This window comes from Altererythrobacter sp. Root672, from assembly GCF_001427865.1.
GTDB lineage: Bacteria > Pseudomonadota > Alphaproteobacteria > Sphingomonadales > Sphingomonadaceae > Croceibacterium_A.
Window position 1 is genome coordinate 283,148 of sequence record NZ_LMHH01000001.1, and the last position, 109,599, is coordinate 392,746.

Annotated in this window: 121 protein-coding genes, 1 tRNA gene and 2 pseudogenes (2 of these 124 only partly in view); 61 read left to right on the forward strand and 63 right to left on the reverse strand. The window is 65.1% G+C overall.

From position 1 onward, the window contains the following. The 3 genes in view from ASD76_RS01295 to tsaD are tightly spaced (each overlapping or abutting the next) and all read right to left on the reverse strand, a layout consistent with a single transcriptional unit that may run on beyond the window. Positions 1-853, reverse strand: the 5' portion of a protein-coding gene (locus ASD76_RS01295) for a lipopolysaccharide biosynthesis protein (protein WP_055917357.1). The gene continues 653 nt to the left of window position 1, outside the view; the window shows 853 of its 1,506 coding nt (coding positions 1-853); it begins with the start codon at positions 851-853; its stop codon lies beyond the left edge, outside the window. Then, a complete protein-coding gene (locus tag ASD76_RS01300; protein WP_082553549.1) occupies positions 850-1,869 on the reverse strand; it encodes an NAD(P)H-dependent glycerol-3-phosphate dehydrogenase in 1,020 nt (339 codons plus the stop codon). The genes ASD76_RS01295 and ASD76_RS01300 overlap by 4 nt, the downstream gene beginning before the upstream one ends. Further along, positions 1,866-2,903 (reverse strand): tRNA (adenosine(37)-N6)-threonylcarbamoyltransferase complex transferase subunit TsaD, encoded by a 1,038-nt coding sequence (gene tsaD / locus ASD76_RS01305; protein WP_055917361.1) that lies wholly within the window; start codon positions 2,901-2,903, stop codon positions 1,866-1,868. Before tsaD ends, ASD76_RS01300 begins: the two co-directional genes overlap by 4 nt. A gap of 47 nt (positions 2,904-2,950) precedes the next feature. Between tsaD and hemC the strand changes: the two genes are divergently transcribed. Genes hemC through ASD76_RS01320 form a run of 3 tightly spaced genes read left to right on the forward strand, consistent with a single transcriptional unit; the run spans position 2,951 to position 5,498 of the window. Continuing rightward, on the forward strand, positions 2,951-3,880 hold the full coding sequence (hemC, locus tag ASD76_RS01310; protein ID WP_082553550.1) for a hydroxymethylbilane synthase: 930 nt from the start codon (positions 2,951-2,953) through the stop codon (positions 3,878-3,880). After that, a complete protein-coding gene (locus tag ASD76_RS01315) occupies positions 3,877-4,566 on the forward strand; it encodes a uroporphyrinogen-III synthase (protein ID WP_055917366.1) in 690 nt (229 codons plus the stop codon). The genes hemC and ASD76_RS01315 overlap by 4 nt, the downstream gene beginning before the upstream one ends. A 50-nt stretch (positions 4,567-4,616) precedes the next feature. Beyond that, on the forward strand, positions 4,617-5,498 hold the full coding sequence (locus tag ASD76_RS01320; protein ID WP_055917369.1) for a hypothetical protein: 882 nt from the start codon (positions 4,617-4,619) through the stop codon (positions 5,496-5,498). A 21-nt stretch (positions 5,499-5,519) separates the two neighbouring features. Here the strand turns inward: ASD76_RS01320 and ASD76_RS01325 are convergent, their stop codons facing one another. Beyond that, positions 5,520-6,734, reverse strand: coding sequence for an FAD-dependent monooxygenase (locus tag ASD76_RS01325; protein ID WP_055917372.1), 1,215 nt, complete (start codon positions 6,732-6,734; stop codon positions 5,520-5,522). 28 nt (positions 6,735-6,762) lie between these two features. Between ASD76_RS01325 and ASD76_RS01330 the strand changes: the two genes are divergently transcribed. Then, positions 6,763-8,805, forward strand: coding sequence for a protein-disulfide reductase DsbD family protein (locus ASD76_RS01330; RefSeq protein ID WP_055917375.1), 2,043 nt, complete (start codon positions 6,763-6,765; stop codon positions 8,803-8,805). Here ASD76_RS01330 and ASD76_RS01335 read toward each other — a convergent pair. The 4 genes from ASD76_RS01335 to uvrB all read right to left on the reverse strand — a co-directional run bounded on the left by ASD76_RS01335 (position 8,780) and on the right by uvrB (position 12,389). Next, positions 8,780-9,397 (reverse strand): hypothetical protein, encoded by a 618-nt coding sequence (locus ASD76_RS01335; RefSeq protein ID WP_055917378.1) that lies wholly within the window; start codon positions 9,395-9,397, stop codon positions 8,780-8,782. The genes ASD76_RS01330 and ASD76_RS01335 overlap by 26 nt on opposite strands. Before the next feature lie 103 nt (positions 9,398-9,500). Continuing rightward, positions 9,501-9,791 (reverse strand): addiction module antidote protein, encoded by a 291-nt coding sequence (locus ASD76_RS01340; protein ID WP_055917381.1) that lies wholly within the window; start codon positions 9,789-9,791, stop codon positions 9,501-9,503. Next, the gene (locus ASD76_RS01345; protein ID WP_055917384.1) at positions 9,775-10,131 is read right to left on the reverse strand and encodes a type II toxin-antitoxin system RelE/ParE family toxin; all 357 of its coding nucleotides are present in this window, start codon (positions 10,129-10,131) and stop codon (positions 9,775-9,777) included. The genes ASD76_RS01340 and ASD76_RS01345 overlap by 17 nt, the downstream gene beginning before the upstream one ends. A gap of 71 nt (positions 10,132-10,202) precedes the next feature. Further along, complete coding sequence (uvrB, locus tag ASD76_RS01350; RefSeq protein WP_055917387.1) at positions 10,203-12,389, reverse strand: excinuclease ABC subunit UvrB; 2,187 nt, start codon at positions 12,387-12,389, stop codon at positions 10,203-10,205. Between the two features lie 110 nt (positions 12,390-12,499). On the opposite strand from uvrB, the gene ASD76_RS01355 reads away from it, so the two are divergent. The 7 genes from ASD76_RS01355 to ASD76_RS01385 all read left to right on the forward strand — a co-directional run bounded on the left by ASD76_RS01355 (position 12,500) and on the right by ASD76_RS01385 (position 19,023). Then, on the forward strand, positions 12,500-13,039 hold the full coding sequence (locus ASD76_RS01355; protein WP_055917390.1) for a DUF3617 domain-containing protein: 540 nt from the start codon (positions 12,500-12,502) through the stop codon (positions 13,037-13,039). Positions 13,040-13,193: 154 nt separating this feature from the next. Further along, the gene (locus tag ASD76_RS01360) at positions 13,194-13,976 is read left to right on the forward strand and encodes an esterase/lipase family protein (protein ID WP_055917393.1); all 783 of its coding nucleotides are present in this window, start codon (positions 13,194-13,196) and stop codon (positions 13,974-13,976) included. A 71-nt stretch (positions 13,977-14,047) separates the two neighbouring features. Next, positions 14,048-15,478, forward strand: a complete 1,431-nt coding sequence (locus ASD76_RS01365) for a circularly permuted type 2 ATP-grasp protein (RefSeq protein ID WP_055917396.1) — start codon at positions 14,048-14,050, stop codon at positions 15,476-15,478. Between the two features lie 31 nt (positions 15,479-15,509). Continuing rightward, positions 15,510-16,454: an alpha-E domain-containing protein gene (locus ASD76_RS01370; RefSeq protein WP_055917399.1), complete on the forward strand. Its 945-nt coding sequence runs from the start codon at positions 15,510-15,512 to the stop codon at positions 16,452-16,454. A 17-nt stretch (positions 16,455-16,471) separates the two neighbouring features. Beyond that, the gene (locus ASD76_RS01375; protein ID WP_055917402.1) at positions 16,472-17,287 is read left to right on the forward strand and encodes a transglutaminase family protein; all 816 of its coding nucleotides are present in this window, start codon (positions 16,472-16,474) and stop codon (positions 17,285-17,287) included. A gap of 68 nt (positions 17,288-17,355) precedes the next feature. After that, the gene (locus ASD76_RS01380) at positions 17,356-18,123 is read left to right on the forward strand and encodes a proteasome-type protease (RefSeq protein WP_055917405.1); all 768 of its coding nucleotides are present in this window, start codon (positions 17,356-17,358) and stop codon (positions 18,121-18,123) included. 171 nt (positions 18,124-18,294) lie between these two features. Continuing rightward, a complete protein-coding gene (locus ASD76_RS01385; RefSeq protein WP_082553745.1) occupies positions 18,295-19,023 on the forward strand; it encodes a response regulator transcription factor in 729 nt (242 codons plus the stop codon). Here ASD76_RS01385 and ASD76_RS01390 read toward each other — a convergent pair. After that, the gene (locus ASD76_RS01390; protein ID WP_235506450.1) at positions 19,011-19,634 is read right to left on the reverse strand and encodes an extensin family protein; all 624 of its coding nucleotides are present in this window, start codon (positions 19,632-19,634) and stop codon (positions 19,011-19,013) included. The two genes, ASD76_RS01385 and ASD76_RS01390, sit on opposite strands and share 13 nt — an antisense overlap. A 117-nt stretch (positions 19,635-19,751) precedes the next feature. After that, a complete protein-coding gene (locus ASD76_RS01395; protein WP_055917411.1) occupies positions 19,752-20,261 on the reverse strand; it encodes a hypothetical protein in 510 nt (169 codons plus the stop codon). A 131-nt stretch (positions 20,262-20,392) separates the two neighbouring features. On the opposite strand from ASD76_RS01395, the gene ASD76_RS01400 reads away from it, so the two are divergent. The 4 genes from ASD76_RS01400 to ASD76_RS01415 all read left to right on the forward strand — a co-directional run bounded on the left by ASD76_RS01400 (position 20,393) and on the right by ASD76_RS01415 (position 24,829). Continuing rightward, positions 20,393-21,523: a phosphoserine transaminase gene (locus ASD76_RS01400; protein WP_055917414.1), complete on the forward strand. Its 1,131-nt coding sequence runs from the start codon at positions 20,393-20,395 to the stop codon at positions 21,521-21,523. A gap of 63 nt (positions 21,524-21,586) precedes the next feature. Beyond that, the gene (serA, locus tag ASD76_RS01405) at positions 21,587-23,170 is read left to right on the forward strand and encodes a phosphoglycerate dehydrogenase (RefSeq protein WP_055917416.1); all 1,584 of its coding nucleotides are present in this window, start codon (positions 21,587-21,589) and stop codon (positions 23,168-23,170) included. Between the two features lie 56 nt (positions 23,171-23,226). Beyond that, positions 23,227-24,339 (forward strand): ATP phosphoribosyltransferase regulatory subunit, encoded by a 1,113-nt coding sequence (locus ASD76_RS01410; RefSeq protein WP_055917419.1) that lies wholly within the window; start codon positions 23,227-23,229, stop codon positions 24,337-24,339. 82 nt (positions 24,340-24,421) lie between these two features. After that, positions 24,422-24,829: a hypothetical protein gene (locus tag ASD76_RS01415; RefSeq protein WP_156457504.1), complete on the forward strand. Its 408-nt coding sequence runs from the start codon at positions 24,422-24,424 to the stop codon at positions 24,827-24,829. Position 24,830: 1 nt separating this feature from the next. On the opposite strand, the gene ASD76_RS01420 is transcribed toward ASD76_RS01415, so the two are convergent. After that, entirely contained in the window at positions 24,831-25,706 is an 876-nt protein-coding gene (locus tag ASD76_RS01420; protein ID WP_055917425.1) for an alpha/beta hydrolase, read from the reverse strand. A gap of 152 nt (positions 25,707-25,858) precedes the next feature. Here ASD76_RS01420 and ASD76_RS01425 point away from each other — a divergent pair, with 152 nt between their 5' ends. From ASD76_RS01425 to ASD76_RS01465, 9 genes are all read left to right on the forward strand, one after another. After that, on the forward strand, positions 25,859-27,148 hold the full coding sequence (locus ASD76_RS01425) for an adenylosuccinate synthase (protein ID WP_055917429.1): 1,290 nt from the start codon (positions 25,859-25,861) through the stop codon (positions 27,146-27,148). Positions 27,149-27,182: 34 nt separating this feature from the next. Beyond that, positions 27,183-27,914: a class I SAM-dependent methyltransferase gene (locus tag ASD76_RS01430; protein ID WP_055917432.1), complete on the forward strand. Its 732-nt coding sequence runs from the start codon at positions 27,183-27,185 to the stop codon at positions 27,912-27,914. 37 nt (positions 27,915-27,951) lie between these two features. Beyond that, entirely contained in the window at positions 27,952-28,449 is a 498-nt protein-coding gene (locus tag ASD76_RS01435; protein ID WP_055917437.1) for a L,D-transpeptidase family protein, read from the forward strand. Positions 28,450-28,503: 54 nt separating this feature from the next. Next, positions 28,504-29,499, forward strand: a complete 996-nt coding sequence (locus ASD76_RS01440) for a winged helix DNA-binding protein (RefSeq protein ID WP_055917440.1) — start codon at positions 28,504-28,506, stop codon at positions 29,497-29,499. A 158-nt stretch (positions 29,500-29,657) separates the two neighbouring features. After that, positions 29,658-30,545, forward strand: coding sequence for an ABC transporter substrate-binding protein (locus tag ASD76_RS01445; RefSeq protein ID WP_162249628.1), 888 nt, complete (start codon positions 29,658-29,660; stop codon positions 30,543-30,545). After that, positions 30,539-31,525, forward strand: a complete 987-nt coding sequence (locus tag ASD76_RS01450) for a FecCD family ABC transporter permease (protein WP_055917446.1) — start codon at positions 30,539-30,541, stop codon at positions 31,523-31,525. The genes ASD76_RS01445 and ASD76_RS01450 overlap by 7 nt, the downstream gene beginning before the upstream one ends. Next, entirely contained in the window at positions 31,522-32,304 is a 783-nt protein-coding gene (locus ASD76_RS01455) for an ABC transporter ATP-binding protein (RefSeq protein ID WP_055917449.1), read from the forward strand. Before ASD76_RS01450 ends, ASD76_RS01455 begins: the two co-directional genes overlap by 4 nt. A 99-nt stretch (positions 32,305-32,403) precedes the next feature. Next, the gene (locus tag ASD76_RS01460) at positions 32,404-33,714 is read left to right on the forward strand and encodes an NAD(P)/FAD-dependent oxidoreductase (RefSeq protein ID WP_055917452.1); all 1,311 of its coding nucleotides are present in this window, start codon (positions 32,404-32,406) and stop codon (positions 33,712-33,714) included. A gap of 79 nt (positions 33,715-33,793) precedes the next feature. Continuing rightward, positions 33,794-33,869, forward strand: a tRNA-Val gene (locus ASD76_RS01465). Between the two features lie 26 nt (positions 33,870-33,895). On the opposite strand, the gene ASD76_RS01470 is transcribed toward ASD76_RS01465, so the two are convergent. Both ASD76_RS01470 and ASD76_RS01475 read right to left on the reverse strand, forming a co-directional pair. Then, positions 33,896-34,672 (reverse strand): intradiol ring-cleavage dioxygenase, encoded by a 777-nt coding sequence (locus ASD76_RS01470; protein WP_156457505.1) that lies wholly within the window; start codon positions 34,670-34,672, stop codon positions 33,896-33,898. A gap of 4 nt (positions 34,673-34,676) precedes the next feature. Further along, positions 34,677-35,261 (reverse strand): TlpA family protein disulfide reductase, encoded by a 585-nt coding sequence (locus ASD76_RS01475; RefSeq protein ID WP_055917458.1) that lies wholly within the window; start codon positions 35,259-35,261, stop codon positions 34,677-34,679. 16 nt (positions 35,262-35,277) lie between these two features. Between ASD76_RS01475 and argH the strand changes: the two genes are divergently transcribed. The 4 genes from argH to ASD76_RS01495 are packed head-to-tail and all read left to right on the forward strand — an operon-like array spanning position 35,278 to position 38,954. Next, entirely contained in the window at positions 35,278-36,654 is a 1,377-nt protein-coding gene (gene argH / locus ASD76_RS01480; RefSeq protein ID WP_055917461.1) for an argininosuccinate lyase, read from the forward strand. Further along, a complete protein-coding gene (locus ASD76_RS01485) occupies positions 36,651-36,896 on the forward strand; it encodes a hypothetical protein (protein ID WP_055917464.1) in 246 nt (81 codons plus the stop codon). The genes argH and ASD76_RS01485 overlap by 4 nt, the downstream gene beginning before the upstream one ends. Before the next feature lie 13 nt (positions 36,897-36,909). Continuing rightward, on the forward strand, positions 36,910-38,166 hold the full coding sequence (lysA, locus tag ASD76_RS01490; protein WP_055917467.1) for a diaminopimelate decarboxylase: 1,257 nt from the start codon (positions 36,910-36,912) through the stop codon (positions 38,164-38,166). Beyond that, positions 38,163-38,954: a bifunctional precorrin-2 dehydrogenase/sirohydrochlorin ferrochelatase gene (locus ASD76_RS01495; RefSeq protein ID WP_235506628.1), complete on the forward strand. Its 792-nt coding sequence runs from the start codon at positions 38,163-38,165 to the stop codon at positions 38,952-38,954. The genes lysA and ASD76_RS01495 overlap by 4 nt, the downstream gene beginning before the upstream one ends. Here the strand turns inward: ASD76_RS01495 and ruvX are convergent. From ruvX to pyrE, 7 genes are read right to left on the reverse strand one after another with little or no spacing between them, the layout of a single operon-like run. Beyond that, positions 38,951-39,418: a Holliday junction resolvase RuvX gene (gene ruvX / locus ASD76_RS01500; protein WP_055917473.1), complete on the reverse strand. Its 468-nt coding sequence runs from the start codon at positions 39,416-39,418 to the stop codon at positions 38,951-38,953. The two genes, ASD76_RS01495 and ruvX, sit on opposite strands and share 4 nt — an antisense overlap. Beyond that, entirely contained in the window at positions 39,415-40,536 is a 1,122-nt protein-coding gene (locus ASD76_RS01505; protein ID WP_055917477.1) for a DUF3089 domain-containing protein, read from the reverse strand. The genes ruvX and ASD76_RS01505 overlap by 4 nt, the downstream gene beginning before the upstream one ends. Continuing rightward, positions 40,526-41,623: an AI-2E family transporter gene (locus ASD76_RS01510; protein WP_055917480.1), complete on the reverse strand. Its 1,098-nt coding sequence runs from the start codon at positions 41,621-41,623 to the stop codon at positions 40,526-40,528. Before ASD76_RS01510 ends, ASD76_RS01505 begins: the two co-directional genes overlap by 11 nt. Continuing rightward, complete coding sequence (gene lepB / locus ASD76_RS01515) at positions 41,610-42,518, reverse strand: signal peptidase I (RefSeq protein WP_055917483.1); 909 nt, start codon at positions 42,516-42,518, stop codon at positions 41,610-41,612. The genes ASD76_RS01510 and lepB overlap by 14 nt, the downstream gene beginning before the upstream one ends. After that, entirely contained in the window at positions 42,515-42,919 is a 405-nt protein-coding gene (gene acpS / locus ASD76_RS01520) for a holo-ACP synthase (RefSeq protein WP_055917485.1), read from the reverse strand. Before acpS ends, lepB begins: the two co-directional genes overlap by 4 nt. Before the next feature lie 40 nt (positions 42,920-42,959). Then, positions 42,960-43,691 carry a pyridoxine 5'-phosphate synthase gene (locus ASD76_RS01525; protein WP_055917490.1) on the reverse strand — a complete coding sequence of 244 codons (732 nt, stop codon included), beginning with the start codon at positions 43,689-43,691 and terminating at the stop codon, positions 42,960-42,962. Further along, the gene (gene pyrE, locus ASD76_RS01530) at positions 43,691-44,269 is read right to left on the reverse strand and encodes an orotate phosphoribosyltransferase (protein ID WP_055917493.1); all 579 of its coding nucleotides are present in this window, start codon (positions 44,267-44,269) and stop codon (positions 43,691-43,693) included. Before pyrE ends, ASD76_RS01525 begins: the two co-directional genes overlap by 1 nt. A 198-nt stretch (positions 44,270-44,467) precedes the next feature. Here pyrE and coxB point away from each other — a divergent pair, with 198 nt between their 5' ends. The 8 genes from coxB (at position 44,468) to ASD76_RS01565 (ending at position 51,047) form a co-directional block, all read left to right on the forward strand. Continuing rightward, positions 44,468-45,559 (forward strand): cytochrome c oxidase subunit II, encoded by a 1,092-nt coding sequence (gene coxB, locus ASD76_RS01535; RefSeq protein ID WP_055917496.1) that lies wholly within the window; start codon positions 44,468-44,470, stop codon positions 45,557-45,559. A 37-nt stretch (positions 45,560-45,596) separates the two neighbouring features. Beyond that, complete coding sequence (gene ctaD, locus ASD76_RS01540) at positions 45,597-47,321, forward strand: cytochrome c oxidase subunit I (protein ID WP_055917499.1); 1,725 nt, start codon at positions 45,597-45,599, stop codon at positions 47,319-47,321. Between the two features lie 78 nt (positions 47,322-47,399). Next, positions 47,400-48,320 carry a heme o synthase gene (locus ASD76_RS01545; protein WP_055917503.1) on the forward strand — a complete coding sequence of 307 codons (921 nt, stop codon included), beginning with the start codon at positions 47,400-47,402 and terminating at the stop codon, positions 48,318-48,320. Continuing rightward, positions 48,317-48,448 carry a hypothetical protein gene (locus ASD76_RS18715; protein WP_268760296.1) on the forward strand — a complete coding sequence of 44 codons (132 nt, stop codon included), beginning with the start codon at positions 48,317-48,319 and terminating at the stop codon, positions 48,446-48,448. The genes ASD76_RS01545 and ASD76_RS18715 overlap by 4 nt, the downstream gene beginning before the upstream one ends. After that, entirely contained in the window at positions 48,445-49,005 is a 561-nt protein-coding gene (locus ASD76_RS01550) for a cytochrome c oxidase assembly protein (RefSeq protein WP_055917506.1), read from the forward strand. The genes ASD76_RS18715 and ASD76_RS01550 overlap by 4 nt, the downstream gene beginning before the upstream one ends. 73 nt (positions 49,006-49,078) lie before the next feature. After that, positions 49,079-49,900 (forward strand): cytochrome c oxidase subunit 3, encoded by an 822-nt coding sequence (locus ASD76_RS01555; protein WP_055917509.1) that lies wholly within the window; start codon positions 49,079-49,081, stop codon positions 49,898-49,900. Between the two features lie 77 nt (positions 49,901-49,977). After that, positions 49,978-50,541, forward strand: a complete 564-nt coding sequence (locus ASD76_RS01560; protein WP_055917513.1) for an SURF1 family cytochrome oxidase biogenesis protein — start codon at positions 49,978-49,980, stop codon at positions 50,539-50,541. A gap of 86 nt (positions 50,542-50,627) precedes the next feature. Continuing rightward, the gene (locus ASD76_RS01565) at positions 50,628-51,047 is read left to right on the forward strand and encodes a DUF983 domain-containing protein (protein WP_235506452.1); all 420 of its coding nucleotides are present in this window, start codon (positions 50,628-50,630) and stop codon (positions 51,045-51,047) included. A gap of 7 nt (positions 51,048-51,054) precedes the next feature. Here the strand turns inward: ASD76_RS01565 and ASD76_RS01570 are convergent, their stop codons facing one another. Further along, positions 51,055-51,537, reverse strand: a complete 483-nt coding sequence (locus ASD76_RS01570; protein ID WP_055917516.1) for an SRPBCC family protein — start codon at positions 51,535-51,537, stop codon at positions 51,055-51,057. A gap of 50 nt (positions 51,538-51,587) precedes the next feature. Here ASD76_RS01570 and ASD76_RS01575 point away from each other — a divergent pair, with 50 nt between their 5' ends. Genes ASD76_RS01575 through ASD76_RS01585 form a run of 3 tightly spaced genes read left to right on the forward strand, consistent with a single transcriptional unit; the run spans position 51,588 to position 54,241 of the window. Further along, on the forward strand, positions 51,588-51,941 hold the full coding sequence (locus ASD76_RS01575; RefSeq protein WP_055917519.1) for an ArsR/SmtB family transcription factor: 354 nt from the start codon (positions 51,588-51,590) through the stop codon (positions 51,939-51,941). A 12-nt stretch (positions 51,942-51,953) separates the two neighbouring features. Further along, positions 51,954-53,354: a threonine synthase gene (gene thrC, locus ASD76_RS01580; RefSeq protein WP_055917521.1), complete on the forward strand. Its 1,401-nt coding sequence runs from the start codon at positions 51,954-51,956 to the stop codon at positions 53,352-53,354. After that, the gene (locus tag ASD76_RS01585) at positions 53,354-54,241 is read left to right on the forward strand and encodes a class I SAM-dependent methyltransferase (protein WP_055917524.1); all 888 of its coding nucleotides are present in this window, start codon (positions 53,354-53,356) and stop codon (positions 54,239-54,241) included. Before thrC ends, ASD76_RS01585 begins: the two co-directional genes overlap by 1 nt. Before the next feature lie 366 nt (positions 54,242-54,607). Here ASD76_RS01585 and ASD76_RS01590 read toward each other — a convergent pair whose 3' ends face one another. Next, positions 54,608-55,714, reverse strand: coding sequence for a hypothetical protein (locus ASD76_RS01590; RefSeq protein WP_055917527.1), 1,107 nt, complete (start codon positions 55,712-55,714; stop codon positions 54,608-54,610). Positions 55,715-55,901: 187 nt separating this feature from the next. Here ASD76_RS01590 and ASD76_RS01595 point away from each other — a divergent pair, with 187 nt between their 5' ends. From ASD76_RS01595 to ASD76_RS01620, 6 genes are all read left to right on the forward strand, one after another. Beyond that, positions 55,902-56,273, forward strand: a complete 372-nt coding sequence (locus ASD76_RS01595) for a dihydroneopterin aldolase (protein WP_055917530.1) — start codon at positions 55,902-55,904, stop codon at positions 56,271-56,273. Beyond that, complete coding sequence (locus ASD76_RS01600; protein WP_055917533.1) at positions 56,273-56,611, forward strand: Rossmann fold domain-containing protein; 339 nt, start codon at positions 56,273-56,275, stop codon at positions 56,609-56,611. Before ASD76_RS01595 ends, ASD76_RS01600 begins: the two co-directional genes overlap by 1 nt. Positions 56,612-56,622: 11 nt before the next feature. Next, on the forward strand, positions 56,623-57,624 hold the full coding sequence (gene moaA, locus ASD76_RS01605) for a GTP 3',8-cyclase MoaA (protein WP_055917536.1): 1,002 nt from the start codon (positions 56,623-56,625) through the stop codon (positions 57,622-57,624). 2 nt (positions 57,625-57,626) lie between these two features. Then, complete coding sequence (locus tag ASD76_RS01610; RefSeq protein WP_055917538.1) at positions 57,627-57,869, forward strand: MoaD/ThiS family protein; 243 nt, start codon at positions 57,627-57,629, stop codon at positions 57,867-57,869. A gap of 1 nt (position 57,870) precedes the next feature. Beyond that, positions 57,871-58,317 (forward strand): molybdenum cofactor biosynthesis protein MoaE, encoded by a 447-nt coding sequence (locus tag ASD76_RS01615; RefSeq protein WP_055917541.1) that lies wholly within the window; start codon positions 57,871-57,873, stop codon positions 58,315-58,317. Positions 58,318-58,531: 214 nt separating this feature from the next. Then, positions 58,532-58,963, forward strand: a complete 432-nt coding sequence (locus ASD76_RS01620) for a hypothetical protein (protein ID WP_055917543.1) — start codon at positions 58,532-58,534, stop codon at positions 58,961-58,963. 30 nt (positions 58,964-58,993) lie between these two features. Here ASD76_RS01620 and ASD76_RS01625 read toward each other — a convergent pair whose 3' ends face one another. Continuing rightward, on the reverse strand, positions 58,994-59,665 hold the full coding sequence (locus ASD76_RS01625) for a Crp/Fnr family transcriptional regulator (protein ID WP_235506453.1): 672 nt from the start codon (positions 59,663-59,665) through the stop codon (positions 58,994-58,996). A 26-nt stretch (positions 59,666-59,691) separates the two neighbouring features. Next, positions 59,692-60,195, reverse strand: a complete 504-nt coding sequence (locus ASD76_RS01630; protein WP_055917548.1) for a hypothetical protein — start codon at positions 60,193-60,195, stop codon at positions 59,692-59,694. A gap of 194 nt (positions 60,196-60,389) precedes the next feature. Here ASD76_RS01630 and rplU point away from each other — a divergent pair, with 194 nt between their 5' ends. The 3 genes from rplU to ASD76_RS01645 all read left to right on the forward strand — a co-directional run bounded on the left by rplU (position 60,390) and on the right by ASD76_RS01645 (position 61,873). Continuing rightward, entirely contained in the window at positions 60,390-60,875 is a 486-nt protein-coding gene (gene rplU, locus ASD76_RS01635) for a 50S ribosomal protein L21 (RefSeq protein ID WP_055917551.1), read from the forward strand. Positions 60,876-60,899: 24 nt separating this feature from the next. Then, on the forward strand, positions 60,900-61,169 hold the full coding sequence (gene rpmA, locus ASD76_RS01640; RefSeq protein ID WP_055917554.1) for a 50S ribosomal protein L27: 270 nt from the start codon (positions 60,900-60,902) through the stop codon (positions 61,167-61,169). 164 nt (positions 61,170-61,333) lie between these two features. Then, the gene (locus ASD76_RS01645; RefSeq protein ID WP_055917557.1) at positions 61,334-61,873 is read left to right on the forward strand and encodes a GNAT family N-acetyltransferase; all 540 of its coding nucleotides are present in this window, start codon (positions 61,334-61,336) and stop codon (positions 61,871-61,873) included. A 141-nt stretch (positions 61,874-62,014) separates the two neighbouring features. Here ASD76_RS01645 and ASD76_RS01650 read toward each other — a convergent pair whose 3' ends face one another. From ASD76_RS01650 to ASD76_RS01660, 3 genes and pseudogenes are all read right to left on the reverse strand, one after another. Next, positions 62,015-62,656, reverse strand: coding sequence for an FABP family protein (locus ASD76_RS01650; protein ID WP_235506455.1), 642 nt, complete (start codon positions 62,654-62,656; stop codon positions 62,015-62,017). A 53-nt stretch (positions 62,657-62,709) separates the two neighbouring features. Next, positions 62,710-63,030 (reverse strand): hypothetical protein, encoded by a 321-nt coding sequence (locus tag ASD76_RS01655; protein ID WP_055917563.1) that lies wholly within the window; start codon positions 63,028-63,030, stop codon positions 62,710-62,712. A 38-nt stretch (positions 63,031-63,068) separates the two neighbouring features. Next, positions 63,069-63,866 (reverse strand): annotated as a pseudogene (locus ASD76_RS01660) (metal-dependent hydrolase); the annotation flags it as partial. Between ASD76_RS01660 and ASD76_RS18835 the strand changes: the two are divergent. Both ASD76_RS18835 and ASD76_RS01665 read left to right on the forward strand, forming a co-directional pair. Further along, positions 63,772-63,966: pseudogene (locus tag ASD76_RS18835) on the forward strand (hypothetical protein); the annotation flags it as partial. The pseudogenes ASD76_RS01660 and ASD76_RS18835 sit on opposite strands and share 95 nt — an antisense overlap. Before the next feature lie 9 nt (positions 63,967-63,975). Beyond that, positions 63,976-64,575, forward strand: a complete 600-nt coding sequence (locus tag ASD76_RS01665; protein WP_055917569.1) for a TetR/AcrR family transcriptional regulator — start codon at positions 63,976-63,978, stop codon at positions 64,573-64,575. A 366-nt stretch (positions 64,576-64,941) separates the two neighbouring features. Here the strand turns inward: ASD76_RS01665 and ASD76_RS01675 are convergent, their stop codons facing one another. After that, the gene (locus tag ASD76_RS01675) at positions 64,942-65,688 is read right to left on the reverse strand and encodes a YgfZ/GcvT domain-containing protein (RefSeq protein WP_055917575.1); all 747 of its coding nucleotides are present in this window, start codon (positions 65,686-65,688) and stop codon (positions 64,942-64,944) included. A gap of 141 nt (positions 65,689-65,829) precedes the next feature. Here ASD76_RS01675 and pyrC point away from each other — a divergent pair, with 141 nt between their 5' ends. Then, positions 65,830-66,864, forward strand: coding sequence for a dihydroorotase (gene pyrC, locus ASD76_RS01680; protein WP_055917577.1), 1,035 nt, complete (start codon positions 65,830-65,832; stop codon positions 66,862-66,864). Here the strand turns inward: pyrC and ASD76_RS01685 are convergent. Continuing rightward, entirely contained in the window at positions 66,856-68,310 is a 1,455-nt protein-coding gene (locus ASD76_RS01685) for an AMP nucleosidase (RefSeq protein WP_055917579.1), read from the reverse strand. The two genes, pyrC and ASD76_RS01685, sit on opposite strands and share 9 nt — an antisense overlap. Before the next feature lie 90 nt (positions 68,311-68,400). Beyond that, positions 68,401-69,342 carry an SMP-30/gluconolactonase/LRE family protein gene (locus tag ASD76_RS01690; protein ID WP_055917582.1) on the reverse strand — a complete coding sequence of 314 codons (942 nt, stop codon included), beginning with the start codon at positions 69,340-69,342 and terminating at the stop codon, positions 68,401-68,403. A 176-nt stretch (positions 69,343-69,518) separates the two neighbouring features. Between ASD76_RS01690 and ASD76_RS01695 the strand changes: the two genes are divergently transcribed. Next, positions 69,519-71,642, forward strand: coding sequence for a PQQ-dependent dehydrogenase, methanol/ethanol family (locus ASD76_RS01695; protein WP_055922785.1), 2,124 nt, complete (start codon positions 69,519-69,521; stop codon positions 71,640-71,642). 14 nt (positions 71,643-71,656) lie between these two features. Next, a complete protein-coding gene (locus tag ASD76_RS01700) occupies positions 71,657-73,420 on the forward strand; it encodes a hypothetical protein (RefSeq protein ID WP_156457506.1) in 1,764 nt (587 codons plus the stop codon). Between the two features lie 107 nt (positions 73,421-73,527). On the opposite strand, the gene ASD76_RS01705 is transcribed toward ASD76_RS01700, so the two are convergent. Next, complete coding sequence (locus tag ASD76_RS01705) at positions 73,528-73,902, reverse strand: tetratricopeptide repeat protein (RefSeq protein WP_235506458.1); 375 nt, start codon at positions 73,900-73,902, stop codon at positions 73,528-73,530. Between the two features lie 254 nt (positions 73,903-74,156). Between ASD76_RS01705 and ASD76_RS01710 the strand changes: the two genes are divergently transcribed. Both ASD76_RS01710 and ASD76_RS01715 read left to right on the forward strand, forming a co-directional pair. Next, positions 74,157-75,776, forward strand: a complete 1,620-nt coding sequence (locus tag ASD76_RS01710) for a hypothetical protein (protein WP_055917590.1) — start codon at positions 74,157-74,159, stop codon at positions 75,774-75,776. 103 nt (positions 75,777-75,879) lie between these two features. Next, positions 75,880-78,558 carry a TonB-dependent receptor domain-containing protein gene (locus ASD76_RS01715; protein WP_055917593.1) on the forward strand — a complete coding sequence of 893 codons (2,679 nt, stop codon included), beginning with the start codon at positions 75,880-75,882 and terminating at the stop codon, positions 78,556-78,558. A gap of 192 nt (positions 78,559-78,750) precedes the next feature. On the opposite strand, the gene ASD76_RS01720 is transcribed toward ASD76_RS01715, so the two are convergent. The 19 genes from ASD76_RS01720 to ASD76_RS01810 all read right to left on the reverse strand — a co-directional run bounded on the left by ASD76_RS01720 (position 78,751) and on the right by ASD76_RS01810 (position 94,124). Beyond that, the gene (locus tag ASD76_RS01720; protein ID WP_055917596.1) at positions 78,751-79,425 is read right to left on the reverse strand and encodes a response regulator transcription factor; all 675 of its coding nucleotides are present in this window, start codon (positions 79,423-79,425) and stop codon (positions 78,751-78,753) included. Between the two features lie 101 nt (positions 79,426-79,526). Then, the gene (locus ASD76_RS01725; protein ID WP_055917599.1) at positions 79,527-79,901 is read right to left on the reverse strand and encodes a flagellar protein FliS; all 375 of its coding nucleotides are present in this window, start codon (positions 79,899-79,901) and stop codon (positions 79,527-79,529) included. Then, a complete protein-coding gene (gene fliD, locus ASD76_RS01730) occupies positions 79,901-81,307 on the reverse strand; it encodes a flagellar filament capping protein FliD (RefSeq protein ID WP_235506460.1) in 1,407 nt (468 codons plus the stop codon). Before fliD ends, ASD76_RS01725 begins: the two co-directional genes overlap by 1 nt. Positions 81,308-81,356: 49 nt before the next feature. After that, a complete protein-coding gene (locus ASD76_RS01735) occupies positions 81,357-82,484 on the reverse strand; it encodes a flagellar biosynthesis protein FlhB (RefSeq protein ID WP_055917605.1) in 1,128 nt (375 codons plus the stop codon). Then, a complete protein-coding gene (gene fliR / locus ASD76_RS01740; RefSeq protein ID WP_055917607.1) occupies positions 82,481-83,266 on the reverse strand; it encodes a flagellar biosynthetic protein FliR in 786 nt (261 codons plus the stop codon). The genes ASD76_RS01735 and fliR overlap by 4 nt, the downstream gene beginning before the upstream one ends. Then, positions 83,263-83,535 carry a flagellar biosynthesis protein FliQ gene (gene fliQ, locus ASD76_RS01745; RefSeq protein WP_055917610.1) on the reverse strand — a complete coding sequence of 91 codons (273 nt, stop codon included), beginning with the start codon at positions 83,533-83,535 and terminating at the stop codon, positions 83,263-83,265. Before fliQ ends, fliR begins: the two co-directional genes overlap by 4 nt. A gap of 2 nt (positions 83,536-83,537) precedes the next feature. Then, positions 83,538-84,320, reverse strand: a complete 783-nt coding sequence (fliP, locus tag ASD76_RS01750; RefSeq protein ID WP_055917613.1) for a flagellar type III secretion system pore protein FliP — start codon at positions 84,318-84,320, stop codon at positions 83,538-83,540. Continuing rightward, positions 84,317-84,598, reverse strand: coding sequence for a flagellar biosynthetic protein FliO (locus tag ASD76_RS01755; RefSeq protein WP_055917614.1), 282 nt, complete (start codon positions 84,596-84,598; stop codon positions 84,317-84,319). The genes fliP and ASD76_RS01755 overlap by 4 nt, the downstream gene beginning before the upstream one ends. Positions 84,599-84,603: 5 nt before the next feature. Then, positions 84,604-84,873, reverse strand: a complete 270-nt coding sequence (fliN, locus tag ASD76_RS01760; RefSeq protein ID WP_055917617.1) for a flagellar motor switch protein FliN — start codon at positions 84,871-84,873, stop codon at positions 84,604-84,606. Next, positions 84,870-85,775, reverse strand: a complete 906-nt coding sequence (locus ASD76_RS01765; RefSeq protein WP_055917620.1) for a flagellar motor switch protein FliM — start codon at positions 85,773-85,775, stop codon at positions 84,870-84,872. Before ASD76_RS01765 ends, fliN begins: the two co-directional genes overlap by 4 nt. Further along, the gene (gene fliL, locus ASD76_RS01770) at positions 85,772-86,353 is read right to left on the reverse strand and encodes a flagellar basal body-associated protein FliL (protein WP_055917621.1); all 582 of its coding nucleotides are present in this window, start codon (positions 86,351-86,353) and stop codon (positions 85,772-85,774) included. The genes ASD76_RS01765 and fliL overlap by 4 nt, the downstream gene beginning before the upstream one ends. A gap of 32 nt (positions 86,354-86,385) precedes the next feature. Next, positions 86,386-87,564 (reverse strand): hypothetical protein, encoded by a 1,179-nt coding sequence (locus tag ASD76_RS01775; RefSeq protein WP_055917628.1) that lies wholly within the window; start codon positions 87,562-87,564, stop codon positions 86,386-86,388. A 29-nt stretch (positions 87,565-87,593) separates the two neighbouring features. Next, entirely contained in the window at positions 87,594-88,019 is a 426-nt protein-coding gene (locus ASD76_RS01780; protein WP_156457507.1) for a hypothetical protein, read from the reverse strand. Then, positions 88,012-89,343 carry a FliI/YscN family ATPase gene (locus ASD76_RS01785; protein ID WP_055917634.1) on the reverse strand — a complete coding sequence of 444 codons (1,332 nt, stop codon included), beginning with the start codon at positions 89,341-89,343 and terminating at the stop codon, positions 88,012-88,014. The genes ASD76_RS01780 and ASD76_RS01785 overlap by 8 nt, the downstream gene beginning before the upstream one ends. Further along, on the reverse strand, positions 89,337-89,915 hold the full coding sequence (locus tag ASD76_RS01790) for a FliH/SctL family protein (protein ID WP_162249629.1): 579 nt from the start codon (positions 89,913-89,915) through the stop codon (positions 89,337-89,339). The genes ASD76_RS01785 and ASD76_RS01790 overlap by 7 nt, the downstream gene beginning before the upstream one ends. After that, positions 89,908-90,927, reverse strand: a complete 1,020-nt coding sequence (locus ASD76_RS01795) for a flagellar motor switch protein FliG (protein WP_055917640.1) — start codon at positions 90,925-90,927, stop codon at positions 89,908-89,910. Before ASD76_RS01795 ends, ASD76_RS01790 begins: the two co-directional genes overlap by 8 nt. Continuing rightward, a complete protein-coding gene (gene fliF, locus ASD76_RS01800; RefSeq protein ID WP_055917643.1) occupies positions 90,924-92,576 on the reverse strand; it encodes a flagellar basal-body MS-ring/collar protein FliF in 1,653 nt (550 codons plus the stop codon). The genes ASD76_RS01795 and fliF overlap by 4 nt, the downstream gene beginning before the upstream one ends. Before the next feature lie 4 nt (positions 92,577-92,580). Beyond that, positions 92,581-92,946, reverse strand: coding sequence for a flagellar hook-basal body complex protein FliE (gene fliE, locus ASD76_RS01805; RefSeq protein WP_055917646.1), 366 nt, complete (start codon positions 92,944-92,946; stop codon positions 92,581-92,583). Then, complete coding sequence (locus ASD76_RS01810; protein WP_082553553.1) at positions 92,943-94,124, reverse strand: sigma-54 interaction domain-containing protein; 1,182 nt, start codon at positions 94,122-94,124, stop codon at positions 92,943-92,945. Before ASD76_RS01810 ends, fliE begins: the two co-directional genes overlap by 4 nt. A gap of 531 nt (positions 94,125-94,655) precedes the next feature. Here ASD76_RS01810 and ASD76_RS01815 point away from each other — a divergent pair. The 3 genes from ASD76_RS01815 to ASD76_RS01825 all read left to right on the forward strand — a co-directional run bounded on the left by ASD76_RS01815 (position 94,656) and on the right by ASD76_RS01825 (position 98,507). Further along, positions 94,656-95,462, forward strand: a complete 807-nt coding sequence (locus ASD76_RS01815) for a flagellin (protein WP_055917652.1) — start codon at positions 94,656-94,658, stop codon at positions 95,460-95,462. 195 nt (positions 95,463-95,657) lie between these two features. Next, positions 95,658-96,929 carry a DUF1214 domain-containing protein gene (locus ASD76_RS01820; RefSeq protein ID WP_055917655.1) on the forward strand — a complete coding sequence of 424 codons (1,272 nt, stop codon included), beginning with the start codon at positions 95,658-95,660 and terminating at the stop codon, positions 96,927-96,929. A 48-nt stretch (positions 96,930-96,977) separates the two neighbouring features. Beyond that, entirely contained in the window at positions 96,978-98,507 is a 1,530-nt protein-coding gene (locus ASD76_RS01825) for a DUF1254 domain-containing protein (protein ID WP_055917658.1), read from the forward strand. A 6-nt stretch (positions 98,508-98,513) separates the two neighbouring features. Here ASD76_RS01825 and ASD76_RS01830 read toward each other — a convergent pair whose 3' ends face one another. From ASD76_RS01830 to flgB, 13 genes are read right to left on the reverse strand one after another with little or no spacing between them, the layout of a single operon-like run. Further along, on the reverse strand, positions 98,514-99,341 hold the full coding sequence (locus tag ASD76_RS01830) for a flagellar motor protein MotB (RefSeq protein ID WP_055917661.1): 828 nt from the start codon (positions 99,339-99,341) through the stop codon (positions 98,514-98,516). A 1-nt stretch (position 99,342) separates the two neighbouring features. Further along, positions 99,343-100,206, reverse strand: coding sequence for a flagellar motor stator protein MotA (motA, locus tag ASD76_RS01835; RefSeq protein WP_055917664.1), 864 nt, complete (start codon positions 100,204-100,206; stop codon positions 99,343-99,345). Between the two features lie 24 nt (positions 100,207-100,230). Continuing rightward, positions 100,231-101,142 (reverse strand): flagellar hook-associated protein FlgL, encoded by a 912-nt coding sequence (gene flgL / locus ASD76_RS01840; protein ID WP_055917667.1) that lies wholly within the window; start codon positions 101,140-101,142, stop codon positions 100,231-100,233. A 4-nt stretch (positions 101,143-101,146) separates the two neighbouring features. After that, positions 101,147-102,481: a flagellar hook-associated protein FlgK gene (flgK, locus tag ASD76_RS01845; protein ID WP_055917671.1), complete on the reverse strand. Its 1,335-nt coding sequence runs from the start codon at positions 102,479-102,481 to the stop codon at positions 101,147-101,149. Positions 102,482-102,484: 3 nt separating this feature from the next. Then, positions 102,485-102,775 (reverse strand): rod-binding protein, encoded by a 291-nt coding sequence (locus tag ASD76_RS01850; protein ID WP_055917674.1) that lies wholly within the window; start codon positions 102,773-102,775, stop codon positions 102,485-102,487. Next, a complete protein-coding gene (locus ASD76_RS18105) occupies positions 102,772-103,869 on the reverse strand; it encodes a flagellar basal body P-ring protein FlgI (RefSeq protein WP_055917679.1) in 1,098 nt (365 codons plus the stop codon). The genes ASD76_RS01850 and ASD76_RS18105 overlap by 4 nt, the downstream gene beginning before the upstream one ends. 9 nt (positions 103,870-103,878) lie before the next feature. Beyond that, positions 103,879-104,535: a flagellar basal body L-ring protein FlgH gene (locus tag ASD76_RS18110; RefSeq protein WP_055922788.1), complete on the reverse strand. Its 657-nt coding sequence runs from the start codon at positions 104,533-104,535 to the stop codon at positions 103,879-103,881. An 8-nt stretch (positions 104,536-104,543) separates the two neighbouring features. Further along, entirely contained in the window at positions 104,544-105,332 is a 789-nt protein-coding gene (gene flgG, locus ASD76_RS01865; RefSeq protein ID WP_055917682.1) for a flagellar basal-body rod protein FlgG, read from the reverse strand. A gap of 16 nt (positions 105,333-105,348) precedes the next feature. After that, positions 105,349-106,089, reverse strand: a complete 741-nt coding sequence (locus tag ASD76_RS01870; RefSeq protein ID WP_055917686.1) for a flagellar basal body rod protein FlgF — start codon at positions 106,087-106,089, stop codon at positions 105,349-105,351. A 4-nt stretch (positions 106,090-106,093) separates the two neighbouring features. Continuing rightward, the gene (locus tag ASD76_RS01875; protein ID WP_055917689.1) at positions 106,094-106,903 is read right to left on the reverse strand and encodes a flagellar hook-basal body complex protein; all 810 of its coding nucleotides are present in this window, start codon (positions 106,901-106,903) and stop codon (positions 106,094-106,096) included. Between the two features lie 4 nt (positions 106,904-106,907). Further along, complete coding sequence (locus tag ASD76_RS01880) at positions 106,908-107,189, reverse strand: flagellar hook assembly protein FlgD (protein ID WP_055917692.1); 282 nt, start codon at positions 107,187-107,189, stop codon at positions 106,908-106,910. After that, the gene (gene flgC / locus ASD76_RS01885) at positions 107,186-107,578 is read right to left on the reverse strand and encodes a flagellar basal body rod protein FlgC (RefSeq protein ID WP_235506461.1); all 393 of its coding nucleotides are present in this window, start codon (positions 107,576-107,578) and stop codon (positions 107,186-107,188) included. Before flgC ends, ASD76_RS01880 begins: the two co-directional genes overlap by 4 nt. A gap of 14 nt (positions 107,579-107,592) precedes the next feature. Next, entirely contained in the window at positions 107,593-107,940 is a 348-nt protein-coding gene (gene flgB, locus ASD76_RS01890; RefSeq protein ID WP_082553748.1) for a flagellar basal body rod protein FlgB, read from the reverse strand. 214 nt (positions 107,941-108,154) lie between these two features. On the opposite strand from flgB, the gene ASD76_RS01895 reads away from it, so the two are divergent. The 3 genes from ASD76_RS01895 to ASD76_RS01905 all read left to right on the forward strand — a co-directional run. Next, on the forward strand, positions 108,155-108,811 hold the full coding sequence (locus ASD76_RS01895; protein ID WP_055917701.1) for a MotA/TolQ/ExbB proton channel family protein: 657 nt from the start codon (positions 108,155-108,157) through the stop codon (positions 108,809-108,811). Then, complete coding sequence (locus ASD76_RS01900) at positions 108,808-109,227, forward strand: hypothetical protein (RefSeq protein WP_082553554.1); 420 nt, start codon at positions 108,808-108,810, stop codon at positions 109,225-109,227. The genes ASD76_RS01895 and ASD76_RS01900 overlap by 4 nt, the downstream gene beginning before the upstream one ends. 128 nt (positions 109,228-109,355) lie before the next feature. Further along, positions 109,356-109,599 carry the start of a flagella basal body P-ring formation protein FlgA gene (locus ASD76_RS01905; RefSeq protein ID WP_082553555.1) on the forward strand. 278 nt of this gene lie beyond the right edge of the window, so 244 of the gene's 522 nt are visible here — the first part of the coding sequence; the start codon lies at positions 109,356-109,358; its stop codon lies beyond the right edge, outside the window.

Here is a 109,599-nt window from a genome sequence, read left to right on the forward strand (position 1 = left end):
GCGTCAGGACGGGGCCGAGGATCGGTTCGAAGCTGGTCTTGAGCTTCTGCGGAAGGCTCGCGACTTGCTGGGCCACGTAGTAGATGCCGACCGCGGCCGGGGCGGCGAACAGGCCGAGGATGAAGATGTCGAGCCGGCGGGTGCCCCATTCGATCGTATCTGCGGCGGCGACCGGCAGGCCGCGTGTGGCCATGCGCGCGATCCGCTTCGGATTGAAACGCCACCCGCGCGGTAGCCCGTAGCTCTTGAAGAACGGCCAGGCGGCGGTCAGCAGGGCGGCGTAGATCGAGATGATGTAGGCGAGCGACAGCCCGCTCTGCGGCGCCACGAACGCCAGCACCCCGGCCATGATCGAAATGGTCCACGGCTCCACCACCGCTCGGGCACGGACGGTTGCTGCCACGTCGTAGCGGTAGGCCTGCGCCGCCAGCAGGATCTCGGTGGCGGCCAGGGCCGGGATCGCCAGCACCAGCAGGCGGTCAACTTCGGTATAGATTCCGCTCGGGAACATGGGTGCCGGCACGAACCAGAGCGCCACGCTCGCCACGACGCCGGCGAGCAGGGCTGCCGCCAGGCCGTCAAACACCAAATGGGTCGGGTCCTCGTCGCCTTCGGAGAGGCGCTGCGCCAGGCCGCGCTTTTCGCCGAAAGTGCAGACCATCGCCGCCAGCTCGACGATGACCAGCGCCGAAGCGAAGCGGCCCAGGGCATCCGGGCCGTAGAAACGTCCGGCGATGAACAGGAACGGCAGCCTCGCGGCTAACCGCAGGAGGAAGCCGAGCAGGTTGGTCCGCCCGCCTTTCGCCAGCACGGCAAGATCGCCGCCGGGAGCCTCGCCCGCAGCGGGCGTCAAATCGCTGGCCTTTCAGGCAGCGGCGAAGGCTGATCTTCGGCCGTTAGCGGGCGCGCGAGAATACGGGAGACCACCTCGAGCGCAGGCGCGCCTTCGAGGAGGTGCCCTACCGACTCTACGATCGGCATGCTTACCCCGTGCTTTTGTGCAAGCTCGACAAGGATGGGCGCGGTGTGGGCGCCTTCGGCGACGGTATGGCGTTCGCGCATCAGGGCCTTGGGATCCTGTCCCTGCCCAAGCGCCACTCCGAGCGAGAAGTTACGGCTGGAGGTCGACGAACAGGTCAGGACCAGGTCGCCCAGGCCACAAAGGCCGGCGAGTGTCGCCCGTTGCGCGCCAAGGGCTTCGCCGAAGCGCTGCATTTCGGCGTAGCCGCGAGCGATGAGCGCGGCGCGGGCGTTCTGGCCGAGGCCCAGCCCTTCGACGACCCCGCAGGCGATGGCGAGCACGTTCTTTACTGCTCCGCCAACCTCGGCGCCGGTCAAGTCGTCGCTGTAATAGGGACGGAAGGCCGGGCGGGCGATCGCCGTGGCAAGACGCTGCCACTGGGCCTCGCCTCCGCCACAGGCAAGGGTGACCGCGGTGGGCAGGCCCGCTGCGACTTCGTGGGCGAACGTCGGGCCGGAGAGGACCGCGATCTCGCTGCCGGGCGCAGCCTCTGCCGCCACCTGGTGCATCATGCGACCGCTGCTGGCCTCGATACCTTTGGCGCAGAGCACGAGGTCGCGTGGGTAAGTCGTCATCCGTCCCATCGTCGTGGCGAGGTGCTGGGCCGGGGTGACCAGCAGCAGCAGTTCGCATCCGGCGGTGTCGGCGAGGTCGCTGGTGGCGCGGATCGTCGGTGCCAGCGCGGCTGAGGGCAGGAACAGGGAGTTGGTGTGGCGGGTGTTGATTTCATCCGCCAACTCGGGCTCGAGCACCCACAGCATGACCTCGCGACCATCGGAAGCGAGCATCTGGGCGAGCGCGGTGCCCCAGGCACCAGCGCCGACCACACCGATCGACGGCGCGCTCACGCCTTGACCCCCGCGCCCCGCACCGGCGCTGCGTCCGGATCGAGAGGCCAGCGCGGCCGGGCGGCAACGTCGAGCGGATCGCCAGCGCGGCCCTTCTCAAGCCACTCCTGACCAGCCCAGGCGATCATCGCGGCGTTATCCGTGCACAGAGCCAGCGGCGGGGCGACGAAGCGGAGGCCGCGGTTGGCGGCGAGTTGCTCGAGCGCCGCGCGTACGCTGCGGTTGGCGGCGACACCGCCAGCGACGACCAGCGCGGTCACGTCGCCCATCGCGGCAAGGGCGCGGGTTGTGCGGTCGAGGATGCAGTCGATCGCGGCCTGCTGGAAGCTCGCGGCGATATCGGCCGCTTGGTACTTCCCGCTGTCATGCGCGCGCAGGACGGCGCTCTTGAGGCCGGCAAAGGAGAAGTGCGGTTCTTCGCTTCCGAACAGCGGGCGGGGCAGGGGGACGGCCTTGGCGTTGCCTTCGGCCGCGAGCCGTTCGACAGCCGGGCCGCCGGGGAAGCCGAGGCGCAGGATCTTGGCGGTCTTGTCGAACGCTTCGCCCAGCGCGTCGTCAATCGTGGTTGCCAGGCGCCGGTAGTGGCCGACGCCGTCGACCCGCAGCACCTGGCAATGGCCGCCCGAAACCAGCAGCAGCGCATAGGGGAACTGAAGGTCGGGGTCCGCAAGCCGCGGGCTCAGAGCGTGGCCTTCGAGGTGGTTGATCGCCAGCAGCGGACGGTCGCTCGCCATGGCGAGGGCCTTGGCGGTAACGAGGCCAACCATGACCCCGCCGATCAGCCCTGGTCCAGCCGTCGCGGCGATCGCCGAACAATCGTTGAGCGAGAGATTCGCGTCCTTGAGTACGCGCTCGATCAGGGGCGTCAGGCGTTCAGCATGGGCTCGGGCGGCGATCTCTGGAACCACGCCACCGTAGGGTGCGTGGCTGTCGTCTTGCGAAGCGATGGCCTGGGCGAGAATGCGACGGTCTTCCGTCACCAGCGCCGCGGCTGTCTCGTCGCAACTGCTCTCGATGCCCAGTACGATCCTCATCCGGTGCTTCCACTGGACGCAAATGACAATTAGGGCAAGCCGACCTGATGCCCACTACACCACTCCTTAAGCTCGGCACACGCCGCTCGCCGCTCGCCATGGCCCAGGCCTATGAAGCTCGCTCCCGCTTGTGTGCGGCCCATGGCTGGGAGGAGTGCGCAGTCGAGCTGGTCCCCGTTGTCGCGAGCGGGGACAAGATCCAGGACCGGCCGCTCGCAGAGATCGGCGGCAAGGCGTTGTGGACGCGAGAGCTCGACGCATGGCTGGCCGAAGGCGAGATCGACGCCGCGGTCCATTCGCTCAAAGACGTGGAGACCTGGCGGCCCGACAGCTTCACGCTCGCCGCGATCCTGCCGCGCGCCGACAAGCGCGATGTGCTGATCGGCGCCGCTACGGTGCACGCCTTGCCGCAAGGTGCGACCATCGGCACGAGCGCGCCGCGCCGCGCCGCACAGCTGCTGCACATGCGCCCCGATTGCCGAGTGGTAACCCTGCGCGGCAATGTCGCCACGCGCCTGGCCAAGCTCGCTGCCGGGGAGTTCGACGCGACTTTCCTCGCTGCTGCCGGCCTTGTTCGTCTTGGCGAGACGGGCACGGGCCACCCGCTCGAGACCAAGGACTGGCTTCCCGCCCCTGCCCAGGGAGCGATCGGAATCGAGTGCCGCACCGACGACCAGCGCGTGCGCGACCTGCTGCAAGCCATCGACCACGCGCCGAGCCGGGCCGAAGCGATGGCCGAGCGGGCGCTGCTCGCCGCGCTTGGTGGCAGCTGTCACAGCTCGATTGCGGTGGTGTGCGACCATTCGGAGTCGATGCTGTCGATGCGCGCCGTCCTCTTCAGCCCCGATGGCGCAGAATGTGTCGAAGGAGCGGCCAGCTTCGCCGCAGGCGATAACGCGGGGCCAGAGCGCCTCGCCGAAGATCTCCTCGCGCGGGCGACGGCGGGAATATCCGCCCACTTCACTGGGCCCAAGTGACGGCGCTTATTCTCACCATCAGGCCCGAGCCGGGATGCACGGCTACGGTTGAGGCGGGACGCGAACTTGGCCTGACAATCGAAGGCTGCCCGTTGTTCGCGCTCCGAGCGGTCGAATGGGACCCGCCGGCTCCTGAAAACATCGACGCGCTTCTGCTCGGCAGTGCCAACGCAGTACGGCACGCCGGCCCGGCGCTCGACCAGTTCCGAGGCAAGCCGGTCTATTCTGTCGGAGCTGCGACGGGGAAAGAGGCCGAGGCGGCAGGCTTTCCCGTAGCGGTTTGCGGGCAAGGGGTCCTGCAACCCGTTCTCGACGGCCTCGTTGGCCAGCAGTTGCGCCTGCTGCGAGTGACCGGAGCCGAACACGTTCCACTTTATCCACCGCCCGGCATCTCCGTTGAAACGCGTATTGCTTACGAGAGCATGGGTCTGCAACTTCCCGATGCGCTCGCCGGACGTTTGGCGAGCGGGGCGCTTGTGTTGCTCCACTCTGCCGCTGCAGCCCGGCATTTTGCCGGCGAATGTGACCGCTGCGGAGTGTCGAGGAGCTGCGTGGCCTTGGCCGTTCTCGGGCCGCGCATAGCCGAGGCGGCCGGAGAAGGCTGGGCCACGGTGCGATCTGCCAGTGTACCGGCGGAAGCTGCGCTCTTGGCTTTGGCGTCCGATATGTGCCATGACCTCACCTGAGAAGTGAGGTCGACGTCAAACAGGCGCGGTCTTGGGGCGCGAAGGATGTTATGGACGAGGAACTCCTCACTCACGGGCGTTCTGCCGATCGCAAATCTGGCAATGCCCGTGTCTTTATAGGCGCCGCTCTCGGCGCCTTCCTGTTGGGTGGCTTTGCCACCTGGTACTTCGGCGGTTCGCCGGGGCTGTCGACGTCTGACTTGTTCGTGTTCAGGAAAGAGCAGCCGGTCGCTGCCATACAAGGCGCGCCCACCCGCGACCAGGCAGCGTCGCAGGCGATCTCCAGCGACTACGCGGCGGATGGCCGGATGGACCAGCGCGTCGCGGCCATGGAGCAGCGGCTGACCGAAATCGACCTGCAGTCGCAAGAGGCAGCCGGCAATGCTGCCCGCGCCGAAGGGCTGCTTATCGCCTTCGCCACTCGCAGGGCGATCGAGCGCGGGACGCCGCTCGGCTATCTGTCCGACCAGCTCCAGGTGCGCTTTGGCGAGGCTCAGCCCCAGGCCGTGCAGACCATCATCGCCGCCTCGCGCAATCCGATAACGCTCGACCAGTTGCTCGCGCGGCTGGACGGACTGGCACCGCAACTGACCCAGGCTCCGCAGTCCGAGGGCGCGTTCAGCTGGCTTTCGCGAGAGCTGTCCGAACTGTTCGTCGTTCGGCGAGAGGATTCGCCGTCTCCGGCGCCTGTGCAGCGGTTGGAGCGGGCCAGGCTATTCCTGCAAAGCGGGCGTACCGAAGCGGCGATCTCCGAGGTCCGCAACCTGCCGAGCGCTGGCGAGGCGTCAGGCTGGATTGCCGATGCCCAGCGCTTTGCCGCAACCCAACAGGCGCTTGAGGCGCTTGAAGCGGCGGCCATCCTCGAACCGCGTGAACTTCGTGACGGGACCGGCAAGCCGGTCGACCAACCGAGCCCTGTCGTAGTGCGTTGAGGTATTAGGGCGCGATCAGCCCTAGCCGCGCATCAGCTCCGGAAGCGTGCCGGACATCCCGCGCGCTTCATCCATGAACCAATGTTTCAGCGCCGGAGTGCGCTGGACCACGCCCATGCCGAAGCGGCGAATGGCGCTGGGCAGCCGGCCTGGGACGCCGAACAGGCGGGTGAGGCCGTCCGTGGCAAAGGCAACCATGAAGCTGTCGAGCCCGCGCCAGCGCTCGTAGCGGCTGAGCAATTGCGCATCCGCAGGGTCGAGGCCGAGGCGCAAGCCTTCCACCAGAACTTCCACCAGCGCGCCGACGTCGCGCAGGCCGAGGTTGAGGCCCTGCCCGGCGATGGGGTGGATGCCGTGCGCCGCATCGCCGACGAGGGCCAGGCGGTGCTCCGTGATCTTCGCGGTATGGTGGAAGCCGAGCGGGTAGGAAGAGCGCCGACCGTCAAGAGCGATGGCTCCGAACACGCCGTGCATCCGCTTGTCGACTTCGTGGAGGAACGCGCGGTCGGACAGGGCCAGCACTCCGGCGGCGTCCTTCTCGTTCACGGTCCAGACCAGCGCGCTGCGGTGCTTGCCGTCGGGTGCGTCGAGCAAAGGCAGGAGCGCGAAGGGACCGGCGGGGTAGAAGATCTCCCACGCAACGTTCCCGTGCGGCTTTTCATGCGTCAGGCCGACGATGATCGCGCGGTGGCGGTAGTCCCACTTGGCGACGGAAATGCCCGCAGCCTCGCGCGTCGGGGAATTGCGTCCCTCAGCGGCGACCATCAGGCTGGCCTCCAGCCGTTCGCCACTGGCGAGAGTGGCGGAGACGCCGAACTCGCCGCGTTCGCGATCGACCACTTCGGCGCGGGCGTGCCAGCTGATCAGCGACTCGGCCTTTGCCGCCTCAAACAGCGCCAACCGCAGCGAGCGGTTGGTGAACATCAGGCCGAGCGAGCCTTCGTGGGCTTCCGGCTGGAAGTCGATCCGGCCAGGCTTCATCCCGTCGGTGACCGCGATCGAATCGATCGGGCAGCCGAAAGGTTGGAGAGCGGCGTCGAGACCGATGTTGCTGAACAGGTTCCAGCTCGCGGTGGAGATGGCCGAAGCGCGTCCGTCGAAGCCTTCGGCGGTCAGTTCCGCCGGATCGGCCCGGTCGACCACGTGGCTCGAAATACCTTTCCTCGCTGCCGCCAGGGCGAGCGTCATGCCCACCAAACCGCCGCCAAGGATCAAGAGGTCCTGCTTGTCCGCCATGGCTCAGTCCCCTAGAGCGGACACGACAATGCGCGCAAGCTTCATACCCTTCCTGAAAGCCCTGATTCTGCTGATCGTGGCGGCGTTCGCGCTGCCAGCAGCGGCGCAGCTGGCCGTTCCAGCCAAAGGCAACCACATCGCTGCGGAGCTCGTTGCCGCGGGGCCTGTGGTGCCGGGTGAAGAGCTGGACCTCGCGTTGCTATTCCGGCCCGAGCCCGGCTGGCACGGATACTGGAAGAACCCAGGAGACGCCGGCCTCGGCATGCAGCTGGAATGGCAGCTGCCGGAAGGCTGGAAGGCGGGCGAACCGCTTTACCCCGTGCCGCACAAGCTGCTTGTCGCCGGGTTGATGAACCATGTTTACGAGGGCGAGTACGCGGTGCTCGTGCCGCTGGCGGTGCCCGCGAACGCTGCGGTGGCGAACATCACACCGATCCAGGTCGAGGCCAACTGGCTCGCCTGCACCGAGCAGATCTGCGTGCCCGAACGGGCCACGCTGACCTTGCGGCTCGCATCCGGGCAAGGGCCGGGCGATCCGAGGTTCGACCAATGGCGCGCCGCCTTGCCGCCGTTGCTCGACCAAAAAGCCAGCTTCGAGCTGACGGCTGATACGTTGCGGATCGCGGTGCCGATTCCGGCTTCGCTCGCGCTGTCCGATCCCCATGTGTTTTTGGCCAACGAACAACTGGTCGACTACGCGGCAGCGCAAGTCTTCCGGCGCGATGGCGATGTCCTCGTCGCCGAAATTCCCCGCAAGGGATTGGCGCAAGACGCGCAAGGCCTTTCCGGAATCCTCAAGCTCGATGACCAAGGCAACGGGATCACTTTCGAGGCCGTGCCGGGCGAGGTACCGACCGGCGGGACGCTGATCGCCGGTTCGGGCGGGGCTGGACTTGCCCCGCTCTGGGTCCTGGTTGGCGGAGCGTTTCTCGGCGGGCTGATCCTCAACCTGATGCCCTGCGTGTTCCCGATCCTCAGCCTCAAGGCGATGACGCTGGCGCGAGCCGGTGAGAGCCAGGCCAGCGCGCGGCGCGAGGGCGTGGCTTACACGGCCGGCGTGATGCTCGCCTGCCTGGCGCTTGGCGGGCTTCTGCTGGCGCTGCGGGCGGGTGGTAGTGAAGTGGGCTGGGCGTTCCAGTTGCAGGAGCCGGGCGTGGTCGTGGCGCTTCTTGCGCTGGCAGTGGCGATCACAGCGAACTTTGCCGGGGTCTATGAGCTGCCTTCGGTCTCCTTCACGCGTACCGGTGGCCGGTCGAGCGCGTTCGCGACTGGCCTGCTTGCAGCTTTCGTCGCCACGCCGTGCACCGGTCCGTTCATGGCCGCCGCGATGGGCGCCGCGCTACTGCTGCCGTGGTGGCAAGGACTGTTCTTGTTTGGCGCGCTTGGGTTCGGGTTGGCACTGCCGTTTCTCTTGCTCGGATTTGTGCCGGCGCTGAGGCGGTTGCTGCCCAAGCCGGGCAAATGGATGGACACGTTCCGCCGGATCCTCGCGGTTCCGATGGGGCTCGTCGCGCTGGCCTTGCTTTGGCTGACGTGGCGGCTTGGCGGGCCGCTGTTCGCGGTCTTCGCGGTAGTGGTAGCGCTGGCGTTCCTGGGCATACTGGTAATGGTCCAGCGCAGAGAGAGTCGACCCTGGCTGTTCGCAGCGCCGGCGGTAGCGGTCCTGGCGGCGGTTACGGCGCTAGTCCTGCCTCACGCCTATCGCCCCACGACATCAGCTGAGGAGAGCCTCCTTGCGGCCGTGCCCTTCAGCGAGGCCAAGCTCGCCGAAGCGCGGGCCTCGGGCAAGCCGGTGTTCCTCTGGTTCACCGCCGACTGGTGCCTGACTTGCAAGGTCAACGAAGGCGTCGCTATCGAGCGCGAGGGGACTCGCGACGCCTTCGCCAAAGCAGGCGTGGTAGCGATGCGGGGTGACTGGACGCGGCGAGATCCGGCAATCACGCGCTTCCTCACCGAGCACGGCGTTGCGGGCGTGCCGCTCTACGTGTGGTACGCGCCGGGCAAGGACGGCGAAATTCTGCCGCAGGTCCTGACGCCGGATAGCCTTATCGAGCTGGCGGGGAAGGTTTAGCACCCGCAGGTGGGGTCTTGAGGGCGTCCACCGCCTTCTCCACCGCTTCGACCCGCTGCAAGCGACCGCCCGCGCGGCACCAGTTGACGAACTCGCTCGGGATGCGGCTGCCCTCCATCTTCAGAGTGCCGCCGCCGGGCATGGTGGCTTCCAGTTCGTGGGTGCCGGTGAACACGTCGAGCAGAGGATCGCTCGCCTCAAGCGGCGCTTCCCAGCGCCATTCGCCCTGGTGCAGGGTGGCGTCGACCTTGAACCGGGAAATGGTGCCGTTGCCGATGACCGGGAACAGCGCCTTCTGTCCGGGCCGGGTGCCGACATGCCGGATGACGGTGAGCCGCGCCGGAGTCGCCTTCAAGTTGCACACCAGGCTCAACATCGGCGCGCCGGTGCCGCCGAAGTTTATGGCCTGGCCATTTTCGCTCACCGACCAGCTCGCGTCCTTCAGATTCGGCGAGGGCAGCGGCTCGCTCGGCCCTTGGCTCACGGTGTCGAGCGAGATTCGCTGCGCCTTTTCGGGCGTATCCGCCTCTCCGCCGCAGGCCGAGAGAATCACACAAAGAACGAAGATCGAAGCAGTCTGAAAGCGAGCCATGGCGCCTGATGGCGGGCGGGCCTTCGGGATTCAAGAATTAGCAGCCGGACTATCCGCAGAGCGGTTTCTGCTTGCGGCGTGAAGCAATGCGCCTCCTCGCCGCTCAGGCCGCGCGCTTCTGCACAGCCAACTGCAGTCCCATCGCACCAAGCACTGCGGTGAGCGTTTCCAGGGTCGGGTTCCCATTCCCTGACAGCGCATTGTAGAGCGCCTGCCGTCCGAGCCCGGTCTTACGTGCGATTTCGCTCATCCCCTGCGAGCGGGCGATGTCGCCGAGCGCGCTGGCGATTTCCTGCGGCGAACCATCTTCGAGCCACGCGTTGAGGTATTCGACGATCTCTTCTTCGCTGCGAAGGTACTCGGCAGGATCGAACGGCTTAGTCTTCAATCCCATCTATCGCGCTCCTGGAAAGTTGCTTTGCCCGCTCAATATCGCGCGGTTGACTGTCTTTATCTCCGCCTGCCAGAAGCAGGATCACGACATCGCCCTTGAGCATGAAGTAAACCCGATAGCCCGGACCGAAGACCATGCGCAGTTCGTGAACCCCGTCGCCCAATGATCTCACATCGCCAAACTGTCCGTTCGAAAGCCGAACCAGCCGCTTTATGATCCGGGATTTTCCCACGGTATCCCGAAGTCCCTCTAGCCAGCCTCCAAACTCGTCGGTTTGCTCAAGCGAGAAGCGCTGTCCTATATATGAGACAAAAGGTGGGCGGTCAAGGCCGTCGGGCATGGCTTTGTCTATGCCATATCATTGAAACTAAAGGGAAGATACGCGCGAGGGTGCGCTAAGTGATAGCCGCGCTACCGCCCCCACTTCCGCTGCGTCTTGCCGTACCGCATCTTCCGCGTGCCCGGCTTGCCCTCGTTGCTGCGTCCGACCATCGGCGCTTTCTTCTGGTCGTCCGGCAACCCGAGTTCCTCGTTCTCGAGCCGCCTGATCTCGTCGCGCAGCCGGCCGGCTTCCTCGAACTCGAGGTCTGCCGCGGCGGCGCGCATGCGCTTCTCGAGGTCCTCGATGTAGGCGCGCAAGTTGTGGCCGACGAGGTTGTTGCGTTCTTCGTCGCCGGTATCGATCAGCACTCCGTCGCGGCTGGCGGTGTGGGCGACGATGTCGGCGATGCCGCGCTTGATCGTCGTCGGAGTGATGCCGTGTTCGACATTGAACTCGTGCTGCTTTTCGCGCCGGCGGTCCGTCTCCGCCATCGCCCGTTCCATGCTGCCGGTGATCCGGTCGGCGTAGAGGATGACGTTGCTGTCGACGTTGCGCGCGGCACGGCCGATGGTCTGGATCAGGCTGGTCTCGGAGCGCAGGAACCCTTCCTTGTCGGCATCGAGGATGCAGACGAGCCCGCACTCGGGAATGTCGAGCCCCTCGCGCAGCAGGTTGATGCCCACGAGCACGTCGTAGACCCCGAGGCGCAAGTCGCGGATCAGCTCGATGCGCTCCAGCGTCTCGACGTCGGAGTGCATGTAGCGGACGCGCAGCCCAGCCTCGTGCATGAACTCGGTCAGGTCCTCTGCCATGCGCTTTGTCAGCGTGGTGACCAGTGTGCGGTAGCCCTTCTGCGCGGTCAGGCGGCACTCGTTGATGCAGTCCTGCACCTGGTCCTCGACCGGGCGAATCTCGACCGGCGGATCGATCAGACCGGTCGGACGGATGATCTGTTCGGCGAACACACCGCCGGTCTGCTCCATCTCCCATCCGCCCGGGGTGGCGGAGACCGCGAAAGTCTGCGGGCGCATAGCGTCCCATTCGTTGAAGCGCAGCGGGCGGTTGTCGATGCAACTCGGCAGGCGGAAGCCGTACTCGGCGAGGGTAAGCTTGCGGCGGTGGTCGCCGCGCGCCATCGCGCCGATCTGCGGGATCGTCTGGTGGCTCTCGTCGACGAACAGCAGGGCGTTCTCCGGCAGGTACTCGAACAAGGTCGGCGGCGGTTCGCCCGGCAAGCGTCCGGTTAGAAAGCGACTGTAGTTCTCGATGCCGGCGCAACTGCCGGTGGCCGCAATCATCTCAAGGTCGAACATGGTCCGCTGCTCCAGCCTCTGGGCTTCGAGCAGCCGGCCTTCGGCCTGGAGTTCCTTCAAACGCTCGGCAAGCTCGAAGCGGATTGCTTCCATCGCCTGCTTCATCGTCGGGCCAGGGGTCACGTGGTGCGAGTTGGCGAACACCGCGATTGCGTCGAGGCTGGCGCCCTTTTGTCCCGTCAGCGGGTCGAATTCGCTGATCTCCTCGATGTCGTCGCCGAAGAACGAGATTCTCCAGGCCATGTCCTCGTAGTGACTGGGGTAGATCTCCAGGCTGTCGCCGCGCACGCGGAAGTTGCCGCGGGCAAAGGCAGTATCGTTGCGTTTGTATTGCAGAGCGACGAGTTTTCTTATGATCTCGCGCTGGTCGACCGACTGGCCCTTCTTGAGGTCGAAGGTCATCGCCGAGTAGGTCTCGAGGCTGCCGATGCCGTAGAGGCAGGAGACCGAGGCAACGATGATGACGTCGTCCCGCTCCAGCAGCGCGCGGGTGGCCGAGTGGCGCATCCGGTCGATGGCCTCGTTCACCGAGCTTTCCTTCTCGATGTAGGTGTCCGACCGGGCGACGTAGGCTTCGGGCTGGTAGTAGTCGTAGTAGCTGACGAAGTACTCGACCGCGTTCTCCGGGAAGAAGCTCTTGAACTCCCCATAGAGCTGGGCGGCGAGGATCTTGTTGGGGGCGAGGACGAGCGCGGGGCGCTGCAGCTCCTCGATGACCTTGGCCATGGTGAAAGTCTTGCCGCTGCCGGTGACGCCAAGCAGGACCTGGGTCGCCTCGCCATCCTGCGCGGAGTCCACCAACTCGCGGATCGCGGTCGGCTGGTCGCCTGCGGGCTCGTAGTCGGAGACCAGTTTGAACTTGCGCCCGCCGAGAGCTTTCTCGGGACGCTGCGGCTTGTGCGGGATGAAGGCGGCGGACGTATCCGGCTCCTCCAGCCCGCGACGGATTACGAGCTCGGCCATGGTACGAATATGGAACACCGGAGGCTCCATCGCAATCGTTGGCAGCGCGGGCCGAGGCTGTTAGCGTGCCGCACGAGGGCCGGACGTTCCGGTGACATGGGGAGTTCTTGATGCGTGCAATCCACACACTGCCGCTTGCCGCGGCCATCCTGCTGGCTGCGTGCGGCGGCAACGAGGATACCACGGGCGAGGGCCTGTCACCCGAACAGGTGGCTGATGAGGCCGGGGATTTGGTCACGCCACGTCCGGGCCAGTACAAGACGACGGTCGAGCTGCTGGAATTCGACGCTCCGGGCATGCCGGATTCGGCCAAGCAACAGATGCAGCAGGTCTTCGCTGGCGGCTTGGCTGAAGGCAACACGTTCTGCATGACCGAGGAAGACGCGGCAAAGAACGGGCCCGAGCAGATGGTCAAGAACCTCGCCGAGAGCGATTGCGAGGTGAAGAAGTTCAACGTCTCGGGCAACGATGTCGTCGCCGAGATGCAGTGCGCTGGCCAAGGCGGCGGCACCAACAGCGTCAAGATGCAAGGCGAGATGACCGCCGAAAGCTCCACCATGACGATGGACATGAATCAGGAGCTGCCCAACGTTGGAACGGTGAACATGAAGATGCGGGTGAACTCGAACCGCATCGGAGAGTGCGCTTAATTCTAACAACAGCCGACGGCTGATTGACTCCCGCGCCCCGCCTTTGCGGGGACGCGGGAGTTTCTACATTACGGGTTCGAGACGGTCGCTGCGGGAACCTTGCCTGACTGTGACGTTCATGCTGCAATCAGTCAGTTTGATTACAGCGGCACCCATGGCAACCAACGCAGCAAATCTTCGCCGACCGATTCCTGAAGCAGCGGTCATTCGCGAGGCCGTGGCGCGCCGCGTCGCGCTCGCGCGGGAACAGGCTCCGGCGGATGCCCATGGGCCGGCCTTGCAGTTCCTCCTCGGTGAAATGCTCACTCCGCTGGAGCCGATCCGCCGTCAATTCCGCGAACCATTCGAATTGCCGCGCAGCGCGCACCCGCGCGTGGTGATGCTGCTTCCGGGTTTCGGCACTCACCCATTCCGCATGCGCTACATGGCGGAACAACTCGAACGTGCCGGGCATAAGGTCAAACGCTGGGGCCTGGGCTTCAACTTTGGTCCCACGGAAGCGAACTTCGCGCTGCTCGAAAAGCGGCTGAAGCAGATTCACCAGCGCTATGGGCAAGAAGTCGTGCTCGTCGGCTGGAGCCTGGGCGGTGTGTTCGCGCGCGAGATCGCCAAGCGCAATCCGGAACTGGTCGCCAAGGTCATCACCATGGGCTCGCCGTTCTCAGGCACGCCCTACGCGAACAATGCCTGGCGCATCTATCACCTCGTCACCGGCCATTCGGTCGAACAGCCGCCAGTCGTAGAGGACAGGGCGGCAAAGCCGCCGGTAGAGACCGTGGCTATCTGGAGCCCGCGTGACGGGATCGTCTCGCCGCGCAGTTCCTGCGGTCGTGCGGGCGAGCGCGACCGGGCGATAGCCCTGCGCTGTACGCACCTGGGTTTCGCCAACTCGGCCGAGGCGATCGAGGCGGTCGCGCAGGAGCTCGAACGGCTCTGATTTCATAGCCGAAAACTACTCTTGGCGAGGACGCCGAAGCGTGTCATGTTGCACTGCAAAACAAGGCAAGCATGAACGCGACGAGTTCAGATCAGTTCGACGAAATGCAGGCGCCCGACGGGGCGGTGCGCCACGCCTACCGTGATTACCAGCAATGGTTGTCAGAGCAGGACCCGGCATGGATGCGCCGCAAGGGCTTCGAGGCCGAGAGCTTCTTTCGCCGCACCGGCATTACCTTCAACGTCTATGGCGAGGATGACGCCGAAGAGCGGTTGATCCCGTTCGACATCGTGCCCCGCATCATCACCGGCACCGAGTGGCGCCGGTTGTCACGCGGGATCGAGCAGAGAGTGCGGGCGCTGAACGCGTTCATGCACGACCTCTATCACCGGCAGGAAATCATCCGCTCGGGCCGCCTGCCAGAGCGCTTGTTCCGCCACAACAGTGCCTGGCTGCCGCAGATGGTCGGCTTCACCCCGCCGGGCGGCGTCTACACGCATATCGTTGGTATCGACCTGGTCCGCACCGGACCGGATGACTTCCTGGTGCTAGAGGACAATGCCCGCACGCCCTCGGGCGTCAGCTACATGCTCGAAAACCGGGAAACCATGATGGCCATGTTCCCCGAGCTGTTTGCACGGGTAAAGGTGCAGCCGGTCTCGAACTATCCGAGGCGGCTGGGCAAGAGCCTCGCCTCCTGCGCCCCGGCGGGTTCGTCCGACAATCCCACCATCGCCGTCCTCACTCCCGGCATCTACAACTCGGCCTACTTCGAGCATGCCTTCCTCGCCGACCAGATGGGGGCCGAGCTCGTCGAAGGGTCCGACCTCAGGGTGTTCGATGGCCGGGTGCAGATGCGCACGACCCAGGGTTACCAGCCGATCGACGTGCTTTACCGCAGGGTCGACGACGACTTCCTCGACCCGCTGACTTTCAACCCGACGAGCGTGCTGGGCGTTCCCGGGATCATGGACGTCTATCGCGCCGGCCGGGTGACGATCGCCAACGCGCCCGGAACAGGGATCGGCGACGACAAGGCGATCTATTCGTTCATGCCCGAGATCGTCGAATTCTACACCGGCGAGAAGCCGGTGCTGCCTAACGTCCAGACTTGGCGTTGCGCCGATGCCGACAGTCTCAAGTATGTCCTCGACCACCTGGCCGAACTGGTGGTCAAGGAAGTCCACGGTTCGGGTGGCTATGGCATGCTGATCGGCCCGGCGGCGAGCAAGCGCGAGTTGGTTGAATTCCGCCACAAGCTGGAGGCCAATCCGGCCAACTACATCGCCCAGCCTACGCTGGCGCTCTCGACTTGCCCGATCCTGACCCAGCGCGGTCTCGCCCCGCGCCATGTCGACTTGCGGCCGTTCGTGCTCGTCTCGCCCGATGGCATAGAGATAACACCTGGCGGCTTGACGCGAGTGGCGCTGAAGAAGGGCTCGCTAGTGGTCAATTCGAGCCAGGGCGGCGGGACCAAAGACAGCTGGGTATTGGACGACTGATGGCCCGGCGACCCACTCACGAGGACTCACCGTGCTAGGGCGCGTCGCCAATGGCATCTTCTGGATGTACCGCTATCTGGAGCGGGCGGAGAACACCGCTCGCCTGCTCGCAGCGGGTCATCGGATGGCGCTCACTCGCGGGCCCGATGCAGAGACCGAGGAGTGGCGTTCGGTCCTTCACACGCTCGGACTGCTGCAGAGCTACGAAGCGGCCTACAGCGACTTTTCGGGCGCCCACGTCAGCGATTTCGTGCTGCGGTCAAAGGCCAATCCCGAAAACGTCCTGTCGATGTTCGAACGCGCGCGGGTCAACGCCCGGACTTGCCGCTCAGCCATCACGCTGGAGGTGTGGGAAGCGGTCAACGAAGGCTGGATGACGCTGCGCGACATGCTCGCGCGCCCGGTGCGCGAAGCCGGGCTCGGGCACGCCTTGGCGGCAGTCCGCCGGGAGTCCACGTTGGCGAGAGGCGCTACGCACGGCTCGATGATGCGTAACGAGACGTACTACTTCGCCCGCGCCGGTACCTTCCTCGAACGCGCCGACAACACCGCCCGTATCCTCGACGTGAAGTACTATCTGCTGCTGCCGTCGCTCTCCTACGTCGGCACGGTCCTCGATACGGCGCAGTGGGACAACGTCCTTCGCTCCCTGTCCGGGGAGCGCGCTTATCGCTGGCTCAACGCAGGACGCATGGACGCCCGTTCGATCGCCCAATTCGTGGTCCTGGACGATCGCTTCCCGCGCAGCTTGGCGTTTTCCTATGCCACGATGCGCGAGAACCTCGGCGCGCTGGCCCGGCTGCATGGCCACGAAGGGCCGGCCGACGCGCTGATGCGGCAGGTCGACCAGCAACTGACGGGCAAGACCATCGAGGAGATATTCGACCAGGGGCTGCATGAGTTCCTGCTGCAGTTCATCCTCCGCAACCGCTCGGTCGCCACCGCGATCGCCGAGCAATATCGCTTCACCGCCTGAGGTCGGGACTGACAGCCATGCGCCTCGCCATCCGCCACACCACCCGGTACCGCTTCGCAGAGCCGGCCTCCTACGGTCTTCAGCGGCTGCGGTTGATCCCCAAGGGGACGCAGGGCCAGACGGTTCTCGACTGGACCATGGAATACGAAGGCGCGCGCGAAGAGCTCAGCTACGACGATCAGAACTTCAATCATGTGACCCTGGTCTCTGTGATCGAGGGGGCCAAGGAAGTCGTCATCTCGTGCCGTGGTACGGTAGTTACCGAAGACCGGGCCGGGGTCCTGGGCCAGCACGCCGGCCACCTGCCCTTGTGGGCCTTCCTCGGCCATACCGATCTCACTCGACCTGGACCCCGGATCAAGCATCTCCTCGCCTCCGTCGGGCGCAGCGAGGAGGGGATCGTGGCCACGTTGCACAACCTCTCCGCCGCGATCCGCGAGCGCGTGGTGTACGATACCGGCCACACCATGGTGGATACCACGGCCGAAGACGCGGTGGCGGCCGGCCATGGCGTATGCCAGGATCACGCGCAGATATTCATCGCGGCGGCTCGCTGCCTCGAGGTGCCGGCGCGCTATGTCAGCGGCTATTTGATGATGGACGACCGCGTAGAGCAGGAGGCGACCCACGCCTGGGCGGAGGCCTGGCTCGATGGTCTCGGCTGGGTTGGCTTTGACGTTTCGAACGGGATCAGTCCCGATCCGCGTTATGTCCGGCTTGCCACCGGACGCGACTATTCGGACGCCGCGCCGATTGCCGGGATCAGTTACGGCGGCGTGACCGAAGATCTGTTTGTCGCACTCAGTGTGGAACAACAGACCGTACAGCAGTAAGGGGGCTTGCGGCCCCAGCCGGCTGCGCGACACCGCCTGCATCACAGGGCAACGAACAGGGGCAGGACATGACGTATTGCGTAGGCATGAAGCTCGACGACGGTCTCGTCCTGATGAGTGATACCCGGACCAATTCGGGGGTCGATAACATCTCGGTCTTTCGCAAGATGTTCCACTGGTCGAAACCGGGCGAGCGGCTGATCGCAATCATGACGGCGGGCAATCTGGCCACGACGCAGGCGGTGATCAGCAAGCTCGAGGAGCGGTCGAAGGCACCCGACGATCGGCAGAACTCGCTGCTTGAACTGCCGACCATGTTCCAGGTCGCGGCTGAAATCGGCAAACTGCTGCGCGAGACGGTGCGAGAGATCCAGGACGATAATGGCATGCAGGGGATGGGGCGCTTCACGGCATCGATCATCGTCGCCGGCCAGATCAAGGGCATGGAGCCGCGTCTGTTCATGATCTACCCGGAAGGCAACTTCATCGAAGCGAGCTTCGATACGCCGTTCTTCCAGATCGGGGAGACCAAGTACGGCCGGCCGATCCTGGTCCGCGGCTATGACAAGGACATGAGCTTCGAAGACGCGGTGAAGCTGCTGTTCCTCAGCTTCGATTCCACGCTCAAGGCCAATCTTTCGGTCGGTCTTCCGTTCGACTTGCTGGTGGTGAAGCGTGACGAGTTCGAGCCGTTGCACGAGCGGCGGATCGAGTACGGTGATCCGTATTTTGACTCGATATCGTCGGGTTGGAGTGAAGCGCTACGGAGCGCTTTCCACGTGCTTCCGGACTACACGTTCTACCAGAACGCGCCGAAAAGTGCGCAAACTAAGTAGTTTTACGTATGTTGTTGATAATATTGGGGATAACTCGGGGAACTGCATCCAGAATGGAGGTATATTTACCTAGGGGATAAGCCGTATATCCTTTGGTAACCATAGGGATTCACACCGAAACCGATGGGCCTCATGATGCGCGGAGTCGTTGTCGGCGGCATCGTAATGTCCATGAAAAGGACGACCCTTCACATCGTCGGCGGCGACAGCCGCTCCCGCGCCGAACAAGCCCGCATCGCCTTTGCGTTGGGCCATCACGCGGAGGTCTATTCAGAGTTCGAAGAACTGCTCGACCGGCCGCCCAGCGAAGGGATCATCATCGCCGCGGACAACGACGAAGTGGCCATGATTGGCTCGCTCATCAGGAAGTTCGGCGAACACGGTATCTGGCTGCCGGTAGTGGTGGCCTCGGACGAACCGAGGATCGATCGGGCCGTGGCCGCGATCAAAGCCGGCGCTATCGACTACCTGACGCTGCCGCTGGAAATGGGCAGCTTCGTTCGCCGCCTGGCCGGGATCATCGCGGAGTCTCGCGAATATGCCGAACGCCGCCGCCGTGAAGTCAACGCACGCCATTCGATCGGCATGCTCAGCCGCCGCGAACGCGAGGTGCTCGAGCTGCTGAGCGCGGGCCGCTCCAACCGCGAGATCGGCAGCTGGCTCGACATCAGCCCGCGGACGGTCGAAATCCATCGCGGCAACATGATGACCAAGCTCGCGGCCGGCCACATCGCCGACGCGATCCGCCTGTGGCTCGATGCCCAGTTCGAGCTTCCGACCGTGCTGCCCGCCAATGCGAACGACGACGTCAAGCTCGACCAAGCCGTCGTTGCCGGACGCATTCGGTCAAAGCGGACCACCGCGCGCACGCTGCGCGAGGCTCGCCGTCAGCGGCAGTAACTTTTCGTGCCGATGACTCCCTCCACGTGGAGGTGGTCGTTGTGGGCGGAATTGTAGTCGGGTCCCAGCACGGTCTCGAACCGCTTGCAGGCGCTTTGCTGCACCGTGCGGAGGAACTGCTGTTCCTTGGCCGAGCCGCCGAACCAGCCGCCCTTGACGGTGATCCGCCGTCCATCCTCCAGCACGAAGCCCGAGACGTCGATCGCCGCGCCGGTCGCGTGGCCCGAGCGCCGTCCGGTCCCGGCGACGTTGCGGCAGGAATAGCTGCCCATCGTCTCGATCGTCCGCACCGGAGAGCCGAGGATCTGCCGTGCCGCCCGGTCGACGCCATAGCGCGCCCAGCCGCTGAACACCTGGCTGACCTCACACGTCACCGGGCCGAGGTTCGACACCGACAGGTTGGCGCCGTCCGAAGCCAGGCCGCTCAACTGAACCGACGTCAGCAGGCTGCAACCCTGGCCCAGGTACTTATCGTCGAGCGCGGTGTATTGCGCGCCCATCTGCACGAGGCGCGACAGGCACTGCCCAGCCTCTGCGCTTCGCGGTGCGGGAAGGGCGAGCGGCTTGCTAGAGGCTGCGGTCGTCTGCTGCTGTTCCCGACCTTCCGGCACAGCAGAGCAACCCGCGACCAAGGCCGCGCAAATCAAGGCAAATCCCGTCCTGACCATCTAAGGCCATGATATCACGGCCTTCGATCCCAAGGAATCCCTCACAGCCGAATAGTCGGCTCAGGACTTCCCTTCATGCACAGCCTGGCTTTCCAGGGCCGCGCTGTTCGACGCTATCGAGTGCAGGTAGTGATGCCGCTCGTCGGAACCCGAGCGGAGCATTCCCAGGTGCTCGCGCTGGTCTTCGGTGAGCCTGAACTTCACGTAGCCGCGCTCGGTCAGGCACCGATCGACGATCGATTGCATCGCCTCGCGCAATTCCTCGATCCGTTCGGGTGCGCGAACGCTGTTGTTGATCTGCGCATAGGCATTGGCCTGGGCGATGAAGTCCGACGAGGTCCTGTCGGCTGCTTCGAGGCGCCGAGTACCTATGACCAGGGCCTTGGCCTGCTCGGTGTCCGAAACATCGGCATAGTAGGCGAGCTCGGCGCATTCCACCGAGTCGGCGCGATAGGTTTCGAAGTCGACGCCCGCACGGCCCCAGCTTTCTTCAGGCTTGGGCGCGGATAGGGCTGGGCTCGCAAGTCCGAGTGCGATTGTTGCGGCCAATGCCAGGTGAACGAAGCGCATAGCGTCCTCCTTACCTAGGATGCCGCAAAGATATTCCAATTCGTCCTTGCCGCCAAGATCGCTCGTCTCTAAGGGCCGCCGCGGGCCACGCGGTCCCAACGCCGCGCGTGCTCTCTGTAAGGAGAGACTACATGTCTGTGATTACGTTGCCGGCGCGCAAACCCGCGCGTCCGTTCTTTTCTTCCGGTCCCTGCGCGAAGCCGCCGGGATACTCCCCCAACAAGCTCGCCACCGAATCGCTGGGCCGCTCGCACCGCGCCAAGATCGGCAAGACGCGCCTTCAGTACTGCATCGACCTGATGCGCGAAGTGTTGCAGCTGCCCGATACGCATCGCATCGGTATCGTACCCGGTTCCGACACCGGCGCCTTCGAGATGGCCATGTGGACCATGCTCGGCGCTCGCGGCGTGACGGCGCTTGCTTGGGAAAGCTTCGGTGAAGGTTGGGTCACCGATGTCGTCAAGCAGCTCAAGATCGAAGCGACCGTGATGCGCGCCGATTACGGCCAGCTTCCGGACCTTGACAAGGTCGATTGGTCGGACGACGTCCTGTTCACCTGGAACGGCACCACCTCGGGCGTTCGCGTTCCCGACGCCGAATGGATCCCGGCCGATCGCCAGGGCCTCAGCTTCGCCGACGCGACCAGCGCGGTGTTCGCCTACGACATTCCGTGGGACAAGATCGATGTCGCCACCTTCTCCTGGCAGAAGGTCCTGGGCGGCGAGGGCGGCCATGGTGTGCTGATCCTCGGCCCACGCGCGGTCGAGCGGCTGGAGGAATACACCCCCTCCTGGCCGCTGCCGAAGGTGTTCCGCCTGATGTCGAAGGGCAAGCTCGCCGAAGGCGTGTTCAAGGGCGAAACCATCAACACCCCCTCGATGCTGGCGGTGGAAGATGCGATCTGGGCTCTCGAATGGGCCAAGGATCTCGGCGGCCTCAAGGGTCTGCAGGCTCGCTCCAACGCCAACGCTGCTGCGCTCGACAAGATCGTGGCGGAGCGTGACTGGCTTGGCCATCTCGCGGTCGATCATGGCACCCGTTCCAAGACCTCGGTCTGCCTGACCGTCGAAGGTGCTGACGCCGACTTCATCAAGGCCTTCGCCGGCCTGCTCGAGAAGGCTGACGCGGCTTACGACATCGCCGGATACCGCGACGCCCCTCCGGGCCTGCGCATCTGGTGCGGCGCGACTGTCGACACGGCGGACATCGAAGCGCTCGGTCCCTGGCTCGACTGGGCCTGGGCTTCGCTCAAGGCGGCCTGAACCCGTTTCCGGCGGACCTGCGGGTCCGCCGAACCACCCCATTGCTATTTGCAGGAGGCTTTCATGACGAAGCCCAAAGTTCTCATTTCCGACAAGATGGATCCCAACGCCGCGCGCATTTTCGAAGAGCGTGGCTGTGAAGTGGACGTGATCACTGGCCAGACCCCGGAAGAGCTCAAGGCGATCATCGGCCAGTACGATGGCCTGGCGATCCGCAGCTCGACCAAGGTGACCAAGGAAATCATCGACGCCGCGACCAACCTCAAGGTCATCGGCCGCGCCGGCATTGGCGTGGACAACGTCGACATCCCCTATGCCAGCTCCAAGGGCATCGTGGTGATGAACACCCCGTTCGGCAACTCGATCACCACGGCCGAGCACGCCATCGCCCTGATGTTCGCGCTGGCTCGCCAGCTGCCTGAAGCCAACGCGCAGACCCAATCGGGGCTGTGGCCGAAGAACGGCTTCATGGGTGTCGAAGTTACCGGCAAGACCCTCGGCCTGATCGGCGCTGGCAACATCGGTTCGATCGTTGCCGACCGTGCCCACGGCCTGCGCATGAAGGTCGTCGCCTACGATCCGTTCCTCTCGCCTGAGCGTGCGGTGGAAATGGGCGTGGAGAAGGTCGAACTCGACGATCTCTTGGCGCGTGCCGACTTCATCACGCTGCACACCCCGCTGACCGACCAGACCCGCAACATCCTCAGCCGCGAAAACCTCGCCAAGACCAAGAAGGGCGTGCGCATCGTCAACTGCGCGCGCGGTGGCCTGATCGACGAGGACGCGCTCAAGGAACTGCTCGACGCCGGCCACATCGCCGGTGCCGCACTCGACGTGTTCGTGACCGAGCCGGCCAAGGAGCACGCGCTGTTCGGCACGCCGAACTTCGTCGCCACGCCGCACCTCGGCGCTTCGACCAACGAAGCGCAGGTCAACGTCGCTCTCCAGGTCGCTGAACAGCTGAGCGATTACCTCGTCAGCGGCGGCGTCACCAACGCGCTCAACGTGCCTTCGTTGAGCGCCGAGGAAGCCCCGAAGCTCAAGCCGTACATGGCGCTCGCCGAAAAGCTCGGCAGCCTCGTGGGTCAGCTGACGACCGGCTCGGTACCGCGGGTTTCGATCCACACCGAAGGCCACGCCAACGAGCTCAACATCAAGCCGATGGTCGCCGCGGTGCTGGCCGGGTTCCTGCGCGAGCAGTCGGACACGGTGAACATGGTCAACGCTCCGTTCCTGGCCAAGGAGCGCGGGATCGAGGTGCGTGAAGTGCGCACCGAGAAGGAAGGCGACTACCACACGCTGCTGCGCGTTTCGGTCAAGACCGATGCGGGCGAGCGTTCGGTTGCCGGCACGCTGTTCAGCAACGCCGAGCCGCGCCTGGTCGAACTGTTCGGCATCAAGGTCGAAGCCGAACTGGCCGGCCACATGATGTACATCGTCAACGAGGACGCGCCGGGCTTCATCGGCCGCATCGGCACGCTGCTCGGCGAGAACGGCATCAACATCGGCACCTTCAACCTTGGCCGTCGCGAAGCCGGTGGCGAAGCGGTGCTGTTGCTGTCGGTCGACGGCGAAGTGCCGGCCGACGTTGTGGAGAAGGCCCGCAGCCTGCCTGGCGTCAAGCGCGCCAAGGCGTTGTCGTTCTAAACAACCTTGAACCGCTCACCCTTCGCATGAGAAGGGTGAGCGGCTAGGGGGCTCCAATGACTGATCCTGCTGCCGACCTTCTCCCTGAAGGGCTTGAAGACCGTCTGCCGCAAAGCACTGCGGCAGTAGCGCGCATTGAGCGCGACGTGCTCGGCGTGCTCGATGCGCACGGGTATGACCGCGTGCGCCCGCCGCTGATCGAATTCATGCAGTCGATGGCGCGGCGGATGGACGGGGTGAAGACCCGTCATCTGTTCCGCTTCGTCGATCCCAAGAGCCTGCGCACGTTGGCGTTGCGGTCGGACATGACGGTGCAAGTCGGGCGCATTGCCGCGACCGGCCTCGCCAACGCTCCGCGCCCCCTGCGGCTGTGTTACGCCGGGCAGGTCGTGAAGATTGCCGGTAGCCAGCTCGATCCCCGGCGGGAAAATCTCCAGCTCGGTGCCGAACTGATCGGCAGCGATTCCGTAGCGGCGGCTGCAGAGATCGTCGAACTGGCGATTGCCTCGCTTGAGGCCGCTGGGGCGACGGGCATCTCGGTCGATTTTACCCTTCCGGACCTGGTCGATACGCTGGCCGAGCAGGAATTCCCGCTCACGCCCGAGCAAGTCGTGGCCGTGCGGCGGGAACTCGACGCGAAGGACGCAGGCGGACTGAAAGAGGCGGGCGGGGAAGCCTACTTGCCGCTACTCTACGCCAGCGGTCCGTTCGACGAAGCGATCGAGAAGTTGGCTGGAATCGACACCGTCGGCGTACTCGCGAGCCGGATCGAGGGGCTTCGGCAGATCGCTCGGCGTGTCAGCGGCCGTGCGCGGCTGACGCTCGATCCCGCGGAACGCCATGGGTTCGAATACCAGTCCTGGTTCGGCTTCACGCTCTACGCCGACGGCGTTCGCGGCACGCTCGGCCGGGGCGGCACTTACAGCATCGGCGGCTCGGACGAAGTGGCGACCGGCTTCTCGCTCTATCCCGAAGAACTGGTCGAATCCGTCAAGGCCGAAGAGCCGCGGCGGAACACCGTATTTCTGCCCCTTGGCCATGATCCGGTTGCAGGCGCGAAGCTGCGCACCGAAGGCTGGCGCACGGTCGCAGCACTTTCCGAAGCAGACGATCCGCTCGCGCTTCGCTGTTCGCACCGGCTTGAAGGAACGGTTCCGGTCGCCATCTAACCGCTGTTGAGCCTGCGCCCTCACGGACCTAGTAGTCTTGTGGATGGTGCGGGAAGAAGCTGGCGTTAGAGGTCGCTCTCAGATGAAAGATCGGATCCTAGCAGAGCCTGCCTTTGGCTTGGGCGTCCTGGTGTGGATCCTGGCTGCCACGCTGTTTCCGTATCAACTGGGGATGAGCCAGGCGCCGTTCCTGTCGTTCGTCGGATATCTGATGATTGCCGGCATGCTGTTGGCGGTGGCTGACGCGCTGTTCAATTCGGCGACTTACCGCTCCTTGGGCGACGTCGCGTTCCAGGGACTGTTCTGGGCTATCGGTCTGTCTGTCCCCGCCTTCGCGGCGTTCCTCATCGGCACCTCGACCGCGCCAGTGACAGACGCGTTCGAAGACGATCTTTGCCGGATGGCCGGCTTCGCGCACGTGGAGGGACATCCCGAAGCGGCGCTAGAGGAAGCGCTCGAACCGACTGAGGATTGCGAGACCGGAAACTGAGTTAGCCGAAGACTCGGGCCAGGAAAGCATCAAGGACAGCAGTTGCCGGGTAGCTCTCGTCGCCCATGCGTCGGTTGATCTCGGCATGGCCGCGCAGTCCGGTACCGGCAAAGCCGCGGACTTCCGCTACGGTTCCTGCCTTGCCCAAGGCCTCGCCCAGAGCCTTGCTTTGACGAATGCCGTCCTCCCGCTGGACGTGGAGGATCAGGAACTGCGCAGCGTTAGGGGCCGCAGCTTGCGTGGTCGGCGACAGTTTCGCCTGTCGGGCAGGGTCGTTCCCAAAAGCGTCGCGGTAAGTGTCCTGCATGATGCGCGGCCCGTCGGTCATCTGCGCCACGACGTTGTAGGCAGCCCCGTCGAGGGGAACGACGCCCGCGATGTCAGCGAACGACAGGCCGGCGGTGCGCAAGTACTCCGGGTCGGTTCCCACCAAGGCCACCAGGTGGGCCCCGGCGCTATGCCCAACGAGGGCGATGCGTTTGCCGTCGAAGCCCAAGTCGTTCGCGCGGGATTTCAGGACGGCCAGAGCGCTCGCCACGTCCTCGGCCTGCTGCTCTACCGTGGCGGCAGGGACCAGCCGGTAGTTGAGCGAGGCCACGGCATAGCCTTTCGCCCGCCAGTGCCGGAGCTTGTCCGATCTCTGCATCATCTGCTTGTCGCCGCGCGACCAGCCGCCGCCATGAACGAACAACACCAGTGGCGCGTCGGCCGACGCGCCCGGCCAGTAGTCGAGGGTCTGCAGCTTGTCGGGGCCGTAGGAGATCGCTTGCCGTCCATCGGCTGTCGCTGCTGCTTCGACCGGTGTTTCCCGTACCAACGCGGCGCCGGCCAGCGTCATGACGACGCAGGCGGCGGCCATCAGAACGGATCGACGCATCGCGATTCCTCCGGTTCGTTCTCAATCCTATCCGCGACAGGTTAAGGTTCCTGTCTCCGATTGTCGCGTTTGTCCCGGCGTGCGCCTTGCTCTCCGGCGCCAAGCGGCCTAGGGCCGCGCGGGTTTTTTGCACGCAGGAAGGCACGTCTCCTTTGGCCAATGTTACCGTAATCGGCGCCCAATGGGGCGATGAGGGCAAGGGCAAGATCGTCGACTGGCTGGCAAGCCGGGCCGACGTTGTCGTGCGCTTCCAGGGTGGGCACAACGCCGGGCACACGCTGGTGGTCGGCAACACCACCTACAAGCTCAGCCTGCTTCCCTCGGGCATCGTCACCGGCACGCTGTCGATCATCGGCAATGGCGTGGTGCTCGATCCCTGGGCGCTCAAGGCGGAAATCGAACGGCTCGAAGGGCAGGGCGTGAAGATCACCCCGGCCAACCTGGCGATCGCCGACAACTGCCCGCTGATCCTGCCCGTCCACAGCGAGCTCGACGTGATGCGCGAAGCGGCTGCCGGCAAGGGCAAGATCGGCACCACCGGCCGTGGCATCGGCCCGGCTTACGAAGACAAGGTCGGCCGCCGCGCGATTCGCGTGTGCGACCTTGCTCACCTGCATGAGCTCGAGCCGCAGCTCGACCGTCTCTGCGCCCACCACGACGCCTTGCGCGCCGGCTTCGGCGAACCGCCGATCGACCGCGCGGCGCTGAAGGAAAAGCTCAGCGAGATCGCGCCGTTCGTGCAGCAGTACTCGCAGCCGGTGTGGATGCGTCTGCGTGAAGAGCGCAAGAAGGGCTCACGCATCCTGTTCGAGGGCGCGCAGGGCGTGCTGCTCGACGTCGACCACGGGACCTATCCCTTCGTCACCAGCTCCAACACCGTCAGCGGCTCGGTCGCCTCCGGTAGCGGCCTCGGCCCGAACTCGGCCGGCTTCGTGCTCGGCATCGTCAAGGCCTACACCACGCGCGTCGGATCGGGCCCGTTCCCGACCGAGCTGTTCGACGCCGACGGCCAGCGCCTGGGCGAGCGCGGTCACGAATTCGGCACCGTCACCGGCCGTCAGCGCCGCTGCGGCTGGTTCGATGCGGTGCTGGTGCGGCAAAGCTGCGCCATCAGCGGCGTGACCGGCATCGCTCTGACCAAGCTCGACGTGCTCGATGGCTTCGAGAAGATTCGCATCTGCACCGGCTATCGCCTACACGGCGAACTCATCGATTACCTTCCGGCCAATGCCGCCGACCAGGAAGCGCTGGAGCCGGTCTACGAAGAAATGGACGGCTGGAGCGAGACAACTGCAGGCGCCCGGCGCTGGGCCGATCTTCCGGCCCAGGCGATCAAGTACATCCGCCGGATCGAGGAACTGATCGAGTGCCCTGTCGCTTCTGTCTCGACCAGCCCGGAGCGAGACGATACCATCCTGGTGCGAGACCCATTCGAGGGTTGAGCCTGAAATCCACTGCGCGGAGTATGCTGCCCCAATGACATCCCGCGAGAAAACAGGCTTTCTTCCGCTGGAGACGACCGGTCCGGATCGTCCCCTGTCGGAAAAAGCGCTCACCATAGCCTGGGGTGCGATCCAGTGGCCGTGGCTGCTGCGGAGCCTGTGGGGCGGCAAACTGGCTGACAAGCACGCGCTGCTCGACAAGCTGGGCCTGCCGCACGACGCACTGCCTCACCTTGGTAGCTGGAAGGCCGACACCTGGTTCCTTTGGCGCATGGTCGAGGCGATCGAGAAGCTGCGCCCGCGCGAGGTCGTGGAACTCGGCTGCGGTGCCTCTACGTTGGTGCTCGGCAAGGCGCTTGAGCTCAATGGCGGCGGGCGGCTGACCAGTTTCGACCAGCACGCCGACTTCGTCGTGTCGACCGGCCAATGGCTCGAAAGCCACGGTGTCCAGGCGAACATGCGCCACGCCCCGCTGGTGGAAGATCGGTCCGAATGGTCGCACACCTGGTACGAACTCGGCTCGGTCCCGCGCGAGATCGACCTGCTGGTGATCGACGGTCCGCCCTGGTCGCTCAACCCCTTCATCCGCGGGCGCGCCGAACTCTTGTTCGACCGAATCGTGCCGGGCGGGATGATCCTGCTCGACGACGCTGCCCGGCCGGGAGAGCGCGTGGTCGCTCAACGCTGGCGGCGTGACTGGCCTGACTTCCGCTTCACGCTGCTGCCTGGCGCCAAGGGCACGCTGGTAGGCGAACGGCTTCGCTGATTGCGCGGCAGCAGCGGCATCGGGCATAGCCTGCCTCATGCGCTGGTTCCGCCCCCTCTTGCTTGCCCTGGTCCTCGCCGGATGTGGATCCGCTCGGGCCGAAGTCGATGATCTGCCGCTCGCCGACTACGTGCGGGTGGACAAGTCGGACCGGGTCCTGACGCTCTATTCCGGTGGCAAGCCTTACCGCACCTATCAGGGTCTGCAGCTTGGCGACGCGCCAGAGGGTCATAAGCGGTTCGAAGGTGACGAACGGACGCCCGAAGGCGTCTATGCCATCGACTACCGCAATCCGAAGAGCGCCTATCACTTGAGCCTGCACATCTCCTATCCCAACACGACGGACACCGAGTTTGCCCGTTCGCGTGGCCGCTCTCCCGGCGGCGCGATCTTCATTCACGGGCAGCCGATCTGGCTCCCCGATGGGCGGCTGCCCGGTGACTGGACCGACGGCTGCATCGCGCTCGAAAATGCCGAGATTGCCGAGCTTTGGCAGCTCATTCCCGACGGTACGTCGATTGATATAACGAGCTGAAATTACTTGACTTGTTGGATTATGTTCCTATGATGTTCTCATCAGGAGGAGCTGATGCCGCAAGCCGATTTTCCTTATGTAGCGCTCGAAGAGCAGGCGACCGGACCGGCTGGGATGCCGCTTGCCGTCTCGATCTTTGCTGATCGAGAGCACGTCCGGGACCAGATCCGCGATGACGCCATGGCGGCGGGGATGGCAGTGCGCGAATGTGGGCCGGTGGCGGCGCTGCTCGATGGGGAAGCGCGGCCGATCGGGGAAGTGGTGCTGGTCGATTGTCCGCAAACCGATGCCGCGGTGCTCGCGGCCTTGTCGCGGCTGGACATGCGCGTGCAACACTCTGCGGCCCACCTGATTGTTTCGACCTCGATCGAAGCGCTCGATGACGTGTTCGCCTGTTGCGACCAGTCCGACGCGCAGATCCTGGTGGACCCGAGTCGGGCCGATCGGATCATTGCGCTGGGCCGGGCGCTCACCCGGTTTTCCAATCTCCGCCTGCGGGAATTGTCGGAAGAAGATCGTCTCACCCTGCTGCGCCTGATCGAGCAAGTTGGAGAAGTGGCGCAACGCCTCGACCAGTTCGGCGTGGGGCATGCGGCGATCTTCGGGGAAGGTAAGGGGCTTCGCCTCGAAAGCCCCGGTTCCGAATTCGCCGGGCAGGGACCTAAGGGAAGCGGACGTCTGGGTTCGGGTGCGAAGCCGTCACTGCCTGACGCGCGGATGATCCGCCGGATAATCCGCAACCGCCACATACGCTCGCGGTTCTTCGATGGGGCGCTGTTTGCTGATCCTGCGTGGGACATTCTGCTCGATCTCACTGCCGCACGGATCGAGAGCATCCGCGTTTCGGTGACTTCGCTGTGCATTGCCAGCGGCGTGCCGCCGACCACTGCGCTGCGTTGGATCGGCCAGATGATCGAGGCAGGGCTGCTTCAGCGGAACGAAGACGATGCCGATCGACGGCGCGCCTTCATCGCCCTGACCGACCGCGCCGCCGAAATGATGGCCCGCTACTTCGCTGAAGTGGGCAAAGGCGGGACGAGAGTGGTGTGACAGAGGACCTCTCTCCCTCCGGGAGAGGGCTTATGCTTTGGTCCCCTAAATTCCGCGAGATTTCATGCGGTCCACGCTGGACCTTCGCTGACGGTGGGAGGATAAGCGCCCGCCATTGAGTATCTGACGAACGAATGCAGACAGGAGCGGCGCGGGGCATGAGATGGGGGAGGCTTCGGACCGGCGCCTTTGCGGCCTGCCTCACCGCGCTGGCCTGCATGACCGCTGCCGCTTCGAGCGAGACGGACAGGCACCTCCCCGTCGGCAAGCCGCAGCGCATCATGTCGACCAACATGTGCAGCGATATCCTCCTGCTCATGCTCGTGCCGAAGGAACGGATCGCTTCGATCACTTACCTCGCGCACGACCCGGTCCAGGTCCTGATGCCCGGAGCCGATGCCGGAGTCGCGACCAATCACGGCTCGGCCGAGGAGGTCGTAACCCAGCAGCCCGACCTGATCCTCGCGAGCCCGTGGTCGGCCTCGGTGATGCGGCGATTGGCGGGCCAAGTGGGGGCCCCGCTGATAGAGATCGACGCCGCCAACAGCTTCGCAGACATTCGCCGCATCACCCGGCAGATCGGCGCGGCGGTCGGCGAACCGCAACGGGCTGAAGCCCTGATCGCCGACATGGACGCCAAGCTTGCCCAGCTCGACCGGGACCGGCCGGCGAATGCGCTCGAAGTGGCCGCCTGGAGCAGTGGCGACGCCGTGCCCGGGGCCGGTACCCTGACCGATGAGATCATCCGCCGCGCCGGTGCAATCAACCTCGCCCGCCGGATGCCCGATGCGAGCTATTCGACCTTCGGGGTCGAGGAACTGCTGGCGGCGCGCCCCGACGCGATCATGCGCGGCGAAGACCGCTACGACGGACCGGCCCTGCGCGATGCGGTGTCGGAACATCCGGCAATCCGCAGGGCTTACGCCGGACGGCGGATTTCCTATCCAGCCTCGCTCTACGCCTGCGGCCTGCCGCAATCGGCCGACGCCGTGCTCCAATTGCGCCAGGCCCTGGCCAAAGTCCCGCAAGGCGGTGTGGAGTGGTAGGTCGTCGGGCCTGGCCTTTCCTGGCAGCTGTGCTCCTCGTCGTCGGCGTGTTGCTGTCGCTCGGCACTGGAAGGGTCTGGCTCGATCCGGCTGTGCTGGCAGGCAGTGTGTTCGAACCGAAGCCGAACTTGCCCTGGCTGATCCTGTCCGAGCTGCGCCTGCCCCGCACGGTCCTCGCCATACTCGCTGGCACTACGCTCGGCCTGGCGGGCGCCACTCTGCAGGGCCTGTTGCGCAATCCGCTCGCCGAGCCAGGCCTGCTCGGCGTCTCGCCGGGCGCGGCGCTCGGCGCGGTGATCGCGATCTATTTCGGGCTATCGAGCACGTTCGCCTTGGCCAGGCCGACCCTCGGGATCGTTGGCGCCTTGGCCGCTGCCTCACTGACTCTGGGGGCCGGGCGGGGCGGTACCTTGACCATGATCCTCGCGGGCGTGGCCGTTTCGGGCTTGATGGGTGCAGGTCTCAGCCTCGCCCTCAATTTCGCGCCCAATCCCTATGCCGCCTACGAGATGACGATCTGGATGCTCGGTTCGCTGGCGGATCGGGATTGGAACCAGGTCATGCTGGCAGCGCCATTCATCCTCGTCGGCTGGCTATGCCTGTCCTTGACCGCCCGCGACCTGGATGCGCTCACACTAGGGGAGGCTCAAGCGCAAAGCCTGGGAGTCGACCTCTCGCGCACTCGCTTCCTGGCGCTCGCAGGCACTGCTCTTTCCGTGGGCGCGGCAACGGCCGTGACTGGGGCGATCGGCTTCATCGGCCTGCTTGCGCCGCATCTCGTGCGGCCATTCGTGGGCCACCAGCCGAGCCGGGTCCTGCTTCCCTCGGCGCTGTTCGGCGCGATCTTGCTGTTGTTCGCCGATGTCGCCACGCGGGTCATACCCACCGATCAGGAAGTGAAGCTCGGCGTCTTGACGAGCCTGGTGGGCACCCCGTTCTTCTTCTGGCTGGTCGCCAGATTGCGGCGGATGTCGCCATGAGCCGGATCGAGGCCGAAGGGCTCACCGTGGTGCGGGGCGGGCGGACGATCGTCAACGGCGTGACTCTCCATGCGCAAGGCGGCCAGTTGGTCGCCCTCATCGGCCCGAATGGCGCCGGCAAGTCGACCTTGCTGTCGATCCTGGCGGGGTTGCTGCGGCCCGATCGCGGCACGGCAAAGCTCGACGGGGCAGCGATCTCCGCCTTCGACCGGCGCGAACTGGCGCGCGTCCGCGCTTACTTGCCGCAGAACCCGCGCGCCGAATGGCCGGTATCGGTCGAACGGCTGGTTGCGCTCGGGTTGTTGCCGCAATTGCCGGCGTTTGGCGGGCTCCCGGACGAGATGCGCGCGCGCGTGGCCGCAGCCATTGAGGCCGTGGACCTGGCCAGTCATCGCGACCAACCGGCGACGACGCTGTCCGGCGGCGAACTGGTCCGCGCCATGCTTGCACGCGCCGTTGTCGGCGATCCTGAAGTGCTGCTGGTCGATGAGCCGCTCGCGGGCCTGGACCCGCGGCACGCGCTCGACGGGATGATCAGGCTCCGCGCGCTCGCCGACCAGGGTAAGCTCGTCATAGCCTCGCTCCACGACCTCACGCTCGCCGCGCGTTACGCCACGCACGTGGCGGTGATGAGCAATGGGCAACTTGCAGCCTTCGGCCCGACCGAGCAGACGCTGACCTCCGCCTTGCTGCGTGAGGTGTTCGAGGTAGACGCGTGCGTCACCGGCGCCGGCACGCCCACGGCGACGGTCGATTTCGTTCCACGGGCCGCGGTTTAAAGCACGCACTGGATCGACGGCATTCCCAGAAGGGTTTGATAAGGTCGCTGAGTACGTTAGCTACGGCTCACGTTGCTCAAACCGTCGCGGGGGGATGACTTGCTACGCAAGACGCAGATCGTGGTGGTGGGGGGCGGCGCAGGCGGCCTCGAACTGGTCCGTCGTCTCGGCGCGAAATTTGGTCGCAAGCGGCACGACATCATCCTCGTCGAAAAGAATCGCACGCATGTATGGAAGCCGCTGCTGCACGAGGTTGCGGCAGGCTCGCTCGACGCCAATCTCGACGAGGTAGGCTACCGCAGCCACTGCCACCGCTGGGGCTACCGCTACTTCTTCGGCAAGCTCGAAAGCGTCGACCGCGTCAATCGCCAAGTGATCATAGCGCCGCTGCTCGACGATGACGGTAGCGAGATCATCGGCCGGCATACCATACGCTACGACTATCTCGTCCTCGCCGTCGGATCGGAGTCGAACGACTTCGGCACGCCAGGCGTGGCCGAAAACTGCATGCGCCTGGATGATCGCGTCGGGGCGGACCGATTCCGCAACCGCCTACTCGACCACTGCCTGCGCGTGTCTCGGGAGATGAGCGTCGACCCGGCCGCCGACGCGCATGTGCAAGTGGTCATCGTTGGCGGCGGGGCGACGGGCGTGGAACTCGCTGCCGAACTCTACAACGCGGCTGGCGCACTAAGATACTATGGGCTCGAGGTGTTTGACGAAAGCCGGCTGGAGATCACCTTGATCGAAGCTGGACCGCGCATCCTTCCGGCGCTTCCGGAGCGCCTGGCTGAAGCGGCGCAGGCCGAACTCGAAGCGCTTGGCGTGCGCGTCCTCACTGGCGTGCGCGTGATTGAGGCCGTGCCCCATGCAATCGTCACCGAGGGCGGTGAGCGCATCACGGGCGACTTGCTGGTGTGGGCGGCGGGGGTGAAGGCACCGCCGATGCTGGCGAATCTCGACCTCGAAACCAATCGCATCAATCAGCTGGTGGTGCGGGACACTCTGCAGACTACGCGTGACCCGCTGATTTTCGCCATGGGCGACTGCTGTTCCTGCACGCCGGCTGGGCGCACCACTCCCGTTCCTCCGCGGGCGCAGGCAGCCCATCAGATGGCGCGGACGGTGTTCGTCAATCTCGTCCGCATCATGGATGGAAGGCCTCTCAAGGCCTTCGTCTACCACGATCACGGGTCGCTCGTTTCCTTGAGTCGTTTTTCGACGGTCGGCAGCCTGATGGGCAATCTGGTTGGAGGGAGGATGGCCATCGAAGGACGTCTGGCCCGGTTGGTCTATGCTTCGCTCTACCGGATGCACCTGATCGCGATCCACGGCTGGCTGAAGGGGATGACGCTCCTCCTCGTCGATCGGGTCAACCGCATCGTGCGGCCCCGACTCAAGCTGCATTGACGGTTACGAGCGTCCTTCTGTTCCGGCACCCGTTGACCACCCCCGAAAAGTCGCTAAATCGCGCCGTTCCCACGCAGTGGGGCGGTTAGCTCAGTTGGTAGAGCATCTCGTTTACACCGAGAGGGTCGGCGGTTCGAGCCCGTCACCGCCCACCATTCCCGATCGATAGCGAAGAGCCGCGCTAGGCCAAGCCGACCACAGCGGTACCTTGATAGCCGCGCGTCAGATCGCCGGTGAGCTTCAGCGTCTGCCGTTGCTGACCCGCTGGATCGGAATCGCCGAACACGAAATCCCGTCCAATCGGCAGGCGTTCGAGGTTGCGCAGCGAGTCCCCATAGCGCCCATCGCCGCCGTAGATTGCTCGGCATTCGGCGTCAGGGAAGGCCAGCTGGGAAACCAGCAGTGGCCGCGCGCCGCCAATAGCGGCCTGTGCGCTTTCGAACACTTCGAAATGGCAGTGCGGATAGCGGCCACCGTAACAGCCGGGGATGATGCTGGTGAAGCGGACGCGGCCCCCGGCATCAGACGGCTGCAGCCCGCGCAGGTAGTTGGTCTCCGCGAGATTATAGAGCGAATAGGCGCCCTCCGCGTCGTTCTGCCACAAGTAGACCGCGTGACCGGGAAGGGCGCCGCAGCCGGAGCCGACAAGCTCGATTTCCAGCTCGAGCGGCACGCCTTCCGCCGTTCCGCCCATCCCGGCAAAGCCCGAGCGGATATCGCGTCGCGCCACACCGTCGAGGTCGAGCACGTTGATCGGCCGTGCCCCGCCGTTGCTGCCGTCGGCGGGAAACGGCCCCCGGGTCTCGGTCGGTGAAGCCGCGCAGGCTGCATCTTCTCCCTGCGCTCCAGCCCGCGAGCCACAGGCGGTGAGTATCATCCCGCCAAGGCCGAGGGCCATGCCGCCGAGCAAGCGCCTGCGGTCCATTCCGGCAGCAAGGTCGCGGCTCAGCTGGGACATGGTGTCATCCCTTTCCTGGCGTCGCCTCGGCCACGAGTTCGCGCGCCTCGGCGCTCGACCAGTTGAAGCCGCCTACCATTCGCCAGATCTCCTTGCCGTCTGCGCCGTAAAGCACCGTAAGCGGCAATGCCGCGCCGCCGCCGTAGGCGAACGGCAAATCGTTCTTCGCGTCGATCCACTTCGGCAAGTTGGCGAGCTTGCGCTGGGCGAAGAACGGCTCGACCACTTCGGCGCCCTTCATGTCCTGGCTCACGGTCACGACGCGCACGCTGTCACCGAGTTCGGCGGCGAGGTCGTTGAGCTTGGGCATCTCTGCCACACAGGGCACGCACCAGGTGGCCCAGAGGTTGACCAGCGTCGGCTTGCCCTTGAGGTCGGCCATCGCCAGCGTCGCGCCCGAGGGGTCGACAAGTTGCGCCGCGGGCAGGGACTGGCCGACAAAGCTGCGGTCGATGGTGCCGGTAAGCTCGGCGCCGTTTTCAGGCGAAGCTTGTTCCTGCGGTTGCGCGGGTTCGGCGCTTTGCCTATCGCAGCCCCCGACGACGAGGGCGATAACACACGTGAGCAAGAACGACGGCGAACGGGGCATTGCAGGCTCCAACCAGATGTGGGGCGGGCGCTTCGCGGAAGGGCCCAGCTCGATTATGCGCGAAATTAACGCCTCGATCCCTTTCGACAAGGCATTGTGGCGTCAGGACATCGCCGCGAGCAAGGCCCACGCCGCAATGCTCGGCGCTTGCGGGATCGTTTCGGCCGAGGACGCCAAGGCGATTGAAGCGGGTCTCGACCAGGTTGCCGCTGAGTATGAGGCCGACGGCGTTCCGGAAGACTGGTCGCTCGAAGACATCCACATGACCACCGAAAGCCGGTTGGCCGAACTGATCGGCGCAGCCGCGGGTCGACTCCACACGGCGCGCAGCCGCAACGACCAGGTGGCGACCGATTTCCGCCTGTGGGTGCGCGATGCGATCGATCAGGTCGATGCGGGTCTGGAGGCACTCCAACGGGCGCTGGTGACGCGGGCGGGCGAGCATGCCGACAGCATCATGCCGGGATTCACACACCTGCAGACCGCGCAGCCAGTCACGCTCGGGCATCATCTGATGGCCTATTACGAGATGATCCGCCGCGACCGTTCGCGGTTTGCCGATGCTCGCAAGCGTTCGAATGAGTCGCCGCTCGGCAGTGCGGCGCTGGCCGGAACCGGTTTCCCGATCGACCGCGAGATGACCGCGCAAGCGCTTGGTTTCGACAAGCCGACCGCGAACAGCCTCGACTCGGTGTCCGATCGCGACTTCGCGCTCGATTATCTGATGTCTGCGGCTCAATGCTCGCTGCACCTGTCGCGGCTGGCGGAAGAGTTCATCATCTGGGCGAGCCAGCCGTTCGGCTTCGTGCGCCTGCCGGATTCGCTCTCGACCGGCAGTTCGATCATGCCGCAGAAGAAGAACCCCGACGCGGCAGAGCTGGTGCGCGGCCATGCCGGGCGTATTGTCGGCAGCGCGGTGTCGCTGATGGTGACGATGAAGGGCCTGCCGCTCGCTTATTCGAAGGACATGCAGGACGATAAGCCGCCGGTGTTCGAGGCGGCCAATCTGCTCGGCCTGTCGGTCGCGGCGATGACCGGGATGGTGGCGGAAGCGCAATTCCGCACCGACCGGATGCGCCAAGCGGCAGAGCTTGGCTATGCCACCGCGACGGACCTCGCCGACTGGCTGGTGCGCCAGGCGGGAATTCCCTTCCGCGAGGCGCATCACATCACCGGGGCGGCGGTCAAGCTGGCGGAGAGCCGCGGGATCGCGCTCGAAGCGCTGTCGCTGGCGGACCTGCAGGGGATCGACGGCCGGATTGGGGAGGGCGTTTACGCGGCCCTTTCGGTCGAAGCCTCGGTCGCCGCTCGCGCCAGCCACGGTGGCACTGCTCCGGCCGAAGTACGCAAACGTATCGCCGAGGCGCGTGAGGCGCTAGGTATGGGTGGATGACTCGTCTTCGCGCTCTCGTGCTCCTTGCGGGCCTGGGCCTTGCGGCCTGCGGTAGCCAGCAGGATCTCAAGCAGGCGGCCGGGCAGCCCTTGCCGCCCACTCCGTTCGCCAGGAACGAGCCCGAGACTTCAGCCGAATTGCTGGAGCCCAACACGCAGGCCGTCCCCACTCGCAATGTAGAATTACGGCAGCGCTCCGAAGAGCGCGAGGACGACCCGTTCGACCTGCCGCCCGAAGGGTAAAGACAGTCTAATCATGGATCATTTTCACATTCGCGACGGCGAGCTTTACGCCGAGGACGTTCCTTTGGCCCGCATCGCCGCGGAAGTCGGCACGCCGGTCTACGTCTATTCGCGCGCCACGCTCGAACGGCATGCGCGCGTGTTTCGGGAAGCATTGGCGCCGCTGGGCGATCCGCACGTGGCGTTCGCGGTCAAAGCCAATCCCAACCTGGCGGTGCTGCGCGTGATGCAGCGCGAAGGGTTCGGGGCGGACGTGGTGTCCGGCGGCGAACTGGCGCGAGCGCTGGCCGCTGGCATGCCGGCGAGCGAAGTCGTGTTCTCCGGGGTCGGCAAGCAGGACTACGAACTGATCCGCGGGCTCGATGCCGGAATCGGACAGTTCAATCTCGAATCCGAAGAGGAGGGCGCGGAGCTCTCGGCGCTCGCCGCGGCGCGGGGCCTTCGCGCTCCCTGCGCGCTGCGCGTCAATCCGGACGTCGACGCCGGCACGCATGACAAGATCTCGACCGGTAAGGCGGACAACAAGTTCGGCGTGCCGATCGGAGAAGCACCAGCGATCTACGCGCGCCTCGCGGCCATGCCCGGTCTCGATATGCGCGGGGTTGCGGTGCACATCGGTAGCCAACTGTCCGACCTCGCTCCGCTGGAGCGGGCGTTCGAAAAGCTTGGCGGGCTGATTAGCAGCTTGCGTGCCAACGGCCTCAAGGTCAGCCATGCCGATCTCGGCGGCGGTCTTGGCGTGCCGTACAAAGCGGGCGACGTAATGCCGAGCCCGGCCGCGTATGGCGAAATGGTCGCGCGCGTGACCAGCGGCTGGGACGTGCGGCTGATGTTCGAGCCTGGCCGTGTCATCGCCGGCAACGCCGGAGTGTTGCTGACCAAGGTCGTGCGCGTGAAGCGTGGGATCAGGGATCCGTTCGTGATCGTCGATGCGGCCATGAACGACCTAGCGCGACCGGCGCTCTACGGGTCGTGGCATGACTTCGAAGCGGTCCGGCCGTCGAACAAGCGCATGACCGCCAACATCGTCGGACCGATCTGCGAAACCGGCGACACCTTCGCCATGGGCCGTGATATCGAAGGCGTCGAAGCCGGCGACCTAGCGGTGTTCCGCACTGCCGGCGCTTACGGCGCGACGATGGCTTCGAGCTACAACAGCCGCGGTTTCGTGGCCGAGGTCATGGTCGATGGCGACAAGTTCGCCGTCGTCGCCGACCGCATCCTCCCGGAAGAGATCACCGCCGCCGAGCGGGTCCCGGACTGGCTCTGATGCGCTCGCTCCCGCTCTTCCATCGCATCGCCGGTCAGCCGGTGATCGTGCTGGGGGACGGGGCGGCTGCCGAGGCGAAAAGGCGCCTCGTGGAACGGGCTGGAGGGCAAACCTCAAGGGAACTTGAGGATGGCCTCTCGCGCGGGGCTCGACTGGCTTTTGTCGCGCATGAAGAGGCTGCCGCTTGCGAGGCGGACGCGGTCAAGCTGCGCGCTGCTGGCGTGCTGGTGAACGTGGTCGACCGGCCCGATTTGTGTGACTTCACGGTGCCGAGTTTGCTCGATCGCGACCCTGTGTTGATCGCGGTCGGCACGTCTGGGGCTTCGGCCGGATTGGCCAAGCAGTTGCGCTTGCGGCTGGAGGCCTTGTTCCCGGCTGATCTTGGCCGCTTGGCCGATGCTTTGAATGGCGCACGAGCGAAACTGCGGGCCCGATGGCCGGCTGCTGCGGATCGGCGCATGGCACTCGATGCTGCGTTCGCGGAGGGTGGGACGCTCGATCCTTTGACGGATGGCGCGGCGGACAGGGTGGATGTCTGGCTGGCTGATGCTGTGGCACCGGCGGCGGGACAGACGATCGAGCTAACGATCAGCAGCGACGATCCGGACGACCTGACGCTGAGGCAGGCGCGGTTGCTGGGAAGTGCCGACGTTATCTTGTTCGAGCCGGAGGTGGCTCATGCGATCCTCGACCGCTCTCGGGCCGACGCCGTGAGGCGGGAACTGCCGCACGACGGTTCACTGCTGCCCGGCCTCGTGCTGCTCTTACGCCGAAGGCCTGAAGCCTAGAGAATCCCGCCCGCGAGCCGGTCTATCGCCGCCTGCAGGATCACCGCAGCGGCGTGGCTGTCGATTCGCTCGGCCCGCTTGGCGCGGCTGAAGTCTTGCGAAATCATCGCGCGTTCGGCGCTGGTGGTGGACCAGCGTTCGTCCCAAAGCAGCACTGGCAATTCCAAGGGCGCGAGGTTGCGCGCGAACGCGCGGCTGGCCTGGGCGCGCGGTCCGCCGGTACCGTCCATATTGAGCGGCAGGCCGATCACAACACCCTTCACCCGCCGCTCGGCGACGAGGGCCTTCAGCGCGGCAAAGTCGTTGGAGAACTTGCCGCGCGGCAGCGTCTTGCCCGCGCTGGCAAAGCTCCAGCCGGCATCGCAGAACGCCGTGCCTATGGTCTTGGTGCCGAGGTCGAGCCCAAGCAGGACCCCGCCTTCAGGCAGGGCCGAACGGAAGTCACCAGCCTGCTCGGTAATCATCGCGCGGCCGACCAGGCGCCGATCCGCCGCGTCACGTCTTCCTGCAGGTTCCGCCAGAACAGCGGGATGTCGTAGACGTGATAGTTGTTGCCCGGCAGCACGTACTGGCCAAGCTCCGGTGGATCGCCGATCAGCAGGATCCCTCGCGGATCGCAGCGAGCGGGCACGGAGCCGGGCACGAGTTCGCCGCTGGTCATGGTCTCGTTCGGCACCAGCGTGCCGAGGTTCGCGGATGCTGGGGCCGAGCCGTTGAGTGTGCCGTTGAGCGGATTGACGCACAGGATCGGGCTCTCGCCACGTGGCTGTCCGTCGAAGCCCTTCGAAGCGCGGAAAATCTGGAACCAGGCGTCAGTCTCGGCGGGTTCGGCGAAGCTCGACCAGGTCATGATGCAGCCGGCCTGGTCCGGTGTGGCGCAAGCCGGAAGACCAAGGGCAGGGAGGTCGTGCGCGACCGAGATCGGCCAGCCCACTGGGTAGACCATGGCGATTCGCTGTTGCAGCGGAGTTCCGGCGACCTTTTCCCGCAGCAACCGCAGGATGTGATGCGAGCCCTGGCTATGTCCGGCGAGCACGATCGGCGTGTCGGGGCCGACACTGTCGACGAAATAGTCGAAAGCCTGCGCAACATCCTGATAAGCCGCGTCGATCGCCTCGTCGGCTCCCTCCGCATCGGTGAGGAACGCACCGAAAGTTGCCTGGCGATAACGCGGGGCCCAGATCTCGCTGGCGCGGTTGAACGGGCTCGCCATCCCGCGGAGGTAGACCTTGGCGCGGGTCTGCGACTGGGCATCGTCGAGCGGGGCGTTCCAGTGGACGCTCTCGAGGTAGCTGGTCGGGTGGACGAAGAAGACCGCGAAGTTCACCGGCGGCTTGGCCGCAGCGGGAACGCCGGCGGGCTGCCAGCGCGACGGGTCCGTCGGCGCTCCGATGCCGGGCCTTGAGAACCACATCGCCGGATCCTGGTAGGCGTTGCTGGCGAGCGGGTCCTGCGCGACGAACTCGGTCGAAGGCACGAAGGCGATTTCCGCAAGCTTGCTCGACCACAGCCGCAGCGCGAACGCGCCTGCGATGAGGATCACCAGAAATACGGCAACAATGTAGAGAAACTTACGGACCATCGGCCTCCGCCTTGAGTTGCGACCCATCTTGTTGGTTCTGTTCCGCCCGGCGCTCCAGCGCGACTTTGATCATCGCCAGGAGCGGATCGGCCAGGAACAGGCCGAGCACGCCGAACAGCACGCCCATGACAAGCTGCGCGGCCAGCACCAGGGCTGGGGCGAGATCGACCGTCTTCCGCGCGATCAGTGGGACTACGATGTAGCCGTCGATGTTCTGGACCAGGAAATAGACGAAGATCGTGTAGAGCCCCATCTCGAGCCCGCCGGAAAATCCGACGAGCACCATCAGCACGCCCGAAACGATCGCGCCGACATTGGGGATGAAGGCGAGCATGCCGGTCAGAATGGCCAGCAGCGCCGCCATCGGGACGCCGTAGACCGCGAGCATGACCCAGGTGAACACGCCTTCGAAGACCATGCCCAGCAGGCGTCCGCCCATCAGCCGGCGCATGGTGAAGGCCATGCGGTTCACGGTGATGTAGAAGTTTCCGCGCCGTTCGGGTGGCAGCATCCAGGCGATGCCCCGCTCATAGAGTCGTGGTTCGAGCGCGATGTAGATGCCGATGATCGCGACCAGAAACAGCGTCGTCAGCGCCCCGAAAATTCCGCCGATCGCCTTGGTCAGCGTGCCGACGCCACTCATCAACTGGCCGGCCACGCCTTGCACATCGTTAATGTCGATGTCGAAGCCCTTCTGGTCGAGCCACTGGAAGAAGCGGTTCGCCTGCTGCGTCACGATTTGCGGCAGTTCGGCCGCTTCATAGGCTATCTGCGAACCCGCAAACCGGGTGAGCCAGATTACGAACCCGATCGACGCGAGCAGTACGATCGCCAGCCGCCAGCCGCGTCCGATTGGGAGGATTCGCCCAAGCAGCCGGGCTCCGCCGTCGAGCATCGAAGCGAAGACCATCGCGCCGAAGATCACCAGCAACGCTTGCGAAATGTAGATCGCCAGGATCGCGAGACCGACGATGGTGACCCACAGCAGCGCTCGCTTGGCCTCGTAGCGCAGGGCCGGGCTGGTAATGTGGGTGGGGCTCGCCCGGTTGTCGCCCGCAGGACCGTCGGTGGCGTCAGTCTCGGCCATCACCCTCTCCCGCTCCGCGCAGTTCGGGGCGGAGAGTGGTCCAAGCACGGTCCGGGCGCAATGCCCTGAACCAGCTCAGCGGATTCCAGCCGGCGCTGCCGTCGAGAGAGAAGGTGATGATTTCCGCGCGGCCGCCGACGCTCGAGATCGGGACCGGACCGCCTAGCCCGTTGCTGATTGGCGCTGCGGGGGCGCGGCTGTCAGCCGAGTGATCGCGATTGTCGCCCATGAGGAACACGTAGCCTTCGGGCACTTCGATCTCGTCGAAATTGTCGAGCTGCTGCGTCATGTGGTCGATGATCAGATAGCTCGCGCCGTTCGGCAGCGTTTCGCGGTACGTCGGCGGTTCGTAGAATTCGCGGCCATCGGGATCGCGGACGCGGAATTGGTCGAAATCGGCGAGGCAGGGGCGTCCTTCGCAGAATTGCTCGTCCGCGACGGGAATCCGCACTGGGGGCTCGACTTCCTGCGGCACTTCCTTGCCGTTGAGAATGATCTGGCCGTCGACCATGGCGATGCGGTCGCCCGGACGGCCGATCACGCGCTTGATGTAGTCCTCTGCCTTATCCGGCGGGACCGCGATGACGATGTCGCCATATTCGGGAGTGGCGGGTGCGATGCGCCAGTCGCTGCGGGGGAGGAGGTGGAACGAGGCTGAGACCCAGCTCCAGCCGTAAGGGTACTTGCTGACGATCAACCTGTCACCGACCAGCAGGTTGGGAACCATGGATGCGCTGGGAATATAGAACGGCTTGGCTACGAACGTGTGGAACGCCAGCACGCCGAGCAGCATCAGCATCAGGCCGCGGATTTCCGCCACCCAGTTGACCTTGGCCTTCTTCTTCTTGCCGTGGGATTCGTCGGCGCCGATCGGTTCGGAAGGTTGGTCGTTCACGTTAGGGGGCGTGCCTCGATTACGACGAAAGCCTGAGCCCAGGGATGGTCGTCGGTAAGGGTAAGGTGGATGCGCGCCTCATGGCCATCCGGCGTCAGTTCCGCAAGCCGCTTCGCCGCGCCGTTTTCGAGATGCAGGGTCGGAGCGCCGGAGGGCAGGTTCACCACCCCGATATCCTTCATGTAGACACCCTTGAAGAAGCCCGTGCCCACGGCCTTGGAAAAGGCCTCCTTGGCGGCAAAGCGCTTTGCGTAAGTGCCAGCGCGGGTGAACGGCCGCTTGGCCGCCTTGGCACGCTCGATGACGGTGAAGCAGCGCAACTCGAAGCGATCACCATGCCGGTCGAGAGCGGCCTGGATGCGCTCGATATTGCAGAGGTCGGAGCCCATGCCGATGATCATGACCTGATCCTCGATAGTGGTATTCCGAGCGCCGCCATCGTCACCTCGCCGCGTCCATCATTTCGCGCATGCGCCTCACCGCGTTCTCGAGGCCGACGAACACGGCCTCTCCGATAAGATAGTGCCCGATATTCAACTCTGCGAGTTGCGGGATGGCCGCAATCGGCTGGACGTTTTCATATGTCAGGCCGTGGCCGGCGTGGGGCTCGATACCGTTCTTCGCCGCGAGCGCGGCCATGTCGGCAATCTTCTTGAGCTCCACCGCCACCTGGTCGCCCGTTGCGTGAGCATATTCGCCGGTGTGGAACTCGACGACGGGAGCGCCGAGCCGAAGTGCGGCGTCGAGTTGGCGTTCGTCGGGAGCGATGAACAAGCTCACCCTGATGCCTGCATCGACCAGTCGTGAAACGACCGGCTGCAGGTGATTGTGCTGCCCCGCCGCGTCGAGCCCGCCTTCAGTGGTGCGCTCCTCGCGCTTTTCGGGAACGATGCACGCCGCATGCGGCATGTGGCGCAGGGCGATCTCGACCATCTCGTCGGTGGCCGCCATCTCCAGGTTGAGCGGAAGGTCGGTCGCATCCTGGATGCGGCGAAGGTCCTCGTCACGGATGTGCCGACGGTCTTCGCGCAAGTGCGCAGTAATTCCGTCGCCGCCGACACTGGCGACAATCTCAGCCGCGCGGACCGGATCGGGATGTTCACCACCACGCGCGTTGCGGATGGTGGCCACGTGATCGATGTTGACCCCCAGTCGCAGCCGCCCGCCACTCACTACTTGCGGCTCCCCGGCTTGATCGCCGGAATGGCGGCCAGTTCAGGCGGAACTTCGTCTTCCTCGTAAGTCGGGAAGTTGATCGTCACGAGCGCATGGAACGGCACGCCAAGGTCGACTTCGCCGCCGGTGCGATCGACCAGTGCGGCGGCCGCGATCACATCTCCGCCCAGGGCCACGATCTCCTTCATCGCTTCGCGGCTGGAGAGCCCGGTGGTGATGACATCCTCGACCAGCAGGATCTTCTCGCCTTCCGCGATGTCGAAACCACGGCGCAGCTCGAACACGCCGGTCGGGCGTTCGAGGAAGATCGCATCGACGTCGAGCGCACGGCCGACTTCGTGACCGATAATGACCCCGCCCATGGCCGGAGACACGACCTTGCGAACCTGGCTGCGCAGTTCGCGCGGGAGCTTTTGCACGAGCGCGCGGGCGAGCTTTCCGCCACGCTCTGGGTTCATCAGCACGCGGGCGCATTGCAGGTAATAGCCGCTGTGCCGGCCGGAGGAGAGCAGGAAGTGACCCTCCAGCAAGGCATGGCTGGCCCGGAACTCGGCAAGAACCTCGTCTTCTGTCATTAGGGGAGCGGCCTTTCGGTGTACCAGTTGCAGTCGCCAAGGGGCGGGAGCATACCCCCCTGACGATCCTTGCGAAAAATCTCCCTAGAAGCGCTTGAGGCATGGGGCAAGCGGGCGTATAGGCCCGCCAAAACCGGCCCTGCCCGGGGTCGGGCGAGCCTTAGCGCGCGTCAATCGAGAACGGAAAGCGTCAGTAAAATGAACTTCGGCGATATCGCCCGCAAGCGGTTGCACACCCTGTTCCTGGCATCACTCATGGCCGTCGTTGCGACGCCCCAGGTGAGTCTCGCACAGGAGGCCGTGGCACCTGCGGCGACCACCGAATCGACAGCTGCTGCCCCGGTGGCCGCGGTTGCCGCCCCGATCAGCGCTGAAGCGCCTGCCGCGACGCCGGCCGATGCTGGCGCGGTAGCTGCGGACAGCTCCTACACCCCGCTCAAGGCTCCCGAATGGATCCGTGGTGCACCGACTCCCGGTGCCATCGACTTCCAGACGCAGCACACCGACGATGGTCGCTTTGCCTATGGCATGCACACTTTCGTGCTGATGCCGATCATCACCGCGATCAGCCTGTTCGTGCTCGCGCTGCTGCTGTGGGTCGTGGTCCGCTACAACCGCAAGCGCAACGCGGTGCCTTCGAAGACCAGCCACAACACGCTGATCGAAGTCATCTGGACTGTCGTTCCGGTGCTGATCCTGGTCGTGATCGCGGTCCCCTCGATCACCCTGCTTGCCCGCCAGTATGACAGCGCGCCCAAGGATGCGCTGACGATCAAGGCGACCGGCTACCAGTGGTACTGGGGCTACAGCTATCCCGATAACGGCGGGTTCGAAGTTATCTCGAACATGCTGAGCGAAGAAGACGCGATCAAGAACGGCGAGCCGCCGCACCTGGCCGCGGACAACCGCATGGTGGTGCCGGTCGGTGAAACGATTCGCATCCAGGTCGTCGGTGCCGACGTGATCCACTCGTTCGGCGTGCCGTCGCTGTGGTTCAAGATTGACGCCGTTCCCGGCCGAATCAACGAACGTACGCTCAAGATCAACGAGCCGGGCATCTACTACGGGCAGTGCATGGAACTGTGCGGCGCCCGCCATGGCTACATGCCGATCGCCATCGAGGCTCTGCCGCGGCCGCAGTTCGAAGCCTGGGTCCGCTCGCAAGGCGGCACGGTTCCCGGTGACGCACCTGCCGCAGCGCCGGCGACCGCCCCGGCTGCTGCGCCCGCTCCCGCGGCTGCGGCGCCGGCTGCCGACGCCTCGCCCGCCGCGACGGCTCCCGCCGCCTGAATTTCGCTGAACGATAGATTTTAAGGTAACGCTGACGATGGCTACCACCGCCGACCATTTCCAGGCCCATGCGGACGAGCATCACCATGATGCCGATCACAAGCCGGGCTTCTTCGCCCGCTGGTTCATGTCCACCAACCACAAGGACATTGGCACGCTCTACCTGATCTTTGCGATCTTCGCGGGGATCATCGGCGGCGCGGTGTCGGGCCTGATGCGCTGGGAGCTCGCGGAGCCGGGCGTGCAGATCATGGGTCACATCGTCGAATTCCTCAACGGCACGCCTTCGGACATCAACCACGACGGCCACATGTGGAACGTGCTGATCACCGCCCACGGCCTGATCATGGTGTTCTTCATGGTCATGCCGGCGATGATCGGCGGCTTCGGCAACTGGTTCGTGCCGCTGATGATCGGTGCGCCGGACATGGCGTTCCCGCGCATGAACAACATCTCGTTCTGGCTGACCGTGGCGGGCTTCATCTCGCTGATGCTCTCGGCGTTCTTCCCAGGTGGTACGGGCAACGGTGCGGGCACGGGCTGGACCGTCTACGCGCCGCTTTCGACATCCGGATCGGTCGGCCCCGCGGTCGACTTCGGCATCTTCGCGCTGCACCTTGCCGGCGCGGCCTCGATCATGGGTGCGATCAACTTCATCACCACGATCTTCAACATGCGCGCGCCGGGCATGACGCTGCACAAGATGCCGCTGTTTGCCTGGTCGGTGCTGGTGACCGCGTTCCTGCTGCTGCTGGCGCTGCCGGTGCTCGCCGCGGCGATCACCATGCTGATTACCGACCGTAACTTCGGCACGACCTTCTTCGATCCGGCCGGTGGTGGCGATCCGATCCTGTACCAGCACTTGTTCTGGTTCTTCGGTCACCCGGAAGTCTACATCATGATCCTGCCGGGCTTCGGCATGATCAGCCAGATCGTGGCGACCTTCAGCCGCAAGCCGGTGTTCGGCTACCTCGGCATGGCCTACGCCATGGTCGCGATCGGCGTCGTCGGCTTCGTCGTGTGGGCGCACCACATGTTCACCGTCGGCATGGACGTGAACACCAAGATGTACTTCACCGCCGCAACCATGGTGATCGCGGTGCCGACCGGCATCAAGATCTTTAGCTGGGTCGCGACGATGTGGGGCGGCAGCGTTGAGTTCAAGAGCCCGATGGTTTGGGCGATGGGCTTCATCTTCCTGTTCACCGTCGGCGGCGTGACCGGCGTCGTGCTCGCCAACGGCGGCCTCGATGACAACCTGCACGACACCTACTACGTCGTGGCGCACTTCCACTACGTGCTGTCGATGGGTGCGGTGTTCTCGCTCTTCGCCGGGTTCTACTACTGGTTCCCGAAGATGAGCGGGAAGATGCACAGCGAGTTCCTCGCCCACCTGCACTTCTGGATCTTCTTCATCGGCGTGAACATCATCTTCTTCCCGCAGCACTTCCTGGGTCTGCAGGGGATGGCTCGCCGCTATCCGGACTACACTCCGGCCTACGAGTACTGGAACCACATCTCCTCGATCGGCTACGTGATCATGGCTGGTTCGATGGTGATCTTCTTCGCCAACCTGGTTTACGCGTTCGTCGCGGGCAAGAAGGCGCCGGCGAACTATTGGGGCGAAGGCGCGACCACGCTCGAATGGTCGCTGTCGAGCCCGCCGCCGTACCACCAGTTCGAAACGCTGCCGGTGATCGAGGACCACCACTCGCATCACGACGCGATCGGCTCCAAGCCGGACACGGCTTCGGCTCACTGACGCGGTGGCCCAATCGGGCCGCACGGAATAAGGAGGGGGGCGTGCCGGTGACGGTGCGCCCCCTTTTCAGGTAGAAACATGACTGCAACCGCCCAGACCCAGGCACTCCCGGCCGAATGGCGCGACTTCTTCGCGCTGACCAAGCCGCGCGTGATGAGCCTCGTGGTGTTCACCGGGCTCTGCGGGCTGCTCGCCGCGCCCGGCCACATCCATCCCGTGATCGCCTTCACCGCCGTGCTGTGCATCGCCGTTGGCGCGGGCGGCGCGGCGGCGCTCAACATGTGGTGGGAAGCGGACATCGACGCCAAGATGAAGCGCACCGCCCAGCGCCCGCTGCCGCAAGGCCGCATGCGGCCGAACGACGCGCGCGACTTCGGTATCGCGATTTCGGTCGCCTCGGTGCTGGTGATGGGCCTGGCGGTGAACTGGCTGTCGGGGCTGATCCTGGCCGCTTCGATCCTCTACTACGCCGTGATCTACACCATCTGGCTCAAGCCGCGGACGCCGCAGAACATCGTCATCGGCGGTGGGGCAGGGGCCTTTCCGCCGCTGATCGGCTGGGTCGCGGTGACGGGCCACATCACGCTGATGCCGGTGCTGCTGTTCGTGATCATCTTCATGTGGACCCCGCCGCACTTCTGGGCCCTCGCCCTGTTCGTGAAGTCGGACTACGCCAAGGCTGGCATTCCAATGCTACCGGTGGTGGCAGGCGAAGGCGCCACGCGGCGGCAAATCTTGATCTATTCGGTCATCCTCCTGGTCGTGAGCCTAGCGCCCTGGTGGATTGGCGGCACTGGCGTGATCTATGGCGCGGCTGCCCTTGTGCTTTCCGGCCTGTTCGTAATTCTGGCGCTTCCAGTCGCCTTCCGGCGCAGCGTTGAGAACGACAAGATGAAGCCGGAAAAGCGCCTGTTCGGGTTTTCGGTGCTTTATCTTTTCGCCCTGTTCGCCGCGCTGGTTGCGGACCGGCTGATACTGGGGCAGGGGATCGTGTCATGACTCCGGAAGAAGAAGCGCAGTTCAAGAAGGCCCGCCGCGGCCGCAACATCGCCTTGGCGCTGGTGCTGCTGGCGTTCGTGGCGCTGTTCTATGCCATCACGATCGTGAGGGTCGGAGGCGGCGGATGACCACGGCCTCGATCGAACGGAAGAATCGCCGCGTCGGTCTGATTGCCCTGATCGTGGCGCTTGCCATGCTTGGCCTCGGCTATGCCGCGGTCCCGCTCTACGACCTGTTCTGCCGCGTCACCGGGTTTGGCGGTACAACGCAGCGCGCGACGATGGCCCAGGCCGTCGAGGCGCAGAAGCAGGCCAAGAGCGCTGGCGTGCGGACGATCTCCATTCGGTTCGACGCCAACACCGCGGTCGATATGCCCTGGACTTTTCGCCCCCGCCACGTGACCGACACGGTTCAGTTCGGCGAACGCGACATGGCGATCTTCGAGGCGAAGAATCTCAGCGCGGTCCCGATCACCGGCACGGCCAGCTTCAACGTCGAGCCGGAGCAGGCGGGCAAGTACTTCAACAAGATCCAGTGCTTCTGCTTCACCGAGCAGACGCTCAAGCCCGGCGAGGAAGTCGCGATGCCGGTGCTGTTCTACGTCGATCCCAAGGCGCTCGACGATCCCAATATGAAGCACGTGGAGCAGATAACACTCAGCTACACGTTCCATCGCACCAGATAGCGAGAGCAACCCTCTAGACCGGCCCGCGCCACCGCATTAAGGGCCACCGCATTCAAGGATCAGGAAAGTTCACATGGCCGGCGCCAAGAACCACGATTATCACATTCTGCCACCCGACATCTGGCCAATTGCCGGTGCCGCTTCGGCAGTCACGTTCACCACCGGCATGGTGCTGTTCATGCATGACCTGCCCGGCCATTGGCTGGTCCTGGGTCTCGGCATCGCCGGCCTGATCGCGACCTTCTTCAGCTGGTTCTCGAACATCGTGAAGGAAGCCCAGGCGGGCGACCACACGCCGGTCGTCCAGCTTCACCTGCGCTATGGCATGATCCTGTTCATCGCTTCGGAAGTGATGTTCTTCGTCGGCTGGTTCTGGGCCTGGTTCAACTTCGCGCTGTTCCCGAGCGAGATCGCCGAAGTAATCGGCGGGCAGTTCCCGCCCAAGGCGATCGAAGCGGTCATGGACCCCTTCGCGCTGCCGCTGCTCAACACGCTGATCCTGCTGTGTTCGGGTACGACGGTGACCTGGGCTCACCACTCCCTCATCCACGGTGACCGTGACGGCCTCAAGAAGGGCCTGTGGCTGACGATCCTGCTGGGCCTGCTGTTCACCAGCATCCAGGCTTACGAGTACATCCACGCCCCGTTCCCGTTCGGCGAGAACACCTACGGTTCGGCGTTCTACATGGCGACCGGGTTCCACGGTTTCCACGTGATTGTCGGCACGATCATGCTGATCGTCTGCCTGCGTCGCGCCTACCTCGGCCACTTCACCCCGAAGCAGCACTTTGGCTTCGAAGCCGCCGCCTGGTACTGGCATTTCGTCGACGTGGTGTGGCTGTTCCTGTTCGTCGTCGTCTACGTCTGGGGCGGCTGGGGCGCGCAGTACCACTGAGGTCACGTGACCCGCGAAACTGAGATATCGAAGGGGCAGCCCGGCTTGGCCGTGGCTGCCCTTTCATTTTGAACGCCATGACCCGCAAACTACCGATCCTGCCGACGATCATCGTCGCCGCCGCCATCGCGGCCATGCTCGCGCTTGGCGTCTGGCAACTGCGCCGTTCCGAATGGAAGAACGGCCTGATCGTTCAGTACAGCCAGGCCCAGGCGATGTCCTCCGCGGTCCCTTGGCCGCGGACCGAAGCCGAGCTCGAACGCTCGCTGTTCCGCTGGAGCCAGTTCGACTGTCAGAAGGTGCTCAGCCTACGGACCACGGCTGCCACCGCAGTCGATGGTTCGAAGGGTGTCGCCCAGATCGCCCGTTGCGAGATCGACGGGGGAGGGGAGGCGGAAGTCTCTCTCGGTTGGTCGCTGCCGACACAGCCGTTCAGCTGGGCAGGTGGTGAGGTCAGCGGAGTGATTGCACCCCACGGCATTCTCCACGTTGCCAAGCCTGTTGCGGGTCTCAAGCCGCTGGCCGCGCCGGATCCCAAGGACCTTCCCAACAACCATCTGATGTACGCGGGCCAGTGGTTCTTTTTCGCGCTGACGGCCTTGATCATCTACGTATTGGCGCTGCGGCGACGGCAGTCATAGTCCGCCTTTACGCGGCCCAAGCCAAACGGGCTGGTATTAGTTTCGCCTGATCCTAAGTCCCTTCAGGTCGCAACAAGGAGCACACGGTGATCGTCCTCAAGGAAGGCGAAGCCCTCGGGTGGATTCTCAAGGCGGGTTGGAAAGGCCTCTGCCCGCGCTGCGGTAAGGGCCACATGTTCAAGTCCTGGCTCAAGCTTGCCGACAAGTGTGAGGTCTGTGGGCTCGACTATCGCTTTGCCTCTCCCGATGACGGCCCGGCGTTCTTCTCGCTTTGCATCGTTGCCTTGCCGCTGATCTTCATCGTGGTCTGGCTCGAGGTCGCCTTCACTCCGCCAATCTGGGTCCACCTGCTGACCTCGGTGCCGCTGATGGTCGCCGGATGTGTCCTGCCCCTTCGTCCGATCAAGGGTTGGCTCGTCGCGTCGCAATATGTGAACAAGAGCCGCGAAGCGGGCACCGACGCGCTGTGGGCCCAGCTCCACGGCGACGAGCCGAAGCCCGACTAACCCAAGCCTACTTGTACATGCCCAGCCGGATGTTGATGCCGTGCTCGAGCCAGGCCTTGAGCGCGCAGAGCATCTGCGACCAACCTTGGCAGTTGCCGTAGGACGCGCCCAGCGCGCCTTGGTTGAAGCGCCAGCCTTCCTCGGCGATCTCGACCAGCGTGCGGCCGTCGGCGAGCGGCTTGAAGTTCATCGTGACCGTTGTCTCATAGTCGGCTTCGGTCATCTCGCCGCCTTCGACATTGGGTGCTTCGCCTTCGTTCGCCTGCCAGCGCAGCACGATCCGTTCGTTCGGCACCACTTCGATCACGTGGACCGGGAAGGCGCCGGGGAAGTCGTGAAAGTCCCAGGTCACCGTCGCACCGGTCTCCAGCCGGCCCTTGGCGCCGCCGGTGGTGAAGTATTCCGACAACTGCTTGGGGTCTGCGACCGCTTCGAAGACCTCATCCAGTGGCTTGGATATACGGGCCGCGACCCTGAATTTGAGTTCCATGATCGGGTTCCTTGCTTGAGTCGCTGCAAATTATGTTATAGAAACATAACATGTCAACCGATGACGATCTCGATGCTGTCTTCAAGGCCCTGGCCAATCCGGTCCGCCGAGGGATCTGCGACCAGCTCAAGCTGCGCCCGCTGACCACCAAACAACTGTGCGCCTGCTTTCCCGAACTCGATCGCTGCACCGTGATGCTGCATCTCGGCGCTCTTGAGCGCGCGGGTCTGGTGGTGCCGGTGAGGAAGGGGCGGGAGCGGTTCAACTATCTCGATGCGATGCCGATCCAGGCGATCCACGAACGCTGGATCGGGCCGCTGGCGGCGCAGGCCGCGGGGCAGCTTCACCGGCTCAAGCAAGAGCTGGAGCAGGAAACTCTTTCCACGCCAGCGACCCGCCGCTAACCGCTGCGCACGATGGAATACGTCTCTACTCGCGGCAAAGCGCCTGCGCTCGATTTCGAAGGTGTCACCCTGGCCGGACTGGCGTCCGACGGCGGCCTCTATGTGCCTCGCGAATGGCCGCGCTTTACGACCGAGCAGATCGCCGAGATGGCCGGGCTGCCATATGCGGAACTGGCCGTGCGGGTCATGCTGCCGTTCGTCGGCACGAGCCTGACCGAAGAGCGCCTGCGCGAGCTGTGCGCCGAGGCTTACGGCCGCTTCGCTCACGCCGCCGTGACGCCGCTCAAGCAGCTTGATGAGCAACAGTGGCTGCTCGAACTGTTCCACGGCCCGACCCTCGCGTTCAAGGACGTGGCGCTGCAGCTGCTCGGCCGCCTGTTCGAGGAATTCCTCTCCCGCAGTGACGACCGCCTGACCATCGTCGGCGCCACTAGCGGCGACACCGGTTCGGCCGCGATCGACGCGGTTGCCGGGCGCGATCGGATCGACATCTTCATGCTCCACCCGAAGGGCCGGGTGAGCGACGTCCAGCGCCGGCAGATGACCACGGTCAAGGCGCCCAATGTCCACAACATCGCCATCGAAGGCAGCTTCGATGATGCCCAGGCGATGGTGAAGCGCATGTTCGGCGACACCGCCATGACCGAGCGTTTCCACATCAGCGCAGTCAACTCGATCAACTGGGCGCGGTTGATGGCGCAGGTGGTCTACTACTTCGCCGCCGCGCTCCAGCTCGGCGCACCCGGACGCAAGGTCGCCTTCAGCGTGCCGACCGGCAACTTCGGCGACGTCTTCGCCGGCTATGTCGCGGCGCAGATGGGGCTGCCGATCGAGCGGTTGATCGTGGCCACCAACGTCAACGACATCCTCCACCGCGCATTGTCGGCGGGCGACTATTCGGCCGGAACGGTGACCCCGACAGCGGCGCCGTCGATGGACATCCAGGTCAGCTCCAACTTCGAGCGGCTGCTGTTCGATTGCGGCGGGCGTGACGGTCTCGCCTTGGCCGAGCAGATGCACGGCTTCGAAGCGACCAAGGCGATGCGCCTGACCAACGCCCAGCGCGAAGGCGCCGCGGCGTTGATCACCAGCACCCGTGCTGACGCCACGGAGATGACGCAGGCGATGGCCTGGGCCGCGCGCGAGTGTGGCGAGGTAATCGACCCGCACACCGCCATCGGCCTCCATGCCGCTCGCACCGCGGGTCTGCCGCGCGAGATCCCGGTCGTCACCCTGGCGACCGCGCACCCGGCCAAGTTCCCCGACGCCGTCGAACGCGCCACCGGCCAGCGTCCGCCGCTCCCCACCCGGGTCGGCGACCTGTTCGACCGCGAAGAGCGCTACACCGAGCTTCCGGGCACCTACGAAGCCGTTGCCGCCTACGTCGCGGAGCACGCGACCCCGTCGGCCTGATGGCAGAGCTTGTCCAACAGCCGCTGGTGATCGAAGGCAGCGGTTGGGCCGACTACGGCCTCGTCGACAGCGGCTACGGGCGCAAGTTCGAACGCTATGGTCCTCATCGCTTCATCCGGCCCGATCCGCAGGCGCTGTGGTCAGCTCGGCTCGACGACTGGGACGCTGACGGTGAGTTCGTGCCCGGCTCTGACGAGGACGGAGGCGGTCGCTGGGGGTTCGCGCGTACGGTTCCGCAGGAGGGCTGGCCGCTGACGTGGAACGAGGTCCGCTTCACCGCCCATTGCACCCCCTTCCGGCATCTCGGCTTCTTCCCCGACATGGCGCCGGTGTGGGACTGGATGCGCGGCAAACTGGGGGGCAAGGCCGATGCGCAAACGCTCAACCTGTTCGGCTACACCGGTGTCGGCACTCTGGCGCTGAGCGAGTGCGGGCCGGTCACCCATGTTGACGCGAGCAAGAAGTCCGTCGCCCAGGCGCGCGAAAACGCGGCGCTTTCCGGCATGGCCGAGCGCCCGGTCCGCTGGCTCATCGATGACGCGGCCAAGTTCACCGCTCGCGAAGTGCGCCGCGGCAAGCGTTACGACGGGATCATCCTCGACCCGCCGAAGTTCGGGCGTGGCCCCGAGGGTGAGGTCTGGCGGATCGAGGAAGGCCTGCCGCCGCTGATCGCCGATTGCCGCCGCCTGCTCGACGAGGATAGCCGCTTCCTGTTCCTCACCGTCTATGCCGTACGCATGAGCAGCCTCGCGCTGGCCGGACTACTGGCCGAGCATTTCGCCGATCTTCCGGGCCAGATCGAACACGGCGATCTTGCTGTGCGAGAAGACGGGGAGGATGGCCGCCTGCTGCCGACCGCGATCTTCGCCCGCTGGAGCAACGGCTAGAAGCCTCGCTGCGGCTCTCATATAGTTAATTTTCCGCTGCACTTACGGGTCGGCGTTAAGCATGCTCCGAAGCCCTGCCCGGTAAGGCGCTGGAACCCATTCGTCTCCAGAATAACGCCATGTCGCGCGAAGATTTACGGAGACGAGAAATGCCTGGTCAGGCCCTACCCCAGCAGCAAGGCTTCGAGCTGAGACGTCGCCCACAACAGCGGCGTCGCTTTTACCCCGAGTATTGGCTGACGGCGTTGATCCTCGTCACCAGCCTCAGCATAGCCCTGTCGACGCTCGTCGCCTAATCATCCCCGAGCACGTTTGGGGATGGCGGAGGGGTGAGCGTTCGACCTGCTCACCCCTCCGTCACTTACTTCAGTGGCCGCCACCCTCGGCGGCAAGCTCGTCGGCTGAAGCCGCTTCCAACCGCCCGGCGCGCGAGGCGGTGATGTAGTTGCGGACCTGCACGTTCCCTTCATGGCAGGCGTATTCGAAGAACGCGTAGGAATCGTCGCGCGTCCAGTCGAAGCGGACGGTCCACGGCGCGGTGAACACCTGCGCGTCGGAGTAGGTCATCTCGTAAGTGATCGTGTTCTCGCCGGTCATGGTCAGGCGCTCGACCACTTTGGCCTGATCGCTGGTCGGGATCGTGTTCCACGGCGGCACCCCGCGGGTTGCCATGTTCAGCGGCGAGCCGTTACGGGCAAACATATCGCGCGTGGCGCTGTCACCGGACTTGAGGTTGGTGGTCTCGATGACCAGCGTGTTGCCTTCCCAGTGGCCAACGCTGTTGCCCAGGTAAGCCTCGACGTTTTCGGGCCAGTGATCGGCGCTGCGCATCGGAATGATGCGGGTTCCGAGCATCTCCAGCGCGATCGTAACGTAGCCCGGCGCCTGGTAGATGCGGATGCCGTTGTTGTAGCGGAACGGCAGCATCGAGGCGGGGAAGCCACGGCTGATGCAGCGATCCCACGAATCGAAGTCCGTGACCCAGTCGAAGCTGGTGTTGGGTGTCCAGCTTGAGCGACCCGCGCGATGCAGCGCTTCGGCTTGGGGGGTCATGGCCGGAAGCTTGCCGTCGACCGGATCGATCACCATCGAAGTGCGGCGGGCGCCGGCGAGGTATTCGATCCAGTGCCCGGTACCGATGGTCTCTTCTTTCTCTTCCTTGGCGTAGCGGGTTTCGAGCTCGGTCGCGCGAGCCTGCTCGGCGGCGAGTTCCTCGTCGGTCTTGAAGAAGCGGTTGCCGTACTGATCCGGGCGGTTGACTGGCAGCTCGGCCACGTCGTTGATCGGCCAGGTGCCGCGGAAGTCGGGGTCGCCCCACGAGGTCTTCTTTGGCTGGAAGTCGGTCGATACCGGCGGCATCACGGTCAGGTCCGCGCCAGCTTGCTGGGCGAACGTCGTGGCCGGCACGACGAGGCTGGCGGCAAGCGCAGCAGCAGCGCCGGCAAGGCGGAAGTTGAGAGCGAGCTTGTTCATGGCGATCCCCTGGTGTTCTCAAAGGCGCTCCGGCGCGGGGCCGGGCGAAAGACGCGGGGCTATAACCGCCGTGCCCAAGGGTGATAAGTCGCGAATTGTCGCACGGGCGCAAGCTCGACTGGGACCGATGGACTTTCGCCATCCTTGGTGCCATCGGCGGCGCCAAGCCAAGGAAGACTCTCCCCGAATGCAAGACAGCCTGATCCTCGAGATCGCCGACTTCGAGCACATGGTCCACACCGGGATCTACTCCGAAGAGACCGGCAAGCCGCAACCGCTGCGCCTTGCCGTGCAAGTGCGCATGAAGCCGATCGCGCACTACGATCCCGACACCTCGCTCGACGCGAGCAAGAACTACATGGACCTGAAGTTCGCTTGTTCCGAAGCGCTCGACGGCGGGACACACTTCAAGCTGATCGAAGCGGTCGCCGACCATGTGTGCGAGACGCTGTTCCTGCAGGACAAGCGGGTCGAGGCGGTGACGGTGAAGATCGTCAAGCTGGCGCTGAGCGAGGCTGACGAGAAGATCGGCATCACGCTGCATCGCGAGCGGCGTTGATGACCACACGGTTCGTTAGCGCGGCCGATCTTCCAGAAGATCCGCTCAACGCTGCAGCGGACTTCCACACGAGAATCCTGCCCGAGCTCCGCGAAAACTGGGACCGGATCGAGGAGATCATTGTGTCTTTCGATGCTGCCGGTCACGAGCACCACGCATGGCGGTTGGCGGCTATTCAGCAATTGGCGCGGGAAGCAGCGCCCTGCCGGGTCAATGGTGTCGTTGTGTCACCTGACCACCTGGCTGCCGCAGCCGAGGCGATCAACTATCTCAGCACGGCTCCCGGTATCACAGGCCAAATCCTCACCGTGGATGGCAAATCCGGCGAAAACGACTAGATACGATCTAGATGAGTTGCTCTGCCCCTCTCGTTGACGCGTTCAATCGGCGCATCACCTATCTCCGCCTGTCGGTGACCGACCGGTGCGATTTGCGCTGCACCTATTGCATGCCGGAGCAGATGCAGTTCCTGCCGCGCAAGGAAGTGCTCAGCCTCGAAGAGCTGCACAAGCTCGCGCTGGCCTTCATTGACCGCGGTATCTCCAAGATCCGCCTGACCGGGGGCGAGCCGCTCGTCCGGCGCGACATGATCGAGCTGGTCCAGGCGCTTGGCCGCAAGCTCGGCGATGGACTGGAGGAGCTGACGCTCACCACCAACGGTACGCAGCTTGCTCAGCATGCCGATGACCTGGTGGCTGCCGGCATCCGTCGGATCAACGTCTCGCTCGACACGATGGACAATGGCCTGTTCCAGACACTGAGCCGCCGCGACCGGCTCGGCCAGGTGCTGCAGGGCATTGCCGCGGCCAAGGAGGCGGGGCTCAAGGTCAAGATTAACACCGTCGCGCTCAAGAACCTCAACGAGGCGGAGATTCCGTTCCTCGTCGAATGGGCCCACGCGCACGGGCATGACATGACCCTGATCGAGGTCATGCCTCTCGGCGAGGTCGAGGGCGAGCGTGTCGATCACTACCTGCCGTTGACCGTGGTTCAGGACGCGCTCGAAGCGCGCTGGACGCTGGTGCCGAGCGAATACCGTTCGGGCGGTCCGGCGCGTTATTTCGACGTGCCGGAGACGGGCGGCCGCCTCGGCCTGATCACGCCGCTGACCAACAACTTCTGCGCCGGCTGCAACCGCATCCGCGTGACGGCGACCGGGCAGCTCTACGCTTGCCTCGGCGGGGCGGAGCAGGTCGATTTGCGCGCCGCGCTGCGTTCCGAGGCGCCGGATGAGAACCTGGCCGCTGCGCTCGACGAGGCCATGCGGATCAAGCCCGAACGCCACCACTTCCGCATCGAACGCGGCCAGGAACCGGCACAGCCGCGTCATATGTCGCTCACCGGCGGCTGACGGTGTCCGTAAAGCTCGTCTTCCTGGGCAAGCTGGCCGATCTCGCGGGCGCGCCCGAGAAGCTCGTGCCGGGACCGCTCGACTGGGCGGGATTGCTCGCGGCGCTTCCCGGACCGTTGGGGGAGAACGCCCGGGGTGACAGGGTCAAGCTGGCCCTGAACGGCAAGATCCTGTCCGACAAGACGTTGCTCTCGGCCGCAGCTGGCGACGAGGTTGCGCTGCTCCCTCCCGTCAGCGGAGGTTGACATGGCGCGGGACGTTCGCCTGCTAGGTCACCCACTGGTGCCCGAGGCCGAACTCGCGGCCTTCTCGGCGGCTCATCCGGCGGCGGGCGGGATCACCAGCTTCGTCGGCAAAGTCCGCCCCGACAAGGGCGTGGAGGCGCTTGAACTCAGTCACTACGAACCGCTGACCCTGCCGGGCATGGAGTCGTTGGCAGATGAGGCTCTTGCCCGTTGGCCGCTCGACGGCTTGCTGCTGCTTCACCGCACTGGCGTGATGCAGGCGGGTGAGCCGATCGTTCTGGTCGCCGCTGCCGCTCGCCACCGCCGCGACGCTTTCGAAGCCGCGGACTTCGCCATGGACCACCTCAAGAGCAACGCTTGGTTCTGGAAGCGCGAAAAGCGCGCCGACGGTTGGCACTGGATCGAACCGCGACAACAGGACCATTCCGACCTGAAGCGCTGGGGTTAATCCCAGATCCTCCCCGAGCTTGCTCGGGGAGGGGGACCGCCGACGAAGTCGGTGGTGGAGGGGTGTTGTGTTCTCCCGCCTACCCCTCCGTCACGCGCCTGCGGCGCGCGCCACCTCCCCGAGCAAGCTCGGGGAGAATTAAGCGATTTGATCGCCATCAAAGCGCCTCTTGGCGATTCGGCGCATCCCTGTCCTCACAGACAGGAGTAAACCGATGGCCGAAAGACTGACCCGCGAAGTTGTCGCCGAGAAGGCGATCGTGCTCGACGAACCCGCACTGCGCCTGCCGACTTCGGTCGACCGCACGTTCGAGTTGCCGGCCGGTCTCTACGTCGCGACTGCAGGCGCCTATTTCGGCTTCCTGGGCGTGATGGCTCTCGGCTTTGGCAATCCTGGGCTGATCGTGCCGATGGCGATCTTCATCGTGTTCGTCGCGATGTTCTTCGCTGTGCCGGCGATGTGGATGAAGATGGGGCCGCTCAACCCGCAACAGCTGACCAGCTGGAGTCGCTTCCAACAGCGCGGGGTGATGACCCCGTATGGCCGCAGCACTGCAGGAGCAGCCACTGTGCAGGTCCTGATCCTGCCGGTTCTGATCCTGCTGTGGGGGCTTGCTGCGGTGATTATCGCCGCGGTGGTCCGTTAGAGCCTGCCCTGCTACCCCGCAGGGCAGGCTCTAGCCTTCCGCGCCTTCCGCAACCCAGCCCAGCCGCGCGGGGTCGAGCAATTCGATCCCGCGCGCACCCTTTCGCCGGATCACGCCGTCGCGCTCGAACTTGGTGAGCGCGCGGCTGACCGTTTCAATCGTCAGGCCGAGCATCCCGGCGATCTCGCCGCGAGTCAGCGGCAGTTCGAACTCGCGCGCCGCATGGCACGACGAATCGCTCGCCCCTTCGGCGATGCCCATCATCAGCCCTGCGACCTTGGAGGGCGCGCCGCGTCGGCCGCTGAGGGCGAGCAGTTCGCGACTCTGCAGCAGATCTTCCTGCGAGCGGCGCAGCAGCGCCTGGCTCAACTTGGGGTTGAGGTCGATCGCCCGGCCCATCTCGCTGCGCGGGAAAACGCACAGCTCGCTGTCGGTGAGGGCGACCACGTCGTGGTGAGCGAACGGGGCGAACAGTTCGCCGATGAAGCCCGAAGGGTGGACGATAGCGAGGATTCGCTCGGTGCCCTGCTCATCGACGCTCGTCACCTTGAGCGCGCCCCTGAGCAAGGTGGCGCAGGCGGAGTTCTCGTCGCCGGCCGCGAACAGCACCTCGCCGCGCTTGAGTTTACGCGAACGGCCCGAGCGGGCCAGCGTCTCGCGCTCGTGCTCGGTCAGGACTGAGCAGGCCGCCCGGTCCCTCACCGGGCAGGTGGAGCAACTGAGCCCCATCAGCGCAAGCTCCCCGACAATTCCTCGAGCACGGCGTTCTGCCGTTCGACCAGGGCCGTAACCCCTTCTCGCGCCGCGGCGATTCGGTCGATCTCGGTGCCTTCGACACCGGCATCGACGTAGAGGCGGTCGAGATCGGCGAGGGCGGTCACGGCTTTGGCCCGCTCTGCCTCGAGCCCGGCGACGGCGACTTGCGCGACTGACCAGTTTTCGCTGCCAACGTCCTGGCCGCTTGCCGCGCCGACGACCCGGCGCGCAGCCGGAGTCGCCGCGGTGAAGGCCTTGTCGGCGATGGCGGCTTCAGCTTCGAGTTGGTCCACGCGGCCGAGCACACCGGCAGGCGCTGCGGGCCGGATAACCGCGGGGGTGACCGGCGTCATCGTTCCTGTCGCCCGCTCTGCATCGCGGATTGCCAGGCTTGGATAGGCGCTGGACGCGCTGGCGCAGGCGGTCAGCAACAAGGCCAGGGCTGGCAGGGTCAGGGCAGTGGGGTTGAAACGCATCGGAACGGCCTTAGCTGTGCACTGAAGCGGATGCCAGCGTTGCGGAACCGAAAATGCTCTGGCGAAGCGTTGACAGGCACCGGCTGTTGGCCTAACGGCGGCGCACTTTCCGGTGCCCCACTGGGCGCCTTTTTTGTCGTTTACACGGGTTAATCCCGGGAAAACGGCAGTCGTAACGAACGGATTTGAAGACCATGTTCGCAGTAGTGCGCACGGGCGGCAAGCAGTATCGCGTCGCCCCCGGAGACAAGATCGCGGTCGAGAAGCTGGCTGGTGAAGCCGGTGACACGATCACGCTGGGTGACGTTCTGCTCGCCGGCGAAGGCAGCGACATCAAGGATGCCGCCAAGGTCAAGGTTTCGGCCGAGATCATCGCCCAGGCGAAGAGCGAGAAGGTCGTCGTCTTCAAGAAGCGTCGGCGGCACAACTACCGCCGTAAGGCCGGTCACCGCCAGCAGATGACCCTGCTGCGCATCGTGGCCGTGGGTGATTCGAAGGCGGAAGCGCCGAAGAAGGCCGCCGCTGTGAAGGTCGAGGCGCCGAAGGCTGAAGCCGCTCCGGTCGCTGTGAAGGAAACCAAGGCTGCGAAGCCGGCTCCGAAGAAGGAAGCCGCTGCCGAGAAGCCCGTCGCCGCCAAGAAGGCACCGGCCAAGAAGCCGGCTGCCAAGAAGGCCGACTAAGAGAAGTCCGAGGAGTAGTTCGAGATGGCACATAAAAAAGCAGGCGGCAGCTCGCGCAACGGTCGCGATTCGGCTGGTCGTCGCCTCGGCGTGAAGAAGTTCGGCGGCCAGGAAGTTGTCGGCGGCAACATCATCATCCGTCAGCGCGGCACCCGCGTCTATCCGGGCGTCAATGTCGGCCTTGGCAAGGATCACACCCTGTTTGCGCTTACCGCGGGCAAAGTGCGATTCCACGATGGCAAGCAGAGCCGCAAGTACGTGTCCGTGGACGCGATGGCAGAAGCAGCCGAATAATCGGATGACTCGCTAAAGGGGTCATCCTCAGGGATGGCCCGGCCGGATCACTCCGGCTCAAGAGGGAGACGGGCCAACCCGTCTCCCTTTTTGTTTTTCTCCCTCGCAATCACACTGTCACGCGCCCTTCCTAAGGCGCGCGGCAGAGTATGGGAGTACGTTGGATGTTCATTCGCACCGAGAGGCTGTTCCTGCGGCCTGGCTGGATAGAGGACGCGCCGGAACTGGCCCGCGCCATCGGCGACGAATCGATCGTGCGTAACCTTGCCCGCGTGCCGTGGCCCTATTGCATGGACCACGCCCGCCAGTGGCTGACCACGCCCAAGCCCGAAAAGCTGCCGAGCTTTCTCATCACAGTGCCCGAAGAAAACGGGCGGATCATCGGCGTCTGCGGCTTCCACGAAGAGCAGGGCGAGCCGGCCATCGGCTACTGGATCGCCCGCTCGCACCAGGGGCGTGGCTATGCCACCGAGGCGAACCAGGCGATTCTCAAGCTAGCCCAGGCGATCGGATACCGCCGCGTGCGGGCGGACCACTTTGCCGATAATCCGGCCTCGGGCCGGGTGCTGCGCAAGGTCGGCTTCGTTCCAACGGGGCGGACCAGCAAGCGCCCAAGCCTGGCGCGGGGAACGACCTCGCTTTCGGTCGAATACTCGGCCGAACTGGACGACGGTTGCTCTGCTCGAATGCCGGTAGCTGCATGATTCCTCCCCGAGCTTGCTCGGGGAGGGGGACCGCCGACGAAGTCGGTGGTGGAGGGGTGTTGCGTTGTGGCGCCTACCCCTCCGTCACGCACCTAAGGTGTGCGCCACCTCCCCGAGCAAGCTCGGGGAGGATCGGTTCATTCACCTGCCCCGCAAAATCTTCGACCACGGGTTGAGATCGGGCTCCCCGATCTTGCTCAGGTGATTGCGGTCGCGGTGCTGGAACAGCGTATCCTGGCCGCGCACCATCAGCATCGTATCCTGGACGTAGCTCCACGAGCCGTCGTCGTGAAAGTCGACCTCGATGCGATAGGAATCGGTTCGGAACGCCAGCTCAAGGAAGGTCGTCGAGCAGATCCCGTACTCGGTCTGCCCACGCTCAGCCGATAGCACCAGCTTGGTCGCGTTGGGCTCGGCATGGCCCGCGGCGATCGCGACCTGCCCGCGCGGTATAGCGATCGTCTGCAGGACCAGCCCCGTTGCAGGCTCCCACAACCAGTAGCCGACCTGGTCGTGAAAGGTGATGTCCTCTTCAGGCGTATTGATATGGACGTGGTAGCGCAGGCCGTAGAACAGCTGCGGCCCGTTGGCCTGGGGGTCGATCGGGATCATCTCGATCCGTTCGCGGAAATCGCGTTGCTCGGGGCCGTCGGCTTTCGGATTGACGTCGACACCGCGCAGGCCTTCCCAGGTGCCGGCCAGGCGGCGCAGGGGGCCGAGGTTGCTCAGAGTCTCGGGATCGACGTCCTCCGGCTCGGTGAAGATGTCCTCGGGTAATTCCACGCGATCTCGCCCCTTGTTGCCGGATGCCCTCATAAAGCCTGCCGGAAAAGTGGCTAGCCGTGCAACCTGCGTGGTTCGCAACTCGCGCTTTCTGCGCGGAAGTACCAGTTCTGCGACATGCCGGTCACGTATCCGATGGCGCATTCGGTCTTGTTGCCATCGCGATAGACCAAGCGGATATGGCCGCTTCCTTCGCAATTGATCGGAACCCCGGCGAAGAAGTACTTGCCGTGCTGGAGCATCGGAGTCTCGGAACCGCAGACCTGCACATGGGCCGCACGGACACGGCCTTGCGGATCATAGACCTGGAACGTGTCGACACTGTCCGAGCAACTGCCAAGTGCGGCCAACAGCAAAAGTGGGTTCCATCGCATCGGCGGATTATGAGCCGGGGCGCAAACCTCCGCAATGGCTACTCGGCGGGCATCACCGCCGCGGCGTACTCGCTGTCATAACGCTGGATCAGCGCCCGGTCGTCCTGGTTCCACGGATGGAAGCCGGGCAAGAAATAGGCGCACCATTCGGGAAACACGCGGCGCAGGATGCCGGGCTGGCCGACGAGGTACCAAACCAGCCGCGCCTTCGCCCGCCAGCCGGTGATCCGGTCCTGCGCCAATAAGTCGAGCGCATCGCGAGAACGATTGGTGACGAAGCGCTTGGTGATGACCAGCATCAGCAGGCTCTTGACCTTCCACCGCTTCCACCGGGTCCAGTCCTTCGTGGCATGGAGCCAGGTGTCGTAGGCAACGCCCTTGTGCTCGATCTCCTCGACCGCGTGCCACCGCCACAGCTCGGCCTGTTCAAGCCTGGCCCCGGCAAAGTGTTGCGGGTGGCGGAGGAATTGGTGCGCGAACATCGCGGTGAAGTGCTCGAGCGCAATGGTGACCGCGAGCCAACCGTGCTTCGGCCGCGCGTAAACGAGCTCGATCAGCCCGGCGACCCGCTGGTTGATCCGGCTCATGTCGTAGCCGGCTTCTTCCGCCGCCCGATTGAAGGCCAGATGTTCGCGAGTGTGGTTGATCTCCTGCTTGATGAAGGCGCGGATCTCGGCCTCGAGCTGGGGCGAGGCGCCTTCGCGGAAGGCCCGGACCGAGTCGATGAACAGCGCTTCGCCGCGCGGGAAGGTCGCGGACATGGCGTTGAACCAGGCCGTGGCGACGGGATCGTCACCCAGCCACCAGCGTTCTTGCTTGGAGTCCCGACCGAAGCGGCGGTCGCGTACCGTCAAGGTGTGGGGCACGATCGCGGCGGCGCTTGCCGCATCCTCGCCGAAGTGGGAAGGTGCGTTCATGGAAGCAGGGTGGGATTAACTGACAAACATGTCAATAAGAAAGCGCCTAACCCCGGATGAGAGCCGCCGCGTTGCTCTGGAAGCTGCGCGGGCTTTGCTGATGGAGGCCGGACCGCAGGCTGTGACCTTGAAGGCCGTGGGCGCGCGGATCGAGCGGACTCACGCCAACCTGCTGCACCATTTCGGTTCCGCTTCGGGTCTCCAGCAGGCCCTGGCCGAGCATCTCGCAGCGACGGTTTGCGCTTCGATCGCCGAGGCGGCAGTCGCCACACGCGCGGGCCTCGGCACGCCGGGAGAGATCGTCGAGCTGACGTTCGACATCATGGACCGCGAAGGCGGCGGCGCGCTCGCCACCTGGATGATCCTGACCGGCAATGAGAATGCCCTCGATCCGATCATCGACATGATTCACAGCCTGGTAGACGAACTCCACCCGCAAGAACTTGCGCCCGGCGCGGAGCGGACCATGCACGAGGCGACGCTGGCGCTGGTGCTGATGGCGCTGGGCGACGCGATGATGGGCGAGCGTCTCGCCCATTCGCTGCAGGTCCCGCGCGATACCACGCGCGATCATGCGGAGACGATGCTGACCGCGGCCTATGTGAAGAGCGGGTACATCGCGGGGTAGGGCTGCGATTGCGGAAGGTCGGCTCTTGCCGGACGGGATGACCGCCTTGGGTGGTTAGCGGACACTGGTGAGGTGACTTCTACGCGCTGGGAAATCGCCCAGTGGGCGGGTCGAACGTTTTGAAATCTGCATCACCGTCAGAGAACGATTTGCACCGCTCGACGAGATCATACAGCATCGCCATTAGATCGCTGGGTGCCCCGAGTAGCGAGAGGTTTTCTTCCGCGAGAAGGAGGTCCCGGAATACTTGTTCCATTACACTGCGATGGTCCGCGCTCGACGAAATCATGTCCATCCCCCGGCTAGTTGAACCAAGAGTTCGCATCGAAAATCAACGTCCGCAATGGGTCGTTAGCGGACAGTCCGCTAGTCCGCGCCTTCCGAAGGCTCCGCCAACTCCAGCCACTGCGGCAACAGCGCCGGCGGGATATCCTCCACCCGCAAGTGATCGACCGCGAAGCCAAGCTCCGGATAAGCCGCTTTGCGTCGCTTCTCTTCGGAGCGGTTGAGCGGCACGACCAGCAACCGCCGGTTGATCTTCTGCCGCCAGTTCATCCGCGCGGTGTTCTCCTGGCCGATGTAGCAGCCCTTGGAGAACGACACCCCGCCGAGCTCCATGGCGTTGGTTTCGAGCCACAAGACGTCGCCAAGTTCGGCGCGGCCCTCGGGCACGCCTAGCGCGAGGCGATGTCGTTGCCACTCGGCATCGACCGAATGGTCCTCGTCGGAAACCGCGGCAATCCAGCGCTGGCCTAGCCCGGGCAAGCGCGGATCGGCGGCGCCGCCGTCGCCCACTTCCGCCTGCCAGTATACGCCAAGCGACGGGTCGACCGCGATCCCGATTTTGCGCCGCAAGCGATAGAGCGAAAGCCGCCGAACCAGGTCTTCGGCAGCCTCGGCCTCGCAATCGAGCAGCAGGGCGCCATGGCCGGTTGGCCAGACGATGAAATCGAACAGGGCCTTGCCTTGCGGGGTCAGCAGCCCGGCATAAGCTGGTAGCTCGCCGGTCACGTCGTTGGTGACGAGGCCCTGGAGGAAGCCGGCGGCATCCTCTGCCGGATCCTCGGGGGTGACGCGTACTACCGCGCGGGAGAATAAGCGTTCGTTGGCCATGGACCGCAAGTTGGGCGGGGCGGTGCGATAGTCAAGCAAGGAGGTCTGTCCTACGCTGCGCGGCTGTGCCATGGGCTTGGCAATGAGCCGTGACCACCCCGTCACCCCCTGTCACTTTCGCTAGCCACGAGAGACCCCGGCATGACCGATTCGCTGACCATCCGCCGTCCTGACGACTGGCACGTTCATTTGCGCGACGGCGAGATCCTGCGCGGGCTCGCACCCTGGACAGCGCGGCAGTTCGCCCGGGCGATCGTGATGCCCAACCTCGTGCCGCCGGTGACGAAAGCGGCTGGAGCGGCCGCCTATCGCCAGCGGATCCTCTCGGCCTTGCCGCCCGGCACGGACTTCGAGCCGCTGATGACCTGCTACCTGACCGACGCAACCGATCCCGACGATCTGGCCGAAGGTTTCGAGGAAGGCGCCTTCACCGCGGCAAAGCTCTATCCGGCCGGCGCGACCACCAATTCCGACAACGGCGTGACCGACGTGGCCAAGATCCGCCCGGTGCTGGAGCGGATGCAGAAACTCGGCATGGTGCTATGCGTCCACGGCGAAGTGACCGATCCGGAGATCGACGTGTTCGACCGGGAAGCGGTGTTTATCGAACGCATCCTTGCCCCGCTGCTCTACGATCTGCCCGAGCTGAAAGTGGTGTTCGAGCACGCGACGACAGAGGACGCGGTCGATTTCGTCGAGGCGGCCGGGCCCAAGGTTGCGGCGACCATCACGCCGCAGCACCTCCACATCAACCGCAACGCCATGCTCGTCGGCGGCATTCGCCCGCATGCCTACTGCCTACCGGTCGCCAAGCGCGAGAAGCACAGGCTGGCGCTGCGTCGCGCGGCGACTTCCGGCTCGCCCAAGTTCTTCCTCGGCACCGACAGCGCCCCCCATTCGCGCGAGGCCAAGGAATCGGCTTGCGGCTGTGCCGGTATCTTCAACGCGCCCTTTGCGCTCGAAAGCTACCTGACGGTGTTCGAGGACGAGGGCGCGATCGACAAGTTCGAAGCTTTCGCCAGCGAGAACGGCCCGCGCTTCTATGGCTTGCCGCTCAACGAGGGGACGGTGACGCTAAGGCGCACCGAGGTGCAAGTGCCCGAGGTGATCGACGCGTACGGTACCGATGTCGTGCCGTTCCACTCAGGACAGACCTTGCGCTGGCAGCTAGCGTAGCGGCGGTTCGTCGAAGCTGCGCAGCTTGCGGCTGTGCAGCGCCTCGACGTCCTGCTTCAGGATGCCGAGCGCCTCGATCCCGACGCGCAAGTGCTGGTGGGTGGCGAACTGGTAGAAGGCATTGGCCTGTCCGGGCAGCTTTAGCTCTCCATGCAACGGCTTGTCGGAGACGCAGAGCAAGGTGCCATAAGGCACGCGGTGACGGTAACCCTGCGCGGCGACAGTCGCCGATTCCATGTCGATCGCGACCGCGCGGCTCTGATTGAAGCGCAGTGCCGAGCGGGTGTAGCGCAGCTCCCAATTGCGATCGTCGGTGGTGACCACGGTCCCGGTACGCAGCCGGTTCTTGACCGCGTCCTCGTCCTCGCCGGTCACGGTCAGCGTCGCCTGGAACAGCGCCTGCTGGACCTCGGCAATGGCGGGAAGCGGGATTTCGGGCGGCAGCACGTCGTCGAGCAGGTGGTCGTCACGCAAGTAGGCGTGGGCGAGGACGTAGTCGCCGATCTTCTGGCTCTCGCGCAGTCCGCCGCAGTGACCGATCATCAGCCACACATGGGGGCGCAGCACGGCGAGGTGATCGCAGATCGTCTTGGCATTCGAGGGTCCGACCCCGATGTTGACCAGTGTGATGCCGCGCTTCCCCTCGGCGACGAGGTGGTAGGCAGGCATCTGGTATTTGCGCCACGATCCGGCGGCGACTTGCGCTTCCGGGTCTACGAGGCCGTCGCGGGTGTAGCTTCCGCCGGGCACCGAGAGCCGGCTGTAGCCTCCGTCAGGATCGCGCAGCGCCGCGGTTCCAAATTCAATGAACTCATCGACATAGCGAGCGTAGTTGGTGAACAGCACGAAGTGCTGGAAGTCCTCGGGCGGTGTGCCGGTGTAGTGCTTCAGGCGGGCGAGACTGAAGTCGGTCCGAGGCGCGTCGAAGAGTGAGAGAGGGCGCGGCTTTCCGGGTTGGTGCTGGAACAGGCCGTCGGCGATCTCGTCTCCGATATGGACCAGTTCGGTCGAGGGAAAATGCCTCGCCAGTTCGGCAGCGCTGATCGTGCCGAGTTCGATCCCGGAACCATCGAGCACGTAAGGGAATGGGATTTCGCTCGCCGAGTAGCCGACAGATACCCTGGCCCGAAAATCGCCGACGAGCTGGTCCAGCTGTTCGGTTAGGTTGTCTGCGAAAAGCTGGGGCCGAGTAATGCTCGTCGTGTAGAGCCCCGCCTGATTGAGCCGCGCGTAGGACCGCGATAGCGGGGGCGGGGCGGCCCCTGGTTCGTATTCGACGCGAAGCTCGGGGTAGGCGAAAGCTCCTCCTGCGCGAGCGCCAGGCTCCGGAGGAATTCCGCGCTCGGCGTAGAGCTGGAGCGCGGTCCGGAGGTTCCCCACCGATGCGTCGTAGAGGGCGCGGAGTTCGTCCAGCGCGGCGCGGACTTCCGGGAATCGTGTCGGCATCAGACGATCCTACCCTGCCCTGGCCAGCAGGTCACCGGACGATCCCGCTCGCCCCACCGGTGACGAAGGCGGCCTTGCCTTCGACTGCCTTCACTTACCGCTCAGCGGAAAGCTGCGGATGTAGAAGGGATCAGGGTTCTTGTCGCGCAAGGCGGGGTCGAACAGGTAACCGATCTTGCCCTCGGTGGCGTAGCCGGTGTTGCCGATGTGAGTGACGCCGGGCGAGGAGTCGAGGCCGGTCTTGATCGGGGTGATCTTTGCGCTGTCACCCTCGATGTCGACGTAAGTCACGCGGTTGCCCGGACCTTCCGCCTGGAGGAACCGGTTGCCGCTGACGGGCCGGAGCGCGTCCGGGCCGTTCACGGGCTCGGAGAGCGTGAGGGTGGTCAGGCCTTCATAGGCGCCACCGGCCTTGCGGTTGACCCGCTGGACCGTGTTCTTGCGGACGTTGTTGATGTACATCGTGCCGTCTGCGGCAAACGCGATGCCGTCGATCCCGACGAGTTCCGGATCGGCCGCGAGCACCGTGAGTTCGTTGCCACCAGGTGCCAGCGCGAAGATGCGTCCGCCGGACGTGTCAGTGGCGAAAGTGGTGCCGCCGCGATCCACGGCGATATCGTTGCAGATGACGGCGCCGCCGGTCGGGAAGTCATGGCTCGACTTAAGTTCGCCGGTCTTGAGGTCGAACGCCTTGAGGCTCGACTTCGCGCCGGGTTGCAGCGGACCACCGAAGGGCGGATTGTTGCAGACCAGGAGCACTCCGCGCGCGTCGTCCACGAGGACGCCCAGCTGCGAGGTCAGTCCGTTCGCCGCGCTCGGCACGATCCACGGTTCGGCCGTGTCGCTGCCGGGCTTGGCGCGGAAGATCGTTCCCGGCACGCTGCCGGTGTAGATGTTACCGGCGGCGTCGGCGGTAATGCTCTCCGGGTGAATGCGGCTGCCGTTCACGCGGATGTCGGCGCTGGCCGACGACAGTGGGACAACGGCGCATCCAGCCGCCAACAGGGCCCCAAGTACCGCGCCGTTCTTCATGATCTCTCCCTCTCGCTTTTCTTGCCTTGAGGGCATCATAGAGCGCGACGGACGCGTTGGAAGGGAGATTGCCGCAGAAAGTTCGCTTGAGGCTTCACAGGAGCCTTCACAGGAGGCTTCGGGCCCGGCAAAGAACACCAAAACAAGGGTATCGGGATTTGGGGATGGGACGGGTGATGCATTTCACCGCTTCGAAGTTTGTTGCGCGGGCGGTTGCGGCCGTGGCGTCGCTGGGGCTGCTCGCCAATGGCATGGCGTTGAGCGCCGGGCCGGCCGAAGTTACCGGCGAGACCATGCGCAACGCCGATGCGGCGGCGAGCGTGGGTGATTGGCAATCGTACAGTCGCACCTGGGACGAACAGCGCTTCAGCCCGCTCGACCAGATCAACGCCGAAAACGTCGGGCGCCTCGGCCTTGCGTGGTACGACGACCTCGAGACCTTCCGCGGCGTCCAGGCCAGCCCGCTGGTGATCGACGGGGTGCTCTACAACGTCAGCATCTACAACATCGTCACCGCCTATGACGGCAAGACCGGCCGCAAGCTGTGGGCTTACGATCCCAAGGTCGGTGCCGAGTGGGCGCGGCTCGCCTGCTGCGGCCCTTCGGCGCGAGGCATCGCGGCGTGGAACGGCAAGATCTACATCGGCGCGCTCGATGGGCGGCTGATCGCGGTCGATGCCAAGACCGGCAAGGAAGTCTGGTCCAAGCAGACCTTCGACGACAAGGACGCCTATTCGATCACCGGCGCGCCGCGGGTCTATGACGGCAAGGTCGTGATCGGCAACGGCGGCGCGGACTATGGCGTGCGCGGCTTCGTGGTCGCCTACGACGCGGAGACCGGCAAGCAGCTGTGGAAGTTCTACACTGTCCCCGGAAACCCGGCGGACGGACCCGACGGCGAGGCCTCGGACTCGGCCATGAAGATCGCGCTGCCGACCTGGCACGGCGAGTGGTGGAAGTACGGTGGCGGCGGCACCGCGTGGGACAGCTTCGCGTACGATCCCAAGCTCAACCTGGTCTACATCGGCACCGGCAACGGCTCGCCGCACATGTGGCACTTCCGCAGCGAGGGGAAGGGCGACAACCTGTTCCTCTGTTCGATCGTCGCGGTCGATGCGACGACGGGTGCCTACAAGTGGCACTACCAGATGGTCCCCGAAGAGGAGTGGGATTACACCTGCACCCAGCCGATGGTGCTGGCCGACATGCAGATCGCCGGAAAGCCGCGGCAGGTCATCATGCAGGCGCCGAAGAACGGGTTCTTCTACGTCCTCGACCGCGCGACGGGTAAGCTGATCTCGGCCGAGACTTATGTCTCAGAGAACACCTGGGCGAGCCGCATCGACCTTGAGACCGGACGCCCGGTGCTCCAGCCCGGCGCGCACAACACCACGACGCCGCACCTGATGAGCCCGAGCTGGCTCGCCGCGCATACTTGGCACCCGATGGCCTACAGCCCGCTGACTGGCCTGATGTACTTGAGCGCGCAGGAGCAGCCCTCGGTCTACGCGCGGGCGGAGGACGGCGCGTTCAACTTCGTCCATCACCGCTCGAACAGCGGGCAGGGCTACGGCAACATGCCGGAACTGCGGGCGCAGTTGCAGCAGGAGGCGAACGCCAAGGAGAAGGGCTATCTACTCGCCTGGAACCCGGTGACGCAGAGCGAGGCCTGGCGCGTGCCTTATGCGCATCCGGGCTCGGGCGGCGTGCTGGCGACGGCGGGCAACCTGCTGATCCAGGGCACGATCGACAAGACGCTGGCGATCTATCGCGCCGATACCGGGGCCAAGCTGTGGGAGATGAACATCGACCAGGCGCCGGTCGCGGGCGCGATCACCTACATGATCGACGGCGAGCAATATATCGCGATCAACGCCGGGTGGGGCGGGTCACCGGTCTACAATCTCGGGCCGTTCCAGACTTCGACTGCCAAGCTGCTGGTGTTCAAGCTCGACGCCAAGGGCGTGACCTTGCCGCCACCGCCGCCACCCTCCGAGCTGCCCCGTCCGCCGATGCTGCGCGCCTCGGAAGCGCAAGTGGGCGAGGGCCGGGCGCTGTTCGGGCAGACCTGCAACCGCTGCCATGGCGACAACGCAGTCGGCGGGGTCAAGGACTTGCGCTTCATGACTGCCGAGACCCACGCGAAGTTCAACGATATCGTCCTCAAGGGTCTCTACGCCGACAAGGGCATGGCGAGCTTTGCCGACGTGCTCTCGGCTTCGGACGTGGAGGCGATCCATTCGTTCCTGATCGCCAGGGGCAACGAGGATTACGCGGACGCGTCCGCCAAGGCACAATAGGGGGAACTTTGAGGATGCGTGCGATTACTCGATTGCTGGCGGGTTGCCTCGTGCTCGCCGCCACGCCGCTGGCGGCCCAGGCCCCGGGCGAAGACAGCGCGGTGCGCGTTCCCGCCTGTGACCGGGCTTGCCTGATCGGCTTGCTCCAGGCGCACATGAAGGCGCTCGAAGCGCGCGATCCCTCCAAGCTGCCGCTCGCCGCCAATGTGCGCGTCGCCGAGAACAACGTGTTCATCCCGGTAGGCGAGGGCCTGTGGGACACTGTGACGGGCGTTGACGCAGTGGGCCTCGAAACCGCCGACCCCTCGACGGGCAACGCTGCCTGGTTCGGCTCGGTCAAGGAGAACGGCGTGCCGGCGATCCTGGCCGTGCGCATCCATGTGACGGACGGCAAGATCGACGAGATCGAAAGCGTGGTCCACCGCAAGACCTCGCTCCCCGCGCCGTTCGGCGACGTGAGCAAGATGGTCCACGACCCTGAGTTCAATCAGGTCCTGCCGCCCGAACAGCGCCGCAGCCGCGAGCGGATGCACGCGATTGCAGATTCCTACTTCGACACGGTCGAGGTCAACGACGGCCAGGTCTTTGCGCCGTTCTCCGATGATTGCGGGCGGCTGGAGAACGGTATCTCCACCACCGCACCGCCTCCGGGCGGCGGGGGCGGCAATGCGGCGGCGATCGCTTCGGGTTGCCGGGCGCAGTTCGAGCTTGGGCTCTACCGCATCAACAAGCGCATCCGTCGCGACTTCTTCATCATCGACGAAGAGCGCGGGGTCGCCGTGGGCCGGGGCTTCTTCGACCACGCCAACGAGTGGGACCGTTATCTGCTGACCAACGGGCGTGAGATGAAGACCGCGCTCAAGTGGCCGAACTCGATCACGCTGCTCGAAGCTTTCCGGATCAAGGATGCGGAAATCCAGCGGATCGAGGCAGTGTTCACCTACGTTCCCTACTTCATGCAGAACCCGTTCTGGGGCCCGGCCGTGGCGCCGTCGCACCAGCCCGATCCCGCCGCTTGCGACACGGCTTGCGTGGCCGCCAATACCAATGCGGTGATGCAGGCCTATCCCGTTCGCGGGCAGTGGCAGCAGCTGCCCTGGGCGGACAAGGTCGCCTATGCCGAGAACAGCGTCGGCATCCGCGTGAACGAAGGCATCTGGCAAGGCATCACCGCCATCGACGCCAAGCCGCTGGTCGTGGCTGATGCCCAGACCGGAAAGGGCGTATGGATCGGCCGGATCGAAGAGCACGGCCAACCCTCCTGGGCGGCGATCACCGTCACCAGCGCGGGTCGCCAGATCGGCGGGATCGACGCGCTGATCCGGCGCAAGGAATACGGCACTCCCTACGTGGAGCCGGTCACTGCGCCGACCTTCGCCGTCGTCCCGCAAGGCAAGCGCACCTCACGCGCGGCGATGATCTCCGGCGCCGAGGCGTTCCAGACGGCCATGACCGCCAAGGACGGCAAGGCCCCAGCCGGGTTGGCCGACAGCTGCCGGTGGGTGGTCAACGGCCAGGATGTCGCGGCCTGCGGTTCGGCGTTCGGCAGCGCGCCGCTCGCGGCGATCAGCCAGATCCGCGACAAGGAACTGCTGGCTGCCGACGAGAGCCGCGGCCTGATCGCTTACCGCATGTTCGAAGACCTCCCGGCCAGCGCGGGCAGCGGCTATCCGCTGACCTACCAGGTCGTGGTCCTCCTGCGCTTCGTCGACGGCAAGATCGAACGCGTCGAGGCGTTCACTTCGGAACTGCCTTACGGAATGAAGCCGCACGACTGAGCGGATGACCGTTCCGTGACGGTCAGACAGAAAAAGGGCCCAGGTGATGGTTCACCCGGGCCTTTTTTTCATTGCGACCTTGAGCTCTTCACCCAGGAGTTCGCGTCTCAGCGCATCGCGAGCGACGTTGTCCCAAGGCTCCGCAATCCGCGACGGGCGGCCGAGCGCGAATCGGTCCAACGGCCGTCGGAAAGTTCGAGTTCATATCCAACCCTGCTCGCCATCGCCGCCTTATAGGCCGCTTCAGCCTTGGCCCATTGCCCGGTCTTCGCATAAGCGGTGCCGAGGTTGATCAGCACGGCCGGATCGCTGGGCTCTTTGACGCGCTGGGCTTCGAGCGTGCGAATGGCCTCTTCGGCCCGGCCTTCAATCAAAGATTCGAAGGCGACTTCCTTGACTTCGGTGACCACGGGTTCCGGGCCCGGCACTGAAGTAACTGAGTGCACGGCGATCACCGCCGATAGCACGAGCATTGCAGCCATGGCATTTCTCCCCGCTTGCTATCTGGCGATAGTGCGCCCGCCCAACACCATCTGCAATTAAAATGTAATAGTGTCATAAAACTGAAATCATCGAAAAACGGGTTAACAGCAAGAGTCGTAATAAATGTAATATTTCGGACATATATCTATTTGGAGGGATTTGAAAAAAAACTGTCACCTCCCGGTCCTAACTGGCGAGTCGCGAACTTCGAATCGCGCCATCCGCATTCCCGGATTTTGAGGGGGACCGCTTCGTGACTAATTTTTCTCGCTCGCTCGTACTTGGCTGCAGTGTTCTTGCGCTTGCCGCCTGCGGTCCTGAGGACATTGCTTCCCCGGGCACCGGCGGAAACATCACCATCAACAACCCGCCGGCTCCGACGCCGAGCCCGACTCCGACGCCGACTGCCCCGGCGCTGGTGACTCCGGCAGCGGGTTGCCCGACCATCTCTGACCCGCAAGGACTCACCAACAGCGGCACGATCACCGGCCCGACCGGCGAATGGCGCATTTGTGACCTGCCGCGGGTCGTTCGCGCGTCGAGCACCCTGCCGCGCCTTCCGGGCGTACTTTACCGCCTGAACGGGCGCGTGGACGTCGGTTGTGACGGTGGCTTCACTGCTCCGACCGCCGGCGCACCTTTTGCCACTTCGACAGTCGGCTGCCCGACCGCCACGCTGACGTCGGACACGGCCGTCCGACTGACGATTGAACCGGGCGTGGTCATCTATGGCGGCACCGGCCAGTCCTGGCTCGCAGTGAACCGCGGCAACTCGATCAGCGCGGTCGGCACCGCGACCCAGCCGATCGTGTTTACCAGCCGCGACAACGTCCAGGGCCTCGAAACCGAGACCTCGCAAGGTAAGTGGGGCGGCGTCGTGCTGATGGGCCGCGCCGTTACCACGGACTGCACCACCGGCTCCGTCGCGGCGGGAACTTGCGAACGCCAGACCGAAGGCGCGCCCGACCCGGCCCGCTTCGGCGGGGCGGACGACACGTACAACGCCGGCCGCTTGAGCTTCGTGCAGATCCGTTACTCGGGCTTCGTGCTAGGCTCGAACGTCGAACTCCAGTCTCTGACGACTGAGGCCGTCGGCAGCGGCACGATCATCGATCACATCCAAAGCCACAACAGCTCGGACGATGGCGCGGAGTTCTTCGGCGGCAAGTTCAACATGAAGTACTACATCGCCACCGGCGCTGACGACGACAGCCTCGACGTCGACACCGGCGCTCGCGTCGATGTCCAGTACGCCCTGTTGCTGCAGCGTGATGCCAATGGTGACGCGCTGTTCGAAATCGACAGCAACGGCAACGAAGCCGACACCCCGCGCACCAACCTCAAGGTGGCCAACTTCACCGCCATCCAGCGGCAGGCCAGCGTCAACAATGACAACAACGACCAGGCCTCGGCCCTCTTCCGCGGCAACTCGGACATCACTCTCGTCAACGGCCTGATCATCTCGCCGAACAACGAGTGCGTCCGCATGCACGGAACCGGGGCGGCTGGTCAGCGCACGACGTTGACGGCGCGTTCGGTGGCTCTGCAGTGCAACGCAACCAAGTTCATCGGCAGCGGCACGGCGGGCGTCGCCTTCACTGCTGGCGATGTGGCGGCGGTGTTCGCGGGCAACAACAACAGCGATGCCTTCACCAACACGCTCACCGGCCTGTTCATCAACGGCGCCAACGAGACCGCCCTGGTGGCGACCGATCCGAAGACGATCTCCTCGTTCTTCGACTCGACTACCTGGGCCGGCGCAGTGCGGAACTCGACCGATACCTGGTACGCTGGCTGGACCTGTAACAGTGCGATCGCGGACTTCGGCACCGGCAATTCGGGCGCCTGCACCACCCTGCCTAAGATCGTGTGATGAATTGGAGGGGCGTGCCTCGGAGACATTCCGAGGCCGCCCCTTCGTCATATCCGGGCTCCGCCCGGTTTTGTTTTTTGTTTTACCCATGGGGGTCTGAGTTATGACCACTGGCAAGAAGCTGGCTGGGCTGCTTCTTCTCACCACCGCGCTTACCTGTCCGATTTCGGCATGGGCGCAGGATGCCGCTTCGCCGGCGGAGCCTGAGGAAGTTGCGGCTCCCGATGCGGGCGCTGAACCGGCTTCCGAGGACCAAGCGGTCGAGGATACCGACATCTCGATCCCTGGCGGGGCGATCATCGTCACCGGCCGCATCAACCGCGATCCGACACAGGGTGCGTCGCAAGTCCTCTCGGTCCTCACGACCGAGCAGATCGCGCGTACCGGCGAAGGCAACATCGCCGGCGCGCTTGGCCGAGTAACCGGCCTGAGCGTGGTCGGATCGGGCTTCGTCTATGTGCGCGGCCTGGGCGATCGCTATTCGCTGGCCCTGCTCAACGGCTCCCCCCTGCCGAGCCCCGAACCGCTGCGGCGTGTGGTCCCGCTCGACCTGTTCCCGACCGGCGTCATCGCCTCGTCGCTGGTGCAGAAGAGCTATTCGGCCAACTACCCGGGTGAATTCGGCGGCGGCGTTATCAACCTGACCACCAAGGCGATTCCGAACGAGGCGTTCCTCACTGTCGGCATCGGCGGGCAGTGGGATACCGAAACCACCAACCAGCTCGGTTATGACTACTTCGGCAGTTCGACCGACTGGACCGGCTTCGACAACGGCCAGCGCGACACCCCGCCGGCCTTGCAGGCCTTCTTCGACAGCGGCGCAAGGATCAGCGATGGCACGGTCGATACGCAGGCGATCGCCAGCCAGCTGGTCACCGGCCGCAACGCCATCGTGCAGCGCTGGAGTCACCTGCCGCTCAACTACTCGATCTCGCTTTCGGGCGGTGACTCATGGGAAGTGGGCGACGGCGAACTCGGCTTGATCGTCGGCGGCGGCTTCAGCAGCAAGTGGCTCAACCGCGACGCGATCCAGCAGACCTCGCTCAGCGCTGACCTCTCGACGCTCGACACCGATTTCCGCCGTGTGACGACCGACCAGCGCATGGTCACCAACGCTCTCGTCGGCTTTGGCTACGAGTTCGGCGATCACACGATCCGCTGGACCAACCTGTTCATCCGCGACACCATCAAGCAGGCCCGTCTTGCCCAGGGCGAGAAGGACCAGGGCATCGCCGACTTCCTGCAACAGGACACGGCTTGGTACGAGCGCCAGTTGATCGACACCCAGATCGTCGGCGAATTCCAGATCGCCGACCGGTTCGGGCTCGACGTTCGTGCCGGCTATGCCAACTCGCAGCGTGAAGCTCCGTTCGAACTCTCGTTCGAATATGTGCGCTCGAACTCGGCGACCGACCCGCTCGGTGACCAGTTCGTCAACCGCCTGAACCGCAATAGCGGCTCGGCAGATGTCGCCTTCTCGGACCTCAATGAGGACCTGTGGTCGGGCGGATTGGACTTGAGCTACGAGGTTGTCCCCGAGGTCACCGTCACTGTTGGTGGTGCTTATCAGGACACCAAGCGCACCCAGTCACGTCGCGGCTTCCTGTTCGACGCTCCGTCGACCTTCGAACCGGCCGTGGGCCTGTTCCGTCCGGATCTGCTGCTGCAGCCTTCGGTCATCGATTTCTACAACATCGGCCTGATCGAAGAAGACGAGAGCACTCCGTCGTTCCTGGCCGAGCTCGAAACCTATGCCTCCTATGGCAAAGCCACCATCGAGTTCGCCGAAGGCGTCAGCCTCGACGCCGGTGTGCGCTTTGAAGCGGCCGACCAGACGGTCACGCCGATCCAGGTGTTCACCAACCCGACGGGATCGACTGCCAGCACGGCGCTGAGCGACAGCTATTGGCTGCCCGGCGCAACCCTCACTTGGGAAGTGCAGCCCGACTTGCAGCTGCGTGCGAGCGCTTCGAAAACGATTGCCCGGCCGCAGTTCCGCGAGCTGATCTACCAACCGTACACCGACCCGGAGAGCAACCGCTCCTACATCGGCAACCCGCTGCTGGTGGATAGCGTGCTGTGGAACGGCGAACTTCGCGGCGAATGGTATTTCGATGCCAACCAGCGCGTCTCGGTCGCCGGCTTCTACAAGAAGATCGACCGGCCGATCGAAGCCTTCGTGACCCAGCTGAGCGGCTTGCTGACGACCAGCTACGCCAACGCGCCGGAAGCGCAGCTCTATGGCGGCGAGCTCGAAGTCCAAAAGTACTTCGAATTCGCTCCGGGTACCCTGCCGGGCGATCGCCGGGTCGTTTTCATCGGGAACTACACCTTCACCCAGTCGAAGCTGAAAGTCGGTGCCGACGACACGACCGCGGCCTTTGCCGCCTCGTCGAGCCTGGCGACCGACTATTTCCGCGACGGTTCTCCGCTGACCGGGCAATCGGACCACATCGTCAACGTCCAGATCGGCCTCGAGCATCCCGACCGGCTCTCGCAGCAAACCATCCTGCTGACTTATGCGAGCAATCGCGTGGTAAGCCGCGGCCTCAACGGCACGCCGCCGCAGCCGGACGTGATCGAGAAGCCGGGTCTGCGCCTGGACTTCGTCGCCCGCGAAGGCGTGCAGCTGGCCGGCAAGGAAGTGGAGCTCAAATTCGAGGTCCGCAACATCCTCGGCACCGGGCACGAGGAGTTCCAGCAGTCGGAAACCAACCGCATCGACGTGAACACCTACGACATGGGCCGCCTGATCTCGGTTTCGGCGCAGGTAACATTCTGAGTTCAATCCTCCCCGAGCTCGCTCGGGGAGGGGGACCGTCCGCGCAGCGGATGGTGGAGGGGTGTCGCGTTCTTACGCCTACCCCTCCGTCACGCGCCTAGCGGCGCGCGCCACCTCCCCGAGACAAGCTCGGAGAGGATTTGCTTCGCAAGCTTAGGCGATGCTCAAATCCCTGCTGAAAGCTACGTTTCCTCAGGATACGTCGAGGCAGTAACCGACCATCCTGATCGTGCGGATCGCATCGCCCATTCCGGCTTCCTGCAGGGCGGGGCGCAAGCGCTTCATCCATACGTCGACTGTACGTTCGCCGATATGGGCATAGCCTTTGCCCAGGCCCTTGATGATGTCCTGCCGCGAATGGGCCTTGTTCGGGTTCTCAGCCAGGAAGCGCAGCAACCTGAACTCGTTGGGCGCCAGCCTTATGGGGTTCCCGCGCCAGCGAGCCTGGAAGGCCACGAGGTCGATCACCAGGCCGCCGGCAACGACGGTACGGGCCGCGTGATGGTCCTGCCGCTCCGAGAACAGCGCCAGCACCCTGTCCAGCACTCGCGTGCGGTCGAGCGGTCCGACCATGTAATCGTCCGCCCCGGCCTTGAGCGCGCGGCGGTTGTCTTCGGGATCGTCCTCTTCGAGCACGAGAGTGAGGTGGGCATAGGCGGTGCGCGGATTGGCGCGCAAGCGGCGGCACATCTCCAGCCCGGATATGCCGGGCAAGGCCCAGTCGACGAAGGCGTACATCGGACCTTCGACTAACCGCCTGGGAGTGTCCTCGACCAATAGGTCGAATGTGAACGTGACGCCTCCGTGCTGGAAGTCGCCCTGTGGTCCCCCAAGCGGGCTGGTAGTGAAAATGTTGACCATGATCATACGCCGCTCATTCCCGGTTTTCAGGACCGGAATGCCGCAGGGATATGACGGGCATGTTACGGAAGTGCGAGCGTTCTCAAACTAGCGTTGGAACCAGGCTCTCAAGCGTTCTTCAGCGTCCTGCCGATCTCGACGAAATCTGCCCGGACACGTCCAAGCATCTCGCTGTCGAAGGAAATCACGCTGTCGAGGATGGACCTCTTCGCGGCGCCGTAAAGCTGCATCAGGGCCGGGGCGAGCGGCGCCGACTGGTCGACGCCCATCTCCAGCGCAATGAGCGCCGACAAGGCGCGTGAAAGCGCCTTGCTCCGCGCGGCCGGGTCGGGGCGCTTGTTGGTGATAAGCGCGAGCCCAAGGCCGCCGACGACCTGCTCGATGCAGATGCGGACGAGCTCGCCGGGATCGCCGATGCCCTGGATGCGGGCTTCGATTTCGCTGCGACGATAGGCTTCGCGCGGGTCGGTGAAGGCCAGCATCAGTCCTTCCCGGCGTTCCAGGCGTCAATCTGACCCTGCAGGAACGTCAAGGTCGACTTGGACGCGCTGATGCGCGTGTCGGCCTTGGAGAAGCGGGCGACCATGTTGGCGCGCAGGGTTTCCTGCTGTTCGGCCAGCTTGGCGGTGTCCTTGGTGATCTGGCTCGACAGCTTCTGGTACCGCGTGATCGACCCGCCGAGCGATCCGGGATCGCTCGCGCTGGTGGCAGCGCGGGCAACTTTGTCGATCGTCGAATAGACGCCGTAGAGGCCGGTGGTGAACATGGCGGCCGCGCCCACGGGATCGCGTGTCAGGGTCGCCTGCAGGCGCGTGGTATCGAGCTTGAATGTGCCGTCGCGCTGAATGGCCAGGCCGAGGTCTGACAGGGTCCTCGTACCTTCCGCTCCATTCGGCATCACGACTTCGCCTGCCAGCTTCGAAAGCTGCTGCTTGAGCCGGCGCGCGCCCGGATCGCCGGCGAGATCGCCGGAGGCGGGATCGGTGGCCGTCTTCAGGTCGCTCGCAATGGCGTTGAGCGCATCGACGAGGTCCTGCATCGCACCGGTGATGCTGCTGGACGGATTGGAAAAGGTGATCTTGGTCGGCGATCCGGCGTTCGTGCCGGTCAGTGCCAGCGACAATCCCGGGGCGATGCCCGTGACCGTGTTGCTGGAGCTGGTCATGCTGAGGCCGTCGAGCTTGAACGAGGCATCGCCTGCCGTGGCGAGCAGCCTGGAGGAAGCGCCACCGGCCGAAGGGTTCCAGGCGAGCGCGGCCAGACCTTCCTCGCCCGGGGTCTCGGTCGCTTCGACGACGAAGCCGTTCTGGGCCCCATCGGGTCCCTTGAGCACGAGCTGCGCGCCAGAGCTGGTCTGCGCGACATAGGCGCTGACGCCCGCGCCCTTGGCGTTGATGGCCGCGGCGATGGTGGTCAGTGTCGCGCCGCTGGGGATGTCGATTTCGACCGCCGCCTTGGTGCCTTCGGTGAAACCCGACGCGGTCGTGGCGCCGAAGCGCAAGGTGAGCTTGCCGGCGCCGACCACGGTCGTGCTCGATGCGAGGGCGGGGCTGGCGAGAGTCTGCGAGCTGGCGAGCGAGAGAACCTCGAGCGAATAGGTCCCCGAACCCTGAGTCCCGCTTGGGCTGGATGCGGTGGCTACGCTGCCGTTGGCGACGCTCGGCTGCGGCGAAAGGTCGCCTACGCGAACGCGTTCGCCCATGGCAGACGCGAGCTGGCTGAGCATGTTCTTGATCGTGGAGGCGGACGAGATCTGCTGGGAAAGCAGCTCAGTCTTGGCCTTCATCCGGTCGGTGCGCAGGGCAAACTGAGCCTGCGCCAGATTGTTGGCCAGGGCCACCATGTCGACGCCGCTGCCGGCGCCGAGCGTGCTTACGATGGAACTCATTTCGCTCATGGATTGGAGAACGTCCGTTGGAGGCGAGGATTAAGAGGCCTCAGGCCCCCAACCGCCCGTCCGCATCAAAGCGCAGGTCGATTGGCACGTCGATCGTCGGCAAGCCCGGCTGTTCGCCGCGTTTGAGCGAGTAGACGAATGCCAGGACCGAGGCGAGGGCACCGTAGAGCTCTTCGCGGATGGTCTGGTTTTCGCGCGTGGTGAAATAGATCGAACGGGCGAGCTGCGGCAGCTCGATCATCGGTACGCCGAGTTCGAGCGCCAGTTCGCGCATCGCCATGGCCTTTTCGCCGCGGCCCTTGGCCAGCACGATCGGGGCCGAGGCTTTCGTTGGATCGTAAGTCATCGCCACGCTAAAGTGGGTCGGGTTGGTGAGGACGAACTGCGCATCGCGCATCGCCGGAGCGACGCCGCCCATGGCGATCTCGCGCTGGCGCTGGCGGCGCATCGCCTTCGCCTCGGGCGAGCCTTCGGCCTCCTTGTTTTCGTCGCGCATGTCCTGGTGGCTCATCTTGAGGCGCTGCATGCGGCGGATCCACTGGATCGGCACGTCGATCAGCGCGATCGCGACCAGGCCGGCGGCCAGCGCGAACAGCAGGCTGATGAGCGCCCCCCAGCCAGCCTGAAGCTGTTGAGACAGGTTGCCTTTGCCCATTCCGGCGATGGTTTCGAGCCAGCTGCTGCCCCAATAGAACGCGATAGCGCCGAGCAGGGCGATCTTGAGCAGGCCCTTGCCCATCTCGATCACCCCAGTGATGCCGAACATGCGCTTGAGGCCCGACAGCGGATTGATGCGCGAGCCCTTGAAGGCGATGTTGGAACCGACCCAGCGACCGTCGGAAAAGCCCAACTGCGAGACCACCGTGAGCAGTATGATCGGCACCGCCAGCGAGGCGAGCGGTGGGAACATCGACAGCAGCAGCGAGATGAGCGTCGACCCGACACTGAAGTTGTCGATCGCGTCTCGGTCGAACGTCAGCCCGCCACGTAGGGCTTCGGCCATGTCGCCGAGCAGCCACGGCCCGGCAAAGGCCAGCCACGCCGCACCGAACAGCATTACGGCCGCGGTCGAGAGTTCGCGCGAGCGGAGGACGTCGCCCTTGGTGGCGGCGTCGCGGCGGCGCTTCTCGGTTGGGGCAAAGGTCTTTTCGCCGGCGCTCTCGCTCATCGGATCAGGACTTCCTCGACTTGTTCGAGCGAGACCGCGGTGACACCGGCAAGTTGGTCATAGATCATCGGCGCGGCGAGGATCACCGCGGTGATCCCGGCAAGCACGCCCGCAGGCAGGCCAAGCGCGAAGAGATTAAGCGACGGTGCCGAGCGGCTGAGCACGCCGGTAAGGATCTGCACCAGCAGCAGCACCAGCGTCACCGGCAGGGCGATCCGGACAGCGGTCTCGAGCATGGTGCCGGTGAACGAGGCGATCAGCGCGAAGCGGTCTGCGCCGAGCCAGGTTTCTCCCGGTGGGAAGGCGTTGTAGCTTTCGACCACCAGGTGGATCCAGTGCAGGTGCGCGCCAGTCGCGAGGAAGATCAGCGTCAGCACGATGGTGAAGAACTGCCCGAAGGCAGTGGTCTGGCCGCCGCCACTGGGGTCGGCTGCCATGGCCATGCTCATGCCCATGCCACCGCCGATCAGCTCGGCAGCAACGACCGGCGCGGCAAAGGCGATCTGCAGCACGAAGCCGAGCGAGACGCCAACTAGCACTTCACCCATGACGGTGAGCAATCCCTGCACCGAGAACAGCGCTTCGGGGACCGGGATGCCGGGCATCCACACGGCGACGAACACCGCCACCGCCCCAGTCGCGCAAGTACGCACGGTCACCGGGATGATCGCCGCGCCGAAGATCGGCGCCGCCATCATTGCGGCTCCAATGCGAGTCATCAGGAAGACTACGCGCCAGAAGTCAGCTTCCAGGGCGCCGAAGCCGAAGTCGAGTGCGATCATTGGCCGATGCGGCTTATCTCAGCGAAGATTTCCTGCATGAAATCACCCAGCAGGGTCATCATCGACGCGCCGAAGATGACCAGCACGATAGCGATCGCGGCAAGCTTCGGGACAAAGGTGAGGGTCTGCTCGTTGACCGAGGTGGCGGCCTGGATCAGGCCGATCACGAGGCCGACCGCGAGACTGGCGAGGAGCACCGGCGCCGCGAGCAGCGCCGTCACCCACAGCATCCTGTCGGCGAGCGACAGCAGGTTCGAAAGGTCGTCCATGGCTAGACGAAGCTCGCCGCTAGCGAGCCCATCAGCAGGGCCCAGCCGTCGACCAGCACGAACAGCAAGAGCTTGAACGGCAGGGAGACGAGCATTGGCGACATCATCATCATGCCGAGCGACATCAAGACGCTGGAGACGACGAGGTCGATGACGAGGAACGGCAGGAACAGCATGAAGCCGATCTGAAACGCCGTCTTCAGCTCGCTGGTGACGAACGCCGGCAGCAGGATCGAGAACGGGACGTCGGCGGTCGACTGGAACTTCGGCGCCTTGGCCATGTCGGCGAACATCGCCAGGTCGGTCTTGCGGGTCTGGCGGATCATGAAGCCGTGAAATTCGGTACCGGCGGCGGCGATCGCCTGCTCGGCGTTGATCTGGCCGGCGGAGTAGGGCGCGAGCGCGTTGGCGTTCACCTTCTCCAGCGTCGGCGCCATGACGAATAGCGAGAGGAACAGCGACAGGCCGATCAGCACCTGGTTCGGCGGCGACTGCTGCAGGCCAAGCGCCTGGCGCAGGATCGCCAGCACGACGATGATGCGGGTGAAGCTGGTCATCATCAGGATCAGCGCCGGCAGGATCGTCAGCAGGCCCATGATCAGCAGCAGCTGGAGCGACATGCTCAGCGGCTCGCCGCCGGCTCCGGCCATGTTGCTGAAGGCGCGGTCAAGCGCGCCCGGCATCGCGGCCGATGCGGGCACTGCCTGCGCGACAGCGGCCTGGGCGTAGGCCAATTTCGGAAGGATCAGCGCGGCGAGCGCCGCGACAGAGGAGAGACGCTTCACGCTGCGGTCTCCACGACTTCGCGAGCCGGCGCTTCGGCCAGGCGGGTGAGGCCGTTGCGAGAGGTCGAGACGAGGATCTCGCGTCCATGGAATTCGATCACCGCCAGGCGCATCGTGGGGGAGAGCATGGTCGTCTCCACGATCCGCACAGCGCGGGTGCCACCACCTTGCGGGCCACCGAACTTGCCCTGCAGGCGCTGGGTCAGCTTGAGGCTGCCCCAGATCATCCCGCCGATCAGCGGCAGGAGCAGGAACAGCTTGAGGATATACCAACCCACTGGGATTACCCTTCGAGGCCGGGCTGGGTCGATCCGACCAGCTCGAGGATGCGCAGGCCAAAGCGGTTGCCTTCGGCCACAACTTCGCCGCGGGCGATGAGCTTGCCGTTGACCTTAACGTCGAGCGGCTCGTCGACCAGGCGGTCGAGCATGACCACGCTTTCCTCGCCAAGGGCCAGGACGTCGCGCAAGTGCAGGTCGGTCCGGCCGAGCTCTACAGTCAGGCGGACATCGATGTCCTGGATCAGGCCAAAGCCCGGAGCTTGGAATGTCACTGTGGGTCCTTTCGGGTAAACATCGTCGTGGTCAGTTGCAGGGCAGCCCGGTCTTCGAACTCACCCACAGTACCCCTTGCAATGATCGTGCCACCCACGCGCAGCGGGACGGCGCGAGCGACCGGGATCGGAATTGTCAGGCCCGGAGCGAAGGCCGCGAGGCGGCTCAGCGGGATGCGCATTTCGGCGAGAACGGCCTCGAGCGACAATGGAACGCTGGCGAAAGGATCGTCGAGCGGGCCAGCCTTGCGGCGTTCGCGGCGCTTGGGCGAGGACGGCGCAGCGACGATCGAGGGCAGGGTTTCCTCCTTCGTCGCCACCGTTATCGTCCACGGCTTCGAGCTGCCGTCGTCGATTTCAAGGGCCAGCACTACGAGCGCTTCCGCCTTACGGTAGGGGGAAATCGTCGAGTACGAGCTATCGCGCTGGGCAATCGTCAGCGGCCCGAGGTCGGTAACCAATTGGCCGAGCGCCTCGGTAACCATTTTCTCCAGGCGCTGGGCGAGGAGGTCGGCCGAGAGGGGCAGGACCTTGGGCAAAGCTTCGGTGATTTCTCCCGTGCCGCCGAACGTCCGGTCGAGCTGGGCGAGGATCGCCGCGCCGTCGATCGAAAGGAGCAGGCGGTGCGAGCCTTCTTCCGGTCCGAGGAGAGAATTTGCCGCTAGCGGCAAAATCTTGCCGGCCAGTTCGCCGCCATTCATCCGGACGGCGCTCTCCACGCGCACTTCAGGAGCCTTGCCGCCCGAGAAGGCCGCGAGGGACGGAGCGATCGCCCGAGCGAGGCGTTCGCCCAGCCGCCCGAACTCGGGCAGCAGGTCGACTTCCTCGCCACGCTGACGGAACAGCGCCTCGCAATGACTTACGGCAAGGCCTGCCGCTTTGAGGGTGCGTTCGGGCTTCATTGGACGATGAAGGTAAGGAAGTGGACGTTGTCGACGCCGCCGAAGCCTTCGGCCTTTAGCAGCACGTCGTTGATCGCGGCGGTGAGGCGCTTCTGCAGCGCGGCCTTGCCTTGCGGGGTCTCGACTTCCTCAGCGCTGGCGTTGGCAATCTCCACCAGCAGGCGCGACCTGATCGCGAGCTGGTGTTCACCCAGCCACATCAGCACCCGCCCGTCATAGCGCGTCGAAGCGGCGAGGCTCAGCTGCACCAGGCCGTCGGAGTTGCGCAGGTTGGAAGTGAACTCTTCCGGGAACCGGTAATAGGCCGTGCGGTACTTGCTGCCGCCGTCGCCATAGACCAGCTCGGCCCCGCCTTCCTCTCCCTTGGCGGGAGCGGGGGCGTAGGGATCTTCGTCGCCCTTGCGCACGAGCTTGGGCTTGTTGTCCTCTTCACCATGGGCCCCACCGATCACGCCGGTCTGGACCAAGGCGAAGGCACCGCCGCCGCCAGCCGCAATGAGGACGATTCCCAGGCCGATCATTAGGATCATGCCCTTGCCCTTCTTCGGCTTCTCTTCACTGGTCTTCTTGCTGCTCATCGTATTCCTCGAATTTCCGGAGGTTGGGGCGTTCAGGCGAAAGTGCCGGAGCGGGATTCGGATTGGGCGTGGTCGTCACGCTGGCGGGTGCCTTCCCGGCGGCCCTGGGTGTTGCGTTCGCTCTGGGAGCGGGCCTCGCTGCCCGAGCCGGCATTGGCGCCGCGATCCATTGGGTTATCGCGATGCTGGGTGCCGGAACGTGAGGCGGCGTTGTCCTGGTTGCCGGCGGTCGCGCTATCGGCCTGGACCGCTGCGGCGACTGCGCGCTTCAGGTCGGGGTCCGATCCGGCCAGCTCGACCGACAGGTGGCCATGCACGGTCTGCTCGATGCGGATCGAGACTTCGCCGAAGTCGGCGTGGTCGATGTCGAGCGTTGCTTGTGCCGGCATCAGCGCTTCGCGCGCGGCGACCAACCGATCGAGCGTGGCACCGATGTCGACGGCATTCGCATTGTGCAGCGACGTAACGTGGCCGGCGGCGTGGTGGGTCGAGGTAGAGGGCGCGTCGGGCGAAGCCGTCGAGAACTGCGGCGCCAGCTGCTGCACGACCGGCGCTTCGGCACGGCCCGTCAGGGCTGCGGTCGCTGATTTGGTCGGGGCGGTGGCCACGGGTTCAGCGGTCTCCGCCACAGGAGCCTCGGCAGTGGCCTGGCTATCGGCGCGAACCGTGATCGAGATTTCAGCGGGCGCCGCGCGGCGGTCCTGCTTTGTGGCGGGTTGCTGCAGAGCGGCGAGGGCGTCGGTACCAGCAGGCACCGGCATCGGCGGGCTGGCAGGCGAGGCTGACTTGGCTGGAGCTGCCGACGCTTCTCCGGCTTCGGCTGCCGCCGGCAATGCCGGGACGGGGAGGCCCGCGAGGAGAAGCTGCATCATCTCGGGCGTCAGGGCGATAGGCGCGTCCTTTGCGTCGGTATCGGCCGCAGCGAGGTCACCCTCAGCCTCGCCTTCCGGCAAAGTCGGCAACATGCCCGGCAAAAACTTGCCGCCGGCAATTGCCGGACCGGCAACGGGAAGGGCGAGGGCCTGTTCTTCCGTTGCGGCCGGATCGGCGGCCTTGTCACCGGAAATGGCAAGCCCGGAGAGCGTGGAGAGGAGGTCGCCGAAGCTGGGGCCATCCTCGGATACGCCTTGCGTTAACCCGCTTTTCTTACCGCCGGCTATCGCCTGCAGCGCGGAGAGAAGGGTCGACGATGAAGAAGCAGTAGAGAGCATAGTCTTGGCCGTTCACCATTGTTTGCTCTTTACGTTTCAAGTTCCGTGCCAGTTTGCCTCGTGGTCGATAGGACAGGCCGATTGTTGCGCTCGTCGAGCAGCCGGGCGAGGCCACGACGCTGTTCTTCGGCGCGCTTCTGGCGGCGGTCGGCGGAGGCGAGATCGGCCAGGCGCGCGTCGGCTTCCTTCTGCGCGTGGTCCGCTTGCTTGGCGGCGGTAATGCCGAGCGCGTGCAACTGCGCCGAGAGCATCACAACGCCGCGCAATTCGTCCCCATCCGCCACGGTCGAGCGCGCGGAATAGGCCTGCCCGAGGCGCATCGTTCGTTCGGAGATGCCGGCGAGACGCGCGCGCCGGGCTTCGGCCTCGTAGGCGTCGGCCGCGACCTTGCGCTTTTCGGCGGTGCGGACGCGTTCGATCAGCTTGGCGCGCTTGAGGCGCCCGCGATCAGCCATCATGGCCGATCAGCCGCGACAGGTCTGTGAGGGAGGTGTCGAGCGGAACCAGATCTCCGGTCGGCTGGGTGAGGAACTTGGTCAGGTCGCCGTGCATGGCGATGGCCTGGTCGACCAGCGGATCAGCGCCAGGGCGATAGGCGCCCATCAACACGAGATCGCGGTTGGTTTCATAAGCGGAGCTCAACGCGCGGAAGCGGCGCGCGAGTTCGGCGTGCTCCGGCGGCACGATGTCGTTCATCACGCGGCTTAGTGAAGCGGCGACGTCGATCGCCGGATACTGGCCGCGCTGGGCCAGGTCGCGCGAAAGCACGATGTGGCCATCGAGGATTGAACGGGCGGTGTCGACCACTGGATCGTTGTGATCGTCGCCATCGGCAAGGACCGAATAGAGCCCGGTAATCGAGCCGCCACTCTCCGCCGAGTTGCCCGCGCGCTCGACCAACTTGGTGATCGTGGCGAGGGCCGAAGGGGGATAGCCGCGCGCGGCACCTGGCTCTCCCAAGAGGAGGCCGATTTCGCGGGCCGCGTGGGCGATGCGGGTCAGGCTGTCGATGATCAGCAGGACGCGCTTTCCCGAGTTACGGAAGTGCTCGGCCAGCGAGGTGGCGAGCAGGGCTCCGCGCAGGCGCAAGTTAGGCGCATGGTCGGCGGGTACGGCGACAACCGCGGTGCGGCCGGCCTTCTCGCCATGCATGTGGCGTTCGACGAAATCGGACACTTCGCGGGCGCGTTCGCCGATCAGGCCAACCACGACCACGTCGGCTTCGGCTCCGCGTGCGATCATGTCGATCAGGACGGACTTGCCGACTCCCGATCCGGCCATGATGCCGACACGTTGTCCGACGCCGAGCGTCATCAGGCCGTTGATGGCGCGGATGCCGATATCGAAAGGCTCTTTCACGCTGGCGCGATCGAGCGCGCCGGTCCGGACGCCTCCCGCGGGCCAGTCCAACCTGCTGCGCAGCGCCGGTCCACCGTCGATCGGCTTTCCTTCACCGTCGACCGCACGGCCGAGATAGGCGGGGCCGACGGGCAACATGCCTGGCGAGCCTTCAGGACGGACGCGAGCGCCAGGACGCAGCAGGACGACGTCGCCAAGCAAGGTCATCATGGTGCGGCCGTTGCGAAAACCGATCGTTTCGGCGGTGAGGGCCGAACCCTTGCCGTCGTCGATGCGGCATAGCGCGCCCACCGGCACCGAAAGTCCGCTCACCTCGATCAGGCCGCCATCGCAGGCGGTGACAAGACCATAGCGGTGCGGCCGGAGGTCGACCGAAGTGTCAGCGAAATCGCCGAGAACGGCGTCGACCTGGCTCAACATTCGCGGAACGCCTCAAGCAGCATCCGGCGCCAATGCGCGGGGCCGTCCTCGATTCCGCCGTCGGCGGTTTCGATCCGCAGTCCGCCACGCTCGACGCTGGGATCGCCCTGGACCTTGAGGTCCTTGGGCAGGCGCTGGCGCACGAGTTCAAGGTCGTCGGGATTGAGCAGCACGAGCTTCTCATCCTGGGCTCGCTGCAACATCGAGACCGCTTTCTCGGTTCTTTTGGCCAAACCCTCGGGATCGATGGCCAGCGGGATCACCGCTGCCTCGCACAGGGCATGGACCGTCTGGCGCAGACGCTCGGTCAGATCAGCGGAGGAGCGCTGATCGAACAGGGCGAAGGCCAGCTCGATCTTCTGTCGTGCCGCTTCGCGCTCAGCATCGAGCCGCTCCGCCTCGATTGCCGCAGCCGCTGCGCCTTCGCGCAAGCCGCGTTCGTAAGCCTCAACGACCGGATCCGGCGGGGCTTCGCCCTGGACCACCGGGGCTTCGCCGAACAGGACGGAAAAGCGGGGGTCACGAGCGAAAACGGCGGGACGGGCAAATTCCTCGAACGACATGCTAGACATATTCGTCTCCGCCCTCGCCGAGCGAGATCGTGCCTTCGGCGGCGAGACGCTTGGCCGTCGCGATGACGGACTGCTGCGCTGTGAGCGCATCGGCCTTCTTCACCCGGCCGCGCGCCTCGATTTCGTCGCGCACACCGTCGGCCGCACGGGCAGACATCGCCGCGAAGAACGGCTCGCGCTCTTCGTCCGCGATACCCTTGAGCGCGTCGATCAGCACTTCGTTCTCGATCTCGCGCAGCAGCTGACCCATCGTCTTGGCGTCGAGCTTGAACAGGTGTTCGAACTTGAACATCTCGTTCTCGAGCTCCTTGGCGAGCTTTTTGTCGATCTTGTTGATCTCCGGCATCACGCGCTTTTCGACGGCCTTGGCCGCGGCGTTGATGATCTCCGCCGCCTCGCGCACGCCGCCCATCGAGAGCGGGACACGGCCGTGGTTGGTGGAAATGCGGGTCGAGAGCATCTCTTCGAGCATGACCAGGGCTTCAGGCGCGATCGGGTCGAGCCTGGCGACGCGCTGGATCACCGGCGCCTGCACGGCCTCCGGCAAACCGGCGAGCACCTGGGCCGCGACCTGTGGATCGAGCTGGAGCAACAGGACCGCAATGGCCTGGGGATGCTCTTCCTCGATCAGCGAGATGATCACGTCGGCATTGAGCCAGCGGGCGAGTTCGAGAGTCGGGCTCTGCTGCTGACCGGCGTCCGGGGCGATGCGGCGCATCAGGCTGTTGGCCTTGAGCTCGCCGACCGCTCCGGTCATGATCCGGCGCACGTCTTCCGAGCGGTCCTGAGCCGGGAGGCCCCCTTGCGAGGCGCTTTCGGCAAAGCCCGCCAGGGCGTCGGTGATGGCTGCGGGACCGAGCTCGCCGAGGCCGAACATCTTCGACCCCAACTGCTGCAGTTCTTCCGGCGAAAGCCGTGAGAGCAGGCCGGCCGCGTCTTCTTCTTCGAGCAACATGACCAGGATCGCCGCGCGCTCAGCGTCGGGCAGTCTGTCCAGAACGTCCTCGCTCATCGGGCTGCCTCCGCGTCAGGCCGATTTCCGGCCAGCATTCTCTTCAGTGCCAGCACGGCGTCATCGGGCTTTTCCCGTACGATGCGCCGGGCGAGATCGATCTGCGCGGCGAGCTTCTCGCGCTCGGACTCTTCTTCGGCTGGAGCGGCGAGGGCCGCCACTTTGCCCGCCGGAGCCAACGCTGTGGTTTCTCCTTCGGCACCTTCCTCGTCGCGAGCCTTGGCCTTGCCGGTCAGCGCTTTCATCAGCGGGCGAACCGCCAGCAGCAGGACCAGTAGCACGACGACCAACGCCACGCCGTTGCGCAGGATCATGGCGAACCACGAGGTCTCCCAGAACGGCAGGGCGTCGGCATCCATCACTTCGAACGGACGGACCATGACCGCGACCTGATCGCCACGGGTGGGGTCGATACCGACGGCGGCGCCGATCAGCTGCTCGAGCTTCTTCATCTCGGCGGCGTTGGTGCCCTTCATCGCTTCCTTGCTCAGGGCGACTGCCACCGTCAGGCGGCGAATGTTGCCCGGCGCGTTGTTCGACACGGCGACTTCGCGGCCCAGCTCATAGGTACGGGTCGCACTGCTTTCGCCAGTCGTCGGATTGGCCGGCTGCGGGACAGTGCCCAAGGGCGCGCCCGGCTGCACTTGCGTCGGCGGCGGCGGGGAGTTCGACAGCACGCCCGGAACGCCAACGGCGCCCGAGCCGACGGTTTGGCTCTGCTGTTCGGTTTCCCGGCGGACCGAGCCGTCCTTGTCATAGCTTTCGCGGGCCGAGGTGACCTCGTTCATGTCGAGATCGACCTGAATCTCGCTCGAGAAGTTGCCTTCGCCGAGCATCGGCGTCAGCAGCTGCGCGACTTGGGCGCGCAGCTTGTCTTCCATGCGCGACTGCAGGTTGAGGCGGTCGGACTTCTCGCTGGTCGGGTCTGACAGCAAGCGCCCATGTTGGTCGGCGATCCGTACAGCATCGACCGCGAGGCCTGGTACCGAAGCGGCCACGAGATTGGCGATGGCGGTAACCTGGCTGTCGGCCAATTGCCGGCCCGGCGCCATCCGCAACATGACCGAGGCGGTCGGCGGCGCATCGTCGCGCACGAATACCGAGCGCTCCGGCCGGGCGAGGTGGACCCGCACGGCTTCGACGCCATCGATTTCCGCAATCGTAAGTGTCAGTTCGCGCTCCTGCGCAGCACGCAGGCGATCGCCTTCGAGCGTGCGGCTGGCGCCCATCGGCAGGGAGTCGAGCATTTCGGCCCCGCTCTGCGGCATCGCCAGCGCGTTCTCCGACGCGACGAGCATGCGTGCCTTGTAGAGATCGCCCTCGGCGACAGTGAGGGCACCGGTGGCGTTGTCGATGGTGTAGCCGATCGAAGCCTTGTCGAGCGCTTCGACGACCCCAGCCCGTTCGCTATCGCCGAGCGAGGCATAGAGTACCCGCTGCGGCGGCGTTGAAAACGCGGCCCAGGCAACGGCGACGAGACCAATGGCGGCCACCCCGGCGAACCAGGGTAGGGCCTTCCTTACGGGCGGCTGGGCGACGAACGCGCTGACGCGGTCCATCGTCCCGAGCGAGGGATTGCGCAGCGGATCGAGCAGCGACTGCGGTCGCGCCGCTCCGCCTCCCGCGCCTGCTGGAATAAGGTCGCTCATCTAATCAAACCCCCATCCGCATGATGTCCTGGTACGCGGACAGCAGCTTGTTTCTGACCTGCAAGGTCGCTTCGAATGCGACGCCGGCTTCCTGGCGGGCGAGCATGACCTTCGCGATGTCGGTCACTTCGCCGCGTTCGTAGCCTTCGCTCAGTTCCGAGGCGTTCTTCTGCGTGGCGTTCACACCGTCGAGCGCGGTCTTCAGAGTATCCGCGAACCCGCCACCAGCGGGGGTGGATTCCTGCGGAGCCTCTGCCTGCCGGGTCCGATGCAGTTCCTGCAGCAGGCTCGATCGGTCGATGATCTGTTGGCGCATGGCAATAATCTGGGCGACCGAGCCGCCACTGCCGATGCTATTGATAACGCTCATCGACTGGCTCCCATGGCAAGGCCGGCATCACGGAAAGAGGCAAGGCGATAGCGCAGCGTGCGCTCGCTGATGCCGAGTTGGCGAGCTGCTTCGGCCCTGCGGCCGCCGCAAGCATTAAGGGTGTCCATGATCGCGCGAGCTTCGGAGATCTGGACGATCTTCGACAGCTTCTCGCCCGAGCCTGCTTCATCCTCTTCCATCGCGGCGGGCTGGGTGACCAGGCGCACCGGACGGTCGAACACGATGTGCTCGGGCTGGATCATCGGCTGGCCGGCAGCCAGGATCTGGGCGCGGCGCATGACGTTCTCGAGTTCGCGCACGTTGCCCGGCCAGCCATGACCGCGCAGCGCGGCGAGGGCGGCGTCGCTGATCCACGGAGCCGGAGCACCGTCGGGCGAGTGACGCAGGAGCAGGGCGAAGGCGAGCGGGGCGATATCCGCCGGACGCTCGCGCAGCGGCGAAAGGCTCATCGGGAAGACGTTGAGGCGGTAGTAAAGGTCGGCGCGGAACCGGCCTTCCTCGACTTCGAGCGGCAAGTCGCGGTTGGCGGCGGCGACGATGCGTACATCGACCTTCACCGGCCTGGTCGCGCCGACCGGGATCACTTCGCTTTCCTGCAAGGCGCGCAGGAGCTTGGCCTGCAGCTGCAGCGGCATTTCGGCGATTTCGTCGAGGAACAGCGTGCCACCGTCGGCGGCGCGGAAGAAACCTTCGCTCGACGAGTTGGCGCCGGTGAAGGCGCCCTTCTGGTGGCCGAACAGCAGCGCTTCGATCATCGTTTCCGGGATCGCGGCGCAGTTAACCGCAATGAACGGCTTGTCGCGACGATTGCTGCGGTTGTGGATGAAGCGCGAAAGGACTTCCTTGCCGGTTCCGGTCGGACCGTTGATCAGCACCGGGATGTCGGTGTTTGCCAGCCGGTCGGCCATGGCCAGCACCGAAAGCGTGGTCGGATCCGCGGCCACCGGTTCGTTACGGCCTGCGAGCAGGGCGACGAGCGCGGCGAAAGACGCTTCCGTGTTGGGATCGTCGTAAGCCAGGCGCGCCCGGGTTGCCGTGCGGCTGAGGCCGCAACGATCGCTGCGCGATACACTTACAGTAGAGGCGCGATCCGCCAGCAGCCGCTCGCTGTCATCCCCGACAGTGAGTGAACGGCCCGGAAACAGCGATGCCGCCATTCCCGCAATCCGTGCCGCAAGGGCCGGATGATTTTTTTTGAACGCCTCGGATGTTTCCAACGTTCCCACTTCGAATACCCCCTGAACCGGTAACTCTTGAGACGCTTTTGGGGCGGGGACGTGAAAAGTATGGCTAATTATAGGTGACGTATAAATGCGTAAGTATGTTTACGTATTTTTGCCGGAATACGGATAGCGGGGATCTGCCGCGCGACCCCGCCAGAACAGGCGAATTAACTTTCTTGAAGAAATTTTTGAGGGCGCGGAAAAATTTTGCCGAAATCCGCCGCCGGTTTGCGGGAGCAGTTAAGGGTTCGTGAGAGCGGGCGCTGCGAGCGGCATAAGGGGCGAACTCTCAACCCTTCCCGCAGGCGCGAGGGAGACCCCGGCACCACCCTTGCAATGACCTTTCTGAAAAGCCGGGCTTAAATTCCGCACCCCTCCTGCCGGTCTTGTCCATGGCTGCCGCTGCCAACGAACTTTCCACGGCAGCGCACTGAAGACTTGGGACCGTATCGAAGGAGTTTTACAATGTCCGTCATCAACACCAACACCAGCGCGCTGCGCGCTGCCACCGCTTCGAACAAGGCCGACAAGGCCCTGGGCACCGCCATGGAGCGTCTGTCGACCGGCAAGCGCATCAACAGCGCCAAGGACGACGCCGCCGGCCTCGCCATCAGCAACTCGATGACCTCGCAGGTCCGCGGCATGAACCAGGCCGTTCGCAACGCGAACGACGGTATCTCGCTCGCTCAGACCGCTGAAGGCGCTCTGCAAGAAGTTACCAACATGCTGCAGCGCGTTCGCGAGCTGTCGGTTCAGTCGGCTTCGGGCATCTACAACGACGCCACCGACCGCGCTTACATGAACAAGGAAGTCACCGAGCTGAGCTCGCAGATCACCAGCATTCTGGCTGACACCGAGTTCAACGGCGTTAAGGTCCTTGCGGCCGGCGCTGGCGACACGTTCGACATTCAGACCGGTTCGAACAACGGCGACACCGTCACCCTCACGGTTGACGCGATCACGGTCGGCACGCTCGACGTTTCGACGGCCGCTCTCTCGAACACCACAATCGACAACGTCGACGACGCGCTTGACGATGTTAACGGTGCCCGCGCCACGCTCGGTGCCGGTCAGAGCCGCCTTGAATCGGTGGTCAACAACCTGACCAACAACGTCAACAACCTGTCGGACGCCCGTTCGCGGATCGAAGACACCGACTACTCGGCTGAAACCACCGCGCTCGCCAAGGCCCAGATCCTGAGCCAGGCTTCGACCGCGATGCTGTCGCAGGCGAACCAGAGCCAGCAGAACGTTCTCTCGCTGCTGCGCTAATAATACCGGACTTCACAGTCCCTAAGCCGGGCCCGGCGCTCCTCGTGAGCGCCGGGCTTTTCTTGTTGGTGTGTCAGTAGGTTGAGATAGCCGCGCGGGATGGCTTGGGTAGTTGCCGCCCTGAGAATCCGGGTTTGTGCCAATGTCCCGGATGGCTCGACGGCCTAGCCTCTTCGGTCTTCGAGGAGGCATGCCGTGACCGATACCGCGCTTTCCAGCCCGACTGCGCTGAAGCTCAGCGACCAGCAGATCAGCGACGCCTACATTTACCTTCTGGGGCGGCTGCTCATCACTCGCCAGCAGCAGGTGGACTTCGATAGCGAAGGGTTCGTCTGGAACGAGCTGATCCACCGCAAGCCGGGGCAGGTGGACTGGCCCAACCCCAATCTCGACGTTGCCTACTCCGAAGCCTGGGTGGCGATCGACGAGGCCAGCTACCTTCTGGTGACGGTCCCCAAGATCGAGGGCCGCTATTATGTCGTCGAGTTCCTCGACGGCTGGGGCGAGACCGTCGCCAATATCAACGAGCGGGTCTATCCCGATCACCCCAACGGACAGTTTGCCGTTTGCCTGGCGGGCGCCAACGTTAACGTTCCCGCCGGCGTCCAGCGCGTCGACGTGCCGGTGAAGACCATGCGCGTGCTGCTGCGGGTCGAGCTCGGGCCGAACTGGGACGAGGCGATCGCGCTCCAGCACCAGTTCAAGTTCGAGATCCAGGGTAGCCCGAAACTCCCCGAAATTCCGCGCACGGTCATGTTCGACATGGCCGGGTTGCCTGGGGTGGAGGTGTTCGACTCCGCAGAGTTGGCGTTGCAGGAGAAGGACTCCGGCACGAATATGGAGCCGCTCCAGGCCAACGTCCGTGCGATAGCAGAAGCGATCAAGGATCCCGCCGAGCGTGCGCGTATCGACCAGGTGGTGCGGCAAAAAGGGCAGGGCGATTTCGCGGCTGCGGCGCCGATCATCGGGCGCGGCGCGATCAAGAACGGCTGGGCTAGGCCCGCATGCTGCGGACATTGGGGCAACGATTGGCTGACGCGCACGACCGTCAATTACGGTGGCATCTGGGCCAATGTGTTCGAGGAAGTGATCTATTATCGCGGCGCTCTGGACAGCACCGGGGCCGACCTTGAAGCGGACGGTTCCTACACGTTAACTTTTCCAGCGGACGATTTGCCCTCCAAGTACGCGAAGTACTTCTGGTCGGTGATCGCAGTCGACCGGTCGCACCGCCGAGTGCTCCCCAATCCGCTCAATCGGTTCCTGCTGAACAAGGAATCCCACCTCACTTATGGCGAGGATGGCTCGCTCACGCTCTACTTCGCGCCGGACCAACCGGCCGACGCCCCCGAGGGCAACTGGTTGCCGACCAAGGGCAAACCGTGGAGCCTCACGTTCCGCTTCTACGGCCCTCGCGGCGGGGTGGCGGACGGCAGTTATTATCCGCCGCCGCTCATCAAACGTTGAAGACGATCAAAGACCCGACCCTGCATCGCGATCATCCTGGAGACTGACATGCCCGGCACCGATACCCTGGAGCGCCCCGCCACGACGACTGCCAATGGCGAACTGCCCTATCCCGTCCGCCAGTTCACTCCGGCCCATCCCGATCTCAAGAACGGCGCCGGTGTACCCGCGAGCCTGGCGAGCGAGCATTACGTCGAGGCGCTTGCGCGGGTCGTCTATGTCTGGGGTCACCCGCTCGTTAACACCTTCGGGCGGACCAGCACCTGGGAGCTGATGAAAGGCCACGGTCCCGGCATGGCGATGGGGCTGTTCCCCGGATGCCCGAAGAACTGGATGGGCTATGTCGACGATTACCTGCCCGCGCAGCAGCGCAAGGTGGTCACACCCAACAACGACACCATCTATGGCGCCTGTTTTGCCGACCTGGGCGAGGAACCCGTCGTCATCCAGACGCCGCAGGACGTGCCGGACGGGCATTACTGGACGATCCAGATCGTCGACGCCTTCACCACCGTGACGCATCAGCTCGGCTCCGCCTCGGGCACGCCGGCGGGCAAGTACCTGTGGGTCGGACCTGAATGGCAAGGGGAGGCGCCCGACGGGTTCGTGGAAGTGTTGCGCTCCCCGACCAACATCGGCGTGGCGATGGCCCGAAGCTTCGCCGCGCGTACGCCGGAAGGAAAAGCTCGGGCGCGGGCAGTGCTCAATCAGATGGGCGCACTCCCGCTGAGTGAAGACAAACCCGGCCGGCACCAGTTCGATTGCGAAGCCAGCGCGCGCAACAAGGTCTATCCCGCGGGCCTGACTGCAGAGATCCTGGCGGCCGACCCCGATTTGCTGCGCATCCGACCGGTGCACGGAGAGACGTTCTGGGACGATCTGGAAAAGGCGCTCGACGCCAATCCGCAGGTCGGACCCAATGACGCACCGATGGCTGCGCAAGCGCGGACGCTGCTCGACCTGCGCAAGAGCGACCCGCGTTGGAAAGCCCTGCTCGATCGCGCGGCCCTCACCGCTGATGCCGAGCTATACGAGGGCGCGCGCTACGACCAGGTCGGGGTCGATGCCGGCAATGGCTGGCAGCGGCAGGACAATGGTGGCGCCTGGAGCACCGACTGGTACGGCCGTGCGCTGGCCGCGGTGATCTACATCTACGTCAACGATTACCACGAGGCGATCTACTTCATCCGTGGCACCGACGCGAAGGGCGAGCTGCTGCAGGGCCGTTATCGCTACACGATGCGCTTCGAAAAGGATCAACTGCCGCCGGTAGACCGCACCACAGGCGGGTTCTGGTCGCTCACCATGTACGACCGCGACTACTTCATGACGCCGACGAGCCCCAACGAGCGGCACAACATCGGCACGGTCAACCTCGACGCTAACGAATTGAAGTTCGGTGCGGACGGGTCGCTGACGCTGGTGCTCTCGCGTGACGAGCCCGAGGACGAGGAAGGCAAGGCCAACTGGCTGCCCGCGCCTGACGATCAGTTCGCGCTGATCGTGCGCACTTACGTCCCCACCGAACCGCTCCTCAACGGCAGCTACAAGCTGCCCGATGTGAAGCGGTCCGGCTAAAGGGTCTTAGTTCGTTAGCAGGATCGACATGCGCCGGTTGCGCGGATCCTGGGGTTTGTCCTTCACCAGCAGCTCGCGGTCGGCGACGCCTTCGATGCGGAAGAAGCGGCCTTCGGCGATGCCTTCGCGAAGCAGAGCCTGGCGCGTAGCTTCAGCGCGGCCGGCTGAAAGCGACCAGTTGTTCGCTTTCACTCCGCTCCGCCACGGAAGCGCGTCGGTATGGCCGCGGATCGTGACCTTGCCTGTCTCGGGCGACACCGTGTCGGCGATCGCTGCGAGTAGGGCACGGGCGTCCGTGGTCAGCACCGTGGTGCCGAGCGTGAACATCGAGAAGTCGGCATCGTCGACCAGGTCGATCCGCACGCCTTCGGTCGTGTCCACCATGCGCACTTGCTGCATCAGCTTGCGCAGGCGCTCGTTCTCGGCAACCCGCTGCATCAGGCGCTGCTGCATGCGCGAGATCTGGCTCGCCCCCTCGCGCTGGCCGCCAGTGGCGTCGCGCGGGATGGTGATCGCGCTCTTGCCGGTTTGCGAGGCGCGGTGCGGATAGCTGTCCGGATCGGTCAGCGAAGAGCCGCCGAGTAGGCCGTAAGAGCCCGCGCTCTGTTCCTTCAGCTTGACCAGCGTCGGCGCGAAATAGTCGGCCAGACCCTTGCGCTGGTCCTCGGTGGTTGAACCCAGCAGCCAGAGCAGCAAGAAGAACGCCATCATCGCGGTCACGAAGTCGGCGTAAGCGACCTTCCATGCGCCGCCGTGGTGGCCGGCGGCCGCGACGATGATCTTCTTGACGATGATCGGGCGTGGCGGTTCGTTGCTGCCCTTGGCCTGGGCCATGTCAGCGGCCCCGCAGGCTGTCGAGCAGCTCGGTCAGGCGCGGACGCACCGATTCGCCGAGGCTCGAGCGGGCACTCTCCACCACCAGCGGCTGCGGGTGGCCGTGGAGGCTGGCGATGATCACCTGCTTGACCACGTGGAAGATCTGTTCGTCGTGGTCGAGCACCTGCTTCAACCGCGAGGCCATCGGGCCGACGATACCGTAAGCGAGCAACACGCCGAGGAAGGTGCCGACCAGCGCCGAGCCGATCATGCCGCCGAGAACCGACGGCGGCTCGTCGATCGAACCCATGGTCTTCACCACGCCGAGCACCGCGGCGACAATGCCGAGCGCGGGCAGGGCGTCAGCCAGGCCCTGCAGCGCATGCTGCGGTTCCTGCAGTTCGTGGAAGTGGGTCTTCATGGCGTTGTCCATGACTTCCTCGACCGCGTACGCATCGAGCGAGCCAGAGGAAACGACCAGCAGCGTCAACGGATCGCAGATCAGGTCGATCAGGGGCTTGTTGGCGAGCAGCCGCGGAAACTCGGCGAAGATCGGCGAATTGTCCGGCTCCTGCACGTGGGCCTCCAGCGCCAACGGACCATCGGCGCGCAGCAGACGCATCAGCTTGGTGGTCAGCGCGATCGCGTCGATGTGATCCTGCTTGTTATGGCGTGGACCCTTGAACACCTTCTTGAACGATGCGCCGATGGCCTTGAGCTCATGCAGCGAGTTGCCCGTCACCAGTGCGGCGATACCCGCGCCGCCGATGATCAGCATTTCGTGGGGAATCGCATGCATGACCGGGCCCAATGCGCCGCCCGTGATGGCGAAGCCCCCGAAAACCATGACGATCAGGAGGACGATCCCGATAACCGCGTACATCTCTAAAAGTCCCCTTGATCCCGCTCAGCGGATTATGTCGAAAAGTGAAAGGCCGGCGAGTTTGACGAAGCTCGCCTGGCTGGCCTCGAGCACGGTGAGAGTTTCCTGCAAGCGGATCATCGTGGTTGGCAGGTCGGCGCCACCGACGTCGGTCTTTTCCTGCGTGATTTGGTCGCCCACGGCCTGGCGGCGGGTGTCCATCATTTCGATCCAGCCCATGCGCGCGCCAGTGATGGTCTGCGCGGTGGTGACCTTGTCGAACGAGCTGTCGAGACCGTCGAGCGAGGACTGCGCAACCGACACTGCGTCCGCCAGCGGATCCTGCAAGGCCGCAGAGAGGTTGCCGAGCAGGGCAAACAAGTCACTCGGGGTGCCGCCCTGGTCGAAGGTCAGCACTTCTGGCCCGGTGAAGGAGGGGGTGACTGCCTGACCTTCGCCGATGTCGATCTGACCGGTCGCGGCGGTGCCGGCATAAGTAACGGTCGTTCCGCTGAGCGTGTAGGCCGCACCAGCGGCCTGCCCGCCGAACAGGGCATGCCCCGACACATTGCGGCTATTGGCCACCGACAGCAGGCTTTCGCGCAGCGTGTCGAGTTCGGCGCTGAGCAGGGCGCGCTGTTCGGTACCCTGCGCTTCGTTAGCCGCCGAAAGGGCGAGCTCCTTGGCGCGGGTGATGATGTTCACCATCGTGCTGAGCGCGGTGTCGGCCAGCTTGAGGTCGCTGAGGGCCGCGTCGGAGTTGCGCTGGTCGACTTCCGACAAGCGCTCGCGGCGGTCGAGCGTGCGCAGCCGTGCGGCGGCGACGGGATCGTCGGACGAGCGCGACAGGCGGTCGCCAGTGCTGATCTGGTTCTGCAGCTTGTTGGCCTGCTCGCGCAGACTTCCGAGCTGCTGGGTCGAGCGCTCGTAATAGGCCCCGGTGCTAAGGTTGATCATGGTTTCAGCCAATTCCGATCAGGGTGTCGAAGATATCGGTCGCGACCTGCATCGCCCGCCCGGAAGCCTGGAAGGCTTGCTGGAAGCGGATCAGATTGGCCGCCTCCTGGTCGAGATCGACCCCGGACTGCTGTTGCAGGGTGCTGCGAGCCGCGTCGGCGATTGAGTTGAGCGCTTCGCTGGTGACCTGGCGTCCCGACACTCGGCTCGAGATGTCGAACAGCAGGCTGTTCATGCGGTTCGCGGCGCCACCGGTATCCAGGGCACTGCTGAGCGTGGTCAGGTTCGAGGCGTCGCGGCTGCCAGCGGCGGCTCCGGCCGGGGCCGTTGCGATCGCCCGGCCATCGGTTGTCGCCAAGGTCATCGTGGCCGCGGTCGTGCCAGTAAAGAGCGGAGCTCCGGTCGCACCATCGAGGTCGACACCTGCTGCCTGCGCGGTGTTCACCGCATCGGCGATGTTGACGGCCAACGTGTCGAGCTTGCCGCGGAAAGTTGCCACCTCCTGCAGCGTCAGCGCGTGGCCGGCCAGCGAGCCGCCCGAAACTGCCGCGGCGGTTCCGCCGACGTCGAAGGACAGCGTTCCGTCCGCCGCAGTCGTCATCGCGAGCGATGTGGCGTTTCCGCCGTTCACCAATGCCGGACCGGTGCTGCTGCCGACCTTGACCGTCACGGTCCCATCGGTCGCGAACGTCGTGCTGATGTTGGTGATGCCGCTGAGTTTCTCGAGCATCAGGTCGCGCTGGTCGAGCAGGCTTGCCTGGTCGGTGCTGCCGGCGCCGGCACGGGCGAGGCGCTGGTTGATGCGCGCCAGTTCGCCGGCGAGGACGTTTGCCTGGTCGACTTCGGCCGAGGCGTCGAATTGCTCGCCCTGGCCGACCGCATCGAGGCTGTTGGCGGCGATATTGAATTTGCTGGCCAGCGTGTCCGCAGCCGCAAGCGTCGCAGCGCGAAGCGAGGGGTCGACCGGGTCCTGGCCGAGCTGCTTGAGAGCGCCTTCGAAATCCACGATCGCCGAATAGACGTCGGCCTGCTCGACAGCGCTTTCGATGTCCGAGAGGCCGTTGAGTTCGGTCGAGCCCCGTGCAGCGTCGCTGTTTGTGCGGCGCACTTCGGCCTGGCGGAACATGTCGGCGTTACGGTTGACGCCCGCAACGCGGACGCCCGAAAGGGCGATGTCGTTCTTACGGAACCCGCTCGCCCCGGCCACTTCCTCCATCACGGCGGTGCGGCGGATGTAGCCATCGGTTGAGGCGTTGGCGATGTTCTGCGCGGTGACGTCGAGCGCGCTGCGCGCTGCCCGAGTGCCGCTTGCGCCAATGGAAAGAAGATCGGATGCCATGAGTTAGCCCTCTGCGCCGAGGTGTTGTGCAAGTTGCTTTTCGATGCTGGCCGCGAAACCGATCGTGCCGGTCTGGCTGGCGACGTCCGCGAACTGGGAGTCGCGCATCTCCTGGAAGGTCTCTTCGCCGGCGCTGCCGAACAGCTCGTCACCGCCGAAGTCGGTGCTGCGAGCCGCGGACAGCATCTGCCGCACGAAGATCGCTTCGAACTGCTGCGCCACTTCCTTCAAGCGCGCACGCTCTGGGTTGGCGGCCGACAGGGCGGTCGTGCCGAGTTGAACGGGCAGGGTCATATCACCACCATTTCGGCTTTGAGCGATCCGGACTGCTTGAGGGCTTCGAGGATCGCGACCAGATCGGCCGGACTGACGCCGAGCATGTTGAGGGCGTCGACCACCTGGGCCAGCGAGGCGCCGGGCTGCATCAGGGTGACGCGATTGCCCTGCTGCTCGATGTCGATCGCGCTGCTTTCCTCGACCGCGGTCTCGCCGCGGCTGAAGGGTTCGGGCTGGATGACCCGCTGGTCCTCGTCGATCCGCACGAGCAGGCTGCCGTGGCTGATCGCCGCGGGTGAGAGCCGGACGGCGTTGGAGATGACGACCGTACCGGAACGGCTGTTGACGATGACGCGAGCGGCGACCTCGGCCGGGTTGACCTCGAGCATCTCGATCGCAGCCATCATGCTGGCGCGCTCGTCCGGGTTGAGCGGCAGGCGCAGGGCGAGGGTTACCCCGTCCTCGACCACGGCCGTTCCCGGATAGCGGGCGTTGATGGCATCGCGGACTCGCGATGCCGTCAGGAAGTCGGCGTTCGCGAGATTCCAGCGCAGGGCCTCGGCGGTGTCGAACCCCGTAGCCACAGCGCGTTCAACGCTGGCGCCGTCTGCGATGCGGCCCACGGTGGGGATGTTGACCGTCAGCTTCGAACCGTCGCGGCCCGAGACACCGAGGCCACCCACGGCCAGGTTGCCCTGGGCCATGGCGTAGATCTCTCCGTCCGCGCCGTAGAGCGGGGTCATGATGAGAGCTCCGCCACGCAGGCTCTTGGCCTTGCCGATGGCCGAGACGGTGATGTCGATCCGCTGGCCCGGCTTGGAGAAGGCCGGAAGATCGGCGGTGATCATGACCGCGGCGGCATTCTTCAGCGCCGGGTTCACGCCCGGCGGCAGCTGCAGGCCGAAGCGGCCCGAAACGCCGCGCATGGCCTGCGTCAGGTAGGCGAAGTTGTCGTCGCCCGAGCCGTCGAGGCCGACGACGATGCCGTAGCCGGTCAGCTGGTTCGAACGAACCGACTGGAACGTGCCGAGGTCGCGGACGCGCTCTGCTGCAGCCGGGGCCGCGCTAAGCGCGAGGGCGGCAGAGAGAGCGAGGATGAGCTTGCGGATCATGGCCACACCTCAGAACGGGGTTACGGTGTTGAAGAAGCGCGACAACCAGCCTTCGCGGCTCGCGCGCTGGACAGCGCCCTTGCCTGCATAAGTGATCTGCGCGTCGGCAACCCGTTGCGAGGCGACGCGGTTGTCCTGGTCGATGTCGGCGAGGCGGATGATGCCGGCCAGCTGGACCCATTCTTCGCCCTGGCTGAACTGCATGACCTTTTCGCCTTTCACCAGAGCGGTACCGTTCGGGCGGACTTCGGCGATCGTGACGGTCAGGTCGCCTCTTAGCGAACTGGTCTGCGAAGCGTCCCCGCCTCCATTGAACGACGAAGAACCGCCAGAATTAAGGACATTAGGGTTGAAAGCGAACGGACCGACAGTCGGCGGACGCAAGGCGATGCTGCCGTCGCGGGCCTGGGTAGAGTCGGCCGACTTGGACGTCGTCGTCTTCTCCATCAGCACCACGGTGACGAGGTCGCCGACCCGATGCGCGCGCTGTCCGAAGTGGAGCGGCGCGTAGCCAGTCGAAGCGTTGAAGATGGCGCCGTTCGCCTGGACCGGAGCCGCAGCGGGCGGGGGCGGGAGCGAGGCGGCGAAACCCGCCGGACGCTGGTCCGCCGCACAGCCGGCCAGCATGACCAGGCAGAGCGCAGATATGGGAAGCTTGCGGTTCATCATGAGCCTCACAGTGTCTGGTTGGCGTTGCGCAGCATCTCGTCGACCGAGGAGATCATCTTGGAGTTGATCTCGTAGGCGCGCTGGCATTCGATCATGCCGACGAGCTCTTCGACGATGTTGACGTTCGAAGCCTCGAGCATGCCCTGGCGGATGTTGCCGCGGCCGAGTTCACCACCCGGTGCGAGCTGGGCCGCGCCGCTGCCGGCGGTTTCGACCACGAAGTTGTCGCCGATGGCCTGGAGGCCTGCTGCGTTGGTGAAGCTGGCGACCTGGATCTGCCCGAGTTCGGCCGGTTCGGCCTCTCCGGGAAGAACCGCAGAAACGATGCCGTCGGGCGAGACCGTGATCGAGCCCGCGCCTTCCGGCACGGTGATCGCGGGCTGCAGGACATAGCCCTGCTGGGTCACGACCTGGCCTTCGGCGGAAAGCGCGAAGTTGCCGGCGCGGGTATAGCCCATCTGGCCGCCAGGCATCTCGACCTGGAAGTACCCGTCACCGTCGAGCGCGAGGTCGAGGGCGTTGTTGGTGGTCTGCATCGCACCCTGGGTGACGATCTGACTGGTCGACTGGACCGAGACGCCGGTGCCGAGGTTGAGCCCGGTCGCGTAAGCCGTCTCGCCCGAGGAACGCTGACCCGCGGTGCGGGAGTCCTGGTAGGCGAGGGTCGCGAAGTTGGCGCGGTCCTTCTTGAACCCGGTGGTGCCGACGTTGGCGAGGTTGTTGGCGATGACGCGCATCCGCACGTCCTGTGCTTCGAGTCCGGTACGAGCGACCTGGAGAGCTGAAATGGGCATGGTCTAGTTCCTTTCCTCAGCTCATCCGCAGCAGTTGCGAACCGCCTTCGTCGACCTCGCGGGCCGTGGCGATGAGCTTGCTGCGCATGGCGTAGAGACGCTGGGCGTCGATCATGTCGACCAGCACTTCGGTGGGTTTGACGTTCGATTGTTCGAGGCTGCCGGTCTTGACCCGGGCCTCTGCATCCTGTGGCAGCACACCACCCCCTTCGACGCGGAACAGGCCGTCGAGGCCCTTCGCGATGGGGCTGCCCTGCCAGGAGGCGAACTTGATGCGGCCGACTTCCTGCGGCGGCGCGTCGGGCGCGGCCGGGTCGGCGACCATGATCGTGCCGTCGGGCGCGATCGAGGGATTGGTGCCGAGAGGCAAAGTAATGGGACCGGCTTCACCGAGCACCGGATTGCCTTCCCCGTTGACGAGGAGGCCGCCGGCCGTGATCGAAAGATCGCCGCGCCGGGTATAGGCCTCCGAGCCATCGGTTGCCTGCACCGCCATCAGCGCTTCGCCGTCGATCGAGAGATCGAGCCCGCGGCCCGTCTCGACGACTTCGCCGCCCGACATGTCTGCCGAACGAACCAGGGCTTCCTGCAGGGAGCGGGCTTCGAGCCCGTCTCCCTTCAAGGTCATCGGCCGCTGGTCCATGATTTCGGCCCGGAAGCCGATCGTCTGCGCGTTCGCCATGTTGCTGGCGATGACGCGCTGGCGATTCATCGAGGACTGCATGCCGGAGAGGGCGGTGTAGATCAGCCGGTCCATGATTTTACGTCCGCAGGTTCATGATCGCCTGCGAAATCTGGGTCGCAGTATCGATCGCTTTGGCGTTCGCCTGGAAGTTACGCTGGGCGGTGATCAGGCCGACGAGTTCTTCGGCGATGTCGACGTTCGACCGCTCGAGCGCGCCCGACATCAGGCCGCCGTACGCGCCCTGGTTGGGCAGGCCGAAAGTGGCGGCGCCGGAGATGCCGGTCGATTCCCAGTTCGACGAGCCGATCTGCTTGAGGCCGGTCGGCGAAACGAAACGGGCGAGGGCGACAGTGCCGATGTTGGTCTGGCTGCCGTCGGCATAAGTCGCGACGACCAGGCCATTGTCGGTCACCGAAACGCCGGCGTATTCGGCGCCCGCACCGTTGAACGGCGGGATCTGCGCGTCGATCGGGGTCATGCTGGTGACGGTGCCGGTGGCGTCGGTCGGGTAGACCTGCAGCCGGTTGTCCGAACCGTCATTGATGAAGCCTGCGCCGTCGGTGTCGAAGGCGCCATTGCGGGTGTAGAGCGTCGAGCCGTCGGGCGCGCGCATGGCGAAGAAGCCGTCACCCGAGATGGCGATATCAAGCGCCGAACCGGTCTGCTCGATCGGGCCGAGCGAGAAGTTCTGCACGATCGCTTCGACGCGGGCACCAAGGCCCTGGGTCAAGCGCGGGTTCGACGATGCCGAGTTCACCACGATGTCGGCGAACTGGGTGTTGCCCTTCTTGAAGCCGTTGGTCTCGGCGTTGGCGATGTTGTGGGCGATCACACCCAGGTCGGTCTGGGCGTTCTTGAGGCCGTTGAGCGAGGTATAGAAGGACATCGGATTAGGCTCCCGTTGATTGGGCAGATTGAGCAGCGGCGAGAGCGTCGAGCTTCGCCGTGATCTTCTCGAGGTTGGAGTTCACGTCGTTGATGCCGGCGAGCGAGGAGAACTGGGCCATCTGCGCCAGCATCTCCTTGTTATCGACGGGATCGAACGGGTCCTGCTGCTGGACCTGGACGGTCAGCAGGCGCAGGAAATCGGTCTGGTCGAGCGACGAGTAACCCCGCCCGGTCGTGCTGGTGGCGGCGTTCGCCCCAGTCGAGTTGACTTGCGATACGGTCATTTCATCCTCATCGTTTCGAGCATCAATTGCTTGGCGGTGGAAAGCGCGTCGACGACGTTCCGGTACTGGCGGGACGCCTCCATCATCTCGACCATCTCCGAGTTCTCATCGACCGGAGCGGTCCAGACATCGCCGTTCTCGTCGGCGAGCGGGTGATCGGGATCGTGCATCTTGGTCGGCGTGACATCGGCGCGGTAAACGCCCTGGACGCGTACCGTGCTGAGGCCGGTGGCCTGGTCCAGCTGTTCGGCGAACACCGGACGGAGCGGGCGGTAGGCTTCCTGCTCGCTGCCGGCGACACTGCCGGCGTTGGCGAGGTTCGAAGCGGCGGTGTTCATCCGCACGAGCTGCGCCGACATGGCGCGCTGGGCGACGTCGAACATGGTCATGGGGCCGGGCATCGTTATTCGCCCTTGATCGCGCGAGTGACGGTTTCGATCCGTCCGCGCAGGAAGCCGAGCGTTGCCGAATAGGCGACCGCGTTTTCGGCAAAGGCCGATTGCTCGACCGACATCTCGACCGTGTTGCCATCAAGGCTGGGCATCACCGGCACACGATACTGCACCGCCGATTCAGCGGCCGCGTCGGCTTCGGTTCCGCCCATGCGCGCTTCGAGCGCCTTGGCGAAATCGATGTCGCGTGCCTTGTACCCGGGGGTCGCGGCATTCGCGATATTGGAGCCGAGCATCCCCAGGCGTTGAGCGCGTACTTCCAGCGCTGCGCCATGAACCCCGAACAGTCCCTCGCTCATCATAGTCTCCACGTTCGTTCGTCCTGGGCATTCGTCGCCACGGACGTTCGTTCGCAGTGTATTGAGCAAGGGCCGTGCCAATTGGCTTGCGCGGGCAGTCCGACCGGGGGCGGGGAGGGGGAACCGGCAAGCCTTTGCCGCTAACCGGCAATGTTTGGCCACGCCCTGAAAGCTTCGAATTCCTGCCCGTTCTTTCGGGTGAGGAGATCTCGTGATGGAAGGCAGTCATTTTTTCGATCCCGTAGCGGCGGTGCTCGTTTTCGGCGGGACGATTGTCGCCACGGTCATGCGTTGCGGCTGGGGCGATGCCCGTGCTGCGCTGCGCGAGTTCGCACTGCTGTTCGGCCGCGGCTTCGACGCGACGCGGGCGAAGTCCGAGCTGGCCAAGCAAGTGCAGGACATCGAGGCCCAGGGCTTCCTCGGAGCGGAGCCGCGTCACTTTGGTGATGGCGAGTTCGACGAGGTGACCGACGAATTGATCCGCACGCGCTCGATCAAAACCATCCACAGCAGCCACGAAGCCCATCGCGCCAAGCGCATGGAAACGGCCCAGCGTGCCACGACCTTCTTCGCGGCGGCGGCGGACCTTGGTCCGGTACTGGGGCTCGCGGGTACGCTGATTTCGCTCGGAGGTCTGTCCTCATTTGCCGCCGCGACCGGCAACTTTGCGGAGTCGATCGGGATGGCCGTAGCGACGACCCTCTACGGTCTGGTCGCCGCGAACTTCATCTTCGCGCCGCTTGCAGCGGTCGTCGACCGGAAGGCGCAGGCCGAGGACACGGCGCGTGAGCAGATGATCGACTGGCTCGGTTCGGCGATCGAGGCGTCGCTGCGCCGCCATCCCGAGGCCGCGGCGAAGGTGGCGGCATGATTCCGAAAATGTCGGTCGGGTGGCAGACCACGATGGCCGACCTGGCCCTGATTCTGTTCATCGTCACCGCCGCCGGGATCAGCTCGGAAATCCAGAAGAAGGATGCGCTGCCGGTATCGGGCGAGCCGCTGGCGATCTACAGCGATGCCGAGGGCGCTCCGCCGCTATCGCAGTGGCTGGCTGAGCAGGCGCCCGACCAGCGGCAGCAACTCTCGCTCATCGTCCGCTACGAAGCGGGTCATGCGCCCGAGGCCGCAGAGAAGGCGATCGAAATGGCCCGCGCGGCGGGACCGGCGGGGCAATCCGCGCGCATTATTCTGGAGCAGGGCGTGAAGGCAGAAGCCCTTGCCGTGCTCGCTTTCGACCAGGGCGAAGAGAAGATGGCACAAACCTTGCAGCAGGATCGGCAGAACTGATCCGCTACAAGGGACTTACCAGTATGCGTGCGAAACCGGGCTCTATCGCCAAGCAGCGTCTTTTTGGCTCGCCCTGCGGCACACCGCCAGCCCCCCGACCGTTCGCTTCGCGCACGGTTCGCCTTCCGATGAGGCCGCGCCTCACAGGGATGCTGGCCGCCGCAACGATCGCGGCGATGTCCCCTCCTGCCCTTGCGGCGGGACTGACCGACCTTTCCACTATCGACCGCGCCGTGGCCGAGTTTACGGGCGCGGCCATTGGCTCGCCTGGCGGCGCCCGGCTCCCGGTAGACCGCCGCCTGCGCCTGGCCGACTGTGCGCCAGGGATGGCGCTCGAATGGTATGGCAGAACTCGCAACACCGTAATCGTGC

Bases quoted from the DNA above. Each gene is read 5' to 3' on its own strand.
- ASD76_RS01690 (WP_055917582.1), bottom strand. From the start codon at position 69,342: ATGAAGAACGGCGCGGTACTTGGGGCCCTGTTGGCGGCTGGATGCGCC.
- ASD76_RS01765 (WP_055917620.1), bottom strand. From the start codon at position 85,775: ATGAAGCCCGAACGCACCCTCAAAGCGGCAGGCCTTGCCGTAAGTCAT.
- ASD76_RS01475 (WP_055917458.1), bottom strand. From the start codon at position 35,261: ATGCCCCGTTCGCCGTCGTTCTTGCTCACGTGTGTTATCGCCCTCGTC.
- rpmA (WP_055917554.1), top strand. From the start codon at position 60,900: ATGGCACATAAAAAAGCAGGCGGCAGCTCGCGCAACGGTCGCGATTCG.
- ASD76_RS01775 (WP_055917628.1), bottom strand. From the start codon at position 87,564: ATGCTCTCTACTGCTTCTTCATCGTCGACCCTTCTCTCCGCGCTGCAG.
- ASD76_RS01830 (WP_055917661.1), bottom strand. From the start codon at position 99,341: ATGGCCCAGGCCAAGGGCAGCAACGAACCGCCACGCCCGATCATCGTC.
- ASD76_RS01485 (WP_055917464.1), top strand. From the start codon at position 36,651: ATGACTCGTCTTCGCGCTCTCGTGCTCCTTGCGGGCCTGGGCCTTGCG.
- ASD76_RS01725 (WP_055917599.1), bottom strand. From the start codon at position 79,901: ATGCTGGCCTTCACCGACCCGCGCGAAGCCTATCGTCGCAGCGAAATC.
- ASD76_RS01380 (WP_055917405.1), top strand. From the start codon at position 17,356: ATGACGTATTGCGTAGGCATGAAGCTCGACGACGGTCTCGTCCTGATG.
- serA (WP_055917416.1), top strand. From the start codon at position 21,587: ATGACGAAGCCCAAAGTTCTCATTTCCGACAAGATGGATCCCAACGCC.
- tsaD (WP_055917361.1), bottom strand. From the start codon at position 2,903: ATGAGGATCGTACTGGGCATCGAGAGCAGTTGCGACGAGACAGCCGCG.
- ASD76_RS01735 (WP_055917605.1), bottom strand. From the start codon at position 82,484: ATGAGCGAGAGCGCCGGCGAAAAGACCTTTGCCCCAACCGAGAAGCGC.
- uvrB (WP_055917387.1), bottom strand. From the start codon at position 12,389: ATGGCCGAGCTCGTAATCCGTCGCGGGCTGGAGGAGCCGGATACGTCC.
- ASD76_RS01410 (WP_055917419.1), top strand. From the start codon at position 23,227: ATGACTGATCCTGCTGCCGACCTTCTCCCTGAAGGGCTTGAAGACCGT.
- pyrE (WP_055917493.1), bottom strand. From the start codon at position 44,269: ATGACAGAAGACGAGGTTCTTGCCGAGTTCCGGGCCAGCCATGCCTTG.
- ASD76_RS01440 (WP_055917440.1), top strand. From the start codon at position 28,504: ATGCCGCAAGCCGATTTTCCTTATGTAGCGCTCGAAGAGCAGGCGACC.
- ASD76_RS01665 (WP_055917569.1), top strand. From the start codon at position 63,976: ATGTCAATAAGAAAGCGCCTAACCCCGGATGAGAGCCGCCGCGTTGCT.
- ASD76_RS01825 (WP_055917658.1), top strand. From the start codon at position 96,978: ATGCCCGGCACCGATACCCTGGAGCGCCCCGCCACGACGACTGCCAAT.
- ASD76_RS01375 (WP_055917402.1), top strand. From the start codon at position 16,472: ATGCGCCTCGCCATCCGCCACACCACCCGGTACCGCTTCGCAGAGCCG.
- ASD76_RS01445 (WP_162249628.1), top strand. From the start codon at position 29,658: ATGAGATGGGGGAGGCTTCGGACCGGCGCCTTTGCGGCCTGCCTCACC.
- flgK (WP_055917671.1), bottom strand. From the start codon at position 102,481: ATGGCATCCGATCTTCTTTCCATTGGCGCAAGCGGCACTCGGGCAGCG.
- ASD76_RS01355 (WP_055917390.1), top strand. From the start codon at position 12,500: ATGCGTGCAATCCACACACTGCCGCTTGCCGCGGCCATCCTGCTGGCT.
- ASD76_RS01335 (WP_055917378.1), bottom strand. From the start codon at position 9,397: ATGGCTCGCTTTCAGACTGCTTCGATCTTCGTTCTTTGTGTGATTCTC.
- ASD76_RS01360 (WP_055917393.1), top strand. From the start codon at position 13,194: ATGGCAACCAACGCAGCAAATCTTCGCCGACCGATTCCTGAAGCAGCG.
- pyrC (WP_055917577.1), top strand. From the start codon at position 65,830: ATGACCGATTCGCTGACCATCCGCCGTCCTGACGACTGGCACGTTCAT.
- ASD76_RS01630 (WP_055917548.1), bottom strand. From the start codon at position 60,195: ATGCGTTTCAACCCCACTGCCCTGACCCTGCCAGCCCTGGCCTTGTTG.
- ASD76_RS01645 (WP_055917557.1), top strand. From the start codon at position 61,334: ATGTTCATTCGCACCGAGAGGCTGTTCCTGCGGCCTGGCTGGATAGAG.
- ASD76_RS01595 (WP_055917530.1), top strand. From the start codon at position 55,902: ATGCAAGACAGCCTGATCCTCGAGATCGCCGACTTCGAGCACATGGTC.
- ASD76_RS01850 (WP_055917674.1), bottom strand. From the start codon at position 102,775: ATGACCCTGCCCGTTCAACTCGGCACGACCGCCCTGTCGGCCGCCAAC.
- ASD76_RS01325 (WP_055917372.1), bottom strand. From the start codon at position 6,734: ATGGCGGACAAGCAGGACCTCTTGATCCTTGGCGGCGGTTTGGTGGGC.
- ASD76_RS01545 (WP_055917503.1), top strand. From the start codon at position 47,400: ATGACTGCAACCGCCCAGACCCAGGCACTCCCGGCCGAATGGCGCGAC.
- ASD76_RS01345 (WP_055917384.1), bottom strand. From the start codon at position 10,131: ATGCCCGACGGCCTTGACCGCCCACCTTTTGTCTCATATATAGGACAG.
- ASD76_RS01880 (WP_055917692.1), bottom strand. From the start codon at position 107,189: ATGACCGTATCGCAAGTCAACTCGACTGGGGCGAACGCCGCCACCAGC.
- ASD76_RS01815 (WP_055917652.1), top strand. From the start codon at position 94,656: ATGTCCGTCATCAACACCAACACCAGCGCGCTGCGCGCTGCCACCGCT.
- fliL (WP_055917621.1), bottom strand. From the start codon at position 86,353: ATGAGCAGCAAGAAGACCAGTGAAGAGAAGCCGAAGAAGGGCAAGGGC.
- ctaD (WP_055917499.1), top strand. From the start codon at position 45,597: ATGGCTACCACCGCCGACCATTTCCAGGCCCATGCGGACGAGCATCAC.
- ASD76_RS01505 (WP_055917477.1), bottom strand. From the start codon at position 40,536: ATGGTCCGTAAGTTTCTCTACATTGTTGCCGTATTTCTGGTGATCCTC.
- ASD76_RS01780 (WP_156457507.1), bottom strand. From the start codon at position 88,019: ATGGCTGATCGCGGGCGCCTCAAGCGCGCCAAGCTGATCGAACGCGTC.
- ASD76_RS01685 (WP_055917579.1), bottom strand. From the start codon at position 68,310: ATGCCGACACGATTCCCGGAAGTCCGCGCCGCGCTGGACGAACTCCGC.
- flgC (WP_235506461.1), bottom strand. From the start codon at position 107,578: ATGACCATGTTCGACGTCGCCCAGCGCGCCATGTCGGCGCAGCTCGTG.
- ASD76_RS18110 (WP_055922788.1), bottom strand. From the start codon at position 104,535: ATGAACCGCAAGCTTCCCATATCTGCGCTCTGCCTGGTCATGCTGGCC.
- ASD76_RS01810 (WP_082553553.1), bottom strand. From the start codon at position 94,124: ATGGCGGCATCGCTGTTTCCGGGCCGTTCACTCACTGTCGGGGATGAC.
- ASD76_RS01900 (WP_082553554.1), top strand. From the start codon at position 108,808: ATGATTCCGAAAATGTCGGTCGGGTGGCAGACCACGATGGCCGACCTG.
- ASD76_RS01795 (WP_055917640.1), bottom strand. From the start codon at position 90,927: ATGAGCGAGGACGTTCTGGACAGACTGCCCGACGCTGAGCGCGCGGCG.
- argH (WP_055917461.1), top strand. From the start codon at position 35,278: ATGTGGGGCGGGCGCTTCGCGGAAGGGCCCAGCTCGATTATGCGCGAA.
- ASD76_RS01895 (WP_055917701.1), top strand. From the start codon at position 108,155: ATGGAAGGCAGTCATTTTTTCGATCCCGTAGCGGCGGTGCTCGTTTTC.
- rplU (WP_055917551.1), top strand. From the start codon at position 60,390: ATGTTCGCAGTAGTGCGCACGGGCGGCAAGCAGTATCGCGTCGCCCCC.
- ASD76_RS01430 (WP_055917432.1), top strand. From the start codon at position 27,183: ATGACATCCCGCGAGAAAACAGGCTTTCTTCCGCTGGAGACGACCGGT.
- ASD76_RS01785 (WP_055917634.1), bottom strand. From the start codon at position 89,343: ATGTTGAGCCAGGTCGACGCCGTTCTCGGCGATTTCGCTGACACTTCG.
- flgB (WP_082553748.1), bottom strand. From the start codon at position 107,940: ATGAGCGAGGGACTGTTCGGGGTTCATGGCGCAGCGCTGGAAGTACGC.
- hemC (WP_082553550.1), top strand. From the start codon at position 2,951: ATGCCCACTACACCACTCCTTAAGCTCGGCACACGCCGCTCGCCGCTC.
- ASD76_RS01600 (WP_055917533.1), top strand. From the start codon at position 56,273: ATGACCACACGGTTCGTTAGCGCGGCCGATCTTCCAGAAGATCCGCTC.
- coxB (WP_055917496.1), top strand. From the start codon at position 44,468: ATGAACTTCGGCGATATCGCCCGCAAGCGGTTGCACACCCTGTTCCTG.
- ASD76_RS01715 (WP_055917593.1), top strand. From the start codon at position 75,880: ATGACCACTGGCAAGAAGCTGGCTGGGCTGCTTCTTCTCACCACCGCG.
- ASD76_RS01330 (WP_055917375.1), top strand. From the start codon at position 6,763: ATGCGCGCAAGCTTCATACCCTTCCTGAAAGCCCTGATTCTGCTGATC.
- ASD76_RS18105 (WP_055917679.1), bottom strand. From the start codon at position 103,869: ATGATCCGCAAGCTCATCCTCGCTCTCTCTGCCGCCCTCGCGCTTAGC.
- fliF (WP_055917643.1), bottom strand. From the start codon at position 92,576: ATGAGCGACCTTATTCCAGCAGGCGCGGGAGGCGGAGCGGCGCGACCG.
- fliR (WP_055917607.1), bottom strand. From the start codon at position 83,266: ATGATCGCACTCGACTTCGGCTTCGGCGCCCTGGAAGCTGACTTCTGG.
- acpS (WP_055917485.1), bottom strand. From the start codon at position 42,919: ATGATCATCGGCATGGGCTCCGACCTCTGCAATATCGAGCGCATCCAG.
- ASD76_RS01435 (WP_055917437.1), top strand. From the start codon at position 27,952: ATGCGCTGGTTCCGCCCCCTCTTGCTTGCCCTGGTCCTCGCCGGATGT.
- ASD76_RS01720 (WP_055917596.1), bottom strand. From the start codon at position 79,425: ATGATCATGGTCAACATTTTCACTACCAGCCCGCTTGGGGGACCACAG.
- ASD76_RS01705 (WP_235506458.1), bottom strand. From the start codon at position 73,902: ATGGCTGCAATGCTCGTGCTATCGGCGGTGATCGCCGTGCACTCAGTT.
- ASD76_RS01575 (WP_055917519.1), top strand. From the start codon at position 51,588: ATGTCAACCGATGACGATCTCGATGCTGTCTTCAAGGCCCTGGCCAAT.
- ASD76_RS01620 (WP_055917543.1), top strand. From the start codon at position 58,532: ATGGCCGAAAGACTGACCCGCGAAGTTGTCGCCGAGAAGGCGATCGTG.
- flgG (WP_055917682.1), bottom strand. From the start codon at position 105,332: ATGCCCATTTCAGCTCTCCAGGTCGCTCGTACCGGACTCGAAGCACAG.
- ASD76_RS01875 (WP_055917689.1), bottom strand. From the start codon at position 106,903: ATGTCCTTCTATACCTCGCTCAACGGCCTCAAGAACGCCCAGACCGAC.
- motA (WP_055917664.1), bottom strand. From the start codon at position 100,206: ATGTACGCGGTTATCGGGATCGTCCTCCTGATCGTCATGGTTTTCGGG.
- ASD76_RS01400 (WP_055917414.1), top strand. From the start codon at position 20,393: ATGTCTGTGATTACGTTGCCGGCGCGCAAACCCGCGCGTCCGTTCTTT.
- ASD76_RS01695 (WP_055922785.1), top strand. From the start codon at position 69,519: ATGCATTTCACCGCTTCGAAGTTTGTTGCGCGGGCGGTTGCGGCCGTG.
- ASD76_RS01700 (WP_156457506.1), top strand. From the start codon at position 71,657: ATGCGTGCGATTACTCGATTGCTGGCGGGTTGCCTCGTGCTCGCCGCC.
- ASD76_RS01455 (WP_055917449.1), top strand. From the start codon at position 31,522: ATGAGCCGGATCGAGGCCGAAGGGCTCACCGTGGTGCGGGGCGGGCGG.
- ASD76_RS01870 (WP_055917686.1), bottom strand. From the start codon at position 106,089: ATGGACCGGCTGATCTACACCGCCCTCTCCGGCATGCAGTCCTCGATG.
- fliE (WP_055917646.1), bottom strand. From the start codon at position 92,946: ATGAGCGTTATCAATAGCATCGGCAGTGGCGGCTCGGTCGCCCAGATT.
- ASD76_RS01615 (WP_055917541.1), top strand. From the start codon at position 57,871: ATGGCGCGGGACGTTCGCCTGCTAGGTCACCCACTGGTGCCCGAGGCC.
- ASD76_RS01675 (WP_055917575.1), bottom strand. From the start codon at position 65,688: ATGGCCAACGAACGCTTATTCTCCCGCGCGGTAGTACGCGTCACCCCC.
- moaA (WP_055917536.1), top strand. From the start codon at position 56,623: ATGAGTTGCTCTGCCCCTCTCGTTGACGCGTTCAATCGGCGCATCACC.
- ruvX (WP_055917473.1), bottom strand. From the start codon at position 39,418: ATGATTACCGAGCAGGCTGGTGACTTCCGTTCGGCCCTGCCTGAAGGC.
- thrC (WP_055917521.1), top strand. From the start codon at position 51,954: ATGGAATACGTCTCTACTCGCGGCAAAGCGCCTGCGCTCGATTTCGAA.
- ASD76_RS01590 (WP_055917527.1), bottom strand. From the start codon at position 55,714: ATGAACAAGCTCGCTCTCAACTTCCGCCTTGCCGGCGCTGCTGCTGCG.
- ASD76_RS01790 (WP_162249629.1), bottom strand. From the start codon at position 89,915: ATGTCTAGCATGTCGTTCGAGGAATTTGCCCGTCCCGCCGTTTTCGCT.
- ASD76_RS01585 (WP_055917524.1), top strand. From the start codon at position 53,354: ATGGCAGAGCTTGTCCAACAGCCGCTGGTGATCGAAGGCAGCGGTTGG.
- ASD76_RS01385 (WP_082553745.1), top strand. From the start codon at position 18,295: ATGAAAAGGACGACCCTTCACATCGTCGGCGGCGACAGCCGCTCCCGC.
- ASD76_RS01555 (WP_055917509.1), top strand. From the start codon at position 49,079: ATGGCCGGCGCCAAGAACCACGATTATCACATTCTGCCACCCGACATC.
- ASD76_RS01395 (WP_055917411.1), bottom strand. From the start codon at position 20,261: ATGCGCTTCGTTCACCTGGCATTGGCCGCAACAATCGCACTCGGACTT.
- fliQ (WP_055917610.1), bottom strand. From the start codon at position 83,535: ATGGACGACCTTTCGAACCTGCTGTCGCTCGCCGACAGGATGCTGTGG.
- ASD76_RS01420 (WP_055917425.1), bottom strand. From the start codon at position 25,706: ATGCGTCGATCCGTTCTGATGGCCGCCGCCTGCGTCGTCATGACGCTG.
- ASD76_RS01510 (WP_055917480.1), bottom strand. From the start codon at position 41,623: ATGGCCGAGACTGACGCCACCGACGGTCCTGCGGGCGACAACCGGGCG.
- ASD76_RS01570 (WP_055917516.1), bottom strand. From the start codon at position 51,537: ATGGAACTCAAATTCAGGGTCGCGGCCCGTATATCCAAGCCACTGGAT.
- ASD76_RS01365 (WP_055917396.1), top strand. From the start codon at position 14,048: ATGAACGCGACGAGTTCAGATCAGTTCGACGAAATGCAGGCGCCCGAC.
- lysA (WP_055917467.1), top strand. From the start codon at position 36,910: ATGGATCATTTTCACATTCGCGACGGCGAGCTTTACGCCGAGGACGTT.
- flgL (WP_055917667.1), bottom strand. From the start codon at position 101,142: ATGATCAACCTTAGCACCGGGGCCTATTACGAGCGCTCGACCCAGCAG.
- ASD76_RS01340 (WP_055917381.1), bottom strand. From the start codon at position 9,791: ATGGGATTGAAGACTAAGCCGTTCGATCCTGCCGAGTACCTTCGCAGC.
- ASD76_RS01320 (WP_055917369.1), top strand. From the start codon at position 4,617: ATGGACGAGGAACTCCTCACTCACGGGCGTTCTGCCGATCGCAAATCT.
- ASD76_RS01470 (WP_156457505.1), bottom strand. From the start codon at position 34,672: ATGTCCCAGCTGAGCCGCGACCTTGCTGCCGGAATGGACCGCAGGCGC.
- ASD76_RS01560 (WP_055917513.1), top strand. From the start codon at position 49,978: ATGACCCGCAAACTACCGATCCTGCCGACGATCATCGTCGCCGCCGCC.
- ASD76_RS01655 (WP_055917563.1), bottom strand. From the start codon at position 63,030: ATGCGATGGAACCCACTTTTGCTGTTGGCCGCACTTGGCAGTTGCTCG.
- ASD76_RS18715 (WP_268760296.1), top strand. From the start codon at position 48,317: ATGACTCCGGAAGAAGAAGCGCAGTTCAAGAAGGCCCGCCGCGGCCGC.
- ASD76_RS01550 (WP_055917506.1), top strand. From the start codon at position 48,445: ATGACCACGGCCTCGATCGAACGGAAGAATCGCCGCGTCGGTCTGATT.
- fliD (WP_235506460.1), bottom strand. From the start codon at position 81,307: ATGAGTTCCATCGTAAGCACGCTCGGCGCCGGCAGCGGCGTCGACATG.
- ASD76_RS01415 (WP_156457504.1), top strand. From the start codon at position 24,422: ATGAAAGATCGGATCCTAGCAGAGCCTGCCTTTGGCTTGGGCGTCCTG.